A 115343-nucleotide genomic window follows, 5' to 3' on the forward strand; every position below is an offset into this window, starting at 1 on the left:
AGAGCGAAATAATAATTGTTCTTAATTAATTGATTTTTATAAATTGCTTTGAAATTCAAACAAAGAATTTAATAATCAAAACATTGTTTTATTAAGTACTTTTTTGTTTACTTCTTAATTTCATTTAGTTATAATTAAATAAATAATATAGCATTAAATTAATTTAATAAAATTCTTTTAATCTAAATTATTTAAGTAATTTTAACTATTATAAGACGTTATATATAATTTAACGGGCAAAATAGAAAAAGCGCACAATTAGTTGGGGAGGTTTCAAAATGGCAATTTCAAAAATCAATGATTGTTTCGAATTATTAGCAATGATCACATACGCAGATAAATTAAAAAACATCATTAAAAAAGAATTTTCAATTAGCTTTGAAGAATTCGCAGTTTTAACATATATTAGTCAAAGTAAAGAAGATGAATATTATTTAAAAGATATTATTAATCACTTAAACTATAAACAACCACAAGTAGTTAAAGCAGTGAAAAATTTATCTCAAGAAGATTATTTTGATAAAAAACGTAATGAACACGATGAAAGAACTGTATTAATTCTCGTAAATAGTACACAACGTAAAAAAATCGATTCATTATTAAATAAAGTAAATACTCGTATCGAAGAAGCTAACAAAGAAACTGAATTATAATTTCTTTGTGGCTTTTCTAATTCTATTCGTTTTCGATATGAATTTATAACCCTGAGATATTAATTTTAAATAACAAAGCCAGTAAATGAAATTCGTAAATTTCACTTACTGGCTTTTTTGTATATCATATGACGTATTACAAATGTATTTTAAATTAAAATGTTTTTATCTAATATATTAATGTAAAAGCTTTATTTCATGATTCATCAAACAGACATCCACTTATAAAAATTACTGATATCATTTAATGATTCACTTCTGTTATCTGTTCAACATTTTCTAAAAAACTTAAATATAAGACTAGAAACTTATCTTCTTCTTCAACATAGGGTGCATGTCCAGATTCTTCAAATAAAACCTTCTCAACATTTTGATATCGCTCTTCTATTTTATAATGATTCTTATCATTTATAATTGGATCATAGCGTCCGTTTATAATTAATGTAGGAACTTTAACATAATGCGTGTACCCTTTATTCGCATAAGCCGTATCTAAAAGTGCTCTGCTTGCTATAGCACTATCCTCGGAATTTTGTTTACTGTATAAGCGTTGCCGTTGAATCCATTTCATTGCTGATTCTTGTTCTTTATAGATATACGGGAATAGTAAAAGTAATGCTTCAGATTTATTAAACCCTGCAATTTCGTCTTGGTGCTCAATCATTAATTTCGTAAAACCATGAACGATATCCTCAGCTTTTGAAGAGATAATTGTTAAAGATAATACATGATTTTCATGTTTTTCGGTAAATTCTCTAGCAATTATCCCTCCCATATCATGACCTAATAGATGCACTTTCTTTAAGTTTAATTTATCGATAAGTACATATAAATCTTTCACATGATCTTCTAAGTTATATGAATCAGGACGTGACGATTTACCATGTCCTCGAACATCATACGCAATCACTCTATAGTTTTGTTGAAGTTGTTTGTTTAATAAATCAAACGCTGCCGAATTACCATCTAAGCCATGAATTAAGATAACGGGGCTGCCATGTCCTTCATCTTGATAAGCTAATTTTGTTTGGTTTAACGTTTCGATTTTTTTCATATTGGCACCTCCCTTAATTGTTACTATACCCACTTCATTAAAAGTTACGCTATGAATGTTCTTAACTTTATTAAAAATATTATTATATAAATATTTTTTTAATTAAAAAAGCACTTGTAACAAGTGCTTTTTAACTCAGTCAATGACTGCCAATATAATAACGCCTGAGACATTGCTGATGTCCCAGGCTCTATTCATAAGTTAATTTACTTATCTATTTTGAACTGGGGATGTAAACTCAAATAATATTTATTTCAAGCTTATGTTAATTAAGCGTTACACCCTCGTTCTTGATGATAATTTAATTGTATAAAAAACGATCAATGCCACTATCATGATCCATATAATAAGAGAAATGATTTGTGCAATTTCAGGTTTTGTCACTACTGCATCTATCGTCTTTTGACAGAATAATAAACCAATTGCGGTGTACTCTATTTTTTTAAAAAAGACACCAATTAAGCTTAGTATAATACCTATAAAAAAGACGACTTGATGACTATAAATAGTGATGGGAATGATTCCCCAATTTAGATTAAAAGCACGCATAATGATTAAAATTAGTGCAATTATCGCAACGATATACCCTAGTATCATTTCAAAACGATTGCTATATAGAAATTTCTTCTTATCAATACGAATATTAATAAAAATCGTTAATGGAAAAATGATTATACAATAGAATATAGAAATTGCTGTAGCCGCTTGAAATGGCACATATTGCTTATCATAAAGATATGATATTAAGATAAAATTCATAATAAAGAAAATAACAGGATTCGTTTGTAAACCGAATAAATTTCGTTGAATAATCAAAATGATTTGTGCTGAAGATTTGCCACGATAATCTAAATAATCTTCATCTTTTGATTCAGACTTTTTTAAATCATTGCGCAAATTTTCTTTTATATCATCGATTAAATTAGGTGCCATCCCTTTGTGGCTAAAGTAATCGTTAATATTTTCAAGTAACACTTTATCGTTGGTTCTCATGAGTTACTCCTTTGCTATGGTTTAATAACATCTATACGATTTGTTAATTGTTCAATTTAAAATTTTATCATACATTGACATTATTTTCTGTTTAATGACGAAAAATAAGAGCATGACGTTATTCAAAAGTTAGAATTTAACGTCATGCTCCTAGTGATGGAATTATAAAATTTGTTATTTTTATTATTTAGCAAGATCAATACGATATAATTTTAAGTTTTTATCTTGAGGTGAATTTGAGCCAAATTGATAGCTTGTTTTACCTTTTTGAATATATCCAAAATTGCCACTTACTTTATTATATTGAACTCGTGCCACTGCATTTTGGCCTAAACTTTTCTTAACTTGATTATAAGTTGGGCCATTAGCTTCATTATAAGTCATAGAAACTCTTGTAACATAACCTTGGTTCTTTTTACCTACTGCAGTTACAACTAATAAACCTTTATTTGTGCGATACTCATAATAACCTTCATTGTTGCTTGGATTTTTAGAATAAATCGGTGTACCATATTTGTTTGAAACATTTTTGATTGATTCGCCAAGTGTAATATTTTCTAATGATTTTTCACCTTGAGTTAATTGTTGAACTGTTTGAATTGTATTACCGCTAGCTGCTTCAGCATGATTAACGCCTACTCCTGTCATTACTAGTCCTGAGACTATAAATGCCGCTACTAATTTTTTCATAAGCACTCTCTCCTTTATCTCATTTCTCGTCTTGTGCTTATTCATAGTATACCCCATTTATTACTAAAATAACACTATTATTACAAAAATGTTACAAATTAAGTTATTTTATGTAACAAATTAGGATGACGACTGAAGTTATCCTAACAACAATTAGTGCTCAGGCATATATTTCTTAATAAATGGTGTTACATCTTTAATAAACTTATCTTTCTCTTCCTCAAAAGGATATAAACTTGATTGAGCATACACATCAAATTGTGACTCTTTAACTAAATCAGCTACTTCTTTAGATTCAAGTGTTGTAATACGCTCACCATGTTCTCCCGCAATAATTAACGTCGGTTTCGTTACATGTTTAAATATGCTTGAAATCGCAGTTTCTTTGAACACATCTTCAATCGCTTGTGTCTCCTCCTTTGTAGAAATTACGTTCGTATCCTCAACATGTTTTAAAAACTTATCAACTTTTCTCGGCTTATAATAACGATGCTTTTCTAAAAACTTATTTTGTTTTTCGTCATCCCAGTTTCTAATTTTATGTGAATATTTTCTGAATAAACGTTCTTCAGGTAATTCACCCTCAATAGATGTTGGTGTTACCATTATGAGGGATGACACATAATTAGGATATCGTTCTGCCAAATCCGCAATTATGGCTGCACCCATTTCATGACCTATTAATGCTGATTCATCAATATACAAATAATCTAGTAATTGTATGATATCATCGGCAAATTCTTTGAAATCAATTTGTCTTGGTTTATCTGAATAGCCATGTCCTCTCAAATCTAGTAAAACTACTTGAAAAGATTTTGCCAATTCTTTTGCTAAATTTTGAAATATAGAAGCATTTTCATATGCCGTATGTACTAAGACAACAGGATATCCCTCACCCATCGTATTGTAATGTAAGGATAAACCACCTTTTCTAGTAAATAAATCCATCTTATGAATCTCCTCCTTGTTTAATATGAATCGGTAATATTGATAATAACTCTTCACTTGTAGTAATAATAAAGTCAACCTCTTCTTCTAAAGGTTCTAATTCAGCGTCATCATGTTTAAACCACACACTAACCATGCCCATTGCGCGAGCTGGTGCTACATCATTTAAAGCGTCATCGCCCACATACATTATCTCTTCTGGTTGAACATTTAATTGATTAATCATATCTTCAAATATTTTAGGATGAGGCTTACGGAATCCTACTGTTTCAGAAGTTGATAAATAGTTGATTACATGCCCTAATCCTAATGAATGTAAACGAAATTGTTTAATTTTAGATTTACCATTTGCGATAACACCTAAAACATAATTATTTTGCGATAATTTCTCCAAAGTATATAGCGTGTCATAATAAGGGAATACGTAACGATAGAAATGCATTTCAAAATCATTAAATAAATCTTTCCATGTTAGACGATCAATATGGAACTGCTTAATAATTGCTTTATATAAATCAGGTTTATCATTATCTTCATCGTCATCTAATTCTATAAATTTTTGTTTAAAATCTGCTAATTGAACATGTACGAAGTAATCATGAAATCGTTCATATTGTTCCTCAATGAATTTATCTCGAGATTTTGTTCTATCTAATAATGTACCTTCTAAATCAAACACGATTGCTTTTATATGACTTAAGTCCATTGTCAATTCCCTCTTAACTCTCTAATTATTCTCATTTTATCAAAAAGTCTTCCATAAAAATAATAACGTAACATCCATGCGATACAGTTAAATGTATGTTTAAACATCTTTAGATTGCTTAAGCAAAATGTAAAACAATGTTGGAGTACCTATTAAAGCCAAAATAATACTAGCTGGTATTTGCACTGGATGAATCAATACACTTCCAATCCAATCTGCAATCAACATCATTGTAGCACCGATTAAAATATTTAATATCATTTGAATGCCTAAAGTAAATCTCCAATAATAGCGTCTTATCAGTTGAGGCACTATCATGCCGATGAAACCAATAATACCTGTATATGCTATCGCGACTGCTGTTATTATAGATGCTAGTGTGAGTATCAAAAACATGACTTGTTGGACGTTTAAACCTAATGACTGGCTCTTCAATTCACCTAATTGTAATAACTTAATCGCTGGTACCATACTAAATAGAATCAATATAATAGGTATAGCTATTAGACCGATGTATATGACCTCTCGCGTTTCAGCCGCTGCAAATCCTCCGAAAAAGTAGTTAGCTATTTGGTTCATCTTATTAGGTTTAATTAAAACTAGAATATACAATAATGCATTAAAGAGTGCACCTATCATCAAACCAGTAATAATAAGAATTTTAAGTGGATAACCACGTGAGATTTTGGCAGCAATCATCAAGACGATCAATAATGCGATTAAACTAGCGCTAATTGAAAAGATGGGCACCCAAATAAAAGATAATCCTAGAAATATCGCCAATCCAGAACCGAATGTAGCACCACTTGCCAGTCCTAATGTAAAACTATCGGCTAGAGGATTATTTAAAACAGTCTGAAACATCTGACCTGCTAGTGTTAATATTGCTCCTGTTAATAAGGCCTCAATAATTCTTGGCAACCGAACTTTGAGCAATATCATTTGATTAAATGAATCTGTTAAACTCCCCATGTCCCATAGTAAATAAAGTCCTATAGCACCGATTAAACATATGCACCAACTTAGAAATGTTAAATATATATTTCTTGTCATTTTATCAACTCATCAATAATCTTTCTATTATTTCTTCTATTATAACTGATGATATAAAAGAATGGGACTGGGGCCAGCATTCTTTTAAATTCGTAGATTCAGCTTGCCTTAGTTATAACACTTCTAAATATAATTCGTTTTGCTATTTCCCGTTGCATAGTCACAAAAATAATTAGAACTGAGAAAAACTTGATTTAAAGCCTTTCTCAGTTCAGTTAGCTACAGGGGATTTGAAATGTAACCTTTCACTATAAAATTGTACTAATCTCACTTTTACAATAACTATTTAATTCATATGAATTTATCTTTTATAAATAGCGTCTCTTAATTGTTTTAAACCTTCATCAATACGAGGGCCTGGACGTGAAATTTCGTCACCGTTCACTGTTTCAATACGTCCATTTTTCACAGCTTTAATTTGACGGAAACCATCACGTTTTTTAATCACTTTATAGTAATCTGATTTAGATAGTCCTTCTGTAGAAATGAGGATATCTGGATTCTTTTTAATGATACTTTCTTTATCCACTGGTTTCCAACCTTCTATATTTGAAAAGCTATTTTTAGCATCTAATTGGGCTAACATGTCATCAAAAAATGTATGTTTGCCTGCTGTATATATTTCAGGTTTAGAAGATACTTCCATAAAAACAGATTGTGATCTATGATGTCTTGGCACCGACTTTATTACTTTTTCAACATTGTGCTTCGTCTCATCAACAAGTTCGTTAGCTTCATGTTCTCGTCCTGTTACTTTACCTATTTGTTTAAAAGTTTCATACGTTTGATCCAATGATTGTGCATCTTTCACATAAACTACTTTTACGCCATTTTTTTCAAGACTATCTAATACTTTCTTTGACGTTCCTTTTTGAGATTCATGCGCTAAAATTAAATCGGGTTTGACTTTTAATAATGCTTCTTTATTTAAATTCATTGTATCAAATTGTTTTTTCCCTTTTTTAACATCTTTAGGGTAATCGTCCACTGTAGAAACACCCACAATATCTTTTCCGAGACCTAATTCATAAAGAATTTCCGTATTACTTGGCATAAGCGACACGATACGTTTGTATGAATGCTCTTTCGAATTGGAATCAGATTGATTACTTTGTTTATCTTCTTGTTTATGTTGGTCATTTTGTCCACAAGCGACAAGAATCAACATGACTAAACTAAGTAGGATCCATAACTTTTTATTTAACACGTTCACACATTCCTTTCTAGATTATGTATATGTATGCATATATCATAACAAATAATATTAAATATTAATTTAAGTTTTTTATATTTAATTGTGTAATTTTATATTATTATTTGTTTCATGGAAAATTTTAGATATTAAAAAGCATTGAATATCTCTAAATTTAGAAATACACAATGCTTTTCTTAACATTACTGTGCTTTGGGATTAGGTCCATATTCATTTGTACCTTTTTCACTATCTGTAACACAATAAATCAATGCGAAAATTGATACAATTAATAATACGATCGAAATAACTAAAACAACTACCGTTGCAATCATTAACGATACGTCAGAATAAAAATCACTCAAATACACATTAGATATTGTTTCTAATAATACAATTAATCCTCGTAACAGCATCGATATTAACATAATTAACGGAATTAACATTGTGCGCCCAACATCATGAAATCGACGTACTGACATAGTAAATGTCCCTATTACAATGATGACATCAATCGTTTCATAAACAATGTTAAAAAACGTATCTCCACCACCAAACACCCATTCAAGTAAATCGGCAAGTAAACTTAATAATACAAGTACGATGATGTTAGCTAGTGTTGCATACCAATAATGTCGTCTACGTGTTCGACCTTGTACATTGAAATAATTTTTCCAGAATAGCTGATACGACTCAATCATTATAGCGTCTCCTTTAAATATGATTCACTATAATCATTACACAATAAAAGATTGAAGAAAATACTTTATTTAATATAAGCTTGAATTGCATCTGCAATAAATTTATTTAGGTTATCATTGCGTCCTTTATTAATATTTTTCGCAAAACGTTCATCATTTTCATAAGTCAGTGCCATGTAATTTAAAAATTGGTTATCTGCATTAGGTACTTGTCGTTGTAATATCTTTTTTAACGTTTCAATATTTTGATACGTATATGCGTCATCCGCTGAATAACCATCTTCCAATAATTGATTCATCTCATTAAAAAATTGATTAAATTGTTCATTAGTATGGTCATCATTATCCTGCTTCTCTGAATCATTGAATTGAGTTCTATTATCTTTATATGACTGATAGTAATCTGTATCACCATATTTTAGCGCCGCTTCTTTATCATATTGTTCATTCACATCAAATTGATTAAATTTGTCCATATTAATCTCCTCATTTCTATGATTAATTAGATGATGATTGAGGTAATCAATGATTTGATTCAGGTGATTTCGTTGATGAATAATTTGAGCATAATTTTCTTCTAATATTGCATTTTTATCAGTAATACTTTGCTGAAAATAGTCTTGAATGTTCTCAAGCGATAAATTGAGTTGTCTAAGAAATAAAATTGTTTGTAATTTTGTTATATCTTGAGAATGGTAATAGCGATACCCGTTAGTATCAATATAACTAGGCACAAGTAAACCAATCTCATGATAATAACGTAGAGTTCTTGTACTAACCGACGTCACTTTGCTCACTTCATTAGGTGTAAAATATCCATGATTTAACATTATTTTATTCTCCACTTTACTTTATTTTTAATATCATTAATACCTCATTCATCTATTTAGGAGTATGGACTATGACGTAACGTTAAAGTCAATCATTCTTATTAAAATAATCTTCTAAAAATGTGTATTTTTGAGTCCCTTTTCCATTAAAATAGTTTTTCCCAAAATTATCTAATAAGGCATGAAACTCGTTAGCATCTTGATTCGTAAAATGAGGAGGCAATGAAATTTGCTTTTTAAATTTATCGTAACTTTCTGTATGGGCGTAACCTAACTTACTATACAAACGTCTCGTATAACTATCAGGAATAAACTCGATACCTTCAAAGATATAGACGAGTAAAACATCAGCTGTTTCGCTACCGATGCCTCGAATTTTTAGTAATTCTCTTCTTAAATTATCTCCATAATGTTGAGCAATATTTTCATAATCAAAATTAAATTGATTTAACCACTGAAATAATGCATGAATCGCCTTTCCCTTATTCTTATAAAAACCACTTGAACGGATGATTTCCTGTAGTTCAGCTAATGGTAACGATAAAATTTTTTGTGGATCAAATTGTGTTTCCTCTCTTAAACGCATTAAAGCCATATCTGCGTTCTTCCAATTTGTATTTTGTACTAATATCGCCCCGAGCATCATTTCTTCAGGGCTTTTAGCAGGCCACCAATGTTGAGGCCCCATATTGTCTAATAATATTTTATAAAGTGCTTCTGTCGTAAGCGTTGGCATGCTCTCACTCCATTCTTCACATAACAATACCCTCACAAATCGTAATTTATGAGGGTAATATGATAATTGATATCTATGTTATTTCATAATTATTTACATTGTTTCAGGTGCTGATACACCTACTAATGATAAAGCATTGTGTAGTGTAATTCTAACTGCATCTACTAAAGCTACATGTGCTTTCGTTTTTTCTGCATCGTCTGTTAATACTTTTTCAGCATTATAGAATTTATGGAATGCAGATGCTAAATCTTGAATGTAGTTCGTTAAACGATGTGGTGCGCGACTTTCCGCTGCACTTTCAATAGTTGGTTCAAATTCAGCAACCTTCTTCAATAAATCGATTGCTTTTTCATTCGTAATTGTTGAAAAGTCAGCATCAGCAGTAACTTCAACACCTTGTTCTTTTGCTTGTTTCAAGATTGAGCAAATACGTGCATGCGCATATTGTGCATAGTAAATTGGATTGTCTTGTGACTTTTCTTTCGCAAGTTCTAAATCAAAGTCAAAGTGAGAGTCAGGACTACGCATTGTTAAGAAATAACGTGCAGCGTCAATACCTACTTCATCCATGATTTCACGTAAAGTAATCGCATTACCTGTACGTTTACTCATTTTCACTTCAACGCCATCTTGCATTAAACGCACCATTTGCATGATTTGAATTTCAAGACGATCACTATCCACACCAAATGTTTCAAGACTAGCTTTCAAACGATTAATATAACCATGATGGTCGGCACCCATTAAATCGATTAGGATATCATTACCACGATTAATTTTATTGTAGTGGTATGCAGTGTCTGGTGTGAAATAAGTGTAATTACCATCTTTTTTAATTAATACACGGTCCTTGTCGTCTTTAAAATCAGATGTACGTAACCATGTCGCGCCATCCGCTTCATACGTATAGCCGAGTTCATTCATTTTAGCTAATGTGTTATCAATGGCACCATTTTCATATAATGATGTTTCACTAAACCAATTATCAAAGTGGACATTGAAATCAGCTAAATCTTTTTTCAATTTATCCATTTCATAATCAACACCAAGTTTTCTGAATGTTTTAAGACGTTCTTCATCAGAGTAGTCTTTCATTTCAGGGTGTTTATCAGCTAAATCTTTACCAATTTCGATAATATCTTTACCGTTATAACCATCTGCTGGCATTTCATGGCTTGTATCACCAAGTGCCTCGAAGAAACGTGTTTCAATAGAACGTGCTAAGTTAGTAATTTGATTACCCGCGTCATTAATATAATATTCACGTGTTACATTATAACCTGCAGCAATTAAAATATTAGCTAATGAATCACCTACAGCAGCATTTCTAGCATGACCAATGTGCAGATCACCAGTTGGGTTAGCAGATACATATTCTAATAAAATATTCGTATTTTTAGATTCTTCAGCATAACCGAATTTGTCACCTTTATTGATAGCTTCTGGGATAACTGTCGTTAAATACTGATTATCTAAGTAGAAATTAATGAAACCAGGGCCCGCGATATCTACTTGCTTCACGTTCGCTTTACTTGTGTCTAAGTTATCAACGATTGCTTGAGCAATTTCACGTGGATTACGTTTCGCAATCTTTGTTAAAACCATTGCAATATTAGTTGAATAATCTCCATTTTTAGTATCTTTTGGTATTTCTACTTTAATTTCAGGAATATCTTCAGCCAGATTAGCTTTTTCAATACTTGCTTTAATTTCTTCTATTAAAGTTGATTTTACTTTTTCAATAATATTCATTCGCTTATCTCCTTATAATTAATTTCATATTGATATGAGCCCATCTTTTCATCGTTCTGATGTAACTCGTATTGAATCTTTAATTTCCCGGCATTTTCATTCACAAAATGCAGGATGCTACGCGTTTTAACAGTTAAAGGAATGCGACCAGCTGGTATATCATAAAGGGTAGTCGTATCATGACCTTCCACAAAGTGAAGATTCATATTAATATCGCCTTTGCGTATTAATTTAACACCGCGTTCTTCAATTTTAATTGTTACATTAACGACTGCATCTTCAATTTGTTCTTGGTATCGAATATAATCTGCGTTTTTCTTTTGCCATGAACCTTGAGCAGCAAATTCAAATTTTTGTTTTTCACCATTTTGTTTTAGAACTTGTTTCGTTTGAACGTCTATATTCTTATTCAACGTTTGCCTCACCTTAGCTTCTAAATAATACACCACATTATAGCATAAATTAGATAGTGCATGTAGGTGATACTTCTCAGTTTTAGAGCATTTAGGATATATACAAGTATCATCATCTATTTTGATAAATTGAGTAATGAAAAGAACAGTATATAGGTTAAGCCTTGGGAAATATTCATATAAAATGACTTATCGGAGGTAAGCTATTAGCGAGTATTTGAGGATGATGTAATATATAGGCCGCCTATCTCTCAGGCGTCAATTTAGACGTAGAGAGGAGGTACTAATCTATGCTAGAAATCCTTGTTCACATCACGACCACAGTCATCAGTAGTTGTATTATTGCGATATTCACGCATTGGCTACGTAATCGCAATAATAAATAGGCGACCATAGCCACACCCCAAAAATCCCCTCACTACGGCAATAGTGAGGGGATTGGTGCATCTATGCTAATTTCCTTGTTAACTAAATTATAACACTGGGGAGTGGAGAAATGCAAAATGATTTCACACGATGACTCAACTAATGAGAAGAAACATATTAAACAACGGTAGAAATTGAGATGTGCGATATATTCGATACTAGAAAAGATTGCGTATTTTAATATTGTGTATTTCTTTTCTTAATTTTACTGATGCAAAAACATCCAAATCCATTCTTTCTTCTAATTGTGTTATAGCAAAATTAATATTTCAAATATTAAAATATTTTTAATAGAGTAGATCCAATTCTAACATATCAATATATTCTATGTTTAATTCAGGGATATGTTGCAATTAATCATTTAAAGAAATAAATACTGTATACTGATACTCATTATTCCCTACTAGCACTCTTGAAAATGCTATAGATCCAATTAGGTATTTATATTCATCAATTAAAACTGCTAAATAGAAAAATACTCGTCCCATTATTATGTGGACACCAAACAAAAAGAAACAACCTACCCAAATAACTTTACTTTCACCTGAGTCACTAGGAGAAACAAATGAAATATATATTAAAGCAATAAATGATAATAATACTAAGAAAACTCCTAAGATTTTTAATATTACATTTTGCTTATTTCCAAACATTTCAAATTCTGAATAGCAAAATATAAATAACCCTGTAATAGAAATTAGAATTATACCTGCAATTATAATCCAATATTTAAACGCATCTCCATCTACACCTGAATAATAAAAAATATCAGCTGAACTTATCAAAAAAGGAATATTATATCCGGCTAATATATTAATTAGCATATAGGTACACACTCTTCTCTTATAGTTATTTCTATTAAAATTTTCCAATATTTTTCCTTTTTCTTGTAAATATAATATGAGCCATAATAATAATGATATAGCTAAATATATTTTCATATAATTAGGGACTGTTCCCTCCATACCAATAAAGTAATATAAAAATATATAAAATGCAAATATTATAAAATTTACTAATGCAAAACCTATTAAATAAGAATTTTTAATATTATTTATACTTAAAATTTGTAAATTTTCTTTATCCATTATTAAAATCTCCTAAGAAAATACTGATTTTATTCCTTTCGTTGCACTTTTCCAAGAATCTCCAATAAAATTTTTTCCATTATTTAGAGAATTATTTATTCCATCTTTCACATGATTTTTCAATGTTTTATCTTTATATTTTGCAACGCCTATTAATTCTACTAGTTTTCTTCTTTATCAATTTCAAATGTTATTTTTACACAATAAGGCATTATAAGCATACCTAATTCTATTGTAATTTCACTCCATCTTCTCTAATGTCATAATCTAAAAGACCTAAATAAAAATATGTTCGTACAATAAGCATATGGCTACAAAATAACATTATCATTCCCATCCAAATCGTTCTATTTTCTTCAGAATCAACAGGAACAATTAATGATACATACAACAACAGTCCAAATGATAATAAAACAATTAAAATTCCAATCATTCTAATAAAACTACCCTTTTGGATACCAAACATCTGAAATTCGCCTAAACAAAAGAAGAAGAGTCCTATAGCAGAGACCGTTATGATCCCACAAATTAACAACCAATATGTATAAGTATCATCTCTAGAATCTGCAAAATAAAAAGCATAAGCAGAACTAATTAAAAATGGAATATTGTATCCTGAAAGTAGATTGATAGTCATATATATTGCAACTCTAAACTTATAGTTTTTTCGATTATAATTTTTAAAAATATACTCGCGTTCTTGTAAATAAAGAAGCAACCATAATAATAATGACCCTATTAAATATATTTTCATATATAGAGGCATGTGCCCTTTTATACCTGGACCTGTATATATAAAATAGTAAAATGCGAAAATAATGAAATTCACTAATGACAATCCGATTAAATGTGAATGTTGAATTGATTCTATTGCTTTTTTTTGTAGATTTTTCTCCATAATATTCACCTTTCATTTATCAATTTCAAAATATCTATATTTATAATAAGTATCATTGCCATTTTGCTCAATTGTTATTTCGATACTCATTATCAATAAATAACTAAACCATAGTAATAAAAGATATCCTACTGTATAATTAGTTATTATTTTAAGGAGTTGAGGAAATGAGAATCAACGTTTTATAACACACACCTAATGAAGGTGTAGGCGCTATTGGAGATTGGGCTAAAGAGAATGGGCATGATTTATATATTTATCACCCTTATTTTTATAATGGTGTTCTACCGAAAGCAGAAGAAACAGATTTACTTATCATTTTAGGCGGTCCTATGAGTCCGAATGATTTAGATGATTGGATTCTTAAAGAAAGAGAATTGATAAGAGTATTGTTAAAAGAGAAAAAGCCAATATTTGGTGCTTGTTTTGGTGCTCAACAAATAACGAAAGCAATTGGGTACACAGTAAGCAAGTCACCGGTAAAAGAAGTGGGTTGGGATAAGGTATATCTTGAAACAAATACAATACCAGACTTACCAAAAGAATTGATGGCATTGCATTGGCATGAAGAAATGTTCCAAATACCTAAAAATGCAGAATTACTTTTCTCTAGTGAATATTTAACTAATCAAGGGTTTTTGTTAAATAACAATGTTATTGGTTTGCAATTCCATTTCGAACCAGGGCCTTTTGAAGTTAAAGAAATTGTAACTAATGATTTTTCTTATGCGGTTGATTCTGTATTAAACCAAACTCCACAAGAAATTATTGAACGCGAAGTTCCTAAAGAGAATAAAGAAGTTATGTTTAAATTACTTGATCATATAACTGGTAGATAGACTAATTTTAAGTGTTTTTCACACAATCACTTCAAAAAATAAAATATTAATAATTAAAAATATGCGACTTTAGGCACACTAACAAGAGTCCGGGACATAAAGTTCTTGGATAAGTGAAAAAAAGACAATTTCTATTGAAATAATATAGAAATTGTCTTTTTTATAAATTTTTTGATTATTTTCAGCTCGTTGAGCTACTACTTTTCTTATATTAAGTGCCATTAATACAAAACCAAGTTCTCTTTTGACTTTATTGAGTCCTCGGACAGACATCCGAGTGAAACCCAAAATAGCCTTCATAAATCCAAAAACAGGTTCCACATCAATTTTTCTTTGACTGTAGATATTTTTTGTTTCTGGTTCTGAAAGCTTTTTGTTAATTTGGGATTTAAAATATTCCCAGTTATAATTCTTCATTATTTTTTTGTTTGTTTTTGAATTGAAGTTCATACATTGATTTTTCAGAGGACATTCTGAACAATCATCACATTCATATAATTTGAAGTCTCGCTTATAACCATACTTATCATGACGATAGGCATATCTTTTAAAACCTAGCCGTTTATTATTCGGACAAATGAATTCGTCATTAATTTCGTCATAGTTCCAATTTTGAGTATTAAAGATGTCACTTTTATATTTTTTAGTTTTATCTTTTATAAACATTCCATATGTTATGAGTGGCGTTCGATTAAAGTCATCTATAATTGCCTTATAATTTGATTCACTACCATAACCTGCATCAGCTACAATATATTCAGGTAAATGACCGTAGGTCTCTTGAATTGAATTTAAAAATGGAATCATCGTTCTAGTATCCGTTGGATTTTGATACACATTATAAGATAAAACAAATTGGGAATTTGTCGCTATTTGTAAATTATACCCTGGCTTAAGTTGTCCATTTTTCATGTGATCTTCTTTCATTCTCATAAATGTCGCATCATGATCTGTCTTAGAATAACTATTTCTATCCTTTAAAATAGATTTTTGAAATTCGTATCGATACTTTCGCTCAAAATAATCATTGATTTGCTTTTTGTATTTTTTGATTTTAGTTCTTTTGAGACGTATTTGTTTTCTTGTTTTAGTACATTTTTCATTGTTGATATGTTGGTTTAAATCTTCGATTTCTTTATCTAAGTGACTACCAATCAAATCTATTTCTTCTTTTGTTAATTCATTATCATGATCTTCTTTAATTTCCGGTATGATTTTATTGGTTACCAATTCATGGTAGAGGGCTTTAGAATCCTCATTCATCTTTGATTCATGGTTTTGAATACTCTTTTTCCATACAAATGTATATCGATTGGCATTTGCTTCAATTTTTGTACCATCAATAAAAATAGCTTTATCATCTATAAGATTTTGTTTTACACACTGACTGTAAAATTGAATAAATAAAGATTCTAATAAAGCATCTACTTTTGGATTTACTCTAAATCGATTAATTGTTTTATAAGAAGGTTTTTGATTTTGTGATAGCCACATCATTCGGATGCTATCATTAAGCATTTTTTCTATTTTACGACCTGAGAATACAGATTGTGTGTAGGCATATAGAATCACTTTTAACATCATTTTAGGATGGTACGAAGTTGCACCACGGTGATGTCTGAATTCGTCGAATTCATTGTCAGGAATTGTTTCAACAATATCATTTACATGTCGTGAAATATCATTTGTGGGGATAAGAACTGAAGTTTCCATTGGTAGAGTAAGTTGAGTCATGTTATAATTTTTATACATAAGGCACCTCGTTAATTTAGTTTAGTGATGTTTATTAAATTATACGAAAGTGCTTTATTTTTTTAAAGTATTACAATGTAAAATTACATATAAATACAAAGTATTTTGGCGAGACTCTTGAGGGAACAGGACAAGCTGAAGACTACAGGCTGAAGCTGTCCCCTAAGAAAGCGAGCCAACAATACGGAGTATTGTAAATAAAGAAGCCAGTAAATGAATTTGTTAAAACTCATTTACTGGCTATTTCTCTAGGGTTTATGTCCCAGACTCGTTTTAAGCGTAGTGTCCTACTCCTAATACTGTTTATATTATTCAAAAGCTTTGAATAATTCCTCACTAGAATTATTCCACATCTCTTCATTATGAGATTTTAAAAAGTCTGCTAAAACTTTTTTATTTTTCTCACCAATGTGGTCAATGATAATTTTATGTTTCATAGATTTATCCATCATATTAACATGTTCAGGCATACTTTTATAACCACGTCGTATACTTTTGTTAACTAATAAATAACATGCAGTAACACCAGCATAATATGGACCACTCTCACTACGTTCAGTAGTCACCCAGCAAAGCCAATATTCTTTAGCTTCTTCGCCTTCAACTTCCGATTTGTCATTTATCCATTTAACACCTTTTTCAACTTGAGCACGTGCATGCATACCACCTATATCTATAAACGCCTCTTTATTCGCAACATCTATAAATACTGGTGCAATATTATCTAAACTAATTGAGCCTATATTCGTCCCTTTATGTCCGTCAAGGGGATCATTCTTGATAATATTAAATTTAAAACCTTTGTTCTCAGACACACATGACACCTCCGAAAAACTTGAATTCATAATCTCTATATTATGCGTTATATATTAAAGTTTCAATGACTTAATTCAATTCATTAAGCAGATTAATAATAGAACCTTTAGTTTGTGGATTCTCAATATTAAGAATTATTTCTTTAGGATAGTATAATTTATAATCTTCACGATTAATACCTGTAATACTTGAAATAACGAGTGATTGACTACTAATTTCTCTAATACTACCATTACGTCTTAATAAATGTATTGGTTGTCTATTAGAACCAGGTCGATCATAATCATATGGTAAATCAGAGAAAGCCTCACTAACAAAATAATAGTTCGGATCAATATTACCTTCTATGAACAACTCTTGTAGCTCAGTAATAGTAATAATTGAACCATCAAATGGAATATATTTAAATAAGTCTCTATTTATAAAACGACGTGCTAAATCACTGAGAATTGCATCATCTTCTTGTATCCATTTCTTCAAATAATAAAGTACGACGACTTCATCTAAATCAACGTATTGCTCAATTGTAACCTTCTCTTCAAAAAAAGGAACAAAATCTTCTGGGTACATCTTAAAATGGTACCCCTCATTATACAATTGTTTAACACGTTTCAAACAATTATTTAACAATACTTCTCCGCCTCTACTAACCGGATGAAAGTATATTTGCCAATACATTTGATAGCGACTCATTATAAAGTTCTCAACGGCATGCATTCCACTCTCTTTAATAAGAACTTCATCTTTAGATGGTCTCATTAAACGTAAAATACGTTCCATGTCAAATGTGCCATAAGAGACGCCCGTAAAATAAGCATCTCTTTGTAAATAGTCCATTCGATCAGCATCAATTTGCGATGAAATCATAGAAATTACAAGTTTATTTTGATGCGTTTTGTTAATTACTTCTGCAACTTCTTTAGGAAAAGTACTCGATACGCGACTTAAAACTTCATTAACTTCAGTAGGTCCAGTAATAATTGCTTGCGTAAAGGCTTCATGGTCTGTATTGAATATCTTTTCAAAACTATGTGAAAATGGACCATGACCTAAATCATGTAATAATGCTGCACATAATGCCAATGGTCTATCTTCATTGTTCCAAGCGTCTCGTCCCACAAATGATTCGTCAATCATGCGTCGCACGATTTCATATACACCTAAAGAATGGCCAAAACGACTATGCTCTGCAGTATGAAAAGAAAGATATAATGTGCCTAGTTGCTTAATACGACGTAAACGTTGAAACTCTTTTGTCTTAATAAGATCCCAAATAAGTTGATCTTTGACGTGAATATATTTATGAATAGGGTCTTTGAATACCTTCTCTTCAGCTAATTTCTGTTCAACATAGGGTGTTTGCGTCAAATAAATCCTTCCTCTCATTACAGTATAGTCATAGCGTTTATAGACTTCTCTTCATTAAAGCTAAATCCATTTGTTCTCCATACATTTCTGGTTGATAAGAACGTACGATTTCAAAACCATTATTTTGATAGTATTGAATGGCATCTTTATTTTTATTATCAACTTCTAAAAATACTGCATCATATTTACCGTCAAATTGTTCTAATCCTTTCTTAAGTAGACTAGAACCATAACCTTTATGTTGAGATTCTGGATGTACATAATGCGCAGACAAATACAATTCTTTACCATAAATGAAATTAGCAAAGCCAATAATTTCATCATTATCTTCGGCTACTAAAAATAGTTGTTCTTCTAAACGTTTCTTTAAATGTTGCTCATTATAAGAAGCAGCTAATAACTCATTTATTGTTGATGCTGCATAAATATTTAAATATGTGTTATACCATGCCTTAGTAGCAACATCTCTAATTGCTACAACGTCATTTGGTGTAGCTTCTCTGACTTTAAACATACTTGATTCTCCTGACTTTACTATGGAATTAATAATGAAATTATATCACAGTACTTATACAATCGCTTAATATAGAATATTTATCGGCGTAGTTTAATGTACTTTTAAATTAGACTTACGCTAATGTTTCATTCCATTCTTTTGCTCTTTCTAGTGCAAACGTATCTTTCGAAATATCACCTGGACGTTCAGCGGTACCAATTATATATCCATTAAGTTCAGCACCAATAAAATCTAATGTATATTTCATTTGAGTAATACATGGCTTAGCTTTCACTTTAGGGCAGTCTCCACCAACTAAAATAAGTCGAAAATCTTTCTTTGCCATTTTTTCTTTAAAGTCTTTGTAGTTATCGTCTATCAAAGTTTCAGACCAATGATCAATAAATGCCTTTAAAGATGCAGAAACACTATACCAATACACCGGTGATGCAAATATGACCGTATCACTTTCTAAAACTTGATCAATGACCTGTTTATAATCATCGTTATAGCTTGTAATATCTCTATTCTCGTGACGAAAGTCTCTTACAGGATTGAATTGATAATCGGTTAAGTCAATCCATTTATAATCTAATCCCTCAACTGCTGACTTAGTAAGTTGTGCTGTATTCCCCTCTGGACGACTTCCTCCAAATAAAACTGTAATCATTTTTATCACTCTCTCTTAATTTATATTAAAAAACTATTCCCTTATTCATTGTTAACAACATAAACACTTCATACTTACTTAATATTTTACATATTTGCCTAGTACCCTTATTTCACGTAATATATGTGTATTTTTAAAAATAAAAAAGAATCATTACTATTTATTTCAGTTATAAAAAACTCTTACACACATATAAACGGTGTAAGAGCATCAATTACTTTATTTAATTTTACCTTAACTTATTTTATTCAATCGGAAATAATTCATCAATTTTGTTCAGTTCATCATCTGTTAATTGAATATTTGCCGCTTCAATATTTTGCACAACTTGTTCAGCACGTTTCGCACCAGGAATCACCACATCTAACGCTGGACGCGTTAAATAGAATGCTAGAACCACATTAGCAATAGATGTGTTATGAGCTTCCGCAATGCCTTGTAATTGTTTCACTCGTCGAACATTATCATTAAATACTTCCGGTTGGAAATCACGGCGAGGTGCACGATGATCATCAAACGTTTGATTTTCTTCATACTTACCAGCTAAGATGCCTGATGCTAATGGGAAGTATGGTATAAATGTAATATTATTTTCAGCTGCATATTTCATGACTTCTTCATTTTCACGATGTAATAAGTTGTATTCTAATTGCACTACATCGACATAACCATCTTTATTCGCTTCCTTAAGTTGTTCTAATGAGAAGTTAGACACGCCTATCGCTTTAATCTTGCCTTCATCTTTAAGTTCTTTTAATGCAGCAACTGCTTTATCTTTCGGTGTATCTTCATCTGGAAAATGAATGTAGTATAAATCAATATAATCTACTTGAAGGCGTTTCAAGCTATTCTCAACTTGCTGTTTTAAATAATCTGGATCATTATTTTGTACGACTTCATCATTTTCTTTAATAACATGTGAACCTTTCGTTGCAATTTGAACTTGTTCACGAGGATACTCTTGAACTACTTGGCCAACTAATTCTTCAGAACGTTCAGGTCCATAAATATAAGCTGTATCTAGTAACGTAATACCGTTGTCAATTGCTTTACGTACAACATCTTTACCCTGTTCTTCATCTAAATTTGGGTATAAATTGTGACCACCTACTGCGTTTGTACCTAATGCAATTGGAAATACGTGAACATCTGATTTACCTAATTGTACTAAATCTGCCATCTATAATCGCTCCTTTATTCTATATAACTACTTATAGTTTACCCATTTCTTATTATGACATTCATATTGACTTTTGATGAGCAATGTATTTTAATGTAACTAATCAAGTTACATTAAAGGCGGTATATTATGAATTTAGAATTCAACATTGCAGTACACGTGCTAAGCTTTCTTACTAAGCATTCCGAAGAACAATTCAATAGCCAGGATTTAGCAGAACTTACCTGTCTTAATCCTGTGCAACTAAGGCGTGTTACCACTACACTTAATAATCAACAATATATAGATTCAATTCGTGGAAAAGGTGGTGGCTATCGAGCTAATGCGCGCACTCCAACCATCACCTTAGATACACTGTATCAACTTTTCGTGTTAGATAAATTACCAACACAACGTATTTTTACTGGTAGCGAAGAAAGCTATTGTACAATCTCTAGAAATATCGCAACCACTATGAATAAATACAAAGAGCAAGAAACTGCACTAGCGCTCAACTTTTATCGTAACTTGACAATTAACGACGTAATTAAAGATACACTTCAGGAGGACACATCAAATGACACATTTTAATTTATTAGTTATTGGCTTCGGTAAAGCAGGAAAGACACTTGCCAAGTACGCAGCATCACAAGGTCAACACGTCGCTTTAGTAGAACAATCCTCAGACAACTTTGGAGGCACATGCATAAACCACGGCTGTATACCCTCTAAAGTACTCGTACATGATGGGATTTACGGTACCGATTTTGACACTGCCTTTTCAAGAAAAAAAGACGTGGTCAGCGCACTAAATAAGAAAAACTATGATAACTTAGCAAATGATACAAACATTGAAGTATTTAATTACAAAGCGCAATTCAAATCTAATACTGAAGTTAATCTACTAGACGAGGATGGTGCTATTGCTAAGACATTAACAGCAGATAAGATAGTAATTAATACAGGTGCGAAATCAAATATTCCTCCAATTAAAGGTATAGATATTGCTCAAAATTTATATGATTCACGCGGATTATTAAATATTTCATATCAACCTAAGCATTTAGTAATCATTGGTGGAGGCTATATCGCCTTAGAATTTGCTTCAATGTTTGCAAATTTCGGTTCAAAAGTTACAGTGATTGAGTATGGAGCACAAATCATGCCTCGAGAAGATCAAGACGTGGTTGCACATGCAATTAAAGATTTAGAGGACAAAGGGATTACCTTTATCACAAATGCAAAAACGCTAGAATTTAAAAATGAAAACAACCAATCAACGATTGTAACTTCTAAAGGTAATTTCTCAGCCGATGCCGTATTATTAGCTACAGGTCGTATACCTAACACAGACTTAGCACTAGAAAATACTGACATTGAACTTGGTGAACGTGGTGAAATCAAAGTGAACGACCACTTACGAACATCAGTCGAACATATTTATGCTGTTGGAGATGTCAAAGGCGGACTACAATTCACGTACATCTCTTTGGATGACTTTAGAATTCTAAAATCTTCTTTATATGGTGACCAATCACGTACTACACTTAACCGTGGTACAATTCCTTACACTGTCTTTATTGATCCACCATTCTCTCGAGTAGGTTTAACAGCTAAAGAAGCTCAATCTCAAGGCTATAATTATATTGAAAATACATTACTTGTCGCTCAAATTCCGAGACATAAGATTAATAATGACGCTCGTGGCATTTTCAAGGTTGTTATTAATAAAGATACTGATTTGATTTTAGGTGCTACACTTTATGGCAAAGAATCAGAAGAAATTATTAATTTAATTAAATTAACAATAGATCAATATATACCTTACCAAGTTCTAAGAGATACTATTTATACTCACCCAACAATAGTCGAATCATTTAACGATTTATTTAATATTTAAAATTTTTTTAATTTATTGAAATGCTATCGTGTCAGCACTTCAAGAGATATAAATTCAACTTATCAATATTTTTAAAAATAAAAAGCTTTACTTATTAATAAATAACAGTTATAGTTAATCTAACGTAATAAAAGCTCGTGAATTTAAATGTAGTGTGTTTGTTTAGAATACTCTCTTTTTTATAAATGAATTTGTTACAAATATTCGTGCAAAAGCACATGGAGGTATTCTATATGAATAACGGTACAGTAAAATGGTTTAACGCAGAAAAAGGTTTTGGTTTCATCGAAAGGGAAGACGGAAGTGACGTATTCGTACACTTCAGCGGTATCGCTGGTGAAGGTTACAAAACTTTAGAAGAAGGTCAAAAAGTTGACTTCGATATTACTGAAGGTCAACGTGGCGAACAAGCAACTAACGTTGTTGTAATGTCATAGGATTAGACCTTATTAAGCGCTTAGAAGATAAATGTCTTCTAAGTGCTTTTTTTATTACAATAAAAAAGCTACGACAATATTCAGGTTAGAATACACTCATAGCTTAAGTTTATAATATAACTTGATTCCTCTATTTTATCGCCTTACGTTTAGCTAATTTCTCTTTTAGCTTTCGATCTTGTTCTTCTTTACGGCGTTTACGTTCCTCATTACGCTTTCTTAATCGTTCTTCTTCTTCCGGATCTCTTGGTTTTTTTAGCTGAGCTGTGACTTTTTCTAACAATTCGTCTTCAGTAAGCGCAGCAAGTGGTCGATTATTGACGAAGGCAAACGTTTTTCGACGTCCAGGGCCACAATAAGATTGACAGCCGATTTCAATTTCTGCTTCTGGATCTAATTTTTCTAATTTTCTTTTCAAAGTTTTGATATTTACCGCCTGACATTCATCACATATTAAAAATTTATTTTTCACCTTGCCACCTACCTTTCTATATTGTCGTTTCTATCCTAAATTTTGAAGCATATTAATACAAATCAATGAATTTAACTCTAATTATTTTACTCCTTTTACAAGAAAATTCAAGCCTATCATTAAAAGTCATTCTCTTCCATAATAAAAAAGAGCAAGACGCTGATTCAACATTTGAATTTAGTCCTACTCATTTATTAGTTTATATTATTATTGTCCATGATAAATTTTAAATTTTAACGGTTTAATACCATGTGATGCCCATTCATTATAAATACGATTTTTATCAATGCGATTATCAATAATGGCGATTCCGCAATCACCACCGCCAGCACCTGATGTCTTGGCAGCAGCACCATAACGTTCTCCAATATCACATAACATTTTTAAATTTTCGGTTTCAATGTCGACTGTCGCTTCATTATCCATTTGTTGAATAATCATACGATTTTGTCGAATCATTTTCTGAACACCTTTAATATTATTTGTTTTAAACGCATAGATAAGATTTTCAACACATGTATGAGATTGATCAAGGAATCTTCCATAAAAAGAAGGATCTGATTTTAAGCGCTTCACTTCACTGACTAAATGAGGTGATGAAGCAGGCGAACCTGTCCAACCGATTAAGACTTCCATATTCTCTGGGGCCTGTAAAGGTTCAATATGAAGACCCGGCCAATTTTTTTCTAATACTTCATTAACTGATGTTTCTTCCATCTGTTGTTTGACCCAATCGTGATCGAAAGTACTATAAGCTAGCCAGCCACTGTATACACTTACAGCTATATCACCACATGAGCTTAAACTTTGTAATCGCATATTAGAAATGACTGCAAGTTTATAAATATATAGGTTAGATAATTGCATATCGTAAAACTCATTTAATGCTTTGACGACTGACACTAAAACTGCCGCACTAGAACCAAGCCCATATTTATTACCTGAAGCATCATCTAAATTACTATCGATTTCTAAATGAAAATGCTTCAATTTGACGTTGCAACTTCTCGCATATTGTTCGAAAACTTCAATTGCAGTTACAACATACTTTAATTGACTAGCAGCATTAGCATCGGAGATATCAATTTTATCTTCATTGCGATTAAACGTTACAGGTTCATAATGTAATGTCTTGGAATGAATCGTACTTGTTACTGCATTAGAAGCTTCAATTGAAGCTGTAACAAATCGATCGACCGCAATTAAGACAGACTTATATCCTGGCTCAGTCACTGCATATTCACCTGCTACATAAAGCTTTCCTGGTGCTTTCACCTGAATCATTATATCTCTTCCTTACTTAATTATTTCGACTCCTGATTGGGTAATGTCACTTGTGATGATTTGTGATTGATCAAATTCTTGTAAGAATTTATCTACGATAGCTTGTTGATTTTTCTTTTCAATCAATACTTTAACGTTAGGACCCGCGTCCATTGTAAAGTAGCAAGGTAACCCCGCTTCTCTACATTCATGAACGATGCGCATAGCATCATAACTTTCTGGTACTAAATATGTAAATGGAGGTTGTGCTCCCAAATTAGTTGCATGCATGCGTAAACCATTAGCTTCAATAACTTCACCCATACGCTTGAAATCTTTTTGAGCAATGGCTTCTTTAGTCTCTTTCAAATCTGGTTCAACGTTATCTAACCAATATTGATAAAAACGTGATGTATCACGTGTAAGTGACATGCCTGAACGACTGGATACCTTTTTAGATTTGTTATTAATAACAACAAAAACCATAGCCAATTCATTTTCCCAGCCATCCGCTTCAACACGGTGTGCAAAGGAAGTTTCATCGTCATTTCCTTTTTCCCATTCAGCAAATCCACCATAAATACTGCGAGATGCTGAACCAGACCCACGACGCGCTAATCGTGAAAGATCTTTATCAGACAAACCTAATTGTAGAGCTTCATTACACGCACCGGCTAATGCAGCATATGCACTTGCTGACGAAGCTAAACCTGCAGCTGTTGGAACAAAATTCTCACTTTCAATAAGCGCATGTTCTGAAATCCCAGCTTCTTTACGAATCATTTCCATATAACGTTGAATCTTAGCGCTTTCCTTAGCATTTACAGCTTCCCCGTTAAGAATTAACTGATCTTCTGTTAATGTTTCATCAAATGTTACACGCGTTTCAGTGTAAAAACGGTCTAGTGTAACTGACAAACTATTATTCATTGGTATGATTAATGCCTCATCGGCTTTACCCCAATATTTAATCAGTGCAATATTCGTATGTGCGCGTGCTTTACCACTCTTTTTCAATGGTTTATCCTCCTAACTTCTCAATCCATGTATGTTGTGCACCAGCTTTTTCAACTGCAGCGACAATATTCTTAGCTGTTTGCAATTCTTTAGCTAAGATAAGCATACTACCACCACGGCCGCCACCTGTTAATTTGCCAGCGACTGAACCATTCTCTTCTCCTAAGCGAAGAAACATTTCTATTTTGTCGTGACTCACCGTCAATGTTCTTAAGTCATCTTGACATTGATTAAAGATTGTAGCTAATTGATCAAAACTATGATGCTCAATCGCTTCACTAGCTGAATACACTAAAGAACCAATATGTTTAACAACTTGCATATAATTCTTATCATTATCACACAATTGATGCACATCTTCGACTGCTTGTTTAGTAGAACCTTTAACACCTGTATCGATAACTACCATATAACCATCTAAATCTAAGGTCTTTAATATTTCAACTTCGCCCTTTTGATACCAAACAGGTTGATTCGTAACGATAGTCTTAGTATCTATACCACTTGGTTTACCATGAGCTATACGTTCTGCCCAGTCTGCATTTTCTAATAATTCTTTATCAGTTAGTGGTAAACCTAAATAATCATAGCTTGCTCTTATGAAAGCGACAGCAACGGCTGCACTTGATCCTAAACCTCTAGATGGTGGTAAATTTGCTTGAATTTTTATTAATAATGGCTCTTCTACCTTTTTATTCTCTACGAAATGGCCAATTAAAGATTTCAAATGTTCTGGCGCATCATAAAGTGGTCCATCATAGACATCACTTTGTATCGCTGAGTAATTACCTTTTTCTAAACTTTCGATTAAGACTTTTACTTTTCCTGAAGTAAACGGAATCGCAATTGCAGGTTCACCAAATGTTACCGCATGCTCCCCGATTAATATTATTTTGCCGTTAGACTCCCCATAGCCACGTTGTACCATGATATCTCACCTTTAATATTCTTTCTGAAAAATTATTTTCGAGGTCAGTGGATATACTTATCATGCATATATCCTAAATCTTTCAACTCTATAAATGCCTATGTCAATTTGTATTTAAATTACTGACCTTTTATCGTAGTGTGTACGCAAATTAACTTTATAATTGCATGTCATAGTCTATCCACATTTTTGTAATCTTCTTCGACTTGAATAAAAGATAGACTCAGTTAATTTAACTTTAAAACTTAAAAATATTTATACCCTAAAATTAAAATCTCTAACATACTGTCATGTTAGTCTTTTAATTAAGATGGCCTTCGTTCTTGATTAATCTCCACCATCAATATATTAAAATGATACACAATCTACATCGTTTTTATATTAATCCACCTAAACTATATTACTATAAAAAGTAATAGGAATATAGCAATTTATAATAAATTTGATATATAATTCCACCTAAAATTACATTATTCCAAATGAAAAGGGAGTAGAACAGAAATAATATTTTCTCAGAATTTATTTCGTTGTATCCCCAGCTTGCTTAGCCTGTAGAATTTCTTTAGGAAATTCTCTTTGCTGGGGCCCCGAACCCCAACTTGCTTATCTTGTAGTATTTCTTTAGGAAATTCTCTTTGTTAGCGCCCCGCTTACGAGGCAAGGATGACTAGGTTTGAAAAAACGCTTGACGCAAGCGCATTTTCAAACCAGTCAGCTACTGACAACATGATAAAGTAGGCTGAGACATTTTATTTTGTCCCAGCCTATTTAACTGTATCAAATTTTCAATTTTAAAAGTTGTTTCACGCTTAATCAGCTTCTATTGAACGATTCATCTTCTCATTACGATCTATCATCTTGTCGAAGTAACCTTCATAACGTGTCCATTCATCTTCAGTGATTGGATCCATATTCAGATTACCACCTAAATCTTTAATAGCGTGTAATAATTGGAACATCACATCTTGGACTTTAATCTCTCGCCCAAACAAAGTTTCCAGTGATGCCATACATTCAGGTTGTATATCCGGATATTTAAATTTAGTCACTTCGCCTTTAAGTGCATGTTCATAGAAGACACGCATCATTTCCGCGCGTTCTGAACCTGATCCTTCAACACAAAGATATATTTGCACTGCAATACCACCACGTACACGACGTTGTGAAATGCCGGCAAACTTTTTACCATCAATGCTTAAATCAAATTTTCCTGGACAATATGAGTGCTCAATCTCTCGTGTATCAATCTCTACATCTTCATTTTCAAACATTTTGCAAATCAATAAATACATTACTGTAAATGCTTCATCAATTGTCGTTTCCGTTTGACCTTTGAAAATAAGTGAGATATTTAATACTCCTTGATCTAACACGACACCAAGACCACCCGAATTCCTCACAATTGCGTTATAACCTATTTCATCAGTTAAATATCGAATACCATCTTTAAGGAATGGTAAGCGCGAATCATGAATACCGAGAATAACGGTATGTTGGTGAATCCATGTTCTGACCACATTGCATGATAAATCTTTACCTACGCTTTCTGAAAACGTATCGTCAAAAGCAAATGATTGCATTGGCGCTAAACCAGACGAATGGTCTACATAGCGCCAATCGATATCATTAAAGTATTTACTCGCTAAGTCCATTATTGTAATGTTTGAGCAGCTGTAATGATTGATAATTTATAAACGTCTTCAGTTGAGCAACCGCGTGATAAGTCGTTAACAGGTGAGTTTAAACCTTGTAATACAGGACCAACTGCGTCAAAACCACCTAAACGTTGAGCAATTTTGTATCCAATATTACCTGCTTCTAAACTTGGGAATACAAAGACATTTGCATTACCTTGAATTTTAGCGCCTGGCGCTTTTTTCTCAGCTACTGAAGGTACAATAGCAGCATCAAATTGGAATTCACCATCAATTACAACGTCTGTTAAGCCTTCAGATTCTACTTTTTCTTGAGCTAATTTAACTGCATTTGCTACTTTGTCAACATCGTCAGATTTAGCTGAACCTTTAGTTGAGAAGCTTAACATAGCAACACGTGGGTCCATGCCGAAACTTTTAGCTGATTTCGCACTTTCAACTGCGATTTCTGCTAAATCAGATGATTCTAATGTTGGGTTAATTGCACAATCACCGAATACATATTGTTGATCATCTTTAATCATAAAGAAGATACCAGAAGTTTTAGATACGCCTGGTTTCGTTTTAATGATTTGTAATGCAGGACGAACAGTATCTCCAGTTGAATGTGCTGCACCACTTACTAACCCGTCAGCATGACCAGCGTAAACTAACATTGTACCGAAATAGTTAACGTTATTTAATAATTCATCAGCTTGTTCTTCAGTTGCTTTACCTTTACGGCGTTCAACGAATGATTTAACTAATTCTGGTTTTAATTCGCTTGTAGATGGATTAATGACTTCGATGTCTGAAACATCTAATCCTTTATCTTTAGCTAATAAGTTAATTTTGTCATAGTCACCTAAAACTACAGGTGTTACATAGTCAGTTGCTTGTAATTGTGTAGCAGCTGTTAACACACGCTCATCTTCACCCTCAGGTAATACGATTTTGACATTTTTTCCTGAAAGTTTTTCTTGTAATACATCTAATAAACTAGACATAATGCCCTCCTAAATAATTTCATAATAATATTTTGCACTCTAATTATACTGTATTTATAGTGATATTTCCATTTCACTAATTTGTAATCATTTAAGTATGTTTACTAATTCTCTTTATGATAAAATTTAGTCTGTATTAAATAATAATAATCAATTTTGAAGGAGCGATACACATGAGTGAAGCAGCTGAAACTTTAGATGGTTGGTACAGTCTTCATTTATTTTATGCTGTAGATTGGGCAACATTTAGACTAGTGCCTGAGGATGAACGTGAAGCTATGATCAATGAATTCAAAACATTCATTAACGATAAAGCTAGTGCTAGAGAACAACAAGCTGGCGACTACGCGCTATATAATATTACAGGTCAAAAAGCTGACATTCTATTATGGTACTTACGTCCAGAAATGAAAGAACTTAATGAAATTGAAAATGAACTCAATAAACTTCGTATTGCTGATTTCCTTATTCAAACATACTCATACGTATCAGTGATTGAATTAGGTAATTACTTAGCAGGTAAGTCTGATGAAGATCCATATCAAAATCCACATGTTAGAGCGAGACTATATCCTGAATTACCTAGAACAGAGTATATTTGTTTCTATCCAATGGATAAACGTCGTAATGAGACTTACAACTGGTATATGTTACCAATGGAAGAACGTAAGAAATTAATGTATAACCATGGTATGATTGGTCGACAATATGCAGGTAAGATCAAACAATTCATCACAGGGTCAGTTGGTTTTGATGACTTTGAATGGGGTGTAACTTTATTCTCTGATGATGTACTACAATTCAAGAAAATTGTATACGAAATGCGTTTTGATGAGACAACTGCTAGATATGGAGAATTTGGTGGTTTCTATATTGGTCACATCTTAAAAACAGATGATTTCGAACACTTTTTTGCTATCTAAACTTGCTATTAGATAAATCTATTTTGTGATATTCATAACTTGTTCCCTTCTAAGCTTGATTGAACATGGCTTTGAAGGGAACTTTTTATTTATAGAAATAAATTGATAATGGTACTCGAATGTATCTCCAACAATGATGACGTGCCAAACTTTATAAATGCCCACAATATCTTATTTTAATAATAGTTTAATAGACGAATATTTAGGGAATAGCTATTAATCGCCACATTTAAATAGGTTTTAAAACAACGATAACCTGAGGCACTTACTATGCCTCAGGCTATTATAGTGTAGTATGTGTTTTGGGAGAACTTAATTACTACTCTGAACATTAACAACTATGAAAATATTGTCGCTACCCAATATTATTCATAAATTGCTAACTAATTATTATTTAACCAAATTGTAATATTTTGAAACATTATAGAATGAGTTTGTATATATTTTTTATTTTAAATGTATTGCAACATTATACTATAATGATTAATGTACACTCTTTTTAATTTTTTAACATTTAATTGTTATATTTTCTTCATTTTGGAGCGCGGATTTTCTAGGTATTTGTTATACACACTGTGAGACTCTTTTTATAAGAGCGAATCAGAGCTTAGAAACTTTTAATATAAGCGTGCTTACTTCAATTAGCTACTTTAATTTTGTATCATTAACCTAAAAGACTTTTATATCTTAGACTCATTGACTATAATTATGAGTACATCTTAACGAATGGTGATGAAATGGATAATACACAAATACACGAAAATGCAGATGAAAAATTAATTAAAGACGTTGTCATGATGGCTGGACGCATATTATTGGAGTCCGGTGCTGAAGGTACACGTGTTGAAGATACAATGACACGTATTGCACGTAAATTAGGCTATTCTGAGAGTAATAGCTTTGTTACCAATACTGTTATTCAATTTACATTACATAATGAATCTTATCCTCGAATTTTTAGAATTAATTCACGTGATACGAATCTCATTAAAATTTCTCAAACCAATGAAATCTCACGCTTAATCACAAAAGGTGCAATTACGCTAGAAGAAGCTAAATTAAAACTTGAGAATATATATGTCGCTAAACGTGATAGTAGTTTACTATTCAAGGGAATTGCTGCTGCCATTATTGCCATTAGTTTCCTATATTTACAGGATGGCAAACTTGTCGATGTTATCACCGCATTGTTAGCGGGTGGCTTAGGTTATCTTGTAGTTGAAATACTAGATAGACGTTTACATGCGCAATTTATTCCAGAATTTTTAGGGTCACTCGTTATAGGAATTATTTCAGTACTTGGTCATTATTTATTACCCACAGGTGATCTTGCAACAATTATTATTGCCTCTGTAATGCCTATTGTTCCTGGAGTACTTATAACAAATGCCATTCAAGATCTATTTGGTGGACACATGCTTATGTTTACAACGAAGTCCTTAGAAGCACTCGTCACTGCTTTTGGTATTGGCGCTGGCGTTGGTTCAGTTTTAATCTTAGTTTAGGAGTGGGAATGAATGTTTTGGATATTAAACTTAATTTTTAGTTATACCGCTTCACTTTTTTTCTGTGTGATCTTCGATGCGCCTAGGAAACTCTATCTCTCTTGTGGATTTGTAGGAGCATGTGGTTGGATGGTTTACATTCTTTTTTATCAAGGTTTAAACACACATACGATCTACTCAAGCTTCTTCGGAAGTTTAGCGTTAGGTTTAATTAGTCACTATATGGCTCGTACAAAGAGGGAACCAGCAATTATCTTCATGGTACCTGGAATTATTCCTCTTGTACCTGGTGGTCTAGCGTTCGATGCTACTAAGAATTTAGTACTATTAGACTTCAGTAAAGCGATTAATACAATGCTTGAAGTAACACTCATTGCTGGCGCCATTGCGCTCGGCTTATTATTTGCAGACCAAATTTCTAAAATTATATTATCTGGTTTTGCAAGAACACGAAAAAGAATATAACATCATTTATACTATTGTTGATAATAGAAAGAGTCCGGGACATAAAGTTCTTGGATAAGTGAAAAAAAGACAATTTCTATTGAAATAATATAGAAATTGTCTTTTTTATAAATTTTTTGATTATTTTCAGCTCGTTGAGCTACTACTTTTCTTATATTAAGTGCCATTAATACAAAACCAAGTTCTCTTTTGACTTTATTGAGTCCTCGGACAGACATCCGAGTGAAACCCAAAATAGCCTTCATAAATCCAAAAACAGGTTCCACATCAATTTTTCTTTGACTGTAGATATTTTTTGTTTCTGGTTCTGAAAGCTTTTTGTTAATTTGGGATTTAAAATATTCCCAGTTATAATTCTTCATTATTTTTTTGTTTGTTTTTGAATTGAAGTTCATACATTGATTTTTCAGAGGACATTCTGAACAATCATCACATTCATATAATTTGAAGTCTCGCTTATAACCATACTTATCATGACGATAGGCATATCTTTTAAAACCTAGCCGTTTATTATTCGGACAAATGAATTCGTCATTAATTTCGTCATAGTTCCAATTTTGAGTATTAAAGATGTCACTTTTATATTTTTTAGTTTTATCTTTTATAAACATTCCATATGTTATGAGTGGCGTTCGATTAAAGTCATCTATAATTGCCTTATAATTTGATTCACTACCATAACCTGCATCAGCTACAATATATTCAGGTAAATGACCGTAGGTCTCTTGAATTGAATTTAAAAATGGAATCATCGTTCTAGTATCCGTTGGATTTTGATACACATTATAAGATAAAACAAATTGGGAATTTGTCGCTATTTGTAAATTATACCCTGGCTTAAGTTGTCCATTTTTCATGTGATCTTCTTTCATTCTCATAAATGTCGCATCATGATCTGTCTTAGAATAACTATTTCTATCCTTTAAAATAGATTTTTGAAATTCGTATCGATACTTTCGCTCAAAATAATCATTGATTTGCTTTTTGTATTTTTTGATTTTAGTTCTTTTGAGACGTATTTGTTTTCTTGTTTTAGTACATTTTTCATTGTTGATATGTTGGTTTAAATCTTCGATTTCTTTATCTAAGTGACTACCAATCAAATCTATTTCTTCTTTTGTTAATTCATTATCATGATCTTCTTTAATTTCCGGTATGATTTTATTGGTTACCAATTCATGGTAGAGGGCTTTAGAATCCTCATTCATCTTTGATTCATGGTTTTGAATACTCTTTTTCCATACAAATGTATATCGATTGGCATTTGCTTCAATTTTTGTACCATCAATAAAAATAGCTTTATCATCTATAAGATTTTGTTTTACACACTGACTGTAAAATTGAATAAATAAAGATTCTAATAAAGCATCTACTTTTGGATTTACTCTAAATCGATTAATTGTTTTATAAGAAGGTTTTTGATTTTGTGATAGCCACATCATTCGGATGCTATCATTAAGCATTTTTTCTATTTTACGACCTGAGAATACAGATTGTGTGTAGGCATATAGAATCACTTTTAACATCATTTTAGGATGGTACGAAGTTGCACCACGGTGATGTCTGAATTCGTCGAATTCATTGTCAGGAATTGTTTCAACAATATCATTTACATGTCGTGAAATATCATTTGTGGGGATAAGAACTGAAGTTTCCATTGGTAGAGTAAGTTGAGTCATGTTATAATTTTTATACATAAGGCACCTCGTTAATTTAGTTTAGTGATGTTTATTAAATTATACGAAAGTGCTTTATTTTTTTAAAGTATTACAATGTAAAATTACATATAAATACAAAGTATTTTGGCGAGACTCTTGAGGGAACAGGACAAGCTGAAGACTACAGGCTGAAGCTGTCCCCTAAGAAAGCGAGCCAACAATACGGAGTATTGTAAATAAAGAAGCCAGTAAATGAATTTGTTAAAACTCATTTACTGGCTATTTCTCTAGGGTTTATGTCCCAGACTCTTTTAAAGTTAAACTATTTATAAGTATCATCTACCATATCTTCAACTTCTTTTTCAGAACGATTTAAAATTAATCGACTTAATTCATCATTATCCATTCGTTTCAATTTAGGATAACGGATAACGAAGAAAATCAGTCCAATTACTAACCATCCACCTAAAGCAATATATGACGGCATTGAGAGCGATGCTGGTGATCCAGGCACTAACAATAACAGAAGGAAAATAAATGATACAATCGAACCAAAAATGGCAAATGTCTTATAAACAGGTCCGTACGTATTACTTTCTTTATTAAAACTGAACAACTTAGCTGCAGATAAACATGTAATAAAATAAGCAATTGATACGCCAGTTGACGACATATCAACAATCCATGTTAATGCAGTACGACCTAACCAAGGTGCAATTAATGTAACAGCTACTAAAAAGATAATCGCTACATATGGTGTCTTATATTTAGAATGTAATTTACTAAAAGCAGTTGGCATAATGCCTGAACGCCCCATTGAGAATAACAATCGACTTGCACTCATTAAAAATCCATTTAAACCTGTAAATATCCCCATAATAATTGCTATGGCTAATACACCTAAACCAATATAACCAAATGCTGACTGTGTTTCAGCACCTGTTACCCATAAGTTACCATTTAAACTTGCATTATTAGTACTTAACCAACCTGTGTATAAAATCATTACGACATACGTCAGTGACGCTGCCAACAAACTATACACTATCAATTTAAATGTCTTATTAGGTGAAAAGTTAAATTCTTCTGCAGTTTGAGGAATGCTGTCAAAGCCAACATACGCCCAAGGCGCTACTGCCACAATCATAATTATAGATGTGAACCAACCTGATTTAGGATTAGCTAATGGTTGTAAATTCTCAAATGCAAAATTATTTCCAAAGAACGAACCGAAAAACATAAGCAACACAACAATAACCATAGCTACGCAAAAGTAATATTGCAATGAACCTGATACACTTGCACCACGGATTGCTACTAGCATAAAGACAAGTAATAACACAGTGGCAATAATGATTTCAGTTATGTAAACGTCCCATCCTGCAATCGTGTATAACTTCCCATTATTCAACAAATCCGGAAGTAGAAATTTTACTAATAAACTAAATGCCGTTGCATTAAGTGCAACAACACATACATAACCAAATGTTAAAAACCATGATGAGAAAAAACTAACGTATCTACCAAAACTTAAGTAACTAAATGCAAAGGCGCCACCTGAAACTGGAAATTTTTCTACCAAGGTCCCATAACTTACTGCAATGAGTATCATTAATAATGCACCAATTACGATACCTATAGAAGCAGCAATTGGACCAGATTGCTTAATCCAATCTCCAGGTAAAATAAAAGCACCCCAACCTATACATGAGCCATAAGCAATAGCCCAAACAAACTTTTCAGAGAGGTTCTGTTTCAAATCGCCTCTATCTATATCCTGATTTTGATTATTTTTACTCATAAAATAAACTCACCTCAAGTATGCTATATACCCAAAAGGTGAGTTGTTTAATCTATACTATTGACACAATATAAGTGCTTTACAATTTTAAATAAAACTAATAAATTTGATAAATTATGTTAAAATTTATCCTACAAATTTAAATGTAGAGATAATAAGCATTAACCAACCCGCGATGAATAATAAACCACCAATTGGCGTAATCGCTCCTAAGATACGGATTTGTGTTAAAGCTAATATATATAACGAACCACTAAAAAACACCACACCTAGGAAGAGGAACCAACCTGCCCAATTCACATTAATAGATGTTGTACCACTAATAACACCAATAATGATTAATCCTAATCCATGGTACATTTGATAATTCACTGCTTTTTCCCAAACTGACATATATTTGTCCGATAATTTACCTTCAAGACCATGTGCACCAAATGCCCCAGTACCAACTGACATCATTGTACATAGCGCACCTAGTATTATAAATAATTTCATCATATACATTCATTCTCCTCATTCAGTTTAAAAATCAAATATTGATTCTCCATTACCAATTTCATCATCCGTTACCATTGTATTAGATGGCAAACTATTATTCTGTGACGATTTCATTGAATCTGGAACTTTTCCACCCATCGCCTCAATTTCTGCAGCAGTCACTTTGGATTTACCTTGTGACGATGATGTGTTTGAACTTTGATTTACTTTTGAAAATGACGTAGTCACAGTATTTGTAAAATCCTGACCTTGTGATTTTGATGACGCTGGCTTACTTTCGCTGTTAGCATATATTGACGTTAATGTATGAATCGCATACATATGTTTCTCGAATTGTTGCTCGTTAGTAGCCTCATCAGCTTGCACTAACTCATGTTCAATTAGTTGAATCACTTGCGCTCTATTCATTTAAGCCTCCCCATTCTCGCACCAATTGATAGGTGATTTACCTTTAGATTCTAAATAACCATTAGTTTTAGAATATGGTTTAGAACCAAAGAAGCCACGATAAGCCGATAACGGACTTGGATGTGGCGATTTAATAATATAGTGTTTTGATGTATCAATTAATTTAATTTTCTGTTGTGCAGGCTTACCCCATAATATGAATACAACATCATCACGATGTTTCGAAATAGCTTGGATCACTTCATCTGTAAATGTTTCCCATCCAATAACCTTATGCGAGTGTGCTTGTCCTTGTCGAACCGTCAGAACAGTATTTAATAACAAGACACCTTCACGAGCCCAATCTTGTAAATGTGGTGATGTCCGATGACACCCGATATCATCTTCCAATTCCTGATACATATTTCTCAAAGAAGGTGGGAATTTAGCATTAGGTTGCACAGAAAACGCTAAACCATGGGCTTGATTCGGTCCATGATAAGGATCTTGACCTAATATAACCACTTTCACATCTTCAAAAGGTGTTAAATCAAAAGCTTGATAAATATTGTCTCTATCTGGATAGATGGTTTGTGTTGTATACTCTTTTTCTAAAAAATCGTGCATCTCTTTGAAATCGTGTCGTTCCGTAATATCATGAAATATTTCTGACCATTCCATCGTTTTCACCTCAAGCCATATTTTAACATAATGCTAACCTAATCAGTTATTGATTTTATACATTACTTCAAGCTAGCACGTAGTCTGATAAACGTGATATTATAAGACATAGATTAGAAATTGTCGGGAGTGAATTTACATGGCTTTAAAAAAAGTATTAACAATTGCAGGTTCAGATACAAGTGCGGGAGCTGGTATGCAAGCTGACCTTAAAACATTCCAAGAATTAGACACATACGGCATGGTCGCTTTAACAGCTGTTGTAACAATGGATAAGGAAACTTGGTCTCATGATGTGACACCACTTCCTATGGATTTATTTGAAAAGCAACTTGAAACAGCGATTTCAATTGGTCCAGATGCTGTTAAAACTGGCATGCTAGGCACTCAAGAAATCATTAAACGTGCTGGCGAAGCATTTGAACAATCAGGTGCAAAATATTTCGTAGTAGACCCTGTTATGGTATGTAAAGGCGAAGATGAAGTACTTAACCCAGGAAATACTGATGCAATGATTGAATATTTATTACCAAAAGCAACTGTTGTGACACCTAACTTATTTGAAGCAGGCCAACTTTCTGGTTTAGGTAAATTAACTTCAATCGAAGACATGAAGAAAGCAGCAGACATCATCTTTAATCAAGGCGCTCAACACGTCATTATTAAAGGTGGTAAAGCGTTAGATCAAGATAAATCTTACGACTTATACTATGACGGTAATACGTTCTACCAATTAACAACAGATATGTTCCAACAAAGCTACAACCACGGTGCCGGTTGTACATTCGCAGCCGCTACAACAGCATACTTAGCTAATGGTAAATCACCTAAAGAAGCTGTTATTAGTGCCAAAGCATTTGTTGCTTCAGCAATTAAAAATGGCTGGAAAATGAACGACTTCGTAGGTCCAGTAGATCATGGTGCCTATAATCGTGTTGAACACATCGATGTAGACGTAACAGAAGTTTAATAGTAAACACTTAATTTTTATAAACTCAAACTAACCTCCTCAATAAAGTCTTTATTAAGACCATTCATTGAGGAGGTATTTTATTTAAGTCATTCACATTAATTTAGGCTTATTATAAATTCTAGGTATTAAGTCGTAGAAAGTGATAGGCTATACGTTGTATCCAAAGTTGGTACCTTGGGCCCATGTTTTTATTTTAAAATTACTTTACTATATTAAGTGTAGAGAGACAAAGGAGGAATTACACATCATGATTATCTACAAGCAAAATATAGAGAATGGTATCCCTATGTACAAAATCATTACGAAAACCTTCAAGACAATTACGGTAAAATTTGATGAAACGTTTAACAAGAATGAAATCTATAAATTGCTCTCTCTACTAGAAAATGACCTTGATAACATGAAACTAGGTTATTAAGTCATTTAGACATCAAGAAGCACAGTAAAAGTGTTTTCCAAATTGAGAATTCAAACAGATGAATTATTCCCAAAATTGATTTTAAAGTTCTTATGCCCCCTAATACTATAAGTAACTTTATAAGTCATTAATCATTCCTAAACTCACCTTATTTAAATAGCGTCGATGTTAGACGAGGATTGTCCCCCCTCGTATGCTTAGAGAGTAACTTTAAGCTTTGCTAACATTGACGCTATAATTTTACGTCGTTAATTATTTATAGTACTTCTATTTAAAGTTAAATGAATTAAAAAACGCATTGATGCGAACGTGCATCAATGCGTTTAATTGATAATTATTATGCGTTTTTATTTTTCTTAACTTTAATCCACCATAATGCTTTTTTAGGATTTGATTCATAAAATTCTAAATCCTTTTTATTGTCAACATTAGGATAAGAACCTTTAAGTGATTTGCCTGCTGTACTTACATGCAATACCGCAATCACAATAAAGCCGATAATACTAATAGCAGTTAAATAATACGCTGGTGCGTAAATGTTACCAGTTGATTCAACTAACCAGGAGTTAACTAACGGTGTTGTACCACCAAATAGTGAAACTGAAATATTAAATGTAACTGCTAATGTACGATATCTAATATGTGTAAAGAACATTGTTGGTAATGAACCAGGCATTGTTGCTTCGTATGTTGATAAGAAGAAACCTAAAATAAACACACCAAGTATAATGAATGGTAATGATTTTGTATTGAGTAAACTAAATGCCACAATACTTAATAGTGTAAGACCACCAGTACCAATCAAGAATACTTTCTTCTCACCAATTTTATCCGCTAATTTACCGAAGAATAATGCTAACGGAATCATTACTGCCATAACACATGTAATTAACACACTTGTAGTTGTTTCATCAATTTTAACAATTTGTCCTAAGTATGTTGGTAAATAAGCAGTAACTGTATAGTTTGTTACATTGAAGAATACAACTGCTACGAAACATACTAAGATATCTTTAAAGTAATAACGGATAATTGTGAAGAATCCTATGTTATCACGTGCTGGTGTTTCTACATCATTTTCATAGATTGGAGATTCTTCAAGTTTACGACGTAAATAAAGTCCAAATAAACCAAGGAATAAACCTAAGATAAATGGAATTCTCCAACCCCACGCTTCCATTTGTGCATCACTTAAGAAGAAACTTAATAATGCGATCATAATTGAAGCTGCGATATAACCCGATAAAGTTCCAATTTCAAGACCACTACCTAAACTATTACGCTTCTTATCTGGTGAAATTTCAGCAATATATGTCATTGCTCCAGCATATTCACCACCAGTAGAAAATCCTTGTAATATTCTAGCGAGCAGTAAGAGCGCTGGTGCCCATAATCCTATCATATCGTAGTTTGGTAAAACACCTATCGTTAATGTTGATAGAGCCATTAAAATAATAGTCGTCGTCAATACAACTTTACGACCGTACTTATCACCAATGATTCCAAACACTATCCCACCTATTGGTCGTAATAGGAAGGCAATTGCTAATGCTGCAAATGTAAATATTTGTTGAATCTCTGGGTTTTGTACTGGCGAAAAGAAATTCGCTCCGATATATGCCGTAGTGTACGCATAGACACCAAAGTCGAACCATTCCATGGCGTTACCAATACCCGTGGCAAATACAGTTTTCTTCGCTGTTTGCCCATCGACCATGTTAATTCTATCTTTTTTAAAATCCATGACCTGTAACACTCCTTCTATTTATGTTACATAATTATACAGACCTAATGAATGTTGTCAAATTACTAAAAATTATATAAATTTCAAAAATACAATATTATTCATTTTACAGAATTTAACAACCTTCTTTTGTACACGCTTACATAATTTTAATAAAAACAAAAAAGGCTATAATTAAAAATTAATAATTTTATCAATTTCTAATTATAACTAGTTTTACCCCATTAGCTTTATTCGAAACAATAATTCGTTCGTTTTCAACCACCTCAAAATCTATTGTTTCATTGATATCAGTGGTTTGAACATACTTGATTTTATAACTAGCCCATTGATCATCCATCATAGAAAATACCTTTTCAACGATTAATTGTCCTGGAACGATATACTCATGAATCGGATTTTCGTCATCTACAATTGCTAAATACTGTTCTACTATTTCCCTATTAAAAACCATATATTCCATCCTCTGAAATAAACGTTTGTTCGATAATCATACGTGTTTTATTATTTTTATTAATTTCCAATTTAAAAATAAAACGGTCAAATTGCTTTACTTTTTCAGATTTTTTATGCGTTAAATATGCACAATATTGTATATCGCTTTCTAAATTTTCAAACAATTCAACATTAGTACGTACTAATCGTATTGCTTCACCTTTAAAGATTTGAAACATTTTAAATTTAGGCCACAACTTTGCACACATTAGCGGTGGTACTGTGCCGTCATATTCCTTCCCTATTACACTACAATAAATTCGGACGTCCTCGGAATGAAATTTAAACTCTCTTGTTTCATTGGCGCCACTTTTCAAAGAGTACCGCATTTCCCATACCTCCTCCTATACCCATCGTAGCAATTCCATATTGCCAATTAGGTAAGTTTAATAATCTAGCAACTAATGCCGCGCCACTAGCACTATATGGATGTCCAGTAGCAATCGCACCTCCCCATTGATTTACCTTGTCCAAACCTAAATGCAACTCATTTATAGATGCCAGCACTTGAGAACTAAATGCTTCGTTCAGTTCAATGGCTGATATATCTTCAATATTTAATTTCTGCCTTTTCAATAATTGAGAAACTGCGGGTACTGGACCTATCCCTAATAAGGTTGGATCCACACCTGTTGTAACAGCATCTCTATATAACATTCCCCATTTAATCCCCATTGCCACAGCCATTTCCTTTTCCATTATTAAAGCTATTCCGGCACCATCATTCTTCATGCAACTATTACCAACTGTAACTGTACCATTTGGTAATATTGGACGTAATCTATGTAAACGCGCCTCAGTCAGATTTGGCTTTAAACTTTCATCCCTATCAAACAACGCTCCTTTAATTGTAAGAGGAACAATCTCACGGTTAATATCACCATTATTAAAATGCGTTGCCACTAACCGATGACTACGTGCTGCAAATAAGTCTTGATCATTACGAGATATATTATAATGTTGTGCGACATTCTCAGCTGCTTCTATCATGCTTGGATCTTGACCTTCAGGTGCAAATGATGCACGCTCAAAAAATTGTGGTAATTGCATTTCATAGACAGATTGAGGACGCTTAATCTTCCATGGTGCACGACTTGTACTCTCTACGCCACCAGCAATGAACACCTTCCCAGCCTCACATTGCACCATTCGACACGCATAAATGATACTTTCTAAACCCGAGCCACATTGACGGTCTAATGTTATGCCAGGAATTCGATGATTTAAACCGGCTTCTAGTAACGACTTTCTCGCAACATTACCACCATTCCCTACAACATTACCTAATACAACATCATCCACTTGATCCATTACTTCAGGAAATGTTTGCTTCAAATTTTGAAAAAGTGGTAACAACAGCGCTTCAGGTTCTAAATGTCTTAACGCACCACCATATTTACCAAACGGTGTTCTTTTAGCCCATATTACAACTGCTTCTTTCATACTTTAAACGCTCCCTCTAAATATAATGTTTGAACAGTGTTACGTGCTACTTTGCCACTATTGGTAAATGGCAAATCTTTTACCCTTACAAGCTTTGAAGGAATTTCATATCTTGATAACGTTTGTCGTAAATACCGTCTCAATGTCGTATAATCAAGTTCTTGATTTCCTACATAAATTAATACTGCAATTTCTCCAAAGCGTCTATGTGGCTCACCAACGACAACCGCTTCTTCAATTCCATCTAATGATTTCACTTGCTGTTCTATTACATTAGGATATATATTTTTACCCCCAATAATAAGTCGATCACTTTTACGACTTACTAAATAAAGTTGATTATTTTGTATATATGCATAATCTCCGGTTTCAATCCAGCTATGAGGTTGCACCACTCCAACATCGACATAACCTGAATAAATCATATTACTTTGAACCTTCAATAAACCTATTTTCCGATTATCTTGCGCTTCAAGTTTAATTGAAACATTAGGAAATACTTGACCAACAGAGTTAGTTGGTGATGTCTGATTAAAGTTATACGTAATAAAACTTGCTTCAGATGTTCCAAAAAATTCAATTATATTTGCGTTTTTAAATTGTTGGGACACAGTTTTAAACAATGATTCTGACAGTTTCGCACCACTACAAAATATAGATTTAATGTGTGTGATAGTCGTATCTACATTCAGTAATTGATGTAACATGGTTGGTACAAGAAAAAGTGCGATATTAGAATGTTGTTCATTTAATATGGAAATGAATCGTTTTGCATCAAATTGTCGTTGTCCGATGAAAGTTCTACCTGAATATAATGCATAAATACATGTATATAACGATAACGAATGTGCGAGTGGACCTGGTGCAGCGAGAGCTGTTTCATAGTTATGTATGAGTTTTTCATTTTCAGCATAAGATCCAATCCATGAAGGCTCATTACGATAATAAGCTTTAGGTAGGCCTGTAGTGCCAGATGTAAATCCAATATGTAACAAGTCATCCACTTTTAATTCCTCACTTATATATTTTTCGTATGTACCAAATGATGTTGTACGTTTAAACTTTCCGATAGCAGTCATTACATATTCAATATGAAAATGCTCTATAAGTTTATCTATAGTGTCGCGTGACCATTTGTTATCTAAAAAACATGGAACTCCATCCATCATTAAAACAACAAAATAATTTGTGATATTTACTATTGGAGAGTCATTTAATAGTGCCACTCTACTTCCAAGCTTAAATTTTGGTGAATTCAAAGTGCAATCACAAATTTTTTGGTATAAACTCTCATAATTTACAATTTCATCATCGATTTGCAGTGCTATGGATTGAGGCTGAACCTTAGCGTAATATTCAAGTCGCTTTATGATTTCTAGCATTGTATGACCTCTTCCGTTCTTAAATGTTAACTTCAATTTATATTATGTTAACATTATTTTTAATATAACTCACATACTATTACATTAAGAATTTTTCATAAAAGCGATATGTCATTTATTAATCTATTAAAAAATCCAACCGATGCCTTTTAAGGGAATCGATTGGATTAAATAAACACTATTTATTCTAAATTTGCATGATTATTTTGCATTTCTTCTTCACTTATATCAAATGTTTCCATTAAGCCCAGAACTACGCTATCTAAGAACAATAATGAAGATTGTTCAAATAAGCTTCCTAATGGTTGTTCAGACCCTTCAACATTGTGTTTTGTGCCAGCTGGTAACTCAATTACTGTTTCAGCTAACTCACCAATTGGAGAATCAGGGCTTGTTGTTAATAATACAACTTTAGCACCTATTGATTGTGCTTTTTCAGCTAATAAGCGTAAATGTTCAGTTGAACCCGAACCAGATAAAATAACAAATAAATCATGTTCTTTAATAGAAGGTGTCGTTGATTCACCTACTACAAATGCTTCTTTACCAAGTTGATTAAGTCGCATTGCGAAACTATTCGCCATAAATCCTGAACGGCCTTTACCTGCAGTGAAGATTCTTTGCGCACCATTCACATCATTTGCAAAACGGTCATATTGTTCATCTTGAACATGTGATAACGTACGATCTAATTCTTCAAGAATTAATTTGTAATTAGTAAATTGAAACATAATTACTTACCTTCAATCGCGTCACGACATTGTTTAGCAGCTTCGACTGGATCATCAGCGTTAGCAATACCGCCACCAACGATAACTAAGTCAGGTTGTTCTGCAACAATATCTTTAATTGTATCTGGTTTAATACCACCAGCTACAGCAACTTTAGAATTCTTAATGACAGATTTAACAGTACGTAAACTGTCTAATGGAGATTGACCTTCTGCTTGTAAGTCATAACCAGTGTGTACTGCAATATAGTCAGCACCCATTTCATCTAATTCTTTCGCACGTTTTTCTAAATCTTGTACCGCAATCATATCTACTAATAATTGTTTATCATGTTTGTGTGCTTCTTCAACTGCCGCTTTAATTGAAGCGTCTTCAGCCACACCTAAGATTGTTACAACATCTGCACCAAATTTAATTGCTTGGCTTACTTCATAGTCTGCTGCGTCCATAATTTTAAGGTCAGCTAATACTTTAGCATTATTAATATTTTCGTTTAAATGTTGAACAGCTGGTAATCCTTCATTAATAACGATAGGTGTACCAATTTCTACGATATCCACATATTCTTCAACTTTTTTAGCTAATTTTGCTGCTTCTTCTTTATTTAATAAATCGATTGCTAATTGTAATTCCATTACAAACATCCTTTCATTACTAAAGTGATATATCTTCAGTTCTTATTTTATCTTTCACATTCATTAGTCTACCCGTCTTATAAATTTTTAAACGATACCCCTAAACCTAACAATTTACTCACTTATCACATACAATACTTAAAGTAAATCAACTCTTTAAAGGTATAATTACCACTTTTTCTGAATAAATTGAGCAGAGATGTACAATTAGTCTCTTCTTTTTAGTAAAATAAATAGATAAACATATTGTATGGTTGCAAGGAGTGAAAGTGTTGGAACTCATTAACGCTGAAGAAGTACAACAATTATTAACATCATTCGAAAATAAACCTGTATACCTACACGTTGAAACGACTAATGGTGCATATGCAAATCATTTCGATCAACGTGTCTTTAATGCGGGTACATTTTTAAGAAATATACAAGTCACATGTGAACATGCACAACTTAAAGGTGGAGAGAAAGACCCCTATAGAGTTGGTCTAAAACTTCGTGACGGAGGTTGGGTCTATGTTCAAGGACTAACGCATTACGAAATCAATAACAACAACGAATTTTTAATCGCAGGATTTAACTACGAAGGTCAATTGGCTGCCACAATCGAGATTAGTGAAAAGCCATTTACAGTATAGAGGAGGTTTATTCATGAAAGATGAAAGACACGTGTTAATGATATTCCCACACCCTGATGATGAAACCTTCTCATCAGCTGGAACGATTGCAAGTTATATTGATAACGGCATTCCTGTCACTTATGCATGCCTAACATTAGGTCAAATGGGACGTAATTTAGGTAATCCTCCTTTTGCAACTCGAGAATCACTACCTGATATACGTGAACGTGAATTAGAAGAAGCGATGAAGATTATTGGCATCACCGATTTACGTAAAATGGGATTACGTGATAAAACGGTTGAATTTGAGCCTCATGAACAAATGGATGACATGGTTAAAAAGTTGATTGAAGAAACAAATCCATCAGTGATTATTTCATTCTATCCTAAATTTGCTGTCCATCCCGACCATGAAGCAACAGCTGAAGCCGTAGTAAGAACCGTAGGACGTATGCCTGAAGAAGCACGACCACGTTTACAACTTGTAGCGTTTAGTAATGATGCACCAGAAATATTAGGCGAACCAGATATATTAAATGACATTCGTGCATATCGAGATCTTAAATTGAAAGCTTTCGAAGCACATGCATCTCAAACTGGTCCATTTTTAAAACAATTAGCGAGTCCAGAAGTCGGTGGCGAAACACAAAGTTTCTTAGATGTTGAACCATATTGGACATATCATTTTGAATCTTAAGGGGAGATAAACAATGACTGAATTTGATTTATCCACACGTGAGGGTCGTTGGAAGCACTTTGGCTCAGTTGACCCAATCGAAGGTACAAAACCAACAACTAAAAATGAAATGACTGACTTACAAAGTACACATAAAAATTTCTTATTTGAAATCGAAGAAGTCGGTATTAAAAATTTAATTTATCCCGTTAATATCGATCGTTTCCAAACGGCGGGACGATTTAGCTTTTCAACGAGCTTAAATAAAGATGAAAAAGGCATTAACATGAGCCGTATTCTAGAAAGTGTCGAAAAACATTATAACAATGGTTTAGAGTTGAATTTCGATACACTGTATCAAGTATTACGTACACTACAGACGAATATGAAACAGAACTCATCAGGTGTTGATGTTTCGGGTAAATGGTTCTTTGATCGCTTTAGTCCAGTAACGAACATTAAAGCAGTAGGCAATGCCGATGTCACTTACGGATTAGCCATCGAACAAGATCAAATTACACGTAAAGAAATTACAATTGAAGCAACTGTAACAACACTATGCCCATGTTCTAAAGAAATCAGTGAATATTCAGCCCATAACCAACGTGGCGTAGTTACAGTTAAAGTTTATTTAGATAAAAACAACCAGGTTGTTGATGATTATAAAGATAAAATTCTAGATGCTATGGAAGCAAATGCAAGTTCAATCTTATACCCAATTTTGAAACGTCCAGATGAAAAACGTGTCACAGAACGCGCTTATGAAAATCCACGATTCGTCGAAGATTTAATTCGTCTTATCGCTGCTGACTTGGTAGAATTTGATTGGATAGATGGTTTTGACATTGAATGTCGTAACGAAGAATCTATTCACCAACACGATGCATTTGCGAAATTAAAATATAGAAAATAATCGTTTCATATAAATAATAAGGCAGTTGTCACACGTTTCAAATGTGATAACTGCCTTGTTTAATATATATAAATATTAGTGTTAATGTTTAGCCATTTTCTTTTCACCAGGCTTAACGAAACACATAGCTACAACACTAATTAGTGATGCAATCACGGCTGACACAAACATTGAAGAGTAGCCATAACTTGCTACTAAGTACCCTGTTAATGTTGGTGCAATAACAGTAGCTGAGTTAACGAAAAAGTGTGTAATACCGCCATATGTACCAGTCTTATTAGGTGCAGTATCTGATTTTTAGTCATCAGTCCAATTTATTATAGAGCCCTAAAAAACTACTAAAAATCGATTGTAGATTTTAAATACTCTAAATCATTATAGGAAGTGAATATTATTGTTTCCTCTTTCCCTCTTATAAAGCCACTTTTGTATTTAAGACCTAATACAAAAGAATTACTGAATTTAAATAAATCATATTTATAATGTTTATATATTTCAAATAAATCTTTCACAGTATAACTTTGTCTGTCTTTAATTCTAAAACGACCAGTTAGGTTTGTAGCTATTGAAGTGGATAATTTCAGCTCTTTTATTAAATTATTTATATAGTGTTTTCTATCTGCATGATTTTTAAATAACTCATTAGCTAACTCATAGATTTCAGATGGATAAGGCGATTCAGTCATATTTTCAAGCAACGTATAAGTTTTAATTTCTAAACCTTCAAAATATCCTTTTTTGGCATTATTAGTCGGCCAACTTTTCAAATTAATAATTCTATTTTCTAATTTTTCATCGATAGATTTTAAATAATAAATTAATGGTCCCATTCCTTCTATCGTTTGAGAAAGCCCACTATTATATTCTTCAACTATTTCACCAGTTTTATTATTTATTTTAATATAGCTTTTTCCTACTTCACTTAATTTTTTAAATAGATCATCAAAATCAAACTCTATGTTATTATCCCTTAAAATATTAGGTAAGTTTTTAGCTATTTCTGGAAAATCAGTTCCAGTTACAGAAGATTTTAGCAAAGTAAGAGAATCTTCATTACATAAATATTTTAAATCATTTATTAACAATTCCTTGTTGGGATACCAAGTTATATTCTTGTTTCGCACCTTATTTACGACTTGTCTCAATTCATTATCCTTACATAAAATATAATCAGCATTACTATTTTCTAATTCTTCAACTAGTTTTAAATGAGTTTCATTAGACTTACGACCTAAATCACTAATTTTTCCTATTGCTATTATTTTATGACCTGAATAAAACTTAGTTTGACTATTAAATGCTCTAATAGCATTAATCATCGCCGGTAATGAAGCATTATGTGTATCATCAAGTAATGTTAATTTATGAGTTTTCGCATGTATCTCTTTTAAGGCTAATATTTTAGAAAACGGTTTGAAATTATTTAGTAATTCTTGTTTTATTGGTAAATTTAAACTTTTAAGTGTTAAGATACTTGCTAATGTGTTAGAAACCATTCCTTCACTAATAGTATTGAGTCGATAAATTTCACTTTTATTTTCTTGGTTAGTAATTGATAATTCAATACTTCCTTTGTTGTACTTAATGTTATCAACAGTTAAATCCGCCTTTGCGTCTTTATTAATACTATAAGTTAACACATTACTTGCATTTTCATGTGCTTTATCAATTAAATAATCTGCATATAACGTGTCTTTATTAATAATTGCCACTCCAGTGGTTGAAGAAAGACCGTCAAAAATTCTAGTTTTGATCTTAGCTATATCTTTAACTGACTTAAATGTAGAAAAATGCGCTTCACCAATACCTGTAATAATTGCTATGTCTGGTTTTAAAAAAGTAGAGGTATTTTCAAGATAATTAATCGCATTCATGGATGTTTCAATAACAGCAAAGTCAGGATTTTTTATTAATTTCAGCATATTATTGTAAATAGCTGCTCTAACATTATTATTCCCTCTATTTTCAAGTACATTATAATCACCCAACAAGCTTGTAATTAACATTCTAGTAGAACTTTTACCCATTGATCCAGTTATAGCAATAACTGGGTTTGTGTATTGATTTCTTATATATATAGCTAATTGTTTAAATGCTTGAACAGAATCTTCTACAATTATTTGAGGGATTTCAAATTTTAAGTCAGAAATGTAATTTTCAGTTATAATTAGTCCAATTTCTCCATTTTCTTTATTAACCAAATCATTACCGTCTAAAGCATTTTTATTTCTACCTAATTCTCTTGACCATGTTTCTTTGTTAGGAGAAAAATAAGCAGTTTTTTTACTATTTACAAATTTATAAATTGTTTCAAAATCATTTATCTCATTTGCTTCCTTATTGTGTGCGTCCTTTAATTCTCCACCTATAATATTAAATATCTTTTTAATTGTTAACATAATAATTACCTAACCTTTAAATGCCTTTTGATATTGTACATATCCAGATAAATAATGTTCGATATCATCAATTCGAACACGATAACCGTGGTGTTTAATAAAGAAACTTCCTAGTATTCTTGATGGGTTTTTAAAATACATAGCAATTTCAGGATAAAAGAATCCAACTCTTTGGTAATCTGCTCTAATATTAATTACATCTATCAAATATTGTTCGTCTATCAAATTGTTTATCAATTCATCGCGACCCGTATCTTTCGCTTTTTGAACTAATCGATATGTGGCCATTAACATTTCTAAGAATGTTGGAAATGTTGTTTCACGATTTTTAATATAATCTAAGTAACTATTCACATTTTTGATTCCAAATTCAAAATATTTGTCTTGTGGATTAATTTGAACTAATTCATTCGTACAATATCCTAACCAATGATCATGATATTGCCAATATTTCTTCTCAATAAAACGGTCCATCAAATTTTCTACAGTTTTTAGCCATAGTTCATTTTCATCCTTTTGATACAATCTCAATAAAGCAAGCACTGCTTCACCATCGTAATAAATAATTCTGAACTTCTCTTTTACGCTTAAATCAGGATAATTCAATAAATGAGTTGTCTCATATGTATCTTCATCTATCATTGAAAGAATACCTTTAGCTACTTTCTGAGCTGAATCAAGAAATTTAGGATTATCTTCATGCTTTAAATATTCACAAACTGCGAATATAAATGAAGCATTTTGTCCTAATTTGATTTCATTTGCTCCCTCTGTATCATCAAAGATATAAGCTTTATCATCAACCTCTAACAGTTGATTTGAAATGACATAATCAATTGCTTTTTCAACAGGTTGTAAGCTTTTACCTACATAAGACAGACCCTCAATTAAGGCATAAGTAGAAGAAGAGTGTCTTAAAATATTGTAGAATCCAATTTCATTATCAAAATGAGGAAAATATCCATAAATATATTTACCATTATCTAACAACATATTTTGTAAGAAATTAGTACTACTTTCAATTAATTGATCAATTTCATTATTTAAATCATTTACTTTTCTTAAACCTTTTTTATAGCCTTCGCTATATAGTTCATGTACTTCTTCATCACCTATAAAGAAACCTTGTGTATAGAATTTAATAACTTCTTTTTCATTATAGAATTCACTAGAAAATGCCTTTTTATTTGTAGTATATTTGCGTAAATAATTATTGATGTTTTTTTCCGAAAGAAATAACTCTTTAGTAGTATTATCTGGTCGAACAAAAGCATTCGCGTTAATTTCTTCAGGTAATACTGCAAAATTCCATTGACTATCAAATGCTATACCAAAATCTACATAATTTCTTCTTGTATTGATCAGTGTTTTTTTTAATTCTTTAAATAATATTTTTTCAGTCGACGTTACAATATCTAATTTAATCCACTCAGGAAGTTCCCCTGATTTCTTTTTAAATTTTAGTGCCAATTTTGAAATATCTTGTTTAAGATAATTAGTCTTTTTTAATAACTTAACCTGTGCTTTAACACTTGACTTACCTAAACTTAAAAAAACATAATTATTAATTTCAGTCTTATTATTTACTTCAGATATTAATTTCTCTAATTTATGTTCAAATTCCATTGTTTCCTCCTTATTTTTAAATATTTATCCTATTTCCATTAATTTATATCATAGTATTTAAAATAAGAGTCTGGGACATAAACCCTAGAGAAATAGCCAGTAAATGAGTTTTAACAAATTCATTTACTGGCTTCTTTATTTACAATACTCCGTATTGTTGGCTCGCTTTCTTAGGGGACAGCTTCAGCCTGTAGTCTTCAGCTTGTCCTGTTCCCTCAAGAGTCTCGCCAAAATACTTTGTATTTATATGTAATTTTACATTGTAATACTTTAAAAAAATAAAGCACTTTCGTATAATTTAATAAACATCACTAAACTAAATTAACGAGGTGCCTTATGTATAAAAATTATAACATGACTCAACTTACTCTACCAATGGAAACTTCAGTTCTTATCCCCACAAATGATATTTCACGACATGTAAATGATATTGTTGAAACAATTCCTGACAATGAATTCGACGAATTCAGACATCACCGTGGTGCAACTTCGTACCATCCTAAAATGATGTTAAAAGTGATTCTATATGCCTACACACAATCTGTATTCTCAGGTCGTAAAATAGAAAAAATGCTTAATGATAGCATCCGAATGATGTGGCTATCACAAAATCAAAAACCTTCTTATAAAACAATTAATCGATTTAGAGTAAATCCAAAAGTAGATGCTTTATTAGAATCTTTATTTATTCAATTTTACAGTCAGTGTGTAAAACAAAATCTTATAGATGATAAAGCTATTTTTATTGATGGTACAAAAATTGAAGCAAATGCCAATCGATATACATTTGTATGGAAAAAGAGTATTCAAAACCATGAATCAAAGATGAATGAGGATTCTAAAGCCCTCTACCATGAATTGGTAACCAATAAAATCATACCGGAAATTAAAGAAGATCATGATAATGAATTAACAAAAGAAGAAATAGATTTGATTGGTAGTCACTTAGATAAAGAAATCGAAGATTTAAACCAACATATCAACAATGAAAAATGTACTAAAACAAGAAAACAAATACGTCTCAAAAGAACTAAAATCAAAAAATACAAAAAGCAAATCAATGATTATTTTGAGCGAAAGTATCGATACGAATTTCAAAAATCTATTTTAAAGGATAGAAATAGTTATTCTAAGACAGATCATGATGCGACATTTATGAGAATGAAAGAAGATCACATGAAAAATGGACAACTTAAGCCAGGGTATAATTTACAAATAGCGACAAATTCCCAATTTGTTTTATCTTATAATGTGTATCAAAATCCAACGGATACTAGAACGATGATTCCATTTTTAAATTCAATTCAAGAGACCTACGGTCATTTACCTGAATATATTGTAGCTGATGCAGGTTATGGTAGTGAATCAAATTATAAGGCAATTATAGATGACTTTAATCGAACGCCACTCATAACATATGGAATGTTTATAAAAGATAAAACTAAAAAATATAAAAGTGACATCTTTAATACTCAAAATTGGAACTATGACGAAATTAATGACGAATTCATTTGTCCGAATAATAAACGGCTAGGTTTTAAAAGATATGCCTATCGTCATGATAAGTATGGTTATAAGCGAGACTTCAAATTATATGAATGTGATGATTGTTCAGAATGTCCTCTGAAAAATCAATGTATGAACTTCAATTCAAAAACAAACAAAAAAATAATGAAGAATTATAACTGGGAATATTTTAAATCCCAAATTAACAAAAAGCTTTCAGAACCAGAAACAAAAAATATCTACAGTCAAAGAAAAATTGATGTGGAACCTGTTTTTGGATTTATGAAGGCTATTTTGGGTTTCACTCGGATGTCTGTCCGAGGACTCAATAAAGTCAAAAGAGAACTTGGTTTTGTATTAATGGCACTTAATATAAGAAAAGTAGTAGCTCAACGAGTTGAAAATAATCAAAAAATTTATAAAAAAGACAATTTCTATATTATTTCAATAGAAATTGTCTTTTTTCACTTATCCAAGAACTTTATGTCCCGGACTCACATTTTTTACTTGAAAATTAATTATTTTTTATCATTAATTTTTCTACGATTCTTACCTAATAGTAATGTTCCAATTGCAGCAAATAATGATCCTAAAATCACTCCATTTTTTTCATCACTACCAGTACCTGGTAATTCATTATTTTCTTTTTCACTATCGGCATCGGCGTCAGCATCTGCGTCGGCATCACTGTCAGTATCGTCACCATTTCCGTTACCATTACTAGTAGCAAGTGTTATGTTGTTACCATATTTAGCCGTGTCATCAGTACCATAATATTTATTAGTTGTAACCATAGATGCCCATTGTTGGATATTTACGTTACCTTCTGAATCAAGCTGATATTTACTAACTACTTTGATAATGTAATGTGTATTTATATCTCCAAAATTAATGGGGGCAGTATTATCACCATTAACAGAAATTGGATAATCATTAGTAACATTCTCATATTGAGAATAATCATAAATTCTATTGCTGTCTGGTAGATATTGATCATCTGCAACTTTATAAATTTTAATTTCAGTACTATCATCGATAATTGTGCTACCGTTTGGTCCAGTACCGTTGATTGTAACTTCTGTATTGTTAGCTGTATATCTTAACGGATTAACATACACAGTTTGTTCGACTGTTTGATTATCTAAATCAAGGTGAGTAAATATACTTTAAATATTAGAATCACCTTCAACTTCAGGATACTGATAATCAACAGTGAAATTCTGATTATAAGCAGTATTAGCAGTTTTAAATGTCATATCGATATTTGTGTCTCTTGCTGGTACTTTTGATTTATCAATAAATGATGATAATGATAAAGTTCCAGTAACATTTGAATGCGTATCAACGAAAACTGTAAATGTATATGTTGCACGTTTAGTAGCATCATCATACGTACCTGTTGCTATTATATCTCCATTACTATCTGCAATATCTGGTACAAAATATTGATCAGTTAGGTCAGATGGGATTGTATGTGAATCATAATCAATCGTCATTGTATCCCCACTATTAACAGCATCATCGACAGTAATATCTGAATGATATGTAATTGGCTCATCCTCATGTGCTCGAATTATACCATCATTATTTTGACCTTCTTCAATATATTGATTTGAAACTGTAATTAAGTCATTTACGTTTTGACCTTGACTTGCAGCTGCTAATTTATTCACAGCTAATCTACTTTTGGGTTGTATTGAACGCGTTGTATTTACATCACTCGTAGTTGCATAAGTTGTTTCAGAATCTTTTTTGTTTGAATCTGAATTAATTAACGCACTTAGTAATGCTTTATTATTTACATTGTTATAGTCAATATTAAGATTTTTAACACTTTTACTTGCTTCTTCTACTGAGCTACCAGAATTTTCAGCTACAAAGTTAGTTAATGCTTCTTCTTTAGCTGTGTTATCAGTAGCGTTATCTAATTGAGTCTCAATATTTTTAAATGATGTATCTAAATTTGATGTGTTAACTGAATTATTTGAATTGCTAGTTACATCACTTGAATTATTATTTTCAACAGATGTCTGCTCATTTGAATTAACTTCTGGTGTTTGAGCGTCTTTTTGTTCAGGATTAGATTCTATACTAACGTCTTTATTGGCTTCTTTAGAATCGCTTTCTGTGCTCGATTGTAGTTCGTTATGAGTTGAGTCTGCTGAAATTTTTGATTCTTACTTAGTTGTTTCTTCTGTACTTGGTTGTTCTGATTTAGCTTCATTAGTTGCGTCATTATTAGAATTTAGGGTACTTTGACTTTCCTCTGTAGATGCTTTTTTTGTTGTTTTTTCACTAATTGATTTTTCTGCAGAATTATTTTGTGATGGTTCTTCTGAACTTAATGTCTCTGTAGAATTTGAATTTTTACTAGTTTCAATGCTATTATTTTCATTTGTAACTTCTTGAGAACTTACATCTTGATTTGATGAATTTTCTGTACTTTCTTGTTTACTAGTTTCATTTGAAATTTCGTTGTTAGATGCATTTTCAGATGAATTATTATCTACATCTGTTTCAACATTTTGTTTTGTTACATCAACTTGTTCTGGATTAACCTGTGATAGTGTAGTGCTCTCTGATGTTTGTACATTACCTTTAGCTTTTACATTTTGTTCTTCATTACTATTAGTAGTTGTAGAAACTTGATCCTTCTCAGCTGCTTTTGCTTCATCATTTGCACTGCCAAAAATCAATGCTGCGCCAACCAATATAGATGCTGTCCTTACTGTAAACTTTCTAATCGAATATTTATTTTGTTTATTTTTCAAACAGAACACTCTTTAAACGAATTATAAATCGACCTAAATTCATTAATAATTTTAATTTAAAGATTAATTATTTTTTATTCTTAAATCATGAATAATAAGGTGGTTGTGCTACACTTCTATATTTTTTATAAATGGTTTGCTAAAATATTCTTTTTTTAAACAATACAAAAAGAACGATAATTATCGTTCTTAAAAAACTAGTTTCTACTATTATATATATATATGTGTTTTTTTAGGTAATTAAAATTTATTTTAAATGTTCGTACGGACTGTTATTCACAAATGATACAATTTGGTCTACAAATAATTTTGCACGCAACTGAAATTGGTCATCATCAAGATATAATGTACCATCGTCAAGTTTACTGTAGTCTGAGTCATGTGTAGCAATTTGTGTAGGCACAGCGATACCTAATAAACTGCGTACAATAACACGTAAATGTGATAATGGTTCTGAACTTACGATTCCTCCACTATTACCGATTAATCCTACTGGTTTCATTTTGACATAATCCATATTGATATGATCTAATGCATTTTTTAAGATGCCAGAATATGAACCATGATAATTAGGAGTTCCAAGTACTAAGAAGTCTGCTGCCATTACTTTTTCTTGAAAATCTTTAATATTGGTTTTAATTTCATCGATAGACGGCGTTGTCCCAGAAAAGTCTAATTGATTTAATGGGCGTTCTGCTAAGTCATAAATATCAACATCTAAATCATGTGTATCAAACTGTCCCACTAAGTATTTAGCTAACGCATTTGTATGTGAGCCAACTTTGGCACTACCAACAATTATAAGTCCTTTCATTTCTACTATACACCTCTTAATATTAATTATTTTCTTCTTTCAATAACTTCATGATGGCTTTTCCAACACCACTATTTTCATTGGTATCAGTTACATATTTAGCAACTGCTTTAACTTCTGGCATAGCGTTTTCTACTGCGACCGGATAACCTACACGTTCTAGCATTGACACGTCATTCAAATTATCACCTAATGCCATAACGTCTTTTAAATCAATATTTAATTGGTTAGCAATAGACTCTAACGCGATTCCTTTTTGCGCGTCAGAATGTGTAATTTCAAGATTTCCGCGTGAAGATGATGAAACGGCTAAACTTGGAATAGCTGAAAGTTCTGCTCCAATGGCGTTTATTTTCTCTAAATCGGGATTAAAGGCTAACACTTTCATGATTAATTCTCCCGGGATATCTTCAATTTCTTCATAACTATTTACAACTTTTAATGTGCCATTATCTATACGCTTTTGAATGCCTTGTTTAATCTTTTCAACATCCGCTTCTTGTCCTGCTTGTTTAGCAATATCTAAATATATATCTAAATCTTTAGTAGGATCTTCTGTATAAATCCCTCTATTAGTGTAAATTTGATAATATACGTCATCTTTATCTAGAATTGATTTAATGCGTTCCACTAATTCATGATTCAAATTAGACGTATTCATAATATTAAATGATTCATCACGTACTTCCGCACCATTTAAACAAATATATGGTACGCTTAAATCTGTCTCAGCTACAGGTGTATTCGCTTCATAAAATGCACGACCTGTCGCAATGGCAACTGTTATCCCTTGTGATTGTGCAAATTTTATTGCATCAACATTTTCTTGAGAAATTTCATGTGCAGCATTTAACAATGTGCCATCCATATCTGTTGCTATTAATTTAATCATACAGTTACCTCGTTTCATTCTCTTAATTAATTGCTATTTATCTTGAAAAAACCATCTTAAAGTTAAAATTTAAAATCTCAACTTGAACACTTAATTCACGTGTATTATTTTAACAAATATAGCTCAATTTGTACGCTTACATGTTCGCTTTAGACTTCTTTAACCGTAGCTCACGGAAGAAGTTTCGTAATAAATCACCACATTCTTGCTCAAGTACGCCTTTAACAATTTCAGCTCTATGATTAAATTGAGATTCTTCTAATAGATTCATCAAGCTACCACTACATCCACCTTTAGGATCAGTGGCGCCGTATACCACTTTAGGAATTCTACTCATTACAATGGCACCGGCACACATGACGCACGGTTCAAGTGTCACATATAATTTGCATTCTTCTAAACGCCAACTCCCAACTACTTTTGAAGCACGTTCAATAGCGATATGTTCTGCGTGAGCCGTAGGTAGCTGCGCAGTTTCTCTTAAGTTATGTGCGCTTGCTATGACTTCATTGTTTTTAACTATGATTGCGCCTATAGGAACTTCTCCAAGTTTTTGAGCTTTTTTAGCTTCTTCAATCGCTAATTTCATGTAATATTCATCATTTGCCATGTGTGTTATACCTCACTTATGATACAATACTCATTGTCTATTTTAACATTTGGAGATGTGATTATGAACAAACCATTTATCGCAATTGAAGGCCCAATTGGTGTAGGTAAATCTTCCCTAACTCATAAGCTTAGCCAGACATTAAATTACTATGAAGAAAAAGAAATAATTGATGAAAATCCATTTTTATCTGACTTCTACGATGATATTTCTAAATGGAGTTTTCAAACAGAAATGTTTTTCCTCTGTAATCGATATAAACAGGCAAAAGATATCGCTAAAATGACTCAAGGTGTTGTTAGCGATTATCATATTTATAAAAATAAAATTTTTGCTCGTAACACGTTGAGTAATAATGAATTTGATAAATTTGACCGCATTTTCGATATTTTAACTGAAGATCTTGAAATGCCTAACATGATTATTTTCTTAGATGCTGATTTGGAGGTTCTGAAACAAAGAATAGCTCAACGTAATCGTAGTTTTGAACATCATATTGAGGATGACTATTTATTGAATCTCAAAGAAGATTATTTAACATTTTATAATGCCATGAAAAGTGAAGGCGCGAATGTCGTCTTAATTAATACAAGTGAAATTGATTTTGTTAAAAATGACTCAGATTATCAATCAATTTTAGAAAAAATAAGACCTATGATAGGAGCAATTGAACATGAATAATTATAAAGTACCTCAAAACGCAATAATCACCATTGCTGGTACCGTTGGTGTTGGGAAATCAACATTGACACAGGCTTTAGCTGACAAATTAAATTTTAAAACCTCTTTTGAAAATGTAGATCATAATCCTTATCTAGATAAATTTTATGATGACTTTGAACGTTGGAGTTTCCACTTACAAATCTACTTTTTAGCAGAACGTTTTAAAGAACAAAAACGTATGTTTGAATATGGTGGTGGATTCATTCAAGATCGCTCTATTTATGAAGATGTTGATATTTTCGCGAAAATGCACGAAGAACAAGGTACTATGAATGAAGATGATTTTAAAACATATTCTGAGTTGTTCAATGCAATGGTAATGACACCTTACTTCCCTAAACCTGATGTATTAATTTATCTTGAGTGCGACTACAATGAAGTAATTGAGCGTATCAAAGCACGTGGTCGTGATATGGAAATTAATACGGATCCTGAGTATTGGCAAAAGTTATTCAAACGTTATGAAGACTGGATAAATAACTTTAATGCCTGTCCGGTCGTGCGCGTTAACATCAACGAATATGATATTCATGAAAACCCAGACTCTTTAGACCCAATTATTGATAAAATTGCTCATGTAATTAATACTTATCGCAAGGTAGATAATCGTTAACATAAACAAAACGCTACACATTTCAAACTCTTTGTGTAGCGTTTTTACATTTTTTATCTTATTTGTTTTCAATATATTGTTTTAAGACTTCGGGCACACTCACAGCTGTATCTATTATCACATCAGCATCTACTAACTCTTCTTTTTTAGCTATACCAGTAAGTACACCAATTGCTAAACCTAATTCAGCATTAACCTTTGTTTTCATGTCGTTATTAGTGTCTCCTACTATAACTACATCTTCAGGTTCGACATCATAAGAATCAAACAGTGGATTTAATACTGCTGGATTTGGCTTTTCCGCTGCATGTGATTCTGTAGAGATAACTAAGTCGAAAGCGTCTTTAGAATTGGTATCTTCAAGAAATTGCAATACCCCTTTTCGTGAATCACTTGTAACAATTCCAATTTTATAGCCGTCTTTTTTTAAAGATTGAATCATATCATACACACCATCAATCCAGTTGTTCTCTGGCACACGTGTATCAACAAGCTCCTGGCTCGTATTACGTGTCCAAGTTGAGACATCTTTACCAACAACGTTATTAAAAGCTTTAATCATTTCATCTAGTGACCCTGACCCCATTACAGAATCAGGAACGATGGCATTATCAAGAACACCTAATTGTCGATGTGCAACTTCTTTATCAGCTACTGGGTATTCATCTAAAAGACTATCCACTAATCTTATACCAATTTTCTCCCAACTCTTATCAAATTCTATTAAAGTCCCGTCTTTATCAAATAATATCCATTTCATTTACATAGCACTCCTGTGAATTATGATTATTAACCATTATATTGTAATACAAATTCTTATCTTAGACTTAATAACACGATTTATTATTCCATCTTCCAATTATTCAGTATATGTATCTAGTAGGCGTTTACCTTGATATATAACCATACCAGTTTTCAATTTTTTAAATCCAGCCTTTTGATAAAATTCTAAATTATCGATAGTTGAGATTAAATGGATACATGAAAGTGACCCTATTTCTTTAATAATGTGTTTAAGCATATACATACCAATTTGATTATTTTGAAAATCTTTATTAACAACTAAGTCATAAATAGCTGCATTGAATACACCATCTGATAATGCTCTAGCAAAACCAATGACTTTATTATCATAAATTGCAAAGACTACATGTGTACTATTCTCAAAAATTTTTCGTATCTTATCTTTATCATGTTTTAACCAACCAACTGATTGATATGTTTCGTAAATTGAATCAATGTAGCTTTCATCGAAATAAGTAATTAGTTTAAATTCCATTTAATCCCCCCAATCATCTTTATATTTTATTATACAATCTTATTTAATATCTTTTAAGTTTCATAAATGCGCGAATCAATACCGTTTCATTTATCATTTGCCTACGTCGATTCAATTAAGCTAAATTTATGATTGTGTAATTTAAAAACCGATATAAATAATTCACCCCGAAAATTAGATTTTTAATCTAACACCGGGGTGATTTTTCATTATAAAAATAATTATTTAGGTTCGCCATGTACTAAAATACTACTAATAAAGTCAATCGCTTTTTTAATGAAACCGAATACGTCTGTCATTGGATTCCACTCCTTCATTAATATTTGAATTACATTTTTATTGTAAGCGCCTGAGGATAAATTTGGCGTTTATTGCGTAATTGCTCATTAATGTTGCGTATTTGTATGTTTAAATATTTCAATTTGTATTGTTTTGCATAGAAAGCAATTCTTGTACGTAACTATCCTTCACCTCGTAAACAACAGGATTACTTTTTAACTGTATTAATTTGCTTTCATATTTTTTTATTACTTCATTAACTTTATTTCTTGAATATCCTGCGATATCTTTGACTCCTTTAATAGTAATTCTAGAATATTTACTTCCAAAAATTTTATCTTGAAGTAATATAAAGAGAACATCTGAATCATATTTATTCAATCCTTGTTGATCAAGTGCCTGTGCAAGTCTTTTAATTATTTCTGTATTATTTTCAAACGTTTCTATTATATTATTTTGTCCTTCAATAAGTAATTGCATCATATCATCAATGAAATTTGTTATTTCACCTTTATTAAAGTAATCAGATGCTTCTTGAAATGCCTTATAATATTTATTTTTATTGTGATTTACGACGTATGAAAAAGTGAGTGCTGTAAATGAATCCAAGTTATCATTAAGCAATTTAGCTAAAATATATCTTCCTACTCTTCCATTTCCATCATAAAACGGATGAATGTATTCAAACATGTAATGACTAGCTAGAATTTTATAAATATCTGGTGCTTCGTAATGTTTAATAAAACTTAAAAAGATAGTTAGATATTCAAAAATTTCTGGTTCATTAAATTCATTTCTGTGAATCCATTTACTTTTAGCATTGTCATATACACCAATAGAATTTTTTCTAAACAAATTTCCATCTGGTAAATCTTTTTCTAGAATTTCAGAAGGCACAATTAAATCAAGGATATTACGTATATCTGTAATTGAGTTAATTTCAACATCATCATTTTCAATCATAATATATTGGTTTACTAATCCATCAAAACGCTTATTCTCACCTTTAGTTTTGTTTAAAGACGCAGCTATTTCTTTTTTCGTACTTTTTATATTTTCAATTTTATTTGTACTTTGGATTTAATTGATTAATAAATGTTTAATATATACTTCATTCGCAACTTTAGGCAATTCTGAGGAAAGTTGCTTAATTCTATCTGAGTTTTTTAAGACCTTTTCAAGATTAATACCTAATGATCGATTTAGAACAAAGAATAGAGGATACTCTACGTCTCTTTGTTGTTTCTCGTCCTGAATTGGATGGATTATAAAATCGGTAACATAACTTGAATAACTATTTAACCGCATATTATATTCTGTATCTACATTATCCCAACCATACATATGAAAAAGCTTTTTTAATGATTTGTACTCCACAAGGTACACCTTCTTACTTATCATATATTTAAATATGATATTTATGAATGATTATATTATATATAATCCGTTCTTCTTTTAAAAACAATATTCTTAACTTTAAAAATCACTATACTCAAGATGAAACATAGTTAAAAAATTAATTATGTTAAATAGTCATTTTTATAAGTATACTAATCATCATTGAATATTCCTTCTATATTTTCAGTAGATATACATTTTAATATAAAAACACCTGTCATAGTAACAGGTGTCTAAGCTAAGATAAATCCAAATAAATTATTTCTTTCTATCGTTTAGTAACTTAAGTAACACAAATGTAGTAGCTATATTTAAAAAGACATTAATCATACCAAAATTAATAAATAAGCTAGTCCATAGACATATCACTAATAAAATCGCAATTATTCTCATATATTTACAATAAGTTCCTTTCCTAAAAACATCAATTTTTAGTATGAAACTATAAATGGTTTTATAAATAAATCTTAATGTAAAAAGTGCTATACAATTTAAGTTGATTAATAAAAAAACTTTACTTATCAACGCTTATTTTTAATCTTTATTATTTTTATATAACATCCATATATTACTTGCTCACACTTTTTTCAAAAACCAAATCTTATCTCTACATAAAATTCCATTTTCGTATATTTTATCATTATAATTTCTTTCGAAGAACCCAATTTCTACTCCAATCATTCTGAAACCTGCTTTTTGATAAAAAGCAATTTGATCAATACTAGAATTGCCTGTCCCCACAATGATCTCTTTGTATCCTTTTTGTTTTGCATAATCAAACAAATGTAATAATAATTTTTTACCAATACCGTGACTTTGTTTATTTTCACTAACAGCTATGTTGACTAATTCAACCTTATCTATATTAATTTCTTTTAACACATAACAACCTAATATTACTGAACCATCTTTATAAATAAAGCATTCTCCACTCTGAAGGTATTCTAAAATTAATTTCATAGACGGATCAGCCAACAACAGTAAATCAAATGGTGCATCTTCAATAGAGTCCAATTTTTCAAACATAAATATCCCTACTTTTCAAAAATAGAATTTATTCTTAGTTATTTAATTTTTATCGATTTATAGACTTCTAATTAATATAAATAGCTTCATAAATTTAAATTACCCCTAAGTAAGAAATAATTTGCACTTACCAACTATTTCTATAATAATAAGCTATCCACCCTTACATGTTATTCTCAATTTGAGAATTCATATGTTTTCTTTAGCATCTTTTAGACTATTTTTATATTTCAATATTAACATCCATGCTAATATCTTTATTTTTCTCATATGTTTTACATTAATTAAAATTCAAGATATTTTATAGCTTAATATACAATTTTCGACACTAACCTTTTATGAAAAGATATTACTTCGCTATTCTTAATAAACACATTTAACACAAACCACATCGCTAAATTAATATATTAGTTCAATTCATATTCTAATTTTAGTCTCTCCATTATTGACTTTAACGTTACGTAATAGATTATGTTTTAGTTATACCAAAGAAATGGAGGAAGATTTGAAATGGATTATTATCAAATGCCAATGTTTAATAAGATACTAGTCAGTGACATTCAAAAAGCAGCGAAGTGGTATGAAAAAACACTAGGATTTAACAGTGTATTTAAATTTAGAAATGATAAAAATGAGGTTTTAATGGAGCATCTGAGATTGGAGAAGTATCAAGATATCATGCTAATTTCTAGTGATGACTTTGAAGTTGGTAATGCAACATACTTGAATATTTTAGTTAAAGATATTAATAACTTAGAGAAACACATAACTTCACAATTTATTGTGGAACAACTTGAAGAAAAACCATGGAACGCTAAAGAAATGACTATAAAAGACTTAGACGGTCACTTATTAACACTTTCACATTCAAATATAACTGATAAAGATTTTCAAAAATTAATGAAAAAAACTTCAAGTAATTTCTAAATCTTTAATTGATAATTAAACGTAGTTAAGCGACTTCTGAGAGATTTAGAATTATTGATAAACGTAAGTGCTCACACACTTAAGTAAATAGTTCTAAGATAGATTACGAAGTGTAGTTGTGAAGACTCCTATGTTGCTTATCTATCTAAAAACTATTTTACAAGACCGCGGCTCGACCCAGCCCCCTAAGCAAGCATCACAACAGAATGAGTAAATGTTCATCAAAGAATTTCTTTAGAGAATTACAGGCTGAAGCTGTATCCTAAAAAACGAGCCAACAATACGAAATATCGTAAATAAATAGAGTCCGGGACATAAAGTTCTTGGATAAGTGAAAAAAGACAATTTCTATTGAAATAATATAGAAATTGTCTTTTTTATAAATTTTTTGATTATTTTCAACTCGTTGAGCTACTACTTTTCTTATATTAAGTGCCATTAATACAAAACCAAGTTCTCTTTTGACTTTATTGAGTCCTCGGACAGACATCCGAGTGAAACCCAAAATAGCCTTCATAAATCCAAAAACAGGTTCCACATCAATTTTTCTTTGACTGTAGATATTTTTTGTTTCTGGTTCTGAAAGCTTTTTGTTAATTTGGGATTTAAAATATTCCCAGTTATAATTCTTCATTATTTTTTTGTTTGTTTTTGAATTGAAGTTCATACATTGATTTTTCAGAGGACATTCTGAACAATCATCACATTCATATAATTTGAAGTCTCGCTTATAACCATACTTATCATGACGATAGGCATATCTTTTAAAACCTAGCCGTTTATTATTCGGACAAATGAATTCGTCATTAATTTCGTCATAGTTCCAATTTTGAGTATTAAAGATGTCACTTTTATATTTTTTAGTTTTATCTTTTATAAACATTCCATATGTTATGAGTGGCGTTCGATTAAAGTCATCTATAATTGCCTTATAATTTGATTCACTACCATAACCTGCATCAGCTACAATATATTCAGGTAAATGACCGTAGGTCTCTTGAATTGAATTTAAAAATGGAATCATCGTTCTAGTATCCGTTGGATTTTGATACACATTATAAGATAAAACAAATTGGGAATTTGTCGCTATTTGTAAATTATACCCTGGCTTAAGTTGTCCATTTTTCATGTGATCTTCTTTCATTCTCATAAATGTCGCATCATGATCTGTCTTAGAATAACTATTTCTATCCTTTAAAATAGATTTTTGAAATTCGTATCGATACTTTCGCTCAAAATAATCATTGATTTGCTTTTTGTATTTTTTGATTTTAGTTCTTTTGAGACGTATTTGTTTTCTTGTTTTAGTACATTTTTCATTGTTGATATGTTGGTTTAAATCTTCGATTTCTTTATCTAAGTGACTACCAATCAAATCTATTTCTTCTTTTGTTAATTCATTATCATGATCTTCTTTAATTTCCGGTATGATTTTATTGGTTACCAATTCATGGTAGAGGGCTTTAGAATCCTCATTCATCTTTGATTCATGGTTTTGAATACTCTTTTTCCATACAAATGTATATCGATTGGCATTTGCTTCAATTTTTGTACCATCAATAAAAATAGCTTTATCATCTATAAGATTTTGTTTTACACACTGACTGTAAAATTGAATAAATAAAGATTCTAATAAAGCATCTACTTTTGGATTTACTCTAAATCGATTAATTGTTTTATAAGAAGGTTTTTGATTTTGTGATAGCCACATCATTCGGATGCTATCATTAAGCATTTTTTCTATTTTACGACCTGAGAATACAGATTGTGTGTAGGCATATAGAATCACTTTTAACATCATTTTAGGATGGTACGAAGTTGCACCACGGTGATGTCTGAATTCGTCGAATTCATTGTCAGGAATTGTTTCAACAATATCATTTACATGTCGTGAAATATCATTTGTGGGGATAAGAACTGAAGTTTCCATTGGTAGAGTAAGTTGAGTCATGTTATAATTTTTATACATAAGGCACCTCGTTAATTTAGTTTAGTGATGTTTATTAAATTATACGAAAGTGCTTTATTTTTTTAAAGTATTACAATGTAAAATTACATATAAATACAAAGTATTTTGGCGAGACTCTTGAGGGAACAGGACAAGCTGAAGACTACAGGCTGAAGCTGTCCCCTAAGAAAGCGAGCCAACAATACGGAGTATTGTAAATAAAGAAGCCAGTAAATGAATTTGTTAAAACTCATTTACTGGCTATTTCTCTAGGGTTTATGTCCCAGACTCATTTCTCTAGGAATTATGTTTCAACTCTACTAAGTAGAATATAAGTTATTCACCTTTATGTAAAAGTCTAATCTATTGCAACAGTTTACGTTTTTAATTATATTAATCTATATTTTTGCACTTAAAATCATAAAATAAACAACACAACAATCATCAAAATAATAACGAGTATATCGGCTAGTATAGTATTAACGTCTTTCTCTAAAATATCTGGTATTGCGCCAATACACAAACCTAGAATAAAAGTAAAAGAAAAAATATTGAAAAATAGATGTAGGATTGACCATCCAAACACCAATTTCAATAACCAAGTCAAAATTAATAAAAGTACTGAAAAACCTAATATACTCTTAGATATTGCTTGATATTTTTTATACTTTTTCTCTCTCTTTAAAAACATTCAAAGCCTCCTAAAATTATTATTCATTCTTTTTATTCCTCTTATATATTTTATATATTAAATAAACAAACACAACCATTAGCGTTAATAAATCAAAAGAATGTTTTAGTGCATCTTTCCAAGATTGATTTATCCATAAATAACGTTTTAAAAATAAAATGATCGATTGTGTAACTGCCATTAAAAACACATTGATAATAGGACCATCTTTTACTAAATTATATATAATAAGGACAAGGCAAATAATAGTTACAATCAGCATTATGATATAAGCCATTATTTAGTAATACTTAATCAAATTATTAACTTAAAATAAATGTTTCATCTGTATTTTATCTAACATAGGCTAATACATTCGATATCCTACTATCTATTTCTAATAATAAATCAGCAATCATATTTTTAAACCTTCGCATTAAAATAAAAAACTAGAAACCTCGATTTCTCAAGATTTCCAGCTCTTTAAACTCACCTTATTTATATTCTGGAACTACGACTCGCCAACCATGCGTATCTTCTAATTTACCACTTTGGATGCCAGTATATATGTCGTATAATTTTTTAGTAATTTCTCCTGGCTCGTTATTGTTAATAACGATTTCTCTATCTTCATACTTTAATGTACCGACTGGAGAAATAACTGCTGCTGTACCTGAACCGAATACTTCAGTCAATTCACCTTTGTCGTAAGCTTCGAATAATTCCTCGATTGACACTTTACGTTCTTCAACCTCATAGCCTAACTCTTTAGCTAATTCAATGATTGATTTACGTGTAATACCTGGTAAGATACTTCCATTTAAAGCAGGTGTAACTAATTTACCATTTTCAACGAAGAAGATGTTCATACTACCAACTTCTTCAACATATTTTTGTTCTACACCGTCTAACCATAATACTTGATCATAGCCTAAATTATTAGCATTTGTTTGTGCTAATAAACTTGCTGCATAGTTACCTGCTACTTTAGCGAATCCTACACCACCACGTACGGCACGAACATATTCATCTTCAACGTAAATTTTAGTTGTTTTTAATGTGTCTCCGCCATAATATGCGCCTGATGGAGATAAAATGATTAATAATTTGTATTGATGAGATGCTCTTACTCCTAAAATGCCTTCAGTCGCAAATACAAATGGACGGATATATAATGATTGTCCTTCTCCCTCAGGTACCCAATCACGTTCAACGTCTACTAATTGTTTTAAACCTTCTAGTAATAATTCCTCATCTACTTTAGGCATCTCTAAACGTGCTAATGAATCATTAATACGTTTGAAGTTTTGATCTGGTCTAAATAATACAACTTCTCCTTCATGTTTATATGCTTTTAAACCTTCAAATACCGCTTGTCCATAGTGAAGACCTTGTGCAGCTGGTGAAACTTCGAATGGTGCGTAAGGAATAATTTTTAAATCATGCCAACCTTTATCTACATCATAATCAAAACTTAACATATAATCTGTAAAGTATTGACCGAATCCTAAATTACCTTCTGGTTTTTCTTTAAGCGAGTCGCGTTGTTCAAATTTAACTTTTTCTGACATGATGAAAGCCTCCTAAATAAATCTTAGTTAGTGATAGTATATTAAATTATAGCAATCTCGTAATGTTGATTCAATGAATTTTCTAAAAATTCAAACTAAATACTAATTGTAAACCCTTTCTTTAAAAATAACATACTTTAGCAAATTTTTAATGACCATTACTAACTAATTTTGGATAAAAAAAGAAACCCTCAAACATTTCGTCTGAGGTTCTGTGTTATATGACTTGTATGACAGTCACACTTTATTTATTTTGTTCTTTTTCTTCAATTGCTTTTAACATTAATTCAGTCATACCAGCTAAATCGTATTTAGGGTTAAAGCCCCACTCTTTACGAGAATAGCTTGTATCAATATTATCTGGCCAGCTATCAGCAATTGCTTGACGTACTGGATCTACTTCATAATCCAATGCGAAGCCAGGATAATGTTTTTGGATTTCAGCTTTAATTTGTTCAGGTTCAAAACTCATAGCACTTAAGTTATAGCCATTACGTGTTACAAGTTTGTCGCTATCTGCTTCCATTAATTTAATAATTGCATCAATTGCATCATCCATATACATCATATCCATGTATGTGTCTTTAGCAATGTAGCTTGTGTAACGACCTTTTCTAACCGCTTCAAAATAAATTTCAACAGCATAATCAGTAGTACCGCCACCTGGTTCTTTAACATGAGAGATAAGTCCTGGGAATCTCACACTACGCGTATCGACACCAAATTTTGTGAAATAGTATTGGCATAATAACTCACCAGCAACTTTGTTCACACCATACATTGTAGTAGGTTGTTGAATTGTATTTTGTGGTGTATCTTTCTTAGGCGTTGAATCACCAAATGCACCAATTGAACTTGGTGTGAAGAAATGTAATTCATACGTTCTAGCTGTTTCTAATGCGTTCATTAGACCGCCCATATTTAAATCCCATGCTAATAAAGGATTTTTCTCAGCAGTCGCTGATAATAATGCAGCCATATGCATTAACGTATCTGCTTTGAAGTTCTCAACGATTGCCATCATAGCTTCACGATTTGTAACATCTAATACTTCAAACGGACCATTGTTAACTGGTGAATCTTCTTCTGGCTCTCTAATATCCGTAGCTAATACATTGTCATTTCCGTAAATTTCTCTACATTTTAATACCAACTCAGTACCAATTTGACCAAGTGCTCCTGTAATAACGATTCTTTCCATAAATAAAAAACTCCCTTTGTGTGTTTACCACGAATGATTGTCCTTTTAGGGTGTACATAATCCCTATTTACATGCTTATTATAATATAAAAGCGCTTTCTTGTATACTCACAAAGTACATTCTTTTAAATTCACTTTATTTTTGAAAAGTCAGAGATACTTGCTCTTCACAACGTTATATTTATTAATTGTTTTTAAAATTATTGTAAATAATTTAATGAGTAAGCTTAAGACTTTGCGACTTATGCTAATATGAGAATGTAAATTTCATCTAATAAAGGAGGCAAATATGAAGCGATATCTTATTCCACTTTTAGTTTTATGTTTTATCGTATTTGGTATTACCACTGGTACCTCTTATGCAGCTGAATCACAGGCAACACAATCTACTAACATAACTGCTACCGAAGAAGCATCACAAACAGCTTCAAAAGAAGCATCATCAGCCAACATTGAATCTACTAATAAACCTTTATCTCTTGAGTCAAGCAACGTTTCACATAATGAACAAGCCACACCTTCGTCTGAAACAACTACACATCCTAGTGTTGAAACGTCTACAACACAAAACACTACTTCAGAGAAGCATAGTAATTCATCACAAGGTTCTGCCTTTTCACAAGAAAAAGCTACACCTGAACCTGCTACAAATGATGATAATACATCTTCACAAGAAAAAGCATCGTCAGAATCTACTTCAAATGAAAATAATACATCGCAATTCCATGGTACGGAGGTAAAACCTTCTCCTTCGACATCGGAGCAAAGTAAGTCTACGCAAGTAGAACCTACAAAAGAATCTACTTCTACTAAAGTTAAACAAACACCTCAAGAACCAACTCAACAACAGCAAAAGCGTAATGTTCCAGAATCACAACAATCTACACCTGCTTCAAAGCAAGTGTCTAAAAGTAGCAATACTACATCAGAACAAGCAGCACCGAAATCTCAACATGTGACTGTCAACAAAAGAATGGCAACAACTTCTGATAACACAAATAAACATACAATTTTACATACAAATGATATTCATGGCCGATTTGTAGAGGATGATGGAAGAGTCATCGGTATGGCTAAAGTAAAAGGTCTTAAAGACAAATATAATCCGGATTTAATGGTGGATTCAGGAGATGCTTTTCAAGGTTTACCTGTTTCTAACAATTCAAAGGGAGAAGAAATGGCCAAAGCTATGAATGGTGTTGGCTATGATGCAATGACTGTCGGAAACCATGAATTTGACTTTGGTTATGACCAATTACTTAAATTGCAAAAACAATTAAATTTCCCTATAGTTTCTTCTAATATCTATAAAAATGGCAAACGTGTATTTGATCCTTCAACAACAGTAACTAAAAACAATGTCCGTTATGGTATTGTAGGTGTCACGACACCTGAAACAAAAACTAAAACGTCACCTACTGCAGTTGAAGGTGTTGAATTTAAAGATCCGTTGACTAGTGTTAAGCAAGCCATGAATGAGATTAAAAATAATGTCGATGTTTTCGTTATCTTATCGCACTTAGGCGTAGATAAATCGACGCAAAAAACTTGGCGTGGTGATTATTTAATTGATCAACTTACGAAAGACGGTTCATTTAAACAACCTATCTTTGTATTAGATGGTCACTCACATACCGTGATTGATAAAGGCGAACATTATGGTACTAATAATGTACTCGCTCAAACTGGTACTGCACTAGCAAATGTAGGACGTGTGGATTTTACTTTTCAAAATCAAAAAGCGTCTGATATCAATGCATCGTTAATCAATGTAGCGGACGCCAAAGATATCACACCTGACCCACAAATTGATGCACAAACTAAAAAGGCAAATGACGACTTCTTAAAAGAAACATCAACAGTTGTTATACCTAATAATACAGTGACGTTAAATGGTGAACGTGCTCAAGCGCGCACGCAAGAAACAAACTTAGGTAACCTTATTACGGATGCTATGGAAGCATATGCCTCAAAGAACTTCTCACATCAACCTGTTTTCGCAATCACTAACGGTGGTGGTATTCGAGCTTCAATTGAAAAAGGTGAGGTTACTAAAAATGACATCATAACAGTGTTACCATTCGGTAATTTAATTTCTCAAATTCAAGTGAAAGGTTCAGATGTTGAAAAAGCATTTGAACACAGTTTAAGTGCTGATACTGAAACTCAAGATGGTAAGAAAGTCTTAGGTGCAAATGGAGGATTCTTACAAGTATCTGACTCACTCAGAGTATATTATGATATCAATAAAGCATCTGGCCAACGCATTAATGCAATCAAGGTACTGAATAAAGAGAATGGAGAATATGAAGATCTAGATCCTAACCGTACTTACTATGTAACTACTAATGACTTCACAGCTAATCAAGGAGATGGCTATGATATGTTTGGTGGACAACGTGAGGAGGGCATTTCTCTAGATGCAGTTGTCGCTCAATATATTAAGAATACAGATTTAAATCAATACAATACCGAAGAACCTGTACGTATCATTAATGGTCTACCAGAAAGTAATGAACAACCAGACACTAGTAAAGAAGATAATGATAATAATCATTCAACTAATGGACATGATGGTCAACAACAAACACCAGATTCAAACAATGATGACAAAGACAATACTGGTCATATTAATGATAATGATGACAATATTAAAGACGATAATGAAGCTGATTCTTCTAATAAAGATAATGTCATTGAATTCCCTAATAAAGACCATCAAAAAGATAATGACAACGTAATTGAAATCCCAGCTAACAATAATCAAACTCATAATAGCACTAATGATAATATTGTCATTCCAAGCACTACCGACAAGATGCATACTAACAACATAAAAGGAAATGCAATCGAACATCACCCTACTTCAAACTTAGTGAGTATTTCTAATAACAACAAAGGAACACGAGACCAATTGACTGGTAATGCAAGTCATTCACAACATTGTAAAGATGTCATTAAATTCCCAGTTCAAATAAATCCTAAAGATAATTTTTATAATGAGACACTAATAACTACTAATAGTAATGCTTCTAAAAATTCAAATCTTATGTTTACACAACAACATGGCGCAATCACATCATTACCAAATGCAGGTTTGAAAGATGGTAGTTTAGAACATGGTATCGCTATTATATTAGTAGTAGCAGGAACAGGATTAATTTACATCCGAACTCGTAAAAAATCAGCATAATTTCAAATTTAAAACCGTGTAGATGACAGTTAACAATATGTCATTTACACGGTTTCTTTATAATTTTTAAAAAGCGTAGGTACTCATAGTAAGTTATTTAAAGTGAATACTTTAATTTTTAGTGGCCCGGCAGTCTATTTATTTAAAATTACATAGTTACACTCGCAATTTCCTCACAATATTATAACTACTTCTGCATTATACTTCTTTATTTGCTACTGCTTTTTTATAGAAATAATTAGCAACAACGATATCTACAATTGCTAACCCTACTGATTTAAACAGCGTTACTTCCTTATCATCTTCACGTCCTGAAACTTTACCAGCTACGATATCCCCTAATTCTCCATGTAATGAATCTTTCGTTATAATGCCTTCTTCTTGAGGTACCTTTAAATCGCCAGTTTCTTCCATCGCAGCTTCTACTGACTCAACAACAATTTTATTAGCTACTAACATAGACTCTGATGGTAATTCCTGCATATCTGGTTTAAATGAGCCTACTGCGTTTAAATGAACGCCGGGGTGTAATGAATGTGAATATACCGGATGATTAGAATTTGTCGCAGTTACAACAACGTCAGCCTCTTCCATCGCATCATCCGCTTCTTCAAAGACTTTCGTCGATACATTATAATTATTAGCTACTTCTTGAGCTAAACGTTCTGCATTTTCCTTAGTACGACTCGAAAAGTGAATTGTATCGATATTTCTAACTGCCATTACTGCAGCAATTAGTCCTTGTGCTTGATCACCAGAACCAATAACACATAGTGTTTTAGCATCTTCACGTGCTAAGTATTTAGTTGCTACCCCAGAGATAGCACCTGTACGAATCTTAGTTAAATAACTGCCATCTAATACAGCTAATGTTTCACCAGTTTCATAATCACTTAATAACACTGATCCTGTAATTGTCTTTTTGCCTTTTTTAGGATTATCTGGCGCAAATGTAACTGTTTTAATACCAACCATTTTAAGATCATCAGATAATGCTGGCATAACTAAATATCTATTTCCTTCATTAAATGGTAAGACATACCTTAACGGTGTGTCTGTCTTCTCTTCTGAAAATGCCTTTAATGAATTCGCAACTTCATCAATGACTTCTTTCATGTCTAATAATGATTGCTGGTCTTGTTCATTCAAAACTAACATGTCTGATACCTCCACTTTATATTTAATATCTATTTATCTTTTACCCGTCAAAACACCAAATTGTCATTGTTAAATGGCATTATCAATACAATTATTTCAAAAACATGTTTGTGTTAAGTTAATTTGATTAAAGTATTAATTTAGTATTGTGCTTATATGTTAACGGTGCTATCTTATTACTATAAATAAAAGGCTTGCACAGAAGTGTAGCCTTGAGATTTCATGCTTATTATGAAACTATTTATAAACTTTTGACGCCTAGAGTGGCACGACGAAATCGTTGTGCCACTCTAATTTGCTTTATTCATTAATCTTTTAAATTCTTTAGCTAGATTTCACTCTTAAATGTACTAAAAATTTTGATGTGTTTGATTTAAGTGTCTTTTCAGTTGAGTTAGCTTCTGCAAATGTACTATGAATGATTAAAATATTATATTTGGCTCATCCTCTTTTTCACATTTCAATCCACGAAACCCTCATCACAATAAGTAGCCTTATTATTTATAAACGCATTCAAACTATGATGATAATAGATTAACTTTTCATCAGCTTCTGGAATCGAGAACCAACCTAATGTCGAAATTTCATCTTTCATTTGTATGTCTGTTGTATAATCCTGAACCTCTGCTTTGAACATGAAAAAAAGTGTATGAACATTCATCTGTGTCGATTTACCCTCATTAACACTTACTATGTCGTTAACTTCAACGAATAATCCTGTTTCTTCTCTAACTTCACGCTTTAGCGCTTCAACTAAAGTTTCACCGTATTCAACTTTGCCACCTGGTAATGACCATCCGCCACCATCTGTATTATGAACTAATAACACGTTTCCCTCTTCATTTTGTATCAATGCATATACTACTTTTAAATCCTTCATTCATCTAACCTTCAATCATTAGGAATTTCAAACCGACTGACCAAATTTCCATTCTTTTTAACGTAAGATTCAATTTCATAACCACCACTATGTTTGATCACTTTTTGAGAGGCAACGTTTTTGGGATTTGTAGTCATTAACACTTTATCTACGCCTATTTCTTTTAGAAAAGCTTTAGCCTCTTGCAGCATCAACGAAGCAATACCTTGTCCTCTACGTGACTTACACACTCCGTAACCTACATGACCACCTATGTTTACTAAGCGTTGATTCAAGTAATGACGAATATCGACTGCACCAACAATCATCTCATCCTCGAAGCAAAATAATGTTGTCGTCGGTACCCAGTCTTCATCAACTTCAGTACTGTTTAGACGGTCTACCATACTCTCAAATGATTCATACCTTGACATGTCAGTGTTTGAAGGCACTATTGGTTCACCATTCACATACCATTCTTGGAGGTACTTCGTTAAAGCATCTTTATCTGCATAACTCAATTGTCTTAAACGTAACACGAGTATCCCTCCTTCTGCACTATAAGCTAATATTGTTTTAGTTTGTCACTTCATATTTTACAATTATTCGTTATAAAACAATTTTACCAAAATACTAATCTGTTCCTCACTTAAAAACAAAGCATAAATTTCAAAAACAGCTTTTTGTAACAATAAAAAGACTGGGACAATGAATATCATCCCAGACTAAAAATTCTATCTTCTATTTTAAATTATTTAATAGTGCCTAATTCTTTACCAACTTTTTCATAAGCAGCAATTGCTTTATCTAACATTTCTTTTGTATGTGCTGCTGTAGGCATGTTTCTTACACGACCTGTACCACGAGGTACTGTTGGGAATACGATAGATTTTACATATACGCCTTCATCTTTAAGACGTTTACTAAATTCTTGAGTTTCTTTTTCATCACCAATAATAACTGGTGTAATTGGTGTTTCTGATTCACCAGTATTGAATCCGAGTTTTTCTAAACCATCTTTTAAATATTTAGCGTTATCCCATAATTGATCGTGTAATTCAGTAGAAGCCATTAATTTTTTCACAGCTTCTGTAATTGCTTTTGTATCTCCAGGTGCTAAAGAAGTTGAGAATAAGAAGGGACGTGATTGAGCTTTTAACCAATCAATTAATTCTTTAGTTCCTGCTACGTAACCGCCAACTACACCGATAGCTTTAGAAAGTGTACCGATTTGGAAGTCAATTTTATCTTGTAAGCCAAAATGTTTAACCGTACCTGCACCTTTACCCATAACGCCTGAACCATGTGCATCATCAACATAAGTAATTAAACCGAATTCTTCAGCAATTTCAACGATTTCTGGTAATTTAGCAACGTCTCCATCCATACTGAATACACCATCAGTAATGTACATTACTTTATTATATTGACCAGATTCTACAGCTTCTTTTGCTTTAGCTCTTAAGTCATCCATATCTGAGTGGTTAACACGGATGATTTTAGCTTTAGATAGACGACAACCATCAATAATTGAAGCATGGTTTAATTCATCTGAAAGAATCGCATCGTTTTTGTTCATTACTGCTGAAATAGCTGCCATGTTACAGTTGAAACCTGATTGATAAGCGATAGCTGCTTCAGTACCTTTGAATTTAGCTAAAGTCTCTTCTAATTCATCGTGTAGGTCTAATGTACCGTTGATTGAACGTACAGCACCAGCACCAACACCGTGTGAATCGATAGCATGTTTAGCTGCAGATTTTAAATCTTCATTTGTCGCCAGTCCTAAGTAGTTGTTTGATGATAAGTTAATATATTGTTTCCCATTGATTGTGATTTCTGGACCATTAGCACCTTCAATAGAATCGATTTCGTTATATAATCCATTATCTTTTAAATATTGAATATTTTCTTCTAAGAAATTGTGTAGTGATTGAACCATATTCATATCCCCTTTGTATTTTTTATATCAACATAATCATAACTGATTTTCCTTCAACATGAAAGCACTATCATTCCAGTAAATTCAATATATTGCATATTCTTTACGTCATGTACAACTGTTCATACAACATGTATTTTTTACTTCATTTTTCAAAAAATAAATAATTAAACTATTGAGTTGTATTAGAATTTGATATACTAAAATTCATAATAATTAGGAAGAAGTGGTTAATGTGTTAGATTGGTTTCAATTAGCCAGTAATAAGGAAAATAGAATGATACAGATGCGCCGATATATGCATCAATATCCTGAACCTTCTTTCGAGGAAACTTGGACGCATAATTATATTCTAAATCAGCTCAGTCATCTTGATTGCGAGATCGAATCACCTATTGGCCGTAATGGCATTAAAGCAACGTTTAAAGGAAAAGAAAATGGCCCTACTGTGGCATTTCGCGCTGACTTTGATGCTTTGCCGGTACAAGAACTTAACGATGTACCTTATAAATCTAAAAATGATGGCTTTATGCATGCGTGTGGTCATGACGGACATACAGCTATTTTATTGGGTGTCGCTGAAATTGTACATGAACATCGCCATTTATTAAAAGGAAACGTGGTTTTTATCTTCCAATATGGTGAGGAAATTATGCCTGGTGGTTCTCAAGAAATGATTGATGATGGTTGCTTAAATGGTGTAGACAAAATTTATGGTACACATCTATGGAGTGGTTACCGTACTGGAACAATATATTCAAGACCTGGTGCTATTATGGCATCACCAGATGAATTCTCAGTTACAATCAAAGGTAAAGGTGGTCATGGTGCTAAACCACATGAAACCATTGATCCTATCGTTATTATGGCTGAGTTTATCCTAAGTGCGCAAAAGATCATATCTAGAACAATTGATCCTGTAAAAGAAGCAGTGCTCACATTCGGAATGATTCAAGCGGGATCATCGGATAGTGTTATTCCTGATAGTGCTTTTTGTAAAGGTACTGTGAGAACATTTGACACTGAACTTCAAACTCATATACAAAATAAAATGGATAAGTTATTACAAGGACTTGCGTTAGCAAACGACATAACTTATGACTTGGAATACATTCGTGGTTATTTACCTGTACATAATCATGTAAATGCATATGAAGTTGTTAAACAAGCAGCGAATGATTTACATTTACGTTTTAATGAATCTGAATTAATGATGATTGGTGAGGATTTCTCTCACTATTTAAAAGTACGTCCAGGTGCGTTTTTCTTAACTGGATGTGGTAATCCAGACAAAGGCATAACAGCGCCACATCATAATCCTCACTTTGATATAGATGAGTCTGCATTTAAATATGCGGCTAGTGAGTTTTTAAAAATTTTAGAAATTGAACAAGTATTTTAAAATTGAATAAATTTATTTAGATTCTGTATGTCTATGATTACTCTTACATTGAGTTGATCATAGGCATTTTTTATTAATTTAGAAAAGTGATCGACAAAGCATAATATGAAAACTAGAAATGAGATTAAAATGTAAATATGACATTTACAAAATAAAAAAAGACTCCCATTAAGGGAGTCTCATTTAGAAATAAGGAATAATTAAAATTATTCGATGATTTCAGTTACAACGCCTGATCCTACAGTACGTCCACCTTCACGGATTGAGAAACGAGTACCGTCTTCAATCGCGATAGGAGCGATTAATTCTACTGTCATTTCAACGTTGTCGCCAGGCATAACCATTTCAGTACCTTCTGGTAAGTTAACAACACCAGTTACGTCAGTAGTACGGAAATAGAATTGTGGACGATAGTTTGTGAAGAATGGAGTGTGACGTCCACCTTCGTCTTTAGATAAAACGTATACGTCTGCTTTAAATTTTGTGTGAGGTGTGATTGAACCTGGAGCAGCTAATACTTGACCACGTTGTACGTCTTCACGAGCAACACCACGTAATAATGCACCGATGTTGTCACCAGCTTCAGCGTAGTCTAATAATTTACGGAACATTTCTACACCAGTAACAGTTGTTTTAGAAGTGTCATGGATACCAATGATTTCAACTTCTTCACCAACTTTGATTTGCCCACGTTCAACACGGCCTGTAGCAACAGTACCACGACCAGTGATTGAGAATACGTCCTCAACTGGCATCATGAATGGTTTGTCAGAATCACGTTCTGGAGTTGGAATGTAGTCATCAACTGCTTGCATTAATTCTAAGATTTTTTCTTCGTATTGAGCATCGCCTTCTAAAGCTTTTAATGCTGAACCAGCGATTACAGGTACATCGTCACCTGGGAAGTCGTATTCAGATAATAAGTCACGTACTTCCATTTCAACTAATTCTAATAATTCTTCATCGTCAACCATGTCAACTTTATTTAAGAATACTACTAATGCTGGTACACCAACGTTACGTGATAAAAGAATGTGTTCACGAGTTTGTGGCATTGGACCGTCAGCAGCAGATACTACTAAGATACCGCCGTCCATTTGAGCAGCACCAGTAATCATGTTTTTAACATAGTCAGCGTGTCCTGGGCAGTCAACGTGAGCATAGTGACGTTTGTCAGTTTGATACTCGATGTGTGCAGTATTGATTGTGATACCACGTTCTTTTTCTTCTGGAGCGTTGTCAATCATGTCATATGATTGTGCTACAGTGTCACCATTTTTAGCTAATACAGTTGCGATAGCAGCTGTTAAAGTAGTTTTACCATGGTCAACGTGACCGATAGTACCAATATTGGCATGTTCTTTTGAGCGATCAAATTTTTCTTTTGCCATTATTAAATCTCTCCTATTCTAGTAAAAGTTATTTCAATATTATCTCTCATGATAGTTTCTCACCATCATGAGACATAATGATTGTTAGAATTCATAATTCATTTATAATGCATTTTCAGTAAAAAATCAATTCATAAAGATGTTAGCTTAATTAATAAGCTTACGCTGTATTTTACCTAGAAATTCTAGCTAAAACAAGTTTAATTATTCACCTTTATTTTTTTTGATGATATCATCAGCAATTGATTTTGGAACTTCTGCATAGTGATCGAAGTACATAGTGTAAGTACCGCGACCTTGAGTGTTAGAACGTAATGAAGTTGCGTAACCGAACATTTCTGAAAGTGGTACATAAGCGTTAACAACTTGTGCATTACCACGAGGTTCCATACCATCAACACGTCCACGACGAGCTGTTACGTCACCCATGATATCACCCATGTATTCTTCAGGCATTTCGATTGTTACTTTCATCATTGGTTCTAAGATAACTGGATCACATTTTTTAGCAGCTTCTTTAAGTGCTAATGATGCAGCAATTTTGAAGGCCATTTCAGATGAATCGACATCATGGTATGAACCATCAAATAATTTTGCTTTAACATCGATTAATGGATAACCAGCTAATACACCGTTTTCCATAGCATCTTTAAGACCAGCTTCAACTGATGGAATGTATTCACGAGGAACTACACCACCAACGATAGAGTTTTCGAATTCGAAACCTGCGCCAGTTTCGTTTGGTGTGAATTCAATGTGAACATCACCGTATTGACCACGACCACCAGATTGACGAGAGAATTTACCTTGAACTTGTGCAGATTGCTTGAACGTTTCACGATATGAAACCATTGGGGCACCTACATTACATTCAACGTTGAATTCTTTCTTCATACGGTCAACTAAGATGTCTAAGTGTAACTCACCCATACCACCGATGATAACTTGTCCAGTTTCTTCATCTGTGTGTGCATGGAAAGTAGGGTCTTCTTCTTGTAATTTAACTAAAGCTTGAGTCATTTTATCTTGGTCAGCTTTAGATTTTGGTTCTACTGATAAGTGGATAACTGGTTCAGGGAATTCCATTGATTCTAAGATAATGTCATTCTTTTCACCACATAATGTGTCACCAGTACCTGTATCTTTAAGACCAACTGCAGCAGCGATATCGCCTGAGTAAACAGTGTCGATTTCTTGACGTGAGTTAGCGTGCATTTGTAATAAACGACCTACACGTTCACGTTTGTCTTTAGTTGAGTTTTTAATGTAAGAACCTGATGTTAAAGTACCTGAATATACACGGAAGAAAGTTAATTTACCAACATAAGGGTCAGTCATAACTTTGAATGCTAATGCAGCGAATTCAGCTGAATCGTCTGGTTTAGCAATTACTTCTTCTTCAGGATTTTCAGCACGATGGCCTACGATTGGTTTAACATCTAAAGGTGATGGTAAGTAGTCAATTACTGCGTTCAGCATTAATTGAACACCTTTGTTTTTGAATGCTGTACCGCAAAGTACTGGGTAGAATTCTACGTCAGTAGTTGCTTGACGAATAGCATTTTTTAATTCTGCTACTGAAATTTCTTCATCACCAAGATATTTTTCCATTAATTCATCGTTAGTTTCTGCAACTGCTTCGATTAAATTAGAACGAGCTTCTTCTGCTCTTTCTTTGTGATCTTCAGGGATTTCAATTTCGTCAATTTCAGTACCTAAGTCATTAGTATATTTGAAGCATTTCATTTCTACTAAGTCAATGATAGCTTCAAATTCGTCTTCGGCACCAATTGGTAATTGGATAGGTGCAGCGTTAGCATCTAAACGATCATGTAATGTACTTACAGAATAGTCGAAGTTAGCGCCTAATTTATCCATTTTGTTTACGAATACGATACGAGGTACACCGTAAGTTGTAGCTTGACGCCAAACCGTTTCAGTTTGAGGTTCTACACCTGATTGAGCATCAAGTACAGTAACCGCACCATCAAGTACACGTAAAGAACGTTCAACCTCAACAGTGAAGTCTACGTGTCCTGGAGTATCGATAATGTTTACACGGTGGCCATCCCATTGAGCTGTTGTAGCAGCTGATGTGATTGTAATACCACGGTCTTGTTCTTGTTCCATCCAGTCCATTTGTGAAGCACCTTCGTGTGTTTCACCAATTTTGTGGATACGACCTGTATAGTAAAGAATACGTTCAGTCGTAGTTGTTTTACCAGCATCAATGTGAGCCATGATACCGATGTTACGAGTGTTTTTCAAAGAAAAGTCTCTAGCCATTGTTTTTCTCCTTCCAGTAATTACTGAATAAGTACTATTGAATATGGCGATGCCCTAAGCATGAGCCATCTTATTTGGTAAACCAATGTGACGGAACACACTCAGGGTTAAAGCTTTAATCTTACCAGCGGTAGTGAGCGAATGCTTTGTTCGCTTCAGCCATTTTGTGAGTGTCCTCACGTTTCTTAACGGCACCACCTGTATTATTAGCAGCATCTAAGATTTCGTTAGCTAAACGATCTTCCATAGTTTTTTCACCACGAAGACGAGCGTAGTTAACTAACCAACGTAATCCTAGAGTAGTACGACGTTCTGGGCGAACCTCAACTGGTACTTGGTAGTTTGAACCACCCACACGACGAGCTTTTACTTCTAATACTGGCATAATGTTGTTAATTGCTTCTTCAAATACTTCTAAAGCATCACGACCACTGCGTTGTTCTACAAGGTCAAATGCTGAATAAAGAATTCTTTGTGCTGTTCCGCGTTTACCATCTAACATGATTTTGTTGATCAATTTTGTAACTAATTTAGAGTTATGAATTGGATCTGGTAATACGTCTCTTTTAGGTACTGATCCTTTACGAGGCATAATTAAAATCCTCCCTTCCTATTATAGTATATTATTAAAAATTGAAATTAAAATTTACACAATCTTAAACTTAATTTTTAGGTTTTTTAGTTCCGTATAATGAACGGCCTTGTCTACGTCCGTCAACACCTGAAGTATCAAGTGCACCACGTACGATGTGGTAACGCACACCAGGTAAGTCTTTTACACGTCCACCACGTACAAGTACTACACTGTGTTCTTGTAAGTTATGGCCGATACCAGGGATGTATGCGTTGATTTCAATATTGTTTGATAAACGCACACGTGCATATTTACGTAACGCTGAGTTAGGTTTTTTAGGTGTCATAGTACCTACACGAGTACAAACACCACGTTTTTGAGGTGAATTTAAGTTAGTAAATTGTTTCTTTTTACTATTAAAACCTCTGTTTAAAGCTGGTGAATCTGATTTTTTAGATTTGCTTTGTCTAGGTTTACGTACTAATTGGTTAATAGTTGGCATTGAAATGTCCTCCTCTCTTCACTTTTTAATTCCACACATCCAGGTGGTTCATTTTTAGGTTAAATAAAATTTAGTAAGCAATACACTTACTAATTCTCATTCAATAACGCAACAATAGTCGCATTAACGTTAATACCTACATAACTACCTAAAGCATGCTTGCTTTGAAAATAAGTAATAGGTATATTTTTATGATTGATTAAACTAAATACGCGAGCTAACAAATGTACCTCAACGTCTTGAGCAATAATCAAAGATGCAACTTGATCTCTATTTAACGCTTTAAGCGTTTCTTTAAGACCAACTACATAGTGTTGTTTGTTAAAGCGTGCAACTTTTTCATTAGACATTAAAATATCCTCCAAAGTTCTGCTTGCATCAACCTTTACAATAATAACACTTAAATCAGCATTAAGTCAACATATTTTGCAGACTTTTTACTAATAATAAAAAATAAAGAACGAGAGCGAGACTATCATCTCAAAAGATTGATAAGTCCCGTCTCGTCAATATTGAAATAAATATGAATTCAGTTTTATTTCATTAATTATTCAATGATTTCTGCTTCTTCAGTTTCTGTAACTGGTGTTTCAGCTTTATCATATTTAACGTCACTATAACGTCTCATACCAGTACCAGCTGGAATTAACTTACCAATAATAACGTTTTCTTTAAGTCCAAGTAAGTCGTCGCGTTTACCTTTAATTGCTGCATCTGTAAGTACACGAGTTGTTTCTTGGAATGATGCTGCTGATAAGAAGCTTTCAGTTTCAAGAGACGCTTTTGTAATACCAAGCAATACTGGTTTAGCAGTTGCTGGACGTTTACGTTCTTTAAACGCTTCTCTGTTTGCATCTGTAAAGCTATGAATGTCAACCAATGAACCAGGTAATAACTTAGTATCACCAGCTTCGATGATTCTAACTTTACGTAACATTTGTCTTACCATTACTTCAACGTGTTTATCATCAATTTCTACACCTTGCATACGATAAACTTTTTGAACTTCTTTAAGTAAGTAACTTTCAGTCGCATTTAAACCAGCAACAGCTAGGAAGTTCTTAGGTTCGATTGAACCTTCAGTTAATACTTCACCACGTTCAACTGATTGACCGACTTCTACTTTTAATCTAGAAGTACCTGAAGCTAAGTAAGATCTTGTTTCATTAGCACCTTTAACAACAATTTCTTGTTGGCGATCTTTTGCTAATTTAATATCTTCAACGACACCTTCGATTTCAGTAATCACAGCTTGACCTTTTGGATTACGTGCTTCGAAGATCTCTTGAATACGTGGAAGACCTTGAGTGATATCGCTTCCTGCTACACCACCTGTATGGAATGTACGCATTGTAAGTTGGGTACCAGGTTCACCGATTGATTGAGCAGCGATTGTACCAACTGCTTCACCCACTTCAACTTTTTCACCAGTAGCAAGGTTTTTACCGTAACATTTTTCACAAACACCGTGACGTGTGTTACATGTAAATGCTGAGCGGATGTACATTTGTTCAATACCGGCATCAGTGATTTTCTTAGCGATTTCAGCAGTGATTAATTCGTCTGGACGGATGATGATTTCATCAGTTTCAGGATGACGAATTGTTTCTTTAGAATAACGTCCTTCAATACGTTCGATGAATGGTTCGATCATTTCTGCACCTTCTTTGATATCAGAAACTAGTAAGCCGCGGTCTGTGCCACAGTCTTCTTCACGAACAATAACGTCTTGAGCAACGTCAACAAGACGACGAGTAAGGTAACCAGAGTCAGCTGTTTTAAGGGCTGTATCGGCAAGACCTTTACGCGCACCGTGTGTAGAGATGAAGTATTCTAACACTGTTAAACCTTCACGGAATGAAGATGTGATTGGTAACTCAATAATTTTACCTGATGGTGCGGCCATTAAACCACGCATACCAGCTAATTGTGTAAAGTTAGATGCGTTACCACGTGCACCAGAATCACTCATCATGAAGATTGGGTTTGTTTTCTCAAGAGATTGCATTAATTCGCCTTGAATTTGATCTTTGGCATCTGTCCAAATTTCAACAACGGCATTATAACGTTCATCTTCAGTAATTAAACCACGATTAAATTGTTTAGATACACGTTCTACTAATTTTTCGTGCTCATCTAAAATGTCTTGTTTATCTGGAAGTACAACAATATCTGCTACACCAACAGTGATACCAGCTTTAGATGAGAATTTGAAACCTAAATCTTTCATACGGTCAAGCATCATAGATGTATCAGTGATACTGAATCTATTGAAGACTTCGGCAATAATATTACCTAAGAATTTTTTATTGAATGGTTCAATAAGTTCTTGTTCTTCAAAGTATGCTTTAAGTCCACCTTCACCCAATTGAGTTGAATCAATAAAGTATTTGTCAGGTGTTTTACCTTCAAGATTTGTTTGACTAGGTTCATTGATGAATGCGAATGAATCAGGAATGATTTCATTGAAAATCACTTTACCTACTGAAGTAGCTAAAATTTTGTTGTTTTGAGCTTCTGTGAATGTAGGGTTGTTAAATGATTTCGCATGTACACCAATACGAGTGTGTAAATGAACATAGCCATTTGCATAAGCTTTAAGCACTTCGTTTGTATCATTAAAGATAGTACCAGTGTTCATTGCATCTTTACGTTCTAATGTTAGGTAATAGTTACCTAATACCATATCTTGTGATGGTGTTACGACAGGTTTACCGTCTTTAGGGTTCAAGATGTTTTGAGCAGCTAACATTAACATACGTGCTTCAGCTTGTGCTTCTTTAGATAAAGGAACGTGAACGGCCATTTGGTCACCGTCAAAGTCCGCGTTGTAAGCTGTTGTTACAAGTGGGTGTAGACGGATAGCACGACCTTCAACTAATGTAGGTTCGAATGCTTGGATACCTAATCTGTGAAGAGTAGGTGCACGGTTAAGTAATACAGGGTGTTCTCTGATTACATCTTCCAATACGTCCCATACTTCATCGTCCATACGCTCAATTTTACTTTTAGCATTTTTGATGTTAGTAGCAATTTCACGTTGAACTAATTCCTTCATTACGAATGGCTTGAACAATTCAAGCGCCATTTCTTTAGGTAATCCACATTGATACATTTTTAAGCTTGGACCAACAGCGATAACTGAACGACCTGAATAGTCAACACGTTTACCAAGTAAGTTTTGACGGAAACGACCTTGTTTACCTTTCAACATATGTGAAAGTGATTTCAATGGTCTGTTACCTGGACCAGTAACTGGACGACCACGACGACCGTTATCGATTAATGCATCAACTGCTTCTTGCAACATACGTTTTTCGTTTTGAACGATGATGCCAGGAGCACCTAAGTCTAATAAACGTTTTAAACGATTATTACGGTTAATCACACGACGGTATAAATCATTTAAATCACTTGTTGCGAAACGTCCACCATCTAACTGAACCATTGGACGGATTTCAGGTGGAATAATTGGAAGTACGTCTAAAATCATCCACGCTGGATTATTACCAGAGTTTCTGAATGATTCAACAACTTCTAAACGTTTAATCGCACGTGTCAATCTTTGACCAGTTGCAGATTCTAATTCGTCACGCAATGATTTTAATTCTTCGTCTAAGTTAATTTCTTCTAATAGGTCTTTAATACCTTCAGCACCCATTTTAGCTACAAATTGACCTGGGTATTTATCGTAATATTCTCTGAATTCAGCTTCAGATAATAATGATTTTTTCTCTAAGCCTGTTGGACCTGGATCTACTACAACATATGAAGCGAAATAAATAACTTCTTCTAATGCTCTAGGAGACATGTCTAATAAAAGACCCATACGACTTGGAATACCTTTGAAATACCAAATATGTGAAACTGGAGCAGCTAATTCAATGTGTCCCATTCTTTCACGACGTACTTTAGATTTAATTACTTCTACACCACATCTGTCACAGACCATGCCTTTGTAGCGTACACGTTTGTACTTACCACAACTACATTCCCAGTCTTTTGTAGGTCCAAAAATTCTTTCACAGAAAAGACCATCTTTTTCTGGTTTCAATGTACGATAGTTGATTGTTTCTGGTTTTTTTACTTCACCGTATGACCATGAACGGATTTTTTCAGGTGAGGCTAAACCGATTTTCATATAATGGAAATTATTTACATCAATCAAGGAGCCTACCTCCTTCAATTTAGATTAGCTGTGCTATTTGATTGATTTACATCTGTTGAAACTAAAACAAGTCATATGATTGTAGGGAAGAAATCAGCAAGATTAGCTTATTTTAAGTTTAAATCGAACTGAGTTTCTAATCCCTTACTTTTTATAAGTTCAAATTCTAATTAGTCAGTAGTTTCTTTTTGAGTTTCAGGAACATCTTTTTGTTGTAAATCTACTTTGCGCTCAGTTGCATCTTCATCATCAACATCAGCCATTTCGATTTCATTATCTTGTTCATCCATAACTTTGACATCTAAACCTAAACTTTGTAGTTCTTTCATCAATACGCGGAATGATTCTGGAACACTTGGTCTAGAGATGTTTTCACCTTTAACGATAGCTTCGTAAGTTTTAACACGTCCTACTGTATCGTCAGATTTGTAAGTTAAGATTTCTTGTAATGTGTAAGCAGCACCGTATGCTTCTAGTGCCCATACCTCCATCTCACCGAAACGTTGTCCACCGAATTGTGCTTTACCACCAAGCGGTTGTTGTGTAACTAGTGAGTATGGACCAGTTGAACGAGCGTGTAATTTATCGTCAACCATGTGTGCAAGTTTAAGCATGTACATAACACCAACAGAAATACGATTATCGAATGGTTCACCAGTTCTACCATCGTATAAGACTGTTTTACCGTCACGAGCCATACCTGCTTCTTCGATTGTTGACCATACATCATCATCGTTCGCACCATCGAATACTGGAGATGCAACATGGATGCCTAAGTTTTTAGCAGCCATACCTAAGTGTAATTCTAATACTTGTCCGATGTTCATACGAGATGGTACACCAAGTGGGTTTAACATGATATCAATTGGACGTCCATCTGGTAAGTAAGGCATATCTTCTTCAGGCACAATCTTAGAGATAACCCCTTTGTTACCATGACGACCACACATTTTGTCCCCAACATGGATTTTACGTTTTTGTACGATGTATACACGTACTAATTGGTTAACGCCTGGAGATAAAGTATCATCGCCTTCTTCACGGTTAAATACTTTAACATCTAGAACGATGCCACCAGCTCCGTGAGGTACACGTAATGATGTATCACGTACTTCACGTGCTTTTTCACCGAAGATAGCGTGTAATAATCTTTCTTCAGCTGTTAATTCAGTCACACCTTTAGGCGTTACTTTACCTACTAAGATGTCACCGTCTTTAACTTCAGCACCAACGTAGACAATACCACGATCATCTAAGTTTTTAAGTGCATTTTCTGAAACATTTGGAATATCACGAGTGATTTCTTCAGGTCCTAGTTTAGTATCACGAGCTTCTGATTCATACTCTTCAATATGAATTGAAGTATAAACGTCATCTTTAACTAGACGTTCACTCATAATAACAGCATCCTCATAGTTGTAACCGTCCCAAGTCATGAAACCAACGACAACGTTACGACCTAATGCCATTTCACCTAATTCCATTGATGGTCCGTCAGCTAAAATTTCATTATACTCAACGACATCGCCAACTGAAACAATTGGACGTTGGTTGTAACAAGTACCAGTGTTTGAACGTTTGAATTTAGCTAATGGATAACGATCTAATTCACCTTCATGTTCAGTACCGTTTTCTTCTACTAAACGACGAACTAAGATTTCTTTAGATTCAACATGTTCAACGCGACCTCTATATTTAGCTGTAATTGCAGCGCCTGAGTCACGTGCAGCAACATGTTCCATACCTGTACCAACAAATGGTGCTTCTGTGTTCATCAATGGTACTGCTTGACGTTGCATGTTTGCACCCATTAATGCACGGTTAGAGTCATCATTTTCAAGGAAAGGAATACATGCTGTCGCAGCTGAAACTACTTGTTTAGGAGATACGTCCATGTAGTCCATTTTCTCTTTAGCCATAACTGTGTTATTACCACGGAAACGACATACGACTTCATCATCTAAGAAACGACCATTTTCATCTAAGCGAGAGTTCGCTTGGGCAACTACATAGCTATCTTCTTCATCAGCAGTTAAGTAGTCGATTTGATCTGTAATAGAGTTAGTGTCTAAGTCTACTTTACGATATGGTGTTTCAATGAAACCAAATTCATTCACACGTGCATAACTTGATAATGAGTTAATCAAACCAATGTTTGGTCCCTCTGGAGTCTCGATCGGACACATACGACCATAGTGAGAGTAGTGAACGTCACGTACTTCCATTTGAGCACGTTCACGTGTTAAACCACCAGGTCCTAATGCAGAAAGACGACGTTTATGTGTTAACTCAGCTAATGGGTTAGCTTGGTCCATGAATTGTGATAATTGAGAGCTACCGAAGAACTCTTTAATTGACGCAATAACCGGACGGATATTAATTAATTGTTGTGGTGTGATAGAGTCTGTATCTTGAATTGACATTCTTTCACGTACAACACGTTCCATTCTTGATAAACCGATACGGAATTGGTTTTGTAATAATTCACCAACTGAACGTAAACGACGGTTTCCTAAGTGGTCAATATCGTCTGTGTAACCAATGCCATTTAACAAGTTAAAGAAATAACTCATTGAAGCAATGATATCTGCTGGTGTAATACATTTAACTTCTGAATCTGGTAACGCATTACCGATTACAGTAGTCGTACGACCTTCTTCATCATTTGGTACGTAAACTTTGATTGATTGAATCTCAACAGGTTCATCAATAACTGTACCTTCTAATTCAAACACTTCACTATTAGCATTTGTTTCTAAAACTTCCATAATTTCGTCTAATTTGCGACGGTCTAGAACTGTACCTTCTTCGGCAACAATTTCACCAGTTTCGCTATTAACGATTGGTTCTGCTAATCTTTGATTAAATAAGCGGTGTTTTAAGTGTAATTTTTTATTAGCTTTGTAACGACCAACACTTGCTAAATCATAACGTTTAGGGTCGAAAAAGCGTGAATAAAGTAAACTTTTCGCATTTTCAACTGTTGGTGGCTCACCAGGACGTAAACGTTCGTATATTTCTAATAATGCTTGCTCAGTATTTTCAGTGCCATCTTTTTCAAGCGTATTACGTAAATATTCACTGTCTCCTAATAAATCAATAATTTCTTGATCGTTTGAGAAGCCTAAAGCACGTAATAATACTGTTAATGGTAATTTACGTGTTCTATCAATACGTACATAAACTACATCTTTAGCATCTGTTTCATATTCTAACCATGCACCACGGTTAGGGATAATTGTCGCATCATAGTTTTCACGACCGTTTTTGTCAATTTTCTCATTGAAATAAACGGATGGTGAACGTACTAATTGAGACACGATTACACGTTCTGCACCATTGATTACGAATGTACCTGTATCTGTCATTAATGGGAAGTCACCCATAAATACTTCTTGTTCTTTAACTTCGCCAGTTTCTTTGATTATTAGACGTACTTTAACACGAAGAGGTGCAGCATAAGTAGCGTCACGGTTTTTTGATTCTTCTAAATCATATTTTGGTTCACCTAATCGATAATCTACAAATTCTAAAGAAAGGTTACCTGTGAAATCTTCAATTGGAGAAATATCACGGAACATTTCTAATAAACCTTCTTTTAGGAACCAGTCGTAAGATTTAGTTTGAATTTCTATTAAGTTTGGTAATTCTAATACTTCTGAAATTCTCGCATAATTTCTACGTTTACGATGTCTTCCATATTGGACAACTTGACCTGCCAAACAGATTCACCCCTCAAATATTGTGTGATGAACCAATACGCGTAAAAATCGTATAACAAGACAAAAAGAAAACGGCAACACAGTTGATGACACCATTTTCGATTCTACATTTATTCTTGTTTATCGTACTCTTTTCGCGTAAAAGTACACACTTATTGAACATAAATTTTTACATTTTATAACTATATCAGAATACAACTTTGAAATCAACCTTTTCGGCTTTTCAATATATAGTATCCTTTATTCTTGTTAACAACTTCGACATTATTGAAAATTTCTTCCATTTTCTTTTTAGCAGAAGGCATACCTTGTTTCTTTTGAATCACAACGTACAACTCACCTTGTGAATTTAACTGTTGATATGCTTCTTCAAAAATACGATGAACAACTTCTTTGCCAGCTCTAATGGGAGGATTGGTTAGTACATAATCAAAATGACTATCCTTTAGTTGTGATAAACCATCACTTTCTTTGATAATGACGTTATCAATTTGATTTGCTTTTTTATTCTTTTCAGCAAGATTTAACGCACGCTTATTCACATCAACCATAGTAATTTGATGATGTGGTGAAACTTTTGCAATCATTAATCCTATCGGACCATACCCACATCCAACATCAGCAATCGTCTTACTTGGTCCAGGAGGATGCTCGTTTAAAAATGTTTGTACTAACGTATCTGATCCAAAATCTACTTGTGCTTTTGAGAACACACCTGCATCTGTAGTTAAATTTAATTGATGGGAATGATAATGATATTGAATGACTCTTTCATCACTTTGTACATCTGGATTTTCATCATAATAGTGTCCCATAACGTCACCTCTTTTTTCATTGTTCATCTTTATTTTACTAGAAAATGAAGTAAAAACCCCGTTATCGTGATAACGGGGTTTTAATTTCTCAAAGAATTCAGGTTAGTTCTGATAATGTATTATTAATACATTAAAAACACATAACCTTCGATATTAAGTTAAGATACTAGAATTATTTTAATTCTACAGTAGCTCCAACTTCTTCTAATTGTTCTTTAAGTTTTTCAGCTTCTTCTTTAGCAACGCCTTCTTTGATTACTTTAGGAGCGTTATCTACTAATTCTTTAGCATCTTTTAAGCCTAAACCAGTTGCTTCTTTAACTGCTTTAACAACTTTGATTTTTGAAGATCCAGCTGAAGTTAACTCAACGTCAAATTCAGTTTTTTCTGCTGCTGCGTCTCCGCCACCAGCTGCACCAGCTGCTGCTACAGGAGCTGCTGCTGTTACACCAAATTCTTCTTCAATTGCTTTTACTAAATCGTTTAATTCTAATACTGACATTTCTTTAATTGCTTCAATGATTTGTTCTTGATTAGCCATTTTATATTTCCTCCAATTATTTTAATTTTTTATGCGCAATTATTCAGCGCTTTCTTCTTTTTGTTCTCCAACAGCTTTAACCGCATAAGCGAAGTTGCGTACTGGAGCTTGTAATACTGATAAAAGCATAGAAACAAGACCATCGTGTGAAGGTAATGAACCAACAGTTTTAACTTCTTCTGCTGAAATAACGCTACCTTCCATAACGCCTGTTTTGATTTCTAAAGCTTCGTGTTCTTTAGCAAATCCTGCGATAACTTTCGCTGGTGCTACTACATCTTCAGTTGAAGTTGCAACAGCTGTAGGACCTGTTAAGAATTCATCTAAGCCTTCGATACCTGCTTGTTCAGCTGCACGACGAACCATAGTGTTTTTGTAAACTTTGTACTCAACACCAGCTTCACGTAATTGTGAACGTAGTTCAGTTACTTCTGCAACTGTTAAGCCACGGTAGTCAACGATAACAGTTGAAACTGAATTTTTAAGTTGTTCAGCAATAACATCAACTTGTTGTTTTTTAGCTTCGATAATAGCAGACATTCAGACACCTCCATTTTTATTTTTGGTGCTTTTTAAATTTCTCAATAAAAAAAGCACTTTCTACCCACGGCAAAAAGCGCTTGAAAGATCATTTTTATGATCACACGTTCAAGTCAATTTTAGCCTCGGCAGGATAATTTTTAAGTTATACTATAACTCCTACTGTCTTAGGTAAAATAATCACAATAAATAATATAACCTCATTATTGTAATATGTCAATCACTTTTCCAATTTTTTTACTTTAAAATGAAATAAAGTTATTACTTCTCTATCGACTACTTGTTTCTTCGCCATCACATATGAAGGCATAGACTTCAATATGCTCAGAATAAATAAATTCCATTTGTAGACTGCATCATGTTCACACAAAAGTTATTTCTGTATATAAATGGCTCTATAATAAATTGGACTGATGACTAAAAATCATCAGTCCAATTTTTATGTTTGAATACAAAAATGGCGCAATTACCTCTATAATTATTAGCTACCAAACAAAATAAAAAAGAAAGGTAATGCGCCTATGTGTAAGTCTATATTAAATACATTAAGAATTAAAGATAAAAATCTAAATTTTTCAGATGAAGTGATTGAGAAAAAACATAAAGGACGAATGAGCTTGTTTTACTATGCCGAGCTCACTTATCAACCTACACATTGTGAAAATTGTTCAACTAAAAATGAAAATTTCTCAATAGTAAAAAATGGTAAGAAAACCTCAACGATTACTTTACTTAAAATTATGGAAATGCCCGCTTATTTAGAACTTCAAAAACAAAGATTTTATTGTAAATCATGTGACAGTCATTTTACTGCTAAATCTAATATTGTCGACGCTCATTGCTTTATTTCTAATAAAACAAAACTTGCAGTTTTAGATAAAGCACAAGAATACCGCTCTCAAAAATCTATCGCTAAGTCATGCTTAGTATCATCAATGACTGTGTCTAGAGTGATTAATCAAGCGGCAAGCGACGTAGGTCAGTCTTCTTTTGATGCTTTACCTGAACACTTAATGATGGACGAATTTAAAAGTGTTAAAAATGTTATCGGAAAAATGAGTTTTATTTATGCAGATGCTGTATCGCACCGCATCGTAGATGTGGTAGCGGATCGTAAGTTAAAATCGCTAAAAGATCATTTTTATCGCTATTCTTTGAAACTCAGACAAAAAGTCAAAACAGTCACGATTGATATGTATGAACCATATATGTCACTAATCAAACAATTATTTCCTAACGCGAAGATTATTATTGATCGTTTTCATATTGTTCAATCTTTAAATCGAGCGTTAAATATGTCTAGAGTTCATGTAATGAATTGTTATAGAACCTCTAATAGACCGCTTTATAATAAATATAAAAGTTATTGGAAACTATTTCTTAAACCTTTTGAAACGCTAGAAGCATTTAATTATCATAAAGTCCATTTATTTAAAGAGTGGAAAACCGAAAAAGGCATTATAAATTACTTATTAGGTGTAGATGTAGAACTATTTAATACATATCACTACGTTCATGAGCTAAGAAGATTATTAAAAGAAAATCAAATAGAGAAATTTAATCATAAACTCTTTTCTATTCATCTTTCAGATGTGTGTCCTAAATTACGCCCAGTCATTAGAACTTTAAGACGATTAGCTACTTTCATTGAAAATACTATGACATATTCTAACCTGACCAACGGCCCGTTAGAAGGAATTAATAATAAAATCAAACTCATTAAAAGGGTATCTTTTGGTTATAGAAATTATGATAATTTACGTAATCGAATTATTATAACTTCGCGACTATTTGTCTCAACAACAAAAAAAGAGATTAAACAACTTAAAGTTGCTTAATCTCAATATTTGGACTCATCAGTCCGATTTGACGTAGAGCCATATAAATAACAATAACCTGTGACATTCGAAAAGTCACAGGTTCTATAATTAAATAAGTTTACACTTAATTATAATTTGAATGATGAAGTATCAATTTTAACTCCAGGACCCATTGTTGTAGTTACAGCAACAGATTTGAAGTAAGTACCTTTAGCAGATGATGGTTTAGCTTTAGCTAATACGTCTTGTAAAGTTTTGAAGTTTTCAACTAATTTTTCATCGCTGAATGAAACTTTACCGATTGAAGCATGTACAATACCTGCTTTTTCAGCACGGTATTCAACTTTACCAGCTTTGATTTCTTCAACAGCTTTTTTTACATCCATAGTTACTGTACCAGTTTTAGGATTTGGCATTAAACCTTTAGGTCCTAATACACGACCTAATTTACCAACTTCGCCCATCATGTCTGGTGTAGCTACTACTACGTCAAAGTCGAACCAACCTTGTTGAATTTTTTGTACGTATTCAGATTCACCTACGTAATCTGCGCCTGCTTCTTCTGCTTCAGTGATTTTGTCACCTTTAGCAAATACTAATACACGTTGTGATTTACCAGTTCCGTTTGGTAATACTACTGCACCACGGATTTGTTGGTCATTTTTACGTGTATCAATTCCTAAACGGAAAGCAACTTCAACTGATGCGTCAAAGTTAGCAATGCTTGTTTCTTTAGCTAAGCTGATTGCTTCTTCAACACTATAGTGTTTAGTACGATCAACTTTATTAGCTGCTTCTTGATACTTTTTACCTTTTTTAGCCATTTATTGTTCCTCCTTTAGTGGTTTTAGCGGAATTTCCTCCCACGCTTACTTGTGCCTAACACAAGTTAAGAGCAGATAACAGATGAATGTCTAATGTTTGAGTAATCTTAAGAAAGATTACTAGTCACCCAGACTAATCATAGACAATATTGTCGTTGTCATTTCTGTTACCTGCTATCGTCTATCAGTTTATTTCAAAATTAAACTAACTTTGTATTCATTAATTATTGTACAGTGATACCCATACTACGAGCAGTACCTTCGATAATACGCATAGCCGCTTCTTCGTCTGCAGCGTTTAAGTCTTGCATTTTAGTTTGAGCAATTTCACGTACTTGATCTTTAGTTACTGTAGCAACTTTAGTTTTGTTAGGTTCACCAGAACCTTTTTCTACGCCAGCTGCTTTTTTAAGTAGTACTGGAGCCGGTGGAGTTTTAGTAATGAATGTAAATGAACGATCTTCATAAACACTGATTTCTACCGGAATGATTAAACCTGCTTGTTCTTGTGTACGTGCGTTGAATTCTTTACAGAATCCCATGATATTCACACCTGCTTGACCTAATGCTGGACCAACTGGTGGTGCTGGGTTCGCTTTACCTGCAGGAATTTGTAATTTAACTACTTTTTCTACTTTTTTAGCCACGATGTGCACCTCCTTGATATCGTGATGTGGTCACAGGGCTCAGTTTTGCCCTCCCACTCATAAACATTTCGTGACGAAATGAGCGCTATAAAAACGCGACCACATTATTTTAACACTGAACCAACTTAAAAAGCAATAGTAAAATTTCATCTTTTTTGTTGTTCAATGTTTTTCCAAAATTAATTGATTATAGTTTTTCTATTTGATCAAATTCAACTTCAACTGGTGTTTCTCTGCCGAACATATCAACTAATACAGTTAATTTAAATTTATCAGGTTCGATTTCTTGAACTTCTCCAACTTGATTAGCGAACGGTCCAGATTTAATACGAACTTGTTCTCCTACATCTAATTCTACATCGATTGTTTTTTCTTTAAGTCCCATTTGTTTTAAAATGAATCGCATTTCTTCAGGTAATAATGGGTTTGGTTTAGAACCAGCTCCAGCTGAACCAACGAATCCTGTAACACCAGGTGTGTTACGTACTACATACCAAGATTCATCAGTCATCACTAGTTCTACAAGTACATAACCAGGGAACGTTTTTTTAAGTTGCTTTTTGGCTTTACCATCTTTAACTTGTGTTTCTTCCTCCTCAGGTATGACAACTCTAAAAATCTGTTCTGTCATATTCATTGATTCTACTCTTTTTTCTAAATTCTTCTTAACTTTATTCTCATATCCAGAATACGTATGCACAGCATACCAACGCTTTGCGCCAACCTCTTCAGACATGTTGTCACTCCTTATTCTTATCTAAATAGTTCAATCAAATTCCCAATACCTATATCTAATACCCAGAAAAAGACCATAAAGAAGATTACTGTAGAAACTACAATTACAGTATATTTAAAAAGTTCTTCTTTTGTTGGCCAACTCGTTTTTTCCATTTCACTTTTAACGCCTTGGAAGAAACTGTCTTTTTCTTTGTTTGTGCCCTTATCTTTAGCCATCAAAATTACCTCCATACTCACAGTTAGTTAACCGTTAACTTTAATAGCAATACTTTCACTATTATTTAGACTCTTTATGAATCGTATGTGCATTACATCTCGAACAATATTTTTTTATTTCTAGTCTCGTTGCAGAAGTTTCTTTTTTCGGTACGTTATAATTTCTAGTACCACAAACCTCACAAATTAAAGGTACTTTTTTCAAATCAGTTCACCTTTGCTCATTTTAATACCAGTATACTATACATAAACCTAACATTAAATGTCAAACAAGCGCCGCTATGTATAAGTTAATACAACCTAATAAAGACGCTTCAATAAATAGTATTTCATTTTCATTTTACAACGTTGAATACTATTGTAAACCACTTTATCTTTAATACCTAGCTGTTTTGCAATTTCACTAGGCGTATAATCAGACATTAGTAATTCAGCTACGTTTCGCTCGAATCGACTTAATACTGTTAAACTACTCGCTAGCAATTCTCGTTTCTCTTTTATCATACAAATATCTTCAATATATTTACTTGATTGATTCAATTTGTAGTCAATAACATAGTCATTAATGATGCTATCGTACTTATCAGTCTCAATATATTTTCTTCTCCAAAAATCATTTCGCATCGATCGTACGATACAATTCAAATAGTGTTCAAAAGGAACGTCTGTACTAAAATCAAATGTATGAAGTGCTAAATAAATCCTGATTAAAGTTTCTTGTACTAAATCTTCAATATCTTCATTTTGTATTCCATAACTTTTAAATTTTATAAAAAGTTTAGGTTGTATGTGGTTTACTATATCTATAAATAATCTATCTTGTTCGTGACTACTACGACTATTTTGGAATGCTTTAAAGGTCTTCTCTAGTTGTATAAATTGATGCGCCATAAACCTTACCTTTCAAATTAAGTTAGGCAAAGTTTATATGAAGTCATTTTCAAAAGACAAGTGGACGATTTTAATCTTTATTATGATTTCCACGTCTAATCTTTTCAAATTCTGCTAACACATCATTCGATAACGAAATACGAGTTCTCGGTTTACTTTCTGTGAAATCATCTAATGACTTACTCACTGTGATTTCATTTTCTCTTAAATCACGCCACATCTCTCTCGAAGATACACGATATGCGCCAGCACCAAATATTGCATGTTGCTCGCTCATATCACTGGTTACAACGGTAATATGTGTCGTGTGCTTGTTATATAAATTATAAACATAACGTTCTATATAGCTATCCGCAGTCTCTTTTTCTTTTGTAAATACTGTTTTCACACCATGATAAATGTATTCTCTTTCTATACCTGATTGTTCATATGCATCAAACACACATACAATTTCATCAGCTACAACAGCATTATAGTTTGCTATAGCATCTAATAATTGCTCTCGTGCTTCTTGCAAATTATCTTTTGCAATTTTACCGAGTTCTGGTGACTGTCCAATCATATTGTAGCCATCAATTATCAAATATTTATCTTTCATGCGTTATCTCCGACTTGATGACGTTTACGATATATTTCATACATCATTAAACTAGCAGCTACCGATGCATTGAGGCTATTAACATGTCCAACCATAGGTATTTTAATGTAAAAATCACATTTATCTTTCACTAATCTACTCATGCCTTGTCCTTCACTACCGATAACGATAGCTAATGGCATATCCGCCGCCATATCTCTATAGTCTGTTGCATTATCCGCTTCAGCACCTGCTACCCAGTAGCCATGTTCTTTTAATTCGTCAATTGTTTTTGCTAAATTCGTAACACGCATAACTGGAACATGTTGTATCGCACCTGTTGATGCTTTAGCAACTGTTTGCGTTAACGCTACTGAACGTCTTTTAGGAATAATAACACCATCAACACCGCTAGCATCTGCCGTTCTCAATATAGAGCCTAAGTTATGAGGATCTTCAAGGCCATCTAAAATCACTACAGTTGATAAACCTTCTTTATCCTTTTGAGATTGAATAAATTGATCGAAATCAGCATATTCATATGGTGCAATAAGTGCAGCAACACCTTGATGAGGTGCATTTGCTAAATTATCTAATTTGGATTTTGGAACTGTTTGCACAATCAATTTTTGCTCTTTAGCATTTTGTAAAATATCATTGATTTGTTGCTTTCTGATTCCCTCTTGTATCCAAATTTTATTAATTGTATGGCCAGAAACAATCGCTTCTTTAACAGCATGCCTACCGACAATAACGATATCTTCCACTGTTTTCACTACCTTTCATTGACTGTTTGAACAATCATATCAAGTAAATTTTCCAATCTTTCTTCTTGATGATCTAAATATAAATATCCAATGACTGCTTCTAAACCAGAACTTTTACGATAAGTTTGAATATCCGTATTTTTAGCCTTAGTGTGACTTTTAGCATTACGACCTCTTTTAACAATATCTAATTCTTCATCCGTGAACCAACCCATTTCAAATAATGTTTCTAAAGTTTGCGCCTGACTTTTCGCAGACACATAACTTTTCGAAACTTGATGCAATCGATTAGGCTTACTTTGTAATTTAAGAACGATATATTCTCGCACGTGCTGGTCCAACACTGCGTCACCCATGTAGGCTAGTGTTAACGGGTTTAACAATTTAATATCCATATTATCCACGTTTAAAGCGTACACCTTGTGGCGTATCCTCTAATATAATGTTTTGTTCTTTAAGCATGTCTCTTATTTCATCTGCACGTGCAAAGTCTTTATTTTTACGCGCTTCATTACGTTCTTCGATGAGCTTTTCAATATCTTCATCAAGTAACATATCTGATTTATTACCTTTTAGTGGAACTCCAAGTACATCACTAAATATCTGATAAACTTCTTTGAATCGAGAAATGACTTGAGTAGATGTATTGTTCTCTAAAACATATTTATTCGCAAGTTTAGATAAATCGTACCAAGCCGTAACAGCATTAGCAGTATTGAAATCATCATCCATTACTGTCTCAAATTGCTCTATAATAGCATCAATTTGTTCGATATATTTAGATTGGTCAACGATGTCTGTCGCGATTGTTTCACGTTCTTCTATTAATTGATAGCTATTACGAATGCGTTCTAAACCACTCTTAGCTGCATTAACAAGTTCTAGATTATAGTTAATAGGACTTCTATAATGTACGCTAATCATGAAGAATCGCAGTACGTCAGGATCTACTTCTTTTATGATGTCATGAACTAGTATAAAGTTACCTAACGATTTACTCATTTTCTCGTTATCTATATTTATAAAACCATTATGCATCCAGTAATTAGCAAATGGGGCATGATTATGCGCTTCTGATTGCGCAATTTCGTTTTCGTGATGAGGGAATTGTAAGTCAGAACCACCAGCATGAATATCAATTGTTTTGCCTAGTTCATGAAACGCCATTACTGAACATTCAATATGCCAACCTGGACGCCCTTCACCAAAAGGACTTTCCCAACTAATTTCACCTGGTTTTGCTTTTTTCCATAAAGTAAAGTCTAACGCATCTTCTTTTTGTTCCCCAGCTTCTATTCTTGCTCCTACCTTTAAATCATCTAATGACTGATGGCTTAATTTACCGTAACCTTCAAATTTGCGTGTTCTAAAGTAGACATCGCCGTCACTCTCATAGGCGTAACCTTCATCAACTAGCTCTTTAATAAAATCAATAATCTCATCCATATGATTCATTACACGTGGATTCGAAGTCGCTTTCTTAACGTTTAATGCACCAACATCTTCATAAAACGCTTTAATGTATCTATCTGCAATATCCGGTACACTCTCATTCAATTCCTTAGAACGATTTATTAATTTATCGTCTACATCTGTGAAGTTTGAAACATAAATCACTTCGTATCCTTTATATTCAAAATATCTACGTACAACATCATAATTTATGGCAGGGCGTGCATTACCAATGTGAATATAATTGTATACTGTCGGACCACAGACATACATTTTCACCTTACCTGGTTCGATAGGTTCAAATGTCTCTTTTTGACGCGTTAATGTATTATATAATGTAATCATCTTTAATCTCTCCGTTCTTCGCTTTTTCAAGTTGTTTTTCTAGTTGCTTAATTTGTTCATATAAAGGGTCAGGTAAATTACGGTGATCAAATGTTTTACCGATACGTTTACCCTCTTGTTTAACAATATGCCCCGGAATACCGACTACAGTCGTGTAACTTGGAACTGATTGTAATACCACTGAATTCGCACCAATATTCACATTCGAATCAATTTGAATATTACCTAACACTTTTGACCCAGCTGCGATTAATACATTATCGCCAATATCAGGGTGACGTTTTCCTTTTTCTTTGCCCGTACCACCCAGTGTTACACCTTGATAAATAGTCACATTATCACCAATTGTACAAGTCTCACCAATTACTACACCCATACCATGGTCTATAAATAAGCGCTTGCCAATTTTCGCGCCCGGATGTATTTCAATACCTGTAAAGAAACGTGATACTTGAGATATAATTCTCGCCAATACATAGCGTTTCTTATTATATAATTTATGTGCAATAAGGTGACTCCAAACTGCATGTAATCCAGCATATGTTGTAATAACCTCAAATGTTGTACGAGCTGCTGGGTCTTGTTCAAATACCATTTTCACATCGTCTCTCATTCTTTTTATCAAGACTGTCGCCCCCTCAGTTTTTTAAAAAGTTTAAAAATTTCCAAATTTAATAGCAAAATACTTAAATACATTCTAAATAAAATAATTAGCGCCCCTAACACTTAAGATGCTAGAGGCGCTACTGCACGGTTCCACTCTGTATTCTAGATAAATGCAAGCTAGTATGTCTATATAACTATAGGTTACTAGATTCACTTTATCATACTCATTTACTATATTTAGTTGATTATACAAAGGTGCATTCAACATCGTCTATGGCGTACTCACAGCATCCGTACACTCTCTGATATCATAGTCCAATATTTACTAATCCTTCGCCTTTAAATACTCATACCAAAATGGCTTCGCCATCTTTAACTTTATCATATTTGCTTTAATGTAAAATTTCAAGTGTTAGATATGTTAAATTAGCATCTCATTCGTGCAACTTGCCTGATGTCCTTTACACGAATTTTTTCAATCGTGAAAGTACTTTATCTTTACCTAATACTTCAATTGTATTAGGTAATTCAGGGCCGTGCATTTGACCAGTTACAGCAACACGAATAGGCATGAATAATTGTTTACCTTTAATACCTGTTTCCTTTTGTACTTCTTTAATTGTTTTCTTAATGTCAGCCGCTTCAAATGGTTCTAAAGCTTCTAATTTACCATATAAATGTGTCATCAATTCAGGAACTTGTTCTCCATTAATGACTTCTTGTTCTTCTTCTCCTAATTCAGGCATTTCATGGAAGAACATTTCAGATAAAGGTATAATTTCGCCAGCATAGCTCATTTCTTTTTGATATAGTGCCACTAATTTGCGACCCCATTCTTTATCATCTTCACTTGGAGATTCTGGTATTAAATTAGCTTTAATAAGATGAGGCAATGCAAGTTCAAATACAGTGTCAGTATCCTTTGTTTTCATATATTGGTTATTAACCCATGCTAATTTTTGTCTATCGAACATCGCTGGTGATTTAGAAAGACGTTTTTCATCAAAGATTTTAATAAATTCTTCTTTAGAAAAGATTTCTTCCTCTCCTTCTGGAGACCAACCTAATAATGTAATAAAGTTAAATAACGCTTCTGGCAAGTAACCTAAATCACGATATTGCTCAATAAATTGTAAAATTTGGCCATCACGTTTACTTAATTTTTTACGTTCTTCATTAACAATTAGCGACATATGACCAAAGCGTGGCGCTTCCCAACCAAATGCTTCATAAATCATAAGTTGTTTTGGTGTGTTAGAAACGTGATCGTCACCACGAATAACATCGGAAATTTCCATGTAATGATCATCGATAGCTACAGCAAAGTTATAGGTAGGGATGCCATCTTTTTTAACGATAACCCAATCACCTATATTGTTTGAATCGAATGAAATTTCACCTTTAACCATATCATTGAACGTATACGTTTGATCTTGAGGCACACGGAATCTAATTGATGGGCGACGACCTTCAGCTTCAAACTGTTGACGTTCTTCTTCAGTTAAATGTGCATGTTGACCACCGTAACGAGGCATTTCACCACGTGCGATTTGATCTTCACGTTCTTTTTCAAGCTCTTCTTCAGTCATGTAACATTTGTACGCTTTATCTTCGTCCAATAATTGTTGAATAAGTGGATTATAGATATCACCACGTTCTGATTGACGATAAGGTCCATAACCTTTGTCTTTATCGATTGATTCGTCCCAATCTAATCCTAACCATTTTAAGTTATCAAATTGAGATGACTCACCATCTTCAAGGTTACGTTTACTATCCGTATCTTCAATACGCACTACGAAATCACCATCATAATGCTTAGCAAATAAATAATTAAATAATGCAGTTCTTGCATTACCAATGTGTAAATATCCAGTTGGACTTGGCGCATATCTCACTCTAATACGTTCACTCATCGTATTCACTCCTATAAATATTAGTTATGTTTTAACTTCGAATTTATACGCTTTATCTAATACAGGCTACAAACTTTACACTCTAACCGAGTCGTTCTACGCCAGTAAGAAACATCTTCAAACCATTAGAAAAAAAGCTATTCTAAACTATCATTTTAGACATGTTCCCGAATAACTTTCCACTTTACATTACCCTTAGATAAAAGTTCGCATTTCTTCATTATTGTAGCACTAAATCAATACTTTGATAAGTCACTTGTTTACGCTATAGATAATCATTAATTCATACATCTACTTTATGTAAATAGGTTCCATGCTTCGCTTCTTGAAAAGAGTCCCCTCCACATTTAGCGTTTCACATGAAACCTAATCACTTACAATAATTTAATTTTTTATAATTGAACATATCTTCTTAATCTCTAAGTTTAAAGAACATATTTATCATTACTCTGAATCGTCTATTTTTTTAGCGAAAATAATACGCCCTGATGATGTTTGTAATAAACTGATGACTTCTAAATCTACATGTTTACCTACAAGTGATTTCGCATTGTCAACGACTACCATTGTGCCATCATCTAAATAGCCTACACCTTGACCAGGCTCTTTACCCATTTTAGTCAATAGAATATTAATGCGGTCACCTTGATGAACATTTGGTTTAATTGCTTCAGATAAGTCATTCACGTTTAAAGCTTTAATTCCTTGCACGTGACATACTTTATTTAAATTAAAATCGGTAGTAATCACATGCGCATGATAAGTCTGTGCTAACTTCACCAATAATTCATCTATATCACTGTGAGACTTTTGTGGATGTATCACGCGTGTAGGATACTCTAAGTCGTATAATTCATTTAATATATCCAAGCCACGTTGTCCTTTTTCACGTTTCACGCTATCATTCGCATCAGCTACAACTTGAAGTTCATTAATAACGCCTTGCGGAATAAGGATTTCACCATCTATAAAACCACATCGAATGACATCTAAAATACGTCCATCGATAATTGCACTTGTATCTAAAAGTTTAGGTACAGCACTAATATTACTTTTAGACATAGAGCGTGCCATATTTTCCGGCAAGAACATTAACATTTCGTCACGCTTTTTTAAACCAAATTGGAAACCTAAATAACATAGCAATAATGTAATAATAAGCGGTACTAGATGATTTAATATCGTATTTCCAATCATTTCTAGAATAAATGAAGCCATAACTGATATAAATAATCCAATGATAAGTCCAAGTGTTGCAAATAAAATTTCAACAGCACTGCGCTGCATAATCCAATGTTCAATGGCTTTAAAAGTCTTCGTAACTTTATTAATAAAGAAGCCAAAAATCAAGAAAAATACTACTATTCCAATTAAGCCATCTATATAATAGTTATGTAAAAATGGGTAACCATTAATATTAAAATCCTTAAGTATTTCAGGTATTAGTAAAATACCAAGTGCAGCACCTAGAATAATATATATTATGATTACAATTCCTTTTAATACGTTCATAAGTCTCACCTCTTTTTCACTATATTTACGATTTGAATGCATATTTTAAAGCGTCATGTACTGTAGACACTCCAACTACTTTAATGCCTTCAGGAAATTGCCATCCACCGATATTTGTCTGTGGAATAATAACACGTTCAAAGCCTAATTTAGCTGCTTCTTGAACACGTTGTTCAATTCGAGAAACACGTCTCACTTCACCGGTCAAACCTACTTCCCCAATATAACAATCAAGCCCATCTACTGCTTTATCTTTAAAACTTGAAGCTGTTGCTACTATAACACTTAAATCAACTGCCGGCTCTGTCAATCGTACGCCACCAGCTACTTTTATGTATGCATCTTGTTGTTGTAATAAATAGTTTTCTTTTTTCTCTAATACAGCCATTAATAAACTCAAACGATTATGATCTATACCTGTTGCCATACGTCTAGGGTTATTAAATGTTGTAGGCGTCACTAAGGCCTGAACTTCTATTAATAGAGGTCGTGTACCTTCCATAGTTGCTACAATCGTTGATCCCGGCACATTGGTAGAACGTTCCTCTAAGAACATTTCTGAAGGATTATGAACGCCTTTTAATCCGCTTTGTTTCATCTCAAAAATGCCCATTTCATTAGTAGAACCAAAACGGTTCTTAACCGCTCTCAAGATACGATAAGCATGATGCTCATCTCCCTCAAAGTACAATACTGTATCAACCATATGCTCTAATAGACGTGGTCCTGCAATTTGACCTTCTTTCGTAACATGTCCGACGATAAATGTTGCAATATTCATTTGTTTAGCAATATTCATTAAACTCTGTGTACTTTCTCTTACTTGAGACACAGAACCAGGTGCTGAACTAATTTCTGGATGATATATTGTTTGAATGGAATCCACAACTAAAATATCAGGTTGCGCTTGTTGAACTGTTTGATGTATTACTTCTAAGTCCGTTTCTGCTAGCACATTTAAATTACTCGAATCCTCATCTAGTCGATCGGCACGTAGTTTAGTTTGATTTAATGATTCTTCACCTGTAATATACAGTACATTTAATTTTTGTGACAATGATGCACAAATTTGCAGTAATAGCGTTGATTTACCGATACCAGGATCTCCACCTATTAACACTAAAGAACCACTTACAATGCCACCACCTAAAACGCGGTTGAACTCTTTTGATTCTGTCTGAACTCTCGGTGTCACTTCATTCTTGATATCATTTAATTTCTGGACTTTCGCGCTAGACGTTGATGTCTTTACGCCGTGCTTAGGATTTGAAGCTTTTTCAACAATTTCCTCCATTTGATTCCATGACCCACAATTAGGACACTTTCCCATCCATTTTGGAGATTGATAACCGCAAGCCATACACTCAAAAATCACTTTCTTTTTGGCCAAAATTGCACCCCCGATTTTTCTTTGAACAAATCTATTTTATATGTAACGTTGCACAATGACAAATGTAAACTTAAGCAATTTAGTATAAATTTGGTTCTATTTATTTTTGAGATGATTAATACTTATAATGATTAAAATTAATTCATTGAAATCATTAAAAATTAAAGCTGAGACATTCGAGTATGATATGTCTCAGCTTATATTTAACATTAATTTTATTGTATTATGCTTCAGTTTCAGTTACTTCATTGCCTTCATCTGAAATACCATTATTTTTTTCATTGATATTATATTTAAATTCATCACCATCATGGTCGATGACAACTTCTTTACCTTCAATTTGGTTACCGTCTAAGATTAATTCACTCAAGTTATCTTCAACTGTTTTTTGAATAGCTCTGATTAATGGACGGGCACCGTATTCTGGATCATAGCCTTCTTCAGCAATTTTTTCTTTTGCTTTATCAGTTACAACAATATTAATATCTTGCTCAGATAGTCGTTGTGTTAGTTTATTAACCATCATTGTAACGATTTCTTTCAATTCATCTTTAGAAAGTTTATGGAATACGATGATGTCGTCAACACGGTTTAAGAACTCTGGGCGGAATGAATTTTTCAATTCTTTCATCATAGTCTTGCGAATTGTTTCATAGTCATGACCTTCAGAACCGCCACCGAAACCAGCAAAGCGTTGATCTTGTAATTCTTGTGCACCGACATTTGAAGTCATGATAATCACTGTATTTCGGAAATCAACTTGACGTCCTTTTGTATCAGTTAAATGACCATCGTCTAGAACTTGCAATAGAATATTAAATACATCTGGATGCGCCTTTTCGATTTCATCAAATAAGATAACTGAGTATGGTTTACGTCTTACTTTCTCAGTTAATTGGCCACCTTCATCATGACCTACATAGCCTGGAGGCGCTCCAACTAAACGACTCACAGCATGTTTTTCCATAAACTCACTCATATCAACGCGAATCATTGCATCTTCTTCACCAAACATTGATTCTGCTAATGCTCTAGCTAATTCTGTTTTACCTACACCTGTAGGACCTAAGAAGATAAAACTACCGATTGGACGTTTAGGATCTTTCAATCCTGCACGAGCACGGCGTACCGCTTTACTAATAGAAGTTACAGCATCATTTTGGCCAATAACTCTATCATGTAACGTTTGTTCAAGATTTAATAATCGATCCGATTCAGTTTCATTAATTTTTGTAAGTGGTATACCTGTCCAACCTGCAATGACTTCACCAATATCTTCTTTAGATAGAGAAGTGGATTGATCACCTTGAGTTGTTTTCCACTCATTTTTGGCATCTTCATATTGTTTTTCAAGTTTAGTTTGTTTATCACGTAAATTAGCAGCATTCTCGAATTCTTGAGCATGAACTGCTGCGTCTTTTTCATTTTTTACTTTTTCAATTTCTTGCTCAATTTCTTTCAAGTTGTTAGGTGTTGTATGACTTTTCAGTCTTACTTTTGAACTTGCTTCATCAATTAAATCAATTGCTTTATCGGGTAAGAAACGATCTGATACATAACGATCACTTAATTTAGCAGCCGCTTCAAGTGCTTCATCTGAAATATTGATGCGGTGATGCGCTTCATAACGATCACGTAATCCTTTTAAAATTGCAATTGTGTCTTCAACTGTTGGTTCATCAACTTGAATAGGTTGGAAACGACGTTCTAACGCTGCATCTTTCTCGATGTTTTTACGATATTCATCTAATGTTGTCGCACCGATACATTGTAATTCACCACGTGCTAATGCTGGTTTTAATATATTTGACGCATCGATTGCGCCTTCAGCTCCACCAGCACCAACTAATGTGTGTAATTCATCAATGAATAAGATTACGTTACCAGCTTGATGAATTTCTTCCATTACCTTTTTCAAACGTTCTTCAAATTCACCACGATATTTAGTACCAGCTACAACTGTTCCCATATCAAGTGACATCACGCGTTTACCTTTAAGTGTCTCAGGTACTTCATTATTAACAATAGCTTGAGCAAGACCTTCTGCAATTGCAGTTTTACCTACACCGGGTTCACCAATTAGTACAGGATTGTTTTTAGTACGACGACTTAACACTTCAATTACACGAGTAATTTCTTTATCTCTACCAACAACTGGATCTAACGTTCCATCTTTGGCAATGACAGTTAAATCACGTGCTAATCCATCTAATGTAGGGGTATTATTTGATTTATTTGCTGTAGCATTTTTATTGCTCATTTCAGGACTACCTAGCGCTTTGACGACTTGGGCACGCGCTTTCGTAATATTTAAATCAAGATTAGCAAATACGCGAGCAGCTACGCCTTCATTTTCACGAATTAAACCTAGTAATATGTGTTCTGTACCTACAAAGTTATGGTGTAACTTTCTTGCTTCATCCATTGAAAGTTCAATTACTTTCTTGGCTCTTGGTGTATAATGCAATGTTCCTGTTTGATCTTGTCCGTGACCGATTAATTTTTCGACTTCTTCAATCACTTTATCTTCGGTTATATTAAAACTTTCTAATACTTTAGCAGCAATACCTTCTGGTTCTTTCATTAAACCTAATAACAAATGTTCTGTACCTATATTAGAATGATTTAAACGTATTGCTTCTTCTTGTGCGTGTGCTAGGACACGTTGTGCACGTTCAGTTAATCTACCAAATAGCATATATTTTTGTACCTCCTATTGAGTATATTCTCTTAATATATTTGCTCTCTTTTCATTTACAGAGATTGTTTCATCTTCATCGTTATAGATAAACGCTGATTGAATACTTACCATTAATTCATTAAATTTAAAATCACTCAATGTTAAATACCCTAAATCGATACCTAATTTCACTTCACTTAAACGATAAGAAGCTTCTTCCATTGAAATGATCCGACTATTTTGTAAAATACCCAATGACCGATAAATACGGTCTAGCGTTTCTAATTCATTGTATTGAGTCAAACGTTCACGAATTTGCATTTCTTCATTTATGATTTGTTGAACAACTTCAGTTAAATTATCTATGATTTCATCTTCAGTCTTACCAAGTGTTAATTGATTTGAGATTTGATAAATATGGCCATAGACTTGCGAGCCTTCTCCATATATACCTCGAATTGTAAAACCGAAACGATTAATTGTCTGTGCAATACGATTCATACGTTTCATAATGGATAATCCTGGCAAGTGTAACATCACACTTGCTCGCATACCTGTACCAATATTTGTTGGACACGTAGTTAAATATCCTAAATGTTCATCATAACTAATGTCTAGTGATTGATCTAACGTATCATCAATCTCACTAGCTATGTTATATAAGTCTTGTAAAGATAAATCGGTGCCCATTGCTTGTATGCGTATATGATCTTCTTCATTAATCATAATGCTTATTGATTCATCTTTATTCAATAACACTGCTGATGCGGGTTGTTTAATCAGTTCAGGACTAATTAAATGTTTTGCAACAAGTTTCATTTTGTTTTGTTGATCCATTGTATCCAAACGCATTAAATCTAAATCAGGCAATACATCTTGTACTTCATTTATAACTCTGAAGCCATCTTGTTCTGATGGAAACATGAGTGGGTGAACGTGATTTTCTAAGTTTCTAGCCAATCGAATTCTTGATGACATAACAATTGGAGATTCTTCAGTTTCCTTCATCCATTCACTGATATGAGCATTCATATCACTCATTGCGCTCCACCCCGCTCTCGTCTTTCAATGCTTTTATTTCGTCTCTAACGATAGCAGCCTCTTCAAAGTTTTGTTCATCTATTAGTACATTGAGATATTTTGTTTTTTCCTCAATTTGTTTCTTGATGGCAAGTTTCTTATGAGAAGAACGAGGCGTTTTACCTACGTGTTCAAATTGTCCACCTTGTACGCGTCTTACTATATCTACGATGTCATCTTTGAAAGTGGCATAACAATTTGCACACCCGAATTTCCCTACATGCGCAATATCTTTTAATGTCATCTTACACGTTGGACATCGCTTCTCTTCTTGAAAAGCTACTTCATGGAAATTAATACCATGTTTCGTTGCCAAATGTTGCAATATTTGTTTGACGACAAATGCTTCTTCAATATCGTCTTGAAACTGAGAATGTGGGGATGGCGTTTCATTTTGTTGCCAAGGGTTTTCACCTTGAGCACATATAGAACATACCCATTTCTCAGAAGTGCCTTCTTTACTTTTTACTGTAAGTTTAACCTCTGCTTCATTTAAATGACAGTTTTCGCAAAGCACACATAGACACCTCGCTTTTCTATTAATAAAAATTAATGATTGGTAACAAACGTTTTAAAATATTCGCTCTAATAATATCTCGAGCAACAACATCCATTTTCAAAGTCTCACGATCAACTATAACTTGAATCATTCTTGCTTCTCTTTCACTAATGAGACCTTTATCTAGCAAACCATCTAAAATATAGTAAGCTTGTTGCTGGGAAATGGATGGCCCAATGATTTGCAACAGATGATTAATATACCCCGTTGCATCTTTATTTTCAATTTTGGTGATTCGGATATAACCTCCACCACCTCGTTTACTTTCTATTTCATAACCATGTTCGTTTGTGAATCTAGTTTTAATGACATAATTTAATTGAGAAGGTACACAGTCGAACCGTTGAGCAATATTTGCTCGTTGAATTTCTACCACGTCTTCATTACTTTCTTCGAATAACTTTTTAATGTATTGTTCTATGATGTCAGACATGTTGTGCATGATTTACCACCTCTTTTGACCTTCTTTGACTATATTATATGAGCATCTTTGACCTTTTTCAACCAATTTGTTTTTTAATTTTCTAAAATTATTGATGTTACATGTAAGAATTTATTGTATTATATTAGTTAAGTAAATTTAAAGGAGTAGAATTATGCATATTCTTATTGGGATTATAGGGATAATTTTCTTTTTGGCACTTGCATTTTTGTTTAGCTCTGACAGAAAAAATATCCGCTGTCAGTATGTTGGTATTTTATTAGTTATCCAACTTGTGTTCGCGTTTATTTTATTGAAAACGACAGCAGGTATTACAGTTATTGGGGGCATTTCGGAAGGATTTAACTACTTATTACAAAAAGCTGCAGAAGGGGTTAACTTCGTGTTTGGCGGATTTAAGTTTGTAGATCCTAAAAACCCACCATTCTTCTTCAGTGTGTTACTACCAATTGTATTTATTTCAGCATTAATTGGTATCTTACAATATACTCGAATCTTACCATGGATTATTAATGTTTTAGGATTCTTAATTTCTAAAATTAATGGTATGGGACGTTTAGAATCATACAATGCAGTTGCTGCTGCAATCTTAGGTCAATCTGAAGTATTCATTTCATTGAAACAACAGTTACCTTACATACCTAAACAACGTTTGTACACATTAACAGCTTCAGCAATGTCTACAGTATCAGCGTCAATTATTGGTGCATACTTCACATTGATTGAACCTAAATATGTTGTTACAGCTGTTGTATTAAACTTATTTGGTGGTTTCATTATTGCTTCAATCATTAACCCTTATAAAGTTAATGAAGAAGACGATAAACTATTAGTAGACGAAAGCGAAACTAAAAAACAGTCATTCTTCGAAATGTTAGGAGAATACATTTTAGATGGTTTCAAAGTTGCAGTAATCGTAGGCGCAATGTTAATTGGTTATATTGCAATCATCGCATTATTAAACGGTTTAGTAAGTGGTGCATTTAGCTTATTATCAGGCGGCGCAATTAAATGGGACTTCCAAACATTAATCGGATTTGTCTTTGCACCATTAGCATTCTTAGCTGGTGTACCTTGGGAAGACGCTGTTAAATCAGGTTCCGTTATGGCAACTAAATTATTATCTAATGAATTCGTTGCAATGCAATCATTAGGTAACTTAAAAGATATATCTGAACATGCGAAAGGTGTAACGTCTGTATTCTTAGTATCATTCGCAAACTTCAGTTCAATCGGTATTATCTCAGGTGCCATTAAATCACTTAACTCTGAAAAAGGTGATGTCGTAGCGCGCTTTGGACTTAAGTTATTATTTGGTGCAACATTAGTATCATTCATTTCAGCTGCAATTGCTGGTTTCTTTATCTAATATCGAAATTAAATAACCTAGAACTTCCAATTTATAAAGAAGTTCTAGGTTATTTTTTGCAAATTGAAGACTTTTAAAACGTCCCCAAACTTGCCATTATTCATTTATTTAACCATATGATCAATAAAGTATTGCGTTACTCTGTAGTCATCTGTTAATTCCGGATGGAATGATACGCCCAAATACTTGCCTTGCTTTACTGCTACAATCTTATCGCCAACTGTGCTTAATATTTCTACGCCCTCTTCAACATTAGCGATATGAGGTGCTCTAATAAATACACCTTCAATGTCTTCAGCAATACCTTTAATATCTAACTCTGCTTCAAAACTGTCTACTTGTCTTCCAAATGAATTACGTTCAACAGTTATGTCTAATTTCTTCAAATAGCCAGTTTCACCTTCGACATCTTTCGCTAGTACGATAAGACCTGCACATGTGCCAAACATTGGTAAATCAGATTGTTGTAACTTTTCTTTAAATCCATATAAATCCATTAATCTTCGCAATGTAGTAGATTCGCCACCTGGAAGAATTAACCCATCTATCTCATCTAATTGTTCAACCTTTTTAACTGCAATACCTTCGTGACCACTAAGTTCAATATGACGGATGTGTTCACGTACGGCACCTTGCAATGCTAATACACCAATTTTCATATATTACCAACCACGCTCTTGCATACGTTCTTCTAATGAGATTTGATTAATATCTAAACCTTTCATTGCTGTGCCTAATTCTGAAGCTAATTTGCCAATAAGCTCATAATCTTGGTAATGCGTTGTAGCTTGAACAATTGCTTTAGCAAATTTCTCAGGATCTTCAGATTTGAAAATACCTGAACCAACAAATACACCATCAGCACCTAATTCCATCATTAAAGCAGCATCTTGAGGTGTAGCAACGCCACCAGCTGCAAAGTTAACTACTGGTAAACGTCCGTGATCTTTGATTTGTTTTAAAACTTCATAAGGCGCACCAAGTTCTTTAGCATAAGTCATAATTTCATCGTCATTCATCACAACTAAGCGACTAACTTCTGAATTAACTTTTCTCATATGTCTAACTGCTTCTACAATGTTACCAGTACCAGGTTCACCTTTAGTACGTAACATTGCAGCACCTTCACCAATACGACGCGCAGCTTCACCTAAGTTACGACAACCACATACAAAAGGAACCGTGAATTGATCTTTTCTTAAATGATATTCTTCATCAGCAGGTGTTAACACTTCTGATTCATCAATATAATCTACGCCCATAGCTTCTAACACACGTGCTTCAGTAATATGACCAATACGTGCTTTCGCCATAACTGGAATTGATACAGCATTCATAACTTCTTCAACAATTTTAGGATTAGCGCTACGTGCTACCCCACCAGCTGCTCTGATGTCAGATGGTACACGTTCTAAAGCCATAACCGCAACTGCGCCAGCTTCTTCTGCAATTTTAGCTTGTTCTGCATTAACAACGTCCATAATAACGCCGCCTTTTTGCATCTCAGCCATTCCTCGTTTAACTCGATCTGATCCTACGATTTTAGACATAAAATTAACCCCTTTTCCAATTTGATTAAATTCATTTTAAGTTATAAACTGATATTTAAAAAGGTACAATTTATTTATAAAATTAGGGGTCAGTTATTAAAATGAAAAAGCAAAAACTATATATATCACTTTATGAACAATTGAAGAACCAAATTATTGAAGGTCAATACCAAGCACAAGACAAATTTCCATCGAAACGCCAGTTAAGTGAACATTTATCTCTTAGTCATACGACGATTGAGCACGCCTATCAACTACTACTTGATGAAGGTTTTATATACTCTAAACCACGTTCTGGCTATTATGTTTCCGATATTCAGTCATTACCTGTCATCAATATTAATAATCAATTTATAGAAATCGAACCTAAGACACCTGAGAGTAAACAATACAAGTATGCTTTTAATTTAGCTGAAATTGATGCAGAATACTTCCCTCTCAACCTTTTCCGAAAGTATGCAAAAGAAGCCTTTGAAGATAATGAATTAGCACTTTTAGAAAAAGGAGATATCCAAGGGGAATTAAATTTACGACAACAAATTGCCCATTATCTATTTAATAGTAGAGGGGTTTCGTGTCATCCCAATCAAATCGTCATTGGATCTTCTACAGAGCAGTTGCTAAACATGATTACAGATTTACTTAAAACATCATCTTTTATAATAGAAAAACCAAGTTATCCGCCCATAAAACATGTTTTAGATAAAAACAAGCATAATTATATACAGGCAACAGTTGAAAAAGATGGAATTAATATGATTGACATCATAAATTCTAATAA

109 protein-coding genes, 4 pseudogenes and 1 other annotated feature (1 of these 114 running past the window's edge) are annotated in these 115343 nt (G+C 32.9%); of the genes and pseudogenes, 23 read left to right on the plus strand and 90 right to left on the minus strand.

All coding sequences use genetic code 11. The annotated features are described in order from the left end of the window. Positions 1 to 278 precede the first annotated feature (278 nt). Positions 279 to 653 carry a global transcriptional regulator SarA gene (gene sarA, locus EQ029_RS10575; protein ID WP_011276540.1) on the plus strand — a complete coding sequence of 125 codons (375 nt, stop codon included), beginning with the start codon at positions 279 to 281 and terminating at the stop codon, positions 651 to 653. Positions 654 to 897: 244 nt separating this feature from the next. Here sarA and EQ029_RS10580 read toward each other — a convergent pair whose 3' ends face one another. The 12 genes from EQ029_RS10580 to EQ029_RS10635 form a co-directional block, all read right to left on the minus strand. Then, on the minus strand, positions 898 to 1707 hold the full coding sequence (locus tag EQ029_RS10580) for an alpha/beta fold hydrolase (RefSeq protein ID WP_016930891.1): 810 nt from the start codon (positions 1705 to 1707) through the stop codon (positions 898 to 900). A gap of 276 nt (positions 1708 to 1983) precedes the next feature. Further along, complete coding sequence (locus tag EQ029_RS10585; RefSeq protein ID WP_016930890.1) at positions 1984 to 2700, minus strand: hypothetical protein; 717 nt, start codon at positions 2698 to 2700, stop codon at positions 1984 to 1986. 183 nt (positions 2701 to 2883) lie between these two features. Further along, positions 2884 to 3390 carry an SA0570 family protein gene (locus EQ029_RS10590; protein WP_016930889.1) on the minus strand — a complete coding sequence of 169 codons (507 nt, stop codon included), beginning with the start codon at positions 3388 to 3390 and terminating at the stop codon, positions 2884 to 2886. A 153-nt stretch (positions 3391 to 3543) separates the two neighbouring features. Then, complete coding sequence (locus tag EQ029_RS10595; RefSeq protein WP_057504795.1) at positions 3544 to 4338, minus strand: alpha/beta fold hydrolase; 795 nt, start codon at positions 4336 to 4338, stop codon at positions 3544 to 3546. Position 4339: 1 nt separating this feature from the next. Continuing rightward, positions 4340 to 5044, minus strand: coding sequence for an HAD family hydrolase (locus EQ029_RS10600; RefSeq protein ID WP_016930887.1), 705 nt, complete (start codon positions 5042 to 5044; stop codon positions 4340 to 4342). Positions 5045 to 5143: 99 nt separating this feature from the next. Continuing rightward, on the minus strand, positions 5144 to 6097 hold the full coding sequence (locus tag EQ029_RS10605; RefSeq protein ID WP_016930886.1) for a FecCD family ABC transporter permease: 954 nt from the start codon (positions 6095 to 6097) through the stop codon (positions 5144 to 5146). Positions 6098 to 6398: 301 nt separating this feature from the next. Beyond that, positions 6399 to 7265 carry an ABC transporter substrate-binding protein gene (locus EQ029_RS10610; RefSeq protein ID WP_046309922.1) on the minus strand — a complete coding sequence of 289 codons (867 nt, stop codon included), beginning with the start codon at positions 7263 to 7265 and terminating at the stop codon, positions 6399 to 6401. 227 nt (positions 7266 to 7492) lie between these two features. Next, on the minus strand, positions 7493 to 7990 hold the full coding sequence (locus EQ029_RS10615; RefSeq protein ID WP_053021644.1) for a DUF805 domain-containing protein: 498 nt from the start codon (positions 7988 to 7990) through the stop codon (positions 7493 to 7495). Positions 7991 to 8055: 65 nt separating this feature from the next. Beyond that, positions 8056 to 8820 carry a MerR family transcriptional regulator gene (locus EQ029_RS10620; RefSeq protein WP_057504796.1) on the minus strand — a complete coding sequence of 255 codons (765 nt, stop codon included), beginning with the start codon at positions 8818 to 8820 and terminating at the stop codon, positions 8056 to 8058. A gap of 88 nt (positions 8821 to 8908) precedes the next feature. Continuing rightward, entirely contained in the window at positions 8909 to 9556 is a 648-nt protein-coding gene (locus tag EQ029_RS10625; RefSeq protein ID WP_016930882.1) for an endonuclease III domain-containing protein, read from the minus strand. Positions 9557 to 9649: 93 nt separating this feature from the next. Next, the gene (gene argS, locus EQ029_RS10630; RefSeq protein ID WP_057504797.1) at positions 9650 to 11311 is read right to left on the minus strand and encodes an arginine--tRNA ligase; all 1662 of its coding nucleotides are present in this window, start codon (positions 11309 to 11311) and stop codon (positions 9650 to 9652) included. Next, complete coding sequence (locus tag EQ029_RS10635; RefSeq protein WP_057504798.1) at positions 11308 to 11724, minus strand: YwiB family protein; 417 nt, start codon at positions 11722 to 11724, stop codon at positions 11308 to 11310. Before EQ029_RS10635 ends, argS begins: the two co-directional genes overlap by 4 nt. Before the next feature lie 290 nt (positions 11725 to 12014). Between EQ029_RS10635 and EQ029_RS10640 the strand changes: the two genes are divergently transcribed. Then, on the plus strand, positions 12015 to 12110 hold the full coding sequence (locus tag EQ029_RS10640; protein ID WP_016930879.1) for a type I toxin-antitoxin system Fst family toxin: 96 nt from the start codon (positions 12015 to 12017) through the stop codon (positions 12108 to 12110). A 393-nt stretch (positions 12111 to 12503) separates the two neighbouring features. On the opposite strand, the gene EQ029_RS10645 is transcribed toward EQ029_RS10640, so the two are convergent. Continuing rightward, the gene (locus EQ029_RS10645; RefSeq protein ID WP_230197431.1) at positions 12504 to 13238 is read right to left on the minus strand and encodes a DUF5079 family protein; all 735 of its coding nucleotides are present in this window, start codon (positions 13236 to 13238) and stop codon (positions 12504 to 12506) included. A gap of 229 nt (positions 13239 to 13467) precedes the next feature. After that, entirely contained in the window at positions 13468 to 14136 is a 669-nt protein-coding gene (locus EQ029_RS10650; protein ID WP_057504799.1) for a DUF5079 family protein, read from the minus strand. 215 nt (positions 14137 to 14351) lie between these two features. Here EQ029_RS10650 and EQ029_RS10655 point away from each other — a divergent pair, with 215 nt between their 5' ends. Further along, positions 14352 to 14975, plus strand: coding sequence for a type 1 glutamine amidotransferase (locus EQ029_RS10655; RefSeq protein WP_307725621.1), 624 nt, complete (start codon positions 14352 to 14354; stop codon positions 14973 to 14975). A 53-nt stretch (positions 14976 to 15028) separates the two neighbouring features. Here the strand turns inward: EQ029_RS10655 and EQ029_RS10660 are convergent. The 6 genes and pseudogenes from EQ029_RS10660 to EQ029_RS10685 form a co-directional block, all read right to left on the minus strand. Further along, positions 15029 to 16727, minus strand: a pseudogene (locus EQ029_RS10660) (IS1182 family transposase). Positions 16728 to 17035: 308 nt separating this feature from the next. Beyond that, the gene (locus EQ029_RS10665; RefSeq protein WP_162848914.1) at positions 17036 to 17572 is read right to left on the minus strand and encodes a YwhD family protein; all 537 of its coding nucleotides are present in this window, start codon (positions 17570 to 17572) and stop codon (positions 17036 to 17038) included. A 40-nt stretch (positions 17573 to 17612) separates the two neighbouring features. Further along, the gene (locus tag EQ029_RS10670; RefSeq protein ID WP_172458784.1) at positions 17613 to 18929 is read right to left on the minus strand and encodes an HD domain-containing protein; all 1317 of its coding nucleotides are present in this window, start codon (positions 18927 to 18929) and stop codon (positions 17613 to 17615) included. 19 nt (positions 18930 to 18948) lie between these two features. Then, a complete protein-coding gene (locus EQ029_RS10675) occupies positions 18949 to 19425 on the minus strand; it encodes a GNAT family N-acetyltransferase (protein WP_033079589.1) in 477 nt (158 codons plus the stop codon). 115 nt (positions 19426 to 19540) lie between these two features. Continuing rightward, positions 19541 to 20077 carry a flavodoxin family protein gene (locus EQ029_RS10680; RefSeq protein ID WP_049395099.1) on the minus strand — a complete coding sequence of 179 codons (537 nt, stop codon included), beginning with the start codon at positions 20075 to 20077 and terminating at the stop codon, positions 19541 to 19543. Between the two features lie 244 nt (positions 20078 to 20321). After that, positions 20322 to 21257 carry an aldo/keto reductase gene (locus EQ029_RS10685; RefSeq protein WP_016930867.1) on the minus strand — a complete coding sequence of 312 codons (936 nt, stop codon included), beginning with the start codon at positions 21255 to 21257 and terminating at the stop codon, positions 20322 to 20324. A gap of 129 nt (positions 21258 to 21386) precedes the next feature. Between EQ029_RS10685 and hypR the strand changes: the two genes are divergently transcribed. The 3 genes from hypR to EQ029_RS10700 all read left to right on the plus strand — a co-directional run bounded on the left by hypR (position 21387) and on the right by EQ029_RS10700 (position 23573). Beyond that, entirely contained in the window at positions 21387 to 21827 is a 441-nt protein-coding gene (gene hypR / locus EQ029_RS10690; protein ID WP_016930866.1) for a redox-sensitive transcriptional regulator HypR, read from the plus strand. Next, complete coding sequence (merA, locus tag EQ029_RS10695; protein ID WP_057504919.1) at positions 21814 to 23136, plus strand: hypothiocyanous acid reductase MerA; 1323 nt, start codon at positions 21814 to 21816, stop codon at positions 23134 to 23136. Before hypR ends, merA begins: the two co-directional genes overlap by 14 nt. A gap of 233 nt (positions 23137 to 23369) precedes the next feature. Continuing rightward, entirely contained in the window at positions 23370 to 23573 is a 204-nt protein-coding gene (locus EQ029_RS10700; RefSeq protein ID WP_049426256.1) for a cold-shock protein, read from the plus strand. Between the two features lie 130 nt (positions 23574 to 23703). On the opposite strand, the gene EQ029_RS10705 is transcribed toward EQ029_RS10700, so the two are convergent. From EQ029_RS10705 to pta, 6 genes are all read right to left on the minus strand, one after another. Next, positions 23704 to 24045: a YuzB family protein gene (locus tag EQ029_RS10705; protein ID WP_011276654.1), complete on the minus strand. Its 342-nt coding sequence runs from the start codon at positions 24043 to 24045 to the stop codon at positions 23704 to 23706. A 207-nt stretch (positions 24046 to 24252) separates the two neighbouring features. Beyond that, complete coding sequence (locus EQ029_RS10710) at positions 24253 to 25329, minus strand: phosphomevalonate kinase (protein WP_016930864.1); 1077 nt, start codon at positions 25327 to 25329, stop codon at positions 24253 to 24255. Positions 25330 to 25341: 12 nt separating this feature from the next. Next, on the minus strand, positions 25342 to 26325 hold the full coding sequence (gene mvaD / locus EQ029_RS10715; protein ID WP_053022764.1) for a diphosphomevalonate decarboxylase: 984 nt from the start codon (positions 26323 to 26325) through the stop codon (positions 25342 to 25344). 4 nt (positions 26326 to 26329) lie between these two features. Then, positions 26330 to 27253 carry a mevalonate kinase gene (gene mvk, locus EQ029_RS10720; protein ID WP_011276657.1) on the minus strand — a complete coding sequence of 308 codons (924 nt, stop codon included), beginning with the start codon at positions 27251 to 27253 and terminating at the stop codon, positions 26330 to 26332. An 809-nt stretch (positions 27254 to 28062) separates the two neighbouring features. Next, positions 28063 to 28905: a lipoate--protein ligase family protein gene (locus EQ029_RS10725; protein WP_016930863.1), complete on the minus strand. Its 843-nt coding sequence runs from the start codon at positions 28903 to 28905 to the stop codon at positions 28063 to 28065. Continuing rightward, positions 28905 to 29894: a phosphate acetyltransferase gene (gene pta, locus EQ029_RS10730; RefSeq protein WP_048668186.1), complete on the minus strand. Its 990-nt coding sequence runs from the start codon at positions 29892 to 29894 to the stop codon at positions 28905 to 28907. The genes EQ029_RS10725 and pta overlap by 1 nt, the downstream gene beginning before the upstream one ends. 173 nt (positions 29895 to 30067) lie before the next feature. Here pta and hemQ point away from each other — a divergent pair, with 173 nt between their 5' ends. The 3 genes from hemQ to EQ029_RS10745 all read left to right on the plus strand — a co-directional run bounded on the left by hemQ (position 30068) and on the right by EQ029_RS10745 (position 32787). Further along, positions 30068 to 30817: a hydrogen peroxide-dependent heme synthase gene (gene hemQ, locus EQ029_RS10735; protein ID WP_048668187.1), complete on the plus strand. Its 750-nt coding sequence runs from the start codon at positions 30068 to 30070 to the stop codon at positions 30815 to 30817. Between the two features lie 737 nt (positions 30818 to 31554). Next, entirely contained in the window at positions 31555 to 32322 is a 768-nt protein-coding gene (locus EQ029_RS10740) for a threonine/serine exporter family protein (protein WP_053017129.1), read from the plus strand. A 12-nt stretch (positions 32323 to 32334) separates the two neighbouring features. Beyond that, complete coding sequence (locus EQ029_RS10745; protein ID WP_011276662.1) at positions 32335 to 32787, plus strand: threonine/serine exporter family protein; 453 nt, start codon at positions 32335 to 32337, stop codon at positions 32785 to 32787. 25 nt (positions 32788 to 32812) lie between these two features. Here the strand turns inward: EQ029_RS10745 and EQ029_RS10750 are convergent. The 5 genes and pseudogenes from EQ029_RS10750 to EQ029_RS10770 form a co-directional block, all read right to left on the minus strand. Then, positions 32813 to 34484 (minus strand): annotated as a pseudogene (locus EQ029_RS10750) (IS1182 family transposase); the annotation flags it as partial. A gap of 283 nt (positions 34485 to 34767) precedes the next feature. Continuing rightward, complete coding sequence (locus EQ029_RS10755; protein ID WP_057504906.1) at positions 34768 to 36246, minus strand: APC family permease; 1479 nt, start codon at positions 36244 to 36246, stop codon at positions 34768 to 34770. Between the two features lie 126 nt (positions 36247 to 36372). Continuing rightward, positions 36373 to 36741, minus strand: a complete 369-nt coding sequence (locus EQ029_RS10760) for a DUF423 domain-containing protein (protein WP_170177298.1) — start codon at positions 36739 to 36741, stop codon at positions 36373 to 36375. A gap of 27 nt (positions 36742 to 36768) precedes the next feature. Continuing rightward, positions 36769 to 37152, minus strand: coding sequence for a DUF5327 family protein (locus EQ029_RS10765; protein WP_053017127.1), 384 nt, complete (start codon positions 37150 to 37152; stop codon positions 36769 to 36771). Then, positions 37153 to 37812 (minus strand): uracil-DNA glycosylase, encoded by a 660-nt coding sequence (locus EQ029_RS10770; RefSeq protein ID WP_057504907.1) that lies wholly within the window; start codon positions 37810 to 37812, stop codon positions 37153 to 37155. 139 nt (positions 37813 to 37951) lie between these two features. Between EQ029_RS10770 and thiD the strand changes: the two genes are divergently transcribed. Together thiD and vraX are read left to right on the plus strand one after the other, a co-directional pair. Further along, entirely contained in the window at positions 37952 to 38782 is an 831-nt protein-coding gene (thiD, locus tag EQ029_RS10775; RefSeq protein ID WP_037559300.1) for a bifunctional hydroxymethylpyrimidine kinase/phosphomethylpyrimidine kinase, read from the plus strand. A 250-nt stretch (positions 38783 to 39032) separates the two neighbouring features. Continuing rightward, entirely contained in the window at positions 39033 to 39203 is a 171-nt protein-coding gene (vraX, locus tag EQ029_RS12610; RefSeq protein ID WP_037559308.1) for a C1q-binding complement inhibitor VraX, read from the plus strand. Positions 39204 to 39540: 337 nt separating this feature from the next. Here vraX and EQ029_RS10780 read toward each other — a convergent pair whose 3' ends face one another. The 7 genes from EQ029_RS10780 to hxlA all read right to left on the minus strand — a co-directional run bounded on the left by EQ029_RS10780 (position 39541) and on the right by hxlA (position 45633). After that, complete coding sequence (locus EQ029_RS10780; RefSeq protein ID WP_011276669.1) at positions 39541 to 40947, minus strand: MFS transporter; 1407 nt, start codon at positions 40945 to 40947, stop codon at positions 39541 to 39543. 193 nt (positions 40948 to 41140) lie between these two features. After that, on the minus strand, positions 41141 to 41401 hold the full coding sequence (locus EQ029_RS10785; RefSeq protein WP_011276670.1) for a hypothetical protein: 261 nt from the start codon (positions 41399 to 41401) through the stop codon (positions 41141 to 41143). Beyond that, entirely contained in the window at positions 41391 to 41771 is a 381-nt protein-coding gene (locus tag EQ029_RS10790) for a protein VraC (protein ID WP_011276671.1), read from the minus strand. The genes EQ029_RS10785 and EQ029_RS10790 overlap by 11 nt, the downstream gene beginning before the upstream one ends. Continuing rightward, positions 41740 to 42885 (minus strand): acetyl-CoA C-acyltransferase, encoded by a 1146-nt coding sequence (locus EQ029_RS10795; RefSeq protein ID WP_011276672.1) that lies wholly within the window; start codon positions 42883 to 42885, stop codon positions 41740 to 41742. The genes EQ029_RS10790 and EQ029_RS10795 overlap by 32 nt, the downstream gene beginning before the upstream one ends. Further along, the gene (locus EQ029_RS10800) at positions 42882 to 44267 is read right to left on the minus strand and encodes a long-chain fatty acid--CoA ligase (protein WP_037559313.1); all 1386 of its coding nucleotides are present in this window, start codon (positions 44265 to 44267) and stop codon (positions 42882 to 42884) included. The genes EQ029_RS10795 and EQ029_RS10800 overlap by 4 nt, the downstream gene beginning before the upstream one ends. 182 nt (positions 44268 to 44449) lie before the next feature. Then, complete coding sequence (hxlB, locus tag EQ029_RS10805) at positions 44450 to 44998, minus strand: 6-phospho-3-hexuloisomerase (RefSeq protein WP_057504908.1); 549 nt, start codon at positions 44996 to 44998, stop codon at positions 44450 to 44452. A 2-nt stretch (positions 44999 to 45000) separates the two neighbouring features. Then, a complete protein-coding gene (hxlA, locus tag EQ029_RS10810) occupies positions 45001 to 45633 on the minus strand; it encodes a 3-hexulose-6-phosphate synthase (RefSeq protein WP_037559314.1) in 633 nt (210 codons plus the stop codon). A gap of 269 nt (positions 45634 to 45902) precedes the next feature. Between hxlA and EQ029_RS10815 the strand changes: the two genes are divergently transcribed. From EQ029_RS10815 to folE2, 3 genes are read left to right on the plus strand one after another with little or no spacing between them, the layout of a single operon-like run. Continuing rightward, complete coding sequence (locus tag EQ029_RS10815) at positions 45903 to 46265, plus strand: YojF family protein (RefSeq protein WP_172458785.1); 363 nt, start codon at positions 45903 to 45905, stop codon at positions 46263 to 46265. A gap of 13 nt (positions 46266 to 46278) precedes the next feature. Beyond that, the gene (gene bshB2 / locus EQ029_RS10820; protein WP_053017978.1) at positions 46279 to 46944 is read left to right on the plus strand and encodes a bacillithiol biosynthesis deacetylase BshB2; all 666 of its coding nucleotides are present in this window, start codon (positions 46279 to 46281) and stop codon (positions 46942 to 46944) included. 13 nt (positions 46945 to 46957) lie between these two features. Next, positions 46958 to 47836: a GTP cyclohydrolase FolE2 gene (gene folE2, locus EQ029_RS10825; RefSeq protein ID WP_011276678.1), complete on the plus strand. Its 879-nt coding sequence runs from the start codon at positions 46958 to 46960 to the stop codon at positions 47834 to 47836. A gap of 81 nt (positions 47837 to 47917) precedes the next feature. Here folE2 and EQ029_RS10830 read toward each other — a convergent pair. The 3 genes and pseudogenes from EQ029_RS10830 to EQ029_RS10840 all read right to left on the minus strand — a co-directional run. Then, positions 47918 to 48127, minus strand: a pseudogene (locus tag EQ029_RS10830) (MFS transporter); the annotation flags it as partial. A 47-nt stretch (positions 48128 to 48174) separates the two neighbouring features. Then, positions 48175 to 50235 (minus strand): UDP-N-acetylmuramoyl-tripeptide--D-alanyl-D-alanine ligase, encoded by a 2061-nt coding sequence (locus tag EQ029_RS10835; RefSeq protein WP_057504909.1) that lies wholly within the window; start codon positions 50233 to 50235, stop codon positions 48175 to 48177. Positions 50236 to 50244: 9 nt separating this feature from the next. Next, positions 50245 to 51861 carry a hypothetical protein gene (locus EQ029_RS10840; RefSeq protein ID WP_011276680.1) on the minus strand — a complete coding sequence of 539 codons (1617 nt, stop codon included), beginning with the start codon at positions 51859 to 51861 and terminating at the stop codon, positions 50245 to 50247. A 336-nt stretch (positions 51862 to 52197) separates the two neighbouring features. Between EQ029_RS10840 and EQ029_RS10845 the strand changes: the two are divergent. After that, positions 52198 to 53862 (plus strand): annotated as a pseudogene (locus tag EQ029_RS10845) (IS1182 family transposase); the annotation flags it as partial. Positions 53863 to 53885: 23 nt separating this feature from the next. Here EQ029_RS10845 and EQ029_RS10850 read toward each other — a convergent pair. From EQ029_RS10850 to tadA, 6 genes are all read right to left on the minus strand, one after another. Continuing rightward, a complete protein-coding gene (locus tag EQ029_RS10850) occupies positions 53886 to 54485 on the minus strand; it encodes a fibrinogen-binding adhesin SdrG C-terminal domain-containing protein (RefSeq protein WP_011276683.1) in 600 nt (199 codons plus the stop codon). Positions 54486 to 54533: 48 nt separating this feature from the next. Then, positions 54534 to 55040, minus strand: coding sequence for an Ig-like domain-containing protein (locus EQ029_RS10855; protein WP_011276684.1), 507 nt, complete (start codon positions 55038 to 55040; stop codon positions 54534 to 54536). Positions 55041 to 55544: 504 nt separating this feature from the next. Next, positions 55545 to 56138 carry a YSIRK-type signal peptide-containing protein gene (locus EQ029_RS10860; RefSeq protein ID WP_011276685.1) on the minus strand — a complete coding sequence of 198 codons (594 nt, stop codon included), beginning with the start codon at positions 56136 to 56138 and terminating at the stop codon, positions 55545 to 55547. 247 nt (positions 56139 to 56385) lie between these two features. Then, positions 56386 to 56952 (minus strand): NADPH-dependent FMN reductase, encoded by a 567-nt coding sequence (locus EQ029_RS10865; RefSeq protein WP_011276686.1) that lies wholly within the window; start codon positions 56950 to 56952, stop codon positions 56386 to 56388. 22 nt (positions 56953 to 56974) lie between these two features. Then, on the minus strand, positions 56975 to 57844 hold the full coding sequence (locus tag EQ029_RS10870) for a Cof-type HAD-IIB family hydrolase (protein WP_053022477.1): 870 nt from the start codon (positions 57842 to 57844) through the stop codon (positions 56975 to 56977). 136 nt (positions 57845 to 57980) lie between these two features. Beyond that, positions 57981 to 58454, minus strand: coding sequence for a tRNA adenosine(34) deaminase TadA (gene tadA / locus EQ029_RS10875; protein ID WP_037559478.1), 474 nt, complete (start codon positions 58452 to 58454; stop codon positions 57981 to 57983). Positions 58455 to 58517: 63 nt separating this feature from the next. Here tadA and EQ029_RS10880 point away from each other — a divergent pair, with 63 nt between their 5' ends. Continuing rightward, on the plus strand, positions 58518 to 59135 hold the full coding sequence (locus EQ029_RS10880) for a deoxynucleoside kinase (RefSeq protein ID WP_011276689.1): 618 nt from the start codon (positions 58518 to 58520) through the stop codon (positions 59133 to 59135). Further along, complete coding sequence (locus tag EQ029_RS10885) at positions 59128 to 59790, plus strand: deoxynucleoside kinase (RefSeq protein WP_011276690.1); 663 nt, start codon at positions 59128 to 59130, stop codon at positions 59788 to 59790. Before EQ029_RS10880 ends, EQ029_RS10885 begins: the two co-directional genes overlap by 8 nt. A gap of 58 nt (positions 59791 to 59848) precedes the next feature. Here the strand turns inward: EQ029_RS10885 and EQ029_RS10890 are convergent, their stop codons facing one another. From EQ029_RS10890 to EQ029_RS10905, 5 genes are all read right to left on the minus strand, one after another. Continuing rightward, on the minus strand, positions 59849 to 60550 hold the full coding sequence (locus tag EQ029_RS10890; protein WP_037559480.1) for an HAD family hydrolase: 702 nt from the start codon (positions 60548 to 60550) through the stop codon (positions 59849 to 59851). A 99-nt stretch (positions 60551 to 60649) separates the two neighbouring features. Beyond that, entirely contained in the window at positions 60650 to 61069 is a 420-nt protein-coding gene (locus EQ029_RS10895; protein ID WP_046309731.1) for a GNAT family N-acetyltransferase, read from the minus strand. A gap of 417 nt (positions 61070 to 61486) precedes the next feature. Then, entirely contained in the window at positions 61487 to 62311 is an 825-nt protein-coding gene (locus EQ029_RS10900; protein ID WP_037570067.1) for a Fic family protein, read from the minus strand. Between the two features lie 117 nt (positions 62312 to 62428). Beyond that, positions 62429 to 62725 (minus strand): hypothetical protein, encoded by a 297-nt coding sequence (locus tag EQ029_RS12790; protein WP_011276695.1) that lies wholly within the window; start codon positions 62723 to 62725, stop codon positions 62429 to 62431. A 597-nt stretch (positions 62726 to 63322) separates the two neighbouring features. Then, the gene (locus tag EQ029_RS10905; RefSeq protein WP_011276697.1) at positions 63323 to 63772 is read right to left on the minus strand and encodes a GNAT family N-acetyltransferase; all 450 of its coding nucleotides are present in this window, start codon (positions 63770 to 63772) and stop codon (positions 63323 to 63325) included. A 510-nt stretch (positions 63773 to 64282) separates the two neighbouring features. Between EQ029_RS10905 and EQ029_RS10910 the strand changes: the two genes are divergently transcribed. Next, positions 64283 to 64699, plus strand: coding sequence for a VOC family protein (locus tag EQ029_RS10910; protein ID WP_011276698.1), 417 nt, complete (start codon positions 64283 to 64285; stop codon positions 64697 to 64699). 262 nt (positions 64700 to 64961) lie between these two features. Here EQ029_RS10910 and EQ029_RS10915 read toward each other — a convergent pair whose 3' ends face one another. From EQ029_RS10915 to EQ029_RS10935, 4 genes are all read right to left on the minus strand, one after another. Continuing rightward, entirely contained in the window at positions 64962 to 66668 is a 1707-nt protein-coding gene (locus EQ029_RS10915; RefSeq protein ID WP_057504915.1) for an IS1182 family transposase, read from the minus strand. A 397-nt stretch (positions 66669 to 67065) separates the two neighbouring features. Next, positions 67066 to 67338: a hypothetical protein gene (locus tag EQ029_RS10920; protein WP_016931323.1), complete on the minus strand. Its 273-nt coding sequence runs from the start codon at positions 67336 to 67338 to the stop codon at positions 67066 to 67068. Between the two features lie 473 nt (positions 67339 to 67811). Next, entirely contained in the window at positions 67812 to 68888 is a 1077-nt protein-coding gene (locus EQ029_RS10930) for a branched-chain amino acid aminotransferase (RefSeq protein ID WP_016931322.1), read from the minus strand. A 244-nt stretch (positions 68889 to 69132) separates the two neighbouring features. Then, positions 69133 to 70089, minus strand: coding sequence for an L-threonine 3-dehydrogenase (locus EQ029_RS10935; protein ID WP_011276704.1), 957 nt, complete (start codon positions 70087 to 70089; stop codon positions 69133 to 69135). 288 nt (positions 70090 to 70377) lie between these two features. Between EQ029_RS10935 and EQ029_RS10940 the strand changes: the two genes are divergently transcribed. Beyond that, entirely contained in the window at positions 70378 to 73281 is a 2904-nt protein-coding gene (locus EQ029_RS10940) for a 5'-nucleotidase C-terminal domain-containing protein (protein WP_057504747.1), read from the plus strand. A gap of 198 nt (positions 73282 to 73479) precedes the next feature. On the opposite strand, the gene EQ029_RS10945 is transcribed toward EQ029_RS10940, so the two are convergent. The 4 genes from EQ029_RS10945 to EQ029_RS10960 all read right to left on the minus strand — a co-directional run bounded on the left by EQ029_RS10945 (position 73480) and on the right by EQ029_RS10960 (position 77240). Next, the gene (locus EQ029_RS10945; protein WP_057504748.1) at positions 73480 to 74439 is read right to left on the minus strand and encodes an ornithine cyclodeaminase family protein; all 960 of its coding nucleotides are present in this window, start codon (positions 74437 to 74439) and stop codon (positions 73480 to 73482) included. Between the two features lie 460 nt (positions 74440 to 74899). Next, on the minus strand, positions 74900 to 75319 hold the full coding sequence (locus EQ029_RS10950; protein ID WP_011276709.1) for an NUDIX hydrolase: 420 nt from the start codon (positions 75317 to 75319) through the stop codon (positions 74900 to 74902). Positions 75320 to 75330: 11 nt separating this feature from the next. Continuing rightward, positions 75331 to 75837: a GNAT family N-acetyltransferase gene (locus tag EQ029_RS10955; RefSeq protein ID WP_011276710.1), complete on the minus strand. Its 507-nt coding sequence runs from the start codon at positions 75835 to 75837 to the stop codon at positions 75331 to 75333. 212 nt (positions 75838 to 76049) lie between these two features. Next, the gene (locus tag EQ029_RS10960) at positions 76050 to 77240 is read right to left on the minus strand and encodes a glycine C-acetyltransferase (RefSeq protein WP_033079549.1); all 1191 of its coding nucleotides are present in this window, start codon (positions 77238 to 77240) and stop codon (positions 76050 to 76052) included. Between the two features lie 235 nt (positions 77241 to 77475). On the opposite strand from EQ029_RS10960, the gene EQ029_RS10965 reads away from it, so the two are divergent. After that, on the plus strand, positions 77476 to 78642 hold the full coding sequence (locus EQ029_RS10965) for a M20 family metallopeptidase (RefSeq protein WP_011276712.1): 1167 nt from the start codon (positions 77476 to 77478) through the stop codon (positions 78640 to 78642). 206 nt (positions 78643 to 78848) lie between these two features. On the opposite strand, the gene tuf is transcribed toward EQ029_RS10965, so the two are convergent. The 10 genes from tuf to rplJ form a co-directional block, all read right to left on the minus strand. Then, positions 78849 to 80033 (minus strand): elongation factor Tu, encoded by a 1185-nt coding sequence (gene tuf / locus EQ029_RS10970; RefSeq protein ID WP_011276713.1) that lies wholly within the window; start codon positions 80031 to 80033, stop codon positions 78849 to 78851. A gap of 204 nt (positions 80034 to 80237) precedes the next feature. Further along, the gene (gene fusA, locus EQ029_RS10975; RefSeq protein WP_011276714.1) at positions 80238 to 82319 is read right to left on the minus strand and encodes an elongation factor G; all 2082 of its coding nucleotides are present in this window, start codon (positions 82317 to 82319) and stop codon (positions 80238 to 80240) included. Positions 82320 to 82440: 121 nt separating this feature from the next. After that, positions 82441 to 82911 carry a 30S ribosomal protein S7 gene (rpsG, locus tag EQ029_RS10980; protein WP_001137495.1) on the minus strand — a complete coding sequence of 157 codons (471 nt, stop codon included), beginning with the start codon at positions 82909 to 82911 and terminating at the stop codon, positions 82441 to 82443. Between the two features lie 70 nt (positions 82912 to 82981). Beyond that, positions 82982 to 83395 carry a 30S ribosomal protein S12 gene (rpsL, locus tag EQ029_RS10985; RefSeq protein ID WP_016931318.1) on the minus strand — a complete coding sequence of 138 codons (414 nt, stop codon included), beginning with the start codon at positions 83393 to 83395 and terminating at the stop codon, positions 82982 to 82984. An 89-nt stretch (positions 83396 to 83484) separates the two neighbouring features. Further along, the gene (locus EQ029_RS10990; RefSeq protein WP_011276716.1) at positions 83485 to 83745 is read right to left on the minus strand and encodes a ribosomal L7Ae/L30e/S12e/Gadd45 family protein; all 261 of its coding nucleotides are present in this window, start codon (positions 83743 to 83745) and stop codon (positions 83485 to 83487) included. 197 nt (positions 83746 to 83942) lie between these two features. Further along, positions 83943 to 87536, minus strand: a complete 3594-nt coding sequence (rpoC, locus tag EQ029_RS10995) for a DNA-directed RNA polymerase subunit beta' (RefSeq protein WP_170177299.1) — start codon at positions 87534 to 87536, stop codon at positions 83943 to 83945. 197 nt (positions 87537 to 87733) lie between these two features. Next, positions 87734 to 91285: a DNA-directed RNA polymerase subunit beta gene (gene rpoB / locus EQ029_RS11000; protein WP_011276718.1), complete on the minus strand. Its 3552-nt coding sequence runs from the start codon at positions 91283 to 91285 to the stop codon at positions 87734 to 87736. Positions 91286 to 91491: 206 nt separating this feature from the next. Continuing rightward, on the minus strand, positions 91492 to 92100 hold the full coding sequence (locus EQ029_RS11005; protein WP_011276719.1) for a class I SAM-dependent methyltransferase: 609 nt from the start codon (positions 92098 to 92100) through the stop codon (positions 91492 to 91494). A 172-nt stretch (positions 92101 to 92272) separates the two neighbouring features. After that, positions 92273 to 92641, minus strand: coding sequence for a 50S ribosomal protein L7/L12 (gene rplL, locus EQ029_RS11010; RefSeq protein WP_011276720.1), 369 nt, complete (start codon positions 92639 to 92641; stop codon positions 92273 to 92275). A gap of 39 nt (positions 92642 to 92680) precedes the next feature. Continuing rightward, positions 92681 to 93181 carry a 50S ribosomal protein L10 gene (gene rplJ / locus EQ029_RS11015; RefSeq protein ID WP_011276721.1) on the minus strand — a complete coding sequence of 167 codons (501 nt, stop codon included), beginning with the start codon at positions 93179 to 93181 and terminating at the stop codon, positions 92681 to 92683. 38 nt (positions 93182 to 93219) lie between these two features. Then, positions 93220 to 93371 (minus strand) — a sequence feature (ribosomal protein L10 leader region). Between the two features lie 331 nt (positions 93372 to 93702). Here rplJ and EQ029_RS11020 point away from each other — a divergent pair. Further along, the gene (locus EQ029_RS11020; protein WP_058646542.1) at positions 93703 to 95019 is read left to right on the plus strand and encodes an ISL3-like element ISSha1 family transposase; all 1317 of its coding nucleotides are present in this window, start codon (positions 93703 to 93705) and stop codon (positions 95017 to 95019) included. 110 nt (positions 95020 to 95129) lie between these two features. Here the strand turns inward: EQ029_RS11020 and rplA are convergent, their stop codons facing one another. The 18 genes from rplA to EQ029_RS11110 all read right to left on the minus strand — a co-directional run bounded on the left by rplA (position 95130) and on the right by EQ029_RS11110 (position 111643). Further along, positions 95130 to 95825: a 50S ribosomal protein L1 gene (gene rplA / locus EQ029_RS11025; protein ID WP_011276724.1), complete on the minus strand. Its 696-nt coding sequence runs from the start codon at positions 95823 to 95825 to the stop codon at positions 95130 to 95132. Between the two features lie 224 nt (positions 95826 to 96049). Then, positions 96050 to 96472 carry a 50S ribosomal protein L11 gene (gene rplK, locus EQ029_RS11030; protein WP_001832298.1) on the minus strand — a complete coding sequence of 141 codons (423 nt, stop codon included), beginning with the start codon at positions 96470 to 96472 and terminating at the stop codon, positions 96050 to 96052. A gap of 187 nt (positions 96473 to 96659) precedes the next feature. After that, entirely contained in the window at positions 96660 to 97208 is a 549-nt protein-coding gene (gene nusG, locus EQ029_RS11035; RefSeq protein WP_016931333.1) for a transcription termination/antitermination protein NusG, read from the minus strand. Positions 97209 to 97225: 17 nt separating this feature from the next. Continuing rightward, positions 97226 to 97426: a preprotein translocase subunit SecE gene (gene secE, locus EQ029_RS11040; RefSeq protein WP_011276726.1), complete on the minus strand. Its 201-nt coding sequence runs from the start codon at positions 97424 to 97426 to the stop codon at positions 97226 to 97228. A gap of 61 nt (positions 97427 to 97487) precedes the next feature. Then, positions 97488 to 97631 carry a 50S ribosomal protein L33 gene (gene rpmG / locus EQ029_RS11045; RefSeq protein WP_016931334.1) on the minus strand — a complete coding sequence of 48 codons (144 nt, stop codon included), beginning with the start codon at positions 97629 to 97631 and terminating at the stop codon, positions 97488 to 97490. A gap of 95 nt (positions 97632 to 97726) precedes the next feature. Then, positions 97727 to 98317, minus strand: a complete 591-nt coding sequence (locus tag EQ029_RS11050; protein WP_057504950.1) for a sigma-70 family RNA polymerase sigma factor — start codon at positions 98315 to 98317, stop codon at positions 97727 to 97729. A 70-nt stretch (positions 98318 to 98387) separates the two neighbouring features. Continuing rightward, positions 98388 to 98915: an NYN domain-containing protein gene (locus EQ029_RS11055; protein WP_011276728.1), complete on the minus strand. Its 528-nt coding sequence runs from the start codon at positions 98913 to 98915 to the stop codon at positions 98388 to 98390. Continuing rightward, positions 98912 to 99661 carry a 23S rRNA (guanosine(2251)-2'-O)-methyltransferase RlmB gene (gene rlmB / locus EQ029_RS11060; RefSeq protein ID WP_053024194.1) on the minus strand — a complete coding sequence of 250 codons (750 nt, stop codon included), beginning with the start codon at positions 99659 to 99661 and terminating at the stop codon, positions 98912 to 98914. The genes EQ029_RS11055 and rlmB overlap by 4 nt, the downstream gene beginning before the upstream one ends. An 8-nt stretch (positions 99662 to 99669) precedes the next feature. Beyond that, positions 99670 to 100056: a Mini-ribonuclease 3 gene (locus tag EQ029_RS11065; protein ID WP_029376688.1), complete on the minus strand. Its 387-nt coding sequence runs from the start codon at positions 100054 to 100056 to the stop codon at positions 99670 to 99672. A gap of 1 nt (position 100057) precedes the next feature. Further along, positions 100058 to 101458: a cysteine--tRNA ligase gene (cysS, locus tag EQ029_RS11070; protein ID WP_011276731.1), complete on the minus strand. Its 1401-nt coding sequence runs from the start codon at positions 101456 to 101458 to the stop codon at positions 100058 to 100060. Beyond that, entirely contained in the window at positions 101442 to 102071 is a 630-nt protein-coding gene (cysE, locus tag EQ029_RS11075; protein WP_172458793.1) for a serine O-acetyltransferase, read from the minus strand. The genes cysS and cysE overlap by 17 nt, the downstream gene beginning before the upstream one ends. Positions 102072 to 102525: 454 nt before the next feature. Next, positions 102526 to 103980 (minus strand): glutamate--tRNA ligase, encoded by a 1455-nt coding sequence (gene gltX, locus EQ029_RS11080; RefSeq protein ID WP_033079758.1) that lies wholly within the window; start codon positions 103978 to 103980, stop codon positions 102526 to 102528. Positions 103981 to 104424: 444 nt separating this feature from the next. Beyond that, positions 104425 to 105492 (minus strand): PIN/TRAM domain-containing protein, encoded by a 1068-nt coding sequence (locus EQ029_RS11085; RefSeq protein WP_011276734.1) that lies wholly within the window; start codon positions 105490 to 105492, stop codon positions 104425 to 104427. Positions 105493 to 105517: 25 nt separating this feature from the next. After that, entirely contained in the window at positions 105518 to 106882 is a 1365-nt protein-coding gene (radA, locus tag EQ029_RS11090; RefSeq protein ID WP_011276735.1) for a DNA repair protein RadA, read from the minus strand. Between the two features lie 223 nt (positions 106883 to 107105). Next, the gene (locus EQ029_RS11095) at positions 107106 to 109580 is read right to left on the minus strand and encodes an ATP-dependent Clp protease ATP-binding subunit (protein WP_016931338.1); all 2475 of its coding nucleotides are present in this window, start codon (positions 109578 to 109580) and stop codon (positions 107106 to 107108) included. Between the two features lie 15 nt (positions 109581 to 109595). Next, on the minus strand, positions 109596 to 110603 hold the full coding sequence (locus EQ029_RS11100; protein WP_011276737.1) for a protein arginine kinase: 1008 nt from the start codon (positions 110601 to 110603) through the stop codon (positions 109596 to 109598). Continuing rightward, positions 110596 to 111159 (minus strand): UvrB/UvrC motif-containing protein, encoded by a 564-nt coding sequence (locus EQ029_RS11105; RefSeq protein ID WP_011276738.1) that lies wholly within the window; start codon positions 111157 to 111159, stop codon positions 110596 to 110598. The genes EQ029_RS11100 and EQ029_RS11105 overlap by 8 nt, the downstream gene beginning before the upstream one ends. A gap of 22 nt (positions 111160 to 111181) precedes the next feature. After that, a complete protein-coding gene (locus EQ029_RS11110; RefSeq protein ID WP_011276739.1) occupies positions 111182 to 111643 on the minus strand; it encodes a CtsR family transcriptional regulator in 462 nt (153 codons plus the stop codon). Between the two features lie 154 nt (positions 111644 to 111797). Between EQ029_RS11110 and EQ029_RS11115 the strand changes: the two genes are divergently transcribed. Further along, positions 111798 to 113012 carry a NupC/NupG family nucleoside CNT transporter gene (locus tag EQ029_RS11115; RefSeq protein WP_057504949.1) on the plus strand — a complete coding sequence of 405 codons (1215 nt, stop codon included), beginning with the start codon at positions 111798 to 111800 and terminating at the stop codon, positions 113010 to 113012. A 104-nt stretch (positions 113013 to 113116) separates the two neighbouring features. Here EQ029_RS11115 and pdxT read toward each other — a convergent pair whose 3' ends face one another. Further along, a complete protein-coding gene (gene pdxT / locus EQ029_RS11120) occupies positions 113117 to 113671 on the minus strand; it encodes a pyridoxal 5'-phosphate synthase glutaminase subunit PdxT (protein WP_037537834.1) in 555 nt (184 codons plus the stop codon). Between the two features lie 3 nt (positions 113672 to 113674). Continuing rightward, complete coding sequence (gene pdxS, locus EQ029_RS11125; protein ID WP_011276742.1) at positions 113675 to 114562, minus strand: pyridoxal 5'-phosphate synthase lyase subunit PdxS; 888 nt, start codon at positions 114560 to 114562, stop codon at positions 113675 to 113677. A 101-nt stretch (positions 114563 to 114663) separates the two neighbouring features. Between pdxS and pdxR the strand changes: the two genes are divergently transcribed. Then, positions 114664 to 115343, plus strand: the 5' portion of a protein-coding gene (pdxR, locus tag EQ029_RS11130) for a MocR-like pyridoxine biosynthesis transcription factor PdxR (RefSeq protein WP_011276743.1). The gene runs 682 nt beyond the window's last position; the window shows 680 of its 1362 coding nt (coding positions 1-680); it begins with the start codon at positions 114664 to 114666; its stop codon lies off the right edge, out of view.

This window comes from Staphylococcus haemolyticus, assembly GCF_006094395.1.
In the GTDB taxonomy this organism is placed as follows: Bacteria; Bacillota; Bacilli; order Staphylococcales; family Staphylococcaceae; genus Staphylococcus; species Staphylococcus haemolyticus.

Bases quoted from the DNA above. Each gene is read 5' to 3' on its own strand.
- sarA (WP_011276540.1), top strand. From the start codon at position 279: ATGGCAATTTCAAAAATCAATGATTGTTTCGAATTATTAGCAATGATC.
- EQ029_RS10580 (WP_016930891.1), bottom strand. From the start codon at position 1,707: ATGAAAAAAATCGAAACGTTAAACCAAACAAAATTAGCTTATCAAGAT.
- EQ029_RS10585 (WP_016930890.1), bottom strand. From the start codon at position 2,700: ATGAGAACCAACGATAAAGTGTTACTTGAAAATATTAACGATTACTTT.
- EQ029_RS10590 (WP_016930889.1), bottom strand. From the start codon at position 3,390: ATGAAAAAATTAGTAGCGGCATTTATAGTCTCAGGACTAGTAATGACA.
- EQ029_RS10595 (WP_057504795.1), bottom strand. From the start codon at position 4,338: ATGGATTTATTTACTAGAAAAGGTGGTTTATCCTTACATTACAATACG.
- EQ029_RS10600 (WP_016930887.1), bottom strand. From the start codon at position 5,044: ATGGACTTAAGTCATATAAAAGCAATCGTGTTTGATTTAGAAGGTACA.
- EQ029_RS10605 (WP_016930886.1), bottom strand. From the start codon at position 6,097: ATGACAAGAAATATATATTTAACATTTCTAAGTTGGTGCATATGTTTA.
- EQ029_RS10610 (WP_046309922.1), bottom strand. From the start codon at position 7,265: ATGTTGATTCTTGTCGCTTGTGGACAAAATGACCAACATAAACAAGAA.
- EQ029_RS10615 (WP_053021644.1), bottom strand. From the start codon at position 7,990: ATGATTGAGTCGTATCAGCTATTCTGGAAAAATTATTTCAATGTACAA.
- EQ029_RS10620 (WP_057504796.1), bottom strand. From the start codon at position 8,820: ATGTTAAATCATGGATATTTTACACCTAATGAAGTGAGCAAAGTGACG.
- EQ029_RS10625 (WP_016930882.1), bottom strand. From the start codon at position 9,556: ATGCCAACGCTTACGACAGAAGCACTTTATAAAATATTATTAGACAAT.
- argS (WP_057504797.1), bottom strand. From the start codon at position 11,311: ATGAATATTATTGAAAAAGTAAAATCAACTTTAATAGAAGAAATTAAA.
- EQ029_RS10640 (WP_016930879.1), top strand. From the start codon at position 12,015: ATGCTAGAAATCCTTGTTCACATCACGACCACAGTCATCAGTAGTTGT.
- EQ029_RS10645 (WP_230197431.1), bottom strand. From the start codon at position 13,238: ATGGATAAAGAAAATTTACAAATTTTAAGTATAAATAATATTAAAAAT.
- EQ029_RS10650 (WP_057504799.1), bottom strand. From the start codon at position 14,136: ATGGAGAAAAATCTACAAAAAAAAGCAATAGAATCAATTCAACATTCA.
- EQ029_RS10665 (WP_162848914.1), bottom strand. From the start codon at position 17,572: ATGAATTCAAGTTTTTCGGAGGTGTCATGTGTGTCTGAGAACAAAGGT.
- EQ029_RS10670 (WP_172458784.1), bottom strand. From the start codon at position 18,929: ATGAGAGGAAGGATTTATTTGACGCAAACACCCTATGTTGAACAGAAA.
- EQ029_RS10675 (WP_033079589.1), bottom strand. From the start codon at position 19,425: ATGTTTAAAGTCAGAGAAGCTACACCAAATGACGTTGTAGCAATTAGA.
- EQ029_RS10680 (WP_049395099.1), bottom strand. From the start codon at position 20,077: ATGATTACAGTTTTATTTGGAGGAAGTCGTCCAGAGGGGAATACAGCA.
- EQ029_RS10685 (WP_016930867.1), bottom strand. From the start codon at position 21,257: ATGGCAGATTTAGTACAATTAGGTAAATCAGATGTTCACGTATTTCCA.
- hypR (WP_016930866.1), top strand. From the start codon at position 21,387: ATGAATTTAGAATTCAACATTGCAGTACACGTGCTAAGCTTTCTTACT.
- merA (WP_057504919.1), top strand. From the start codon at position 21,814: ATGACACATTTTAATTTATTAGTTATTGGCTTCGGTAAAGCAGGAAAG.
- EQ029_RS10700 (WP_049426256.1), top strand. From the start codon at position 23,370: ATGAATAACGGTACAGTAAAATGGTTTAACGCAGAAAAAGGTTTTGGT.
- EQ029_RS10710 (WP_016930864.1), bottom strand. From the start codon at position 25,329: ATGATTCAGGTGAAAGCACCAGGAAAGCTTTATGTAGCAGGTGAATAT.
- mvk (WP_011276657.1), bottom strand. From the start codon at position 27,253: ATGGTACAACGTGGCTATGGGGAGTCTAACGGCAAAATAATATTAATC.
- EQ029_RS10725 (WP_016930863.1), bottom strand. From the start codon at position 28,905: ATGGACTTAGCGAGTAAATACTTTAATGATATCGATTGGCGCTATGTA.
- pta (WP_048668186.1), bottom strand. From the start codon at position 29,894: ATGTCTAGTTTATTAGATGTATTACAAGAAAAACTTTCAGGAAAAAAT.
- hemQ (WP_048668187.1), top strand. From the start codon at position 30,068: ATGAGTGAAGCAGCTGAAACTTTAGATGGTTGGTACAGTCTTCATTTA.
- EQ029_RS10740 (WP_053017129.1), top strand. From the start codon at position 31,555: ATGGATAATACACAAATACACGAAAATGCAGATGAAAAATTAATTAAA.
- EQ029_RS10745 (WP_011276662.1), top strand. From the start codon at position 32,335: ATGTTTTGGATATTAAACTTAATTTTTAGTTATACCGCTTCACTTTTT.
- EQ029_RS10755 (WP_057504906.1), bottom strand. From the start codon at position 36,246: ATGAGTAAAAATAATCAAAATCAGGATATAGATAGAGGCGATTTGAAA.
- EQ029_RS10760 (WP_170177298.1), bottom strand. From the start codon at position 36,741: ATGAAATTATTTATAATACTAGGTGCGCTATGTACAATGATGTCAGTT.
- EQ029_RS10765 (WP_053017127.1), bottom strand. From the start codon at position 37,152: ATGAATAGAGCGCAAGTGATTCAACTAATTGAACATGAGTTAGTGCAA.
- EQ029_RS10770 (WP_057504907.1), bottom strand. From the start codon at position 37,812: ATGGAATGGTCAGAAATATTTCATGATATTACGGAACGACACGATTTC.
- thiD (WP_037559300.1), top strand. From the start codon at position 37,952: ATGGCTTTAAAAAAAGTATTAACAATTGCAGGTTCAGATACAAGTGCG.
- vraX (WP_037559308.1), top strand. From the start codon at position 39,033: ATGATTATCTACAAGCAAAATATAGAGAATGGTATCCCTATGTACAAA.
- EQ029_RS10780 (WP_011276669.1), bottom strand. From the start codon at position 40,947: ATGGATTTTAAAAAAGATAGAATTAACATGGTCGATGGGCAAACAGCG.
- EQ029_RS10785 (WP_011276670.1), bottom strand. From the start codon at position 41,401: ATGGTTTTTAATAGGGAAATAGTAGAACAGTATTTAGCAATTGTAGAT.
- EQ029_RS10790 (WP_011276671.1), bottom strand. From the start codon at position 41,771: ATGCGGTACTCTTTGAAAAGTGGCGCCAATGAAACAAGAGAGTTTAAA.
- EQ029_RS10795 (WP_011276672.1), bottom strand. From the start codon at position 42,885: ATGAAAGAAGCAGTTGTAATATGGGCTAAAAGAACACCGTTTGGTAAA.
- EQ029_RS10800 (WP_037559313.1), bottom strand. From the start codon at position 44,267: ATGCTAGAAATCATAAAGCGACTTGAATATTACGCTAAGGTTCAGCCT.
- hxlB (WP_057504908.1), bottom strand. From the start codon at position 44,998: ATGTTTCAATTTACTAATTACAAATTAATTCTTGAAGAATTAGATCGT.
- hxlA (WP_037559314.1), bottom strand. From the start codon at position 45,633: ATGGAATTACAATTAGCAATCGATTTATTAAATAAAGAAGAAGCAGCA.
- bshB2 (WP_053017978.1), top strand. From the start codon at position 46,279: ATGAAAGATGAAAGACACGTGTTAATGATATTCCCACACCCTGATGAT.
- folE2 (WP_011276678.1), top strand. From the start codon at position 46,958: ATGACTGAATTTGATTTATCCACACGTGAGGGTCGTTGGAAGCACTTT.
- EQ029_RS10835 (WP_057504909.1), bottom strand. From the start codon at position 50,235: ATGTTAACAATTAAAAAGATATTTAATATTATAGGTGGAGAATTAAAG.
- EQ029_RS10840 (WP_011276680.1), bottom strand. From the start codon at position 51,861: ATGGAATTTGAACATAAATTAGAGAAATTAATATCTGAAGTAAATAAT.
- EQ029_RS10865 (WP_011276686.1), bottom strand. From the start codon at position 56,952: ATGAAAGGACTTATAATTGTTGGTAGTGCCAAAGTTGGCTCACATACA.
- EQ029_RS10870 (WP_053022477.1), bottom strand. From the start codon at position 57,844: ATGATTAAATTAATAGCAACAGATATGGATGGCACATTGTTAAATGCT.
- tadA (WP_037559478.1), bottom strand. From the start codon at position 58,454: ATGGCAAATGATGAATATTACATGAAATTAGCGATTGAAGAAGCTAAA.
- EQ029_RS10880 (WP_011276689.1), top strand. From the start codon at position 58,518: ATGAACAAACCATTTATCGCAATTGAAGGCCCAATTGGTGTAGGTAAA.
- EQ029_RS10885 (WP_011276690.1), top strand. From the start codon at position 59,128: ATGAATAATTATAAAGTACCTCAAAACGCAATAATCACCATTGCTGGT.
- EQ029_RS10890 (WP_037559480.1), bottom strand. From the start codon at position 60,550: ATGAAATGGATATTATTTGATAAAGACGGGACTTTAATAGAATTTGAT.
- EQ029_RS10895 (WP_046309731.1), bottom strand. From the start codon at position 61,069: ATGGAATTTAAACTAATTACTTATTTCGATGAAAGCTACATTGATTCA.
- EQ029_RS10900 (WP_037570067.1), bottom strand. From the start codon at position 62,311: ATGATTGAAAATGATGATGTTGAAATTAACTCAATTACAGATATACGT.
- EQ029_RS10905 (WP_011276697.1), bottom strand. From the start codon at position 63,772: ATGTTTGAAAAATTGGACTCTATTGAAGATGCACCATTTGATTTACTG.
- EQ029_RS10910 (WP_011276698.1), top strand. From the start codon at position 64,283: ATGGATTATTATCAAATGCCAATGTTTAATAAGATACTAGTCAGTGAC.
- EQ029_RS10915 (WP_057504915.1), bottom strand. From the start codon at position 66,668: ATGTATAAAAATTATAACATGACTCAACTTACTCTACCAATGGAAACT.
- EQ029_RS10920 (WP_016931323.1), bottom strand. From the start codon at position 67,338: ATGTTTTTAAAGAGAGAGAAAAAGTATAAAAAATATCAAGCAATATCT.
- EQ029_RS10930 (WP_016931322.1), bottom strand. From the start codon at position 68,888: ATGTCAGAAAAAGTTAAATTTGAACAACGCGACTCGCTTAAAGAAAAA.
- EQ029_RS10935 (WP_011276704.1), bottom strand. From the start codon at position 70,089: ATGGAAAGAATCGTTATTACAGGAGCACTTGGTCAAATTGGTACTGAG.
- EQ029_RS10940 (WP_057504747.1), top strand. From the start codon at position 70,378: ATGAAGCGATATCTTATTCCACTTTTAGTTTTATGTTTTATCGTATTT.
- EQ029_RS10945 (WP_057504748.1), bottom strand. From the start codon at position 74,439: ATGTTAGTTTTGAATGAACAAGACCAGCAATCATTATTAGACATGAAA.
- EQ029_RS10950 (WP_011276709.1), bottom strand. From the start codon at position 75,319: ATGAAGGATTTAAAAGTAGTATATGCATTGATACAAAATGAAGAGGGA.
- EQ029_RS10960 (WP_033079549.1), bottom strand. From the start codon at position 77,240: ATGGTTCAATCACTACACAATTTCTTAGAAGAAAATATTCAATATTTA.
- tuf (WP_011276713.1), bottom strand. From the start codon at position 80,033: ATGGCAAAAGAAAAATTTGATCGCTCAAAAGAACATGCCAATATTGGT.
- fusA (WP_011276714.1), bottom strand. From the start codon at position 82,319: ATGGCTAGAGACTTTTCTTTGAAAAACACTCGTAACATCGGTATCATG.
- rpsG (WP_001137495.1), bottom strand. From the start codon at position 82,911: ATGCCTCGTAAAGGATCAGTACCTAAAAGAGACGTATTACCAGATCCA.
- rpsL (WP_016931318.1), bottom strand. From the start codon at position 83,395: ATGCCAACTATTAACCAATTAGTACGTAAACCTAGACAAAGCAAATCT.
- EQ029_RS10990 (WP_011276716.1), bottom strand. From the start codon at position 83,745: ATGTCTAATGAAAAAGTTGCACGCTTTAACAAACAACACTATGTAGTT.
- rpoC (WP_170177299.1), bottom strand. From the start codon at position 87,536: ATGAAAATCGGTTTAGCCTCACCTGAAAAAATCCGTTCATGGTCATAC.
- EQ029_RS11005 (WP_011276719.1), bottom strand. From the start codon at position 92,100: ATGGGACACTATTATGATGAAAATCCAGATGTACAAAGTGATGAAAGA.
- rplL (WP_011276720.1), bottom strand. From the start codon at position 92,641: ATGGCTAATCAAGAACAAATCATTGAAGCAATTAAAGAAATGTCAGTA.
- rplJ (WP_011276721.1), bottom strand. From the start codon at position 93,181: ATGTCTGCTATTATCGAAGCTAAAAAACAACAAGTTGATGTTATTGCT.
- EQ029_RS11020 (WP_058646542.1), top strand. From the start codon at position 93,703: ATGTGTAAGTCTATATTAAATACATTAAGAATTAAAGATAAAAATCTA.
- rplA (WP_011276724.1), bottom strand. From the start codon at position 95,825: ATGGCTAAAAAAGGTAAAAAGTATCAAGAAGCAGCTAATAAAGTTGAT.
- nusG (WP_016931333.1), bottom strand. From the start codon at position 97,208: ATGTCTGAAGAGGTTGGCGCAAAGCGTTGGTATGCTGTGCATACGTAT.
- secE (WP_011276726.1), bottom strand. From the start codon at position 97,426: ATGGCTAAAGATAAGGGCACAAACAAAGAAAAAGACAGTTTCTTCCAA.
- EQ029_RS11050 (WP_057504950.1), bottom strand. From the start codon at position 98,317: ATGGCGCATCAATTTATACAACTAGAGAAGACCTTTAAAGCATTCCAA.
- EQ029_RS11055 (WP_011276728.1), bottom strand. From the start codon at position 98,915: ATGAAAGATAAATATTTGATAATTGATGGCTACAATATGATTGGACAG.
- EQ029_RS11065 (WP_029376688.1), bottom strand. From the start codon at position 100,056: ATGGATATTAAATTGTTAAACCCGTTAACACTAGCCTACATGGGTGAC.
- cysS (WP_011276731.1), bottom strand. From the start codon at position 101,458: ATGATTACATTATATAATACATTAACGCGTCAAAAAGAGACATTTGAA.
- cysE (WP_172458793.1), bottom strand. From the start codon at position 102,071: ATGAGAGACGATGTGAAAATGGTATTTGAACAAGACCCAGCAGCTCGT.
- gltX (WP_033079758.1), bottom strand. From the start codon at position 103,980: ATGAGTGAACGTATTAGAGTGAGATATGCGCCAAGTCCAACTGGATAT.
- EQ029_RS11085 (WP_011276734.1), bottom strand. From the start codon at position 105,492: ATGAACGTATTAAAAGGAATTGTAATCATAATATATATTATTCTAGGT.
- EQ029_RS11095 (WP_016931338.1), bottom strand. From the start codon at position 109,580: ATGCTATTTGGTAGATTAACTGAACGTGCACAACGTGTCCTAGCACAC.
- EQ029_RS11100 (WP_011276737.1), bottom strand. From the start codon at position 110,603: ATGAGTGATATGAATGCTCATATCAGTGAATGGATGAAGGAAACTGAA.
- EQ029_RS11110 (WP_011276739.1), bottom strand. From the start codon at position 111,643: ATGCACAACATGTCTGACATCATAGAACAATACATTAAAAAGTTATTC.
- EQ029_RS11115 (WP_057504949.1), top strand. From the start codon at position 111,798: ATGCATATTCTTATTGGGATTATAGGGATAATTTTCTTTTTGGCACTT.
- pdxT (WP_037537834.1), bottom strand. From the start codon at position 113,671: ATGAAAATTGGTGTATTAGCATTGCAAGGTGCCGTACGTGAACACATC.
- pdxS (WP_011276742.1), bottom strand. From the start codon at position 114,562: ATGTCTAAAATCGTAGGATCAGATCGAGTTAAACGAGGAATGGCTGAG.